This is a genomic window from Photorhabdus hainanensis (assembly GCF_018448965.1).
Taxonomy (GTDB): domain Bacteria; phylum Pseudomonadota; class Gammaproteobacteria; order Enterobacterales; family Enterobacteriaceae; genus Photorhabdus; species Photorhabdus akhurstii.
Genome location: NZ_RCWD01000007.1, coordinates 1 through 115343, shown reverse-complemented (window position 1 = coordinate 115343; position 115343 = coordinate 1). Strand labels below are relative to the sequence as shown.

The window sequence follows — 115343 nt, the reverse complement described above, 5'->3', positions numbered from 1 at the left end:
GGGATTGGGCGATTTGGTCTTAACTTGTACTGATAACCAATCACGTAACCGTCGCTTTGGCATGATGCTAGGGCAGGGAATTAGCGTTGAAGAAGCCCAGGATCAGATTGGACAGGTTGTTGAAGGTTATCGCAATACCAAAGAAGTACGTGCGTTGGCTAATCGTGCCAATGTCGAAATGCCGATTGCAGAACAAATTTATCAGATACTCTATTGCAATAAAAATGTGAAAGAAGCTGCTCAGGCATTATTAGGAAGAGCCAGAAAGGATGAGAGCGATGATGTGCGCTCTTAAATAAAAATCTAATGAAATAGGTTCTAAATGTGAGAGTAAAAAATATGTCGCTAGAAGAATTGGACGAAGTTTGGAAGAACATAAAAACAGAAGCGAGAGCACTGGCTGAATGTGAACCGATGTTGGCCAGTTTCTTTCATGCAACATTACTCAAGCATGAAAATCTTGGTAGTGCCTTAAGCTATATGTTGGCTAATAAGCTGGCTACGCCGATTATGCCGGCTATTGCTGTGAGAGAGATTGTAGAAGAGGCTTATCGTTCAGATCAGAAGATGATTGTCTCTGCTGCCCGCGACATCATAGCAGTACGTCTACGTGATCCCGCCGTAGATAAATACTCCACTCCTCTGCTGTACCTCAAAGGATTTCATGCACTACAAGCCTATCGTATTGCTCACTGGATTTGGGGGGAAGGGCGTAAGGCATTGGCTATTTATCTGCAAAACCAAATCTCGATGTCTTTTGGCGTTGATATTCACCCGGCGGCAAAGATTGGTTGTGGCATTATGCTTGACCATGCTACAGGCATAGTGATTGGTGAAACGGCAGTAGTGGAAAATGACGTTTCTATCCTGCAATCCGTCACTCTTGGTGGTACGGGTAAAACAGGGGGTGATCGTCATCCGAAAGTCAGGGAAGGAGTGATGATTGGCGCAGGTTCGAAAATATTAGGTAATATCGAAATTGGCCGAGGGGCGAAAATTGGCGCTGGTTCAGTTGTACTGCGCTCTGTTCCACCACATACAACAGCCGCTGGGGTGCCTGCCCGTATCGTCGGTAAACCTGAAAGCGAAAAGCCATCATTGGATATGAACCAACACTTTAATGGTATCAACAATGGCTTTGAGTATGGGGATGGAATTTGACTTTTCGAAATATATACCCGTCATCTTTCAAGCTGCCTCTTTGTTGGCTGCACTCGCTCACCCCGGTCACATAGTTTGCTATGCTCCCGGGGATTCACTCCCTTGCCGCCGCGATGCAACTTGAAATCCATAGGGTATAGATATTAGTAATCATTATCATATTTTCACATATTAAATGTGGGAATATGATTTTGCATGCTTAAATTATTTTCTTGCTACACCTATTATAATATAGTGCCAATGTTTAGGAACGACTTTATTTATAACTTTATTATCTAACATCCCTAAAAATCTTCTTTGAAATTCATTCCTGCCAAACGTAGCAAGGAAGCCTAATGTTGTATAATCAACATTTGAAAATGCTGATAGATAATCTGTCATTTCCCTGGCGGTAACATAGCCCCAGGTATTTCCCCAATTAACATAATTTTTCCTGAGGAATTTATGCAATGGTGATGCAACCAAATTTTCTGCAAACCAAAGCTCACCGCCTTCTTTTAATGAATGAAAGATCTGATTAATAGCCTCTTTTTGTGCTATTTTATTGAAATTATAACCGACAGCACCTAATACTGATTTAAACATAACAATATCAAAATGGTTCTTATATTTGATATCCGATGCGTTTAATTTATCATATTGAATGCTATTTTCTATATGATAACGTTCATGTTTCTCCAGTGCTTTTGGCGTGGGGCCATCTAAATCAGTACATAAGACATTTGCTCCATTTAATGCTGCCCATAATGATAGCCCACCATTTCTACTACCTAGCTCTAGAATATTAGCTGATTTTAAGTCTAATCCAGAATGATCTTGCCAATATTTTAAGGAATAACTCCAGTTATATATGTCCCATTCTATGACATCATGGAGAAATTCTTTTGAATTTTTTGCTTTCATAGCGTAACCAATATATATCAATGAAAATGAGTTATTTTAATACTAACTTTATTAAATTATTATGATCTAAATAGTTTTATCAAATAGTAGATCATTTGAGGGAATTAACCCTGATTAAGTTATCTGAATCGATTTTCAAAGAGAAAAAATTCCTCAATAGGGTTAAGTTATACTAATCATAGCATCTACTTCTTGTGATGAATTATGATTTAACGCAAAAACTTATTCATAAAACTTAGAATAAAAACTATACCCTTGATGTCTTACTGTTTTCCTAACGATACATCATGGCTATTCTGCCACTTACATCGTCAAAGCCTGTTGTATTCTGTCCATCTTTTATCGGATGCGATATTGGAATACTGAGCTGATAACTATCATGGCTGTACCATGCTTTATCTATCTGAGTAACATGACGAAAAGGGTTGTTTGGTTCTCACTGTGGGTCTGGTGCAGAGCGGTTCCTATACTGCATTTCTGTGACCCACGCAAAGAGGAAAAAATTGCCGTGATATGATCAATAACACGTTGAACCATTGCAGAAGTGTGTAGCGATTATTAGCACACTATTTTCTAATGATAGCGCCCTGATAGTCTAATTGCCGCCAAGCTTCAAAAACAACAACGGCAACTGAATTGGAAAGATTCATACTGCGACTGTTTACTAGCATTGGGATACGAATTTTTTGTTGTGGGGGCATATTATCCAATACATAAGGTGGTAACCCTCGGGTTTCCGGCCCAAACATTAAATAATCCCCTGCTCGATAACTTACGGCGCTATGTGCTGGAGTTCCTTTTGTTGTGAGAGCAAACAAACGAGCAGAAGACACTCCTGCTAATCCTTCATTCTCTAAAAAAGTAAAATAATCATGATGTTGTTTAACATTGGCGAACTCATGATAATCCAGCCCGGCTCGACGTAGCCTTTTATCATCCCAGGTAAACCCCAGAGGCTGAATCAGATGCAATTGAAATCCGGTATTAGCACAAAGACGAATAATATTACCGGTATTAGGTGGGATTTCAGGTTCAAATAAGACGATGTTTAGCATAATGCCCCCCAGAAACAAGGGGCACAGGTTAGCAGAAATCAGGAAGGGATGCAGGGGGATCTTCATCGATATTCCTATTTATCTGTTGGAAGATCTTTTCCTGTTGAGGTACTTGATTGTATTGTCAATAAAATTAAAAGTGAAAAAACATCACTAGATATAATCTAACATACTAAATTCTTTAGAGATTCTCTGGGTTATTTCTTTGCTACTCCGATTATAATATAGTGCCAATGTTTAGGAACGACCTTATTTAGAACTTTATTATCTAACATCCCTAAAAATTTTCTTTGAGATTCATTCCTGCCAAACGTAGCAAGGAAACCTAAAGTTGTATAATTAACATTTGAAAATGCTGATAGATACTCAGTCATTTCGCTGACAGTAACATAGCCCCAAGTATTCCCCCAATTAACATAATTCTTTCTGAGAAACTTATGCAATGGTGATGCGATTAAATTTTCTGCAAACCAAAATTCACCCCCTTCTTTCAATGAATGGAAAATCTGATTAATCGCCTTTTTTTGTGCTGATTTATTTGAATTATAACCAATGCCACCTAATACTGACTTAAACATAACGATATCAAAGTGGTTTCTATATTTAATATCTAATGCACTTAATTTACCATATCGAATTCTATTTTCTATATTATAACGCTTATGTTTCTCCTGCGCTTTTGAAGTAGGGCCATTTAAATCCGTACATAAAACATTACCTCCATTTAATGCTGCCCACAGTGATAATCCACCATTTCGGCTTCCTAGTTCTAGAATATTAGCTGACTTTAATTCTAGGTTAGAATGGTCTTGCCAATATTTTAAAGCATGACTCCAATTACATATATCCCACTCTATTACATCATTGAGTAGCTCTCTTGAGTTTTTTGTTTTCATAAAAAAAACGACCAATAGACTAATTATTTTGATAATACTTTTATAGTGAATTATTAAGATCTAGTGATACATTATTTTTTAATGATGGTATCTTAGGAAAAGATTACAGGAGGGTTTGCTTGACAGGAATTTCAGATAGATAGGCTGTACTCGTTGATGCTTTTGTTTCAATTTTCTCCTTAAATATTTTAGTGTTGTTCAGTAAATTCACGGCGATGTGTTTTATCCGAGATGACAATTTCCCTGAGTTACTGAGCTGAATTGGGAGCGCCTGACGGTTTTTCCATCTGTGGCACCCCCTGAGCTTTTCGTTAGTTCATGGCAAATATCCATCCATCCATTCAATGGAACACTTTTGAAGCTGCTTGACACTGATATAGCTAACATATGGACTATGGTGTAATGAATTAGAATACCTTGTTCAAATTTACCGTATTGCTTTAACCTCAACCCTCAACCCTAAAATCTTCAATTCCTTCCCAGCCTTTGGCGCCAGCAATTACGGTACTGACTTGTTAGCGGCAGAATATCTGCCAGCTTATAATTATTTGCTGTACTGACTAAGATTACGAGTAACCGAGTGGTTGCTAAGTCAATAATAAAAGGTTCTTAGAGTTCTTTCCCTGAACGAAAGCCATGAGGGTTATTCTTCTGCCAATTCCAACTATCACGCATCATATCGTCAATATTGCGTATTGCTTGCCAGCCAAGGATATCGCGAGCTTTGGATGGGTCAGACCAACACTTAGCAATATCTCCAGGGCGCCTATCTGTAATTTTATATGGAATATTTTTGCCTGATGCCTTTTCAAAAGCATGAAGTAGTTCAAGTACAGAATAACCAGCACCTGTTCCTAAATTAAAAACTTCATAGGATTGCTGTTTATCCAGATAGTTAATGGCAGCAATATGGCCTTCAGCCAAATCCATTACGTGAATATAATCACGAACACCGGTACCGTCTTTAGTTGGATAATCGTTGCCATAGACTGATAAACATTCCAGACGGCCGATGGCAACCTGAGTGATATAAGGTAATAGATTATTGGGAATACCATTAGGGTCTTCGCCAATCATACCTGATAGATGAGCACCGACAGGATTGAAATATCTTAAACTGGTGATTTTGAAGCTTGGCTCGGCTGCGGCAAAATCTTTTAGAATTTGCTCGACCATCAGTTTAGAAGTGCCATAAGGGTTGGTAGTGCCGCCTGCTTTCGCATTTTCCGTGAGTGGTACAAATTCAGGATCACCATAAACCGTTGCGGACGAACTGAAAATTAATTTATGTACGCCATTGGTACGCATAGCCTGCAACAGAACTAAAGTGCCAGTAACATTGTTCTGATAATATTCAAGTGGCTTTCTGGTAGATTCACCAACGGCTTTTAATCCAGCAAAATGAATTACAGATTCTATTTTGTTTTCCTGGAAGATTTTATTCAGTAAATCTAAATCAAGGATATCACCTTGATAAAATTTCACTGATTTGCTAGTAAGCTTTTCAACTCTACGAAGAGATTTTGGTGATGAATTGCAAAGGTTATCGATAACAACAACATCAGTTCCTTTTTCCAGAAGCGCTAATACTGTGTGTGAACCGATATAGCCGGCTCCGCCGGTGATTAGGATTGGCATTTAAATATTCCTGTGTATTTTATTAGTTATTATTTTTAAACTCGTGATAATTTAGTCAATATGATTCTTTATTATTTCAGGTAAAAATCAGAGGATATTTAGTGTATAGATTTTATATTAGCTGTTATTTAGATCCCATTCATAAAAGTCATGGGTTACGCCTCTTCCCCCAAATCCTTCTTTCTGTGCGATCAGACCTTCGTTTAAGTAATATCCTGAATTCTCGGTAGAGATACCGAAACTAAAATATTTTCTCTCACGATAAACACTATTTATCAAATAGTTAAGAATAGCATCTAAAGCTCCTATATTTCTTCCTATTTCATTGGATGCTAAATATTGTGTATGAACAATATGATCAAAGTCATAGATTATACAACCAGCAATTAAAGAATTATCTTTTATTGCTGTATAAAGCTTTATATTCTCAGGAAATCTAGATGAAAGTAGCTTCATTTCATCCGAGGAATGAGCTGGTTTAGTACCAAATTTTGATAATACATCACTTAGTAATTTATGAAAACTGTAAAAATTTTCTGATTGCTTAATAATGATGTTATTCTTAACTGCTTTCTTTATGGATCTCTTTCTAAGATCAGATAATTTTGGACATTCTTTAATTTTTATTACAGATGACAGATCTCTTCTAATTAATTTAGCTTGATTGATAAATAAAGCATACAGATCTTCATTTGATGGATATTTTTTGAATACATCAGGGATGCATTTATATATTATTTTTTCATACCCACCATTTAGATAATATTCTTTTATTATATCAAATATAGACAAGATATCTTTTGCGTGAAGCTCTTTCCCATAGATTAATCCACCATAAGTAAGACCACTATGGCTGTATATGGCACCATTATTAATATTGGCAGGGAATACCGCAACGGGAATTTGTTTTTTATAAATTATTAAGGAGGCATCTATGAATCTATTTTCATGATATTTAAAATAATCAATTAGAAATAGGAAATTTCCATTTTTAGCGTTGATTACAATTTTATTCCAATTATCATAATGGTTTTTATCTAATGGTTCTAATTTGAACATTATAAACTCTACTTTTTTAAAATACTAACATTAATTAATTCTTATTATAATTATTTGGGATATAACTATATTATTTTCGAGTATTAAGATAATCGTGCCCCAGGTCTTTTAAAATAGTCTACTGCATTTAACTCGTCTCCATCTATTAATATCTTGGAAATTTTTAAGATGCCTTTGGGTATTTTAACCCAGATAACTTCGTTATCTATATTAACAATATGACCATTTATTTCTAAATAATCTTTTTGAATAATATGAGCTTTTAGAATTTCTATTTTTTTGTTTTTATAAATAAAATATGGGAGAGGATAAGGTTTTACTAAAGCTTTTAATGACCTAGAGAAGAAAACAGCATCCCATTCATTCCAATTTATTTGACAATCTTCTTGATTACGTTTAGCTACATAGATTGCGTCTTCTTCATTTTGAGCATCAAGTTTAATAGAACCATTGGAATAATTTGTCAATACATTGCTTATAACTTCTTTTACTCTCCTATCAAAATGTAGCATAAGATCCCAAGAAGACTTATTACCTACAGGTGCTGATTCTTGATATAGGATATCGCCTTGATCTACTAGGCTTGTCATTTCATGGATTGTAAAACCAACATTTTCTTCTCCATTTAGCATTGCCCAGACAATGGAATGTAAACCACGATATTTAGGAAGTAAGGAATAATGGATATTTATAAAACGAGCTGTATACAAATGTTCAGGGGGGATTATAGGTTTGTATCCAGCAGTTAAAACTATATCTTTGGGAGAAGAAATAGCTTCTATATAATGGTTAACACATATAATGCTTTTATCTTTTGCTTCTTTAATAATTTCTTCGTCATTAGAGCATAATATAAAGTTAATGCCTGTAGATACAAGCCCACTAAAGACATGTTTTAAACCATGGCCTTCTCCACAAATAATAATATTGTGATTATTCATTTTAGCTCCTGTAAATATATTTTTGATAGTCTGAAATAAAGTAGATAGTAAGATATCGGACCTTACTTTAACATAGTCATGAAATTTGGCATGTTTTGGATTAAATAATTATTGTAAATCGATAAACGTTCCAAACAACCGATAGAAACCTGAGTGATGCAAGGCAGCAGATTATTTGGAATAGAATCTTTATTAATCATCTTAGATGAATGAGTACAAAAATATTTCAGACTAGTATTTTTGGATTTGAATTGAATCGTTGCAAAGCTTTTTATTACTTGTTCAATTATCAGTTTTAGGTATCATAATGATTGATTGTAACATTCAACTCTGACATTTCCAGTCAGTTGATAGATTCGGTGTGGTGATTCTTGGGCTTATGAAAGGGTATATACCCGTCATCTTTCAAGTTGCTTCTTTGTTGTTGGCTGCACTCTCTCACCCCGGTCACATAGTTTGCTATGCTCCCGGGGATTCGCTCCCTTGCCGTCGCGATGCATCTTGAAATCCATAGGGTATATGCGATTCAGCTATAAAAAATTCGATATCATATTTTTTGGCTTGGGTTACATTACGACTGAGATTTTGTTTGGCTTTCCAAACTAGATCACATATTCCATCTACTGGTGAGAATGCTGCTGGCGCTTTTAATAATAATTGGCGAATTTGCTTGTAATCGTGGTTGCAACATGCATCTGCTAATTCGACTAAAAGTTCACGCAGTATTGGCCAATGTAACATGTTCTCTTGAGCAGTCATAATACGTGGGTGAGCTGTATTATTTACTGCGTCACCAATTAATAACTCTTCAAATAACTTTTCACCTGGGCGGAGTCCTACAACTTTTACTTCTATATCTCCTTCTGGGTTTTGTTTGTTTTTCAATGTTAGGCCACTTAATCTAATCATACGGTGAGCTAAATCAAGGATCTTAACAGGATTGCCCATATCAAGTACAAAGACATCTCCTCCAGTACCCATGGCCCCAGCTTGAATTACTAATTGGGAAGCCTCTGGAATTGTCATAAAGTAACGAATAATATCTGGATGAGTCACAGTGATAGGGCCACCATTCAGAATTTGTTTGCGAAACAGTGGTACTACAGAACCTGATGATCCCAATACATTACCGAAACGAACCATACAGAAACGGGTTTGATTTTGTGCCTCAGCTAGAGCCTGTAAAATTAATTCTGCCATACGCTTAGTCGCTCCCATAGTATTGGTAGAACGAACCGCTTTATCTGTTGAAATTAAAACAAAGGTTTCAACACCAGCTTCTATAGCAGCTTGAGCACTGTAAAGAGTACCAAATATATTATTACGTACTCCTTCGACTACGTTATATTCAACTAAAGGAACGTGCTTATAAGCAGCTGCATGATAGACAGTTTGAATTTGGAAGCTAATCATTGCAGTACTTAAGCGGCATTGATGTTGAACTGAACCTAGAAGGGGTATAATCTCAGTTTTAATACTTTCACGATGACATTGTTCATTAAGTTCTTTGTCAATTGTGTAAAGGTTATATTCAGATAATTCAAATAATACTAACTTAGCAGGTTTACAGCGTAATATTTGACGGCATAGTTCAGAACCAATAGAACCACCAGCTCCTGTTACCATGACATGTTTATTCGTTATATTTGCATTCATTAGTTCAGGTATTGGTTCCACAGGATCACGTCCTAATAGATCTTCTATAGAAACCTCTTTTAATTCATCAATAAATGCATTCCCTTTTACTAAGTCAGTCATGCTTGGAATAGAGAGAACTTCACACGGAAAATGTTCTAAGCGGTGGATGACATTTTGACGTATTGACTTGGGTGCACTAGGTATTGCTAATAATATTTTCTTAATGTTAAAACGAAGAATTAATTCATCAATATTCTCTGTTGGATAGACACTAATTCCTTGAATCATTGTTTTATGTAAGGTTATATCATCGTCAACAAATGCGACAGGAAAGTACTCTTGCCCTTGATTTAGTGCTAATTGTAATTGTCGGCCTGATGAACCGGCACCATAGATCAATACAGGAATTCTATTGTTTTTATTTCTATTAACTAACATTTGGAAAAATAATCTGATGCCACCGACTAACAATATAGCAAATGAGAAATAAATTATAGGTACAGTACGTGGCAGGGAAATGCTAAAAAAGAAAGCTGATATTACTAGTAATATAGTAGATACCAAAATTCCCAGAGCTACTGTCCATAAAACTTTAAAGCCTACATAGCGCAATACTGCTCGATATAATCCCAATTTTATAAAAATTAGTATAGTCACTGGCGTGAGTATTGCTAATAGTCCCCATTGAGGTAAATTAGAAATGGGGATTTGTGCATCAAGACGAACCCAATATCCGCCCCAAAAAGCAATACTCAATAGTCCTATGTCCACTAAAATAGAAATAGTTCGTTTGAGCTTTCGTGGAAGCGCAAGAAAATAAATTAACATTATATTTTATGCCTACTAATTTGCATGGTTGAGGTTAATATTGCTACTTTGAATAGTTGTAACATTAAAAGACATGAGAAAGGACTATTAATATTTAACCCTATCGCCAGAACCTTTACCAGCAACCGTCTGGATAATGTATTTGAAATAATCAGTTAATGTGAGTGAATTAATCATATTAGCATCCATTTCAGCTAATAATTTTGGTGTAGACATATCTACGGTGTTCACTTGTGCTAACCCTGTAATTCCTGGCTTCACATTAAATACATTAAGCAGTTTTCTTTCAGTGATTAGTTCTTCTTGATTAAAGAGACAAGGTCGAGGTCCGACAAGGCTCATTTCCCCTTTTAATACATTCCATAATTGTGGTAGCTCGTCTAACTTACTTTTACGTAAGAAACTACCAAATTTAGTAATAGAAGAAGAATTAGCTAAGTGACTTGCAACAGAAGCTGTATCTATTTTCATAGTACGTAACTTGACCAAAGTAAACGGTTTTTGAAATCGTCCTACACGTGTTTGCCGGAATAAAGGTGAACCTGTATCAAATAATCCGATAATAGTTAAGATAAATAAGATCGGGGAAGTTATAATTAACCCTATTAAGGAAAATATAATATCAAATATACGAATTATCAAAGTGGTCATGGGTAATAATTGATCCAATTTATTTATTAAATTCCACACTAGCAATTTTGGCTAATTCTTCATCCATTGTAACCGGTGGGGTCCAACCTAAAACCTGCTTAGTATGAGTAATATCCACGTGTAAAGAGCTACATAATCTGTCAGCAATAGGTTTCTTACGAAGCAAACCGGCAACGAAACGAATCCAATTCATTGGTACTGGGATTAATCTTGATGGTTTATCCAGAGCATTGGCCATTTTTTTTAGAAGATCAGTAGTGGAAATATCTTGATCATCGCTGACCATAAATGTTTGATTTGCTGCTTGTGGGTGATCGACACAGGTCACGATCAAATCAACTAGGTTATCTAGTGCTACTAAACTACGCTGATTATGAATAGCGCCTAGTGGCAGGGGGAAGCCTTTGTTCACTACCGTCATTAATGACCTAAAATTAGCTTTAACGCCAGGGCCATAGACTAAAGGTGGACGAATGATTACTAGTTCCATTCCCGTAAGATTTGCTAATTTTTTTAGTTCTTCTTCTGCTTCAGCTTTAGATTGCCCGTAAGCGTCACTTGGTGCGGGTATATCATTATATCGGAATGGGGTGCTGGGGTTTGTTTCTTCACCGTTTACTTTGATAGAACTAATAAAAATAAAACGTTTAACTCCAGCTGCTATTGCTTGGCGTGCTAAATTTAGAGTTCCTTCAACATTGACTTCTCTGAATGCAGCTAATGGATTCAATACTGAATCATTCATGATATGGACTCGAGCGGCTGAGTGGATAACAACTTTAACACCTTCCAGTGCTAGAGAATAGTTAGTATCGCAGTCAATAGTGCCACTGAAAAAATTAGAGGATTGGTTTGTTGGGCGAGTACGACCAAGAGTTTTAACTAATTTTCCTGATAATTTATCAAGAATGGCTCTACCAACGAACCCTGTACTACCAGTTAAAAGAATCATTATGATAATTCCTTCTCTTTATATCTTTAAAGGCTTATGGTTCATCCCAAAAATTCATTGCGTATTGTTTTATAGTTAAAGATAGGGCCAGATTAATATTAAAAGATATTTTTCAGTATCTGTTAATGAACTTATATTAAATGATTTTTATTGTGGCATTTAATAATAATGGGTTGGTTAAATAAAATAAACGGATTTTATCTGGTTAAGTATTTAATATAATGTTGATGTATAATGATCTTTGATTCATATTAAACATATTTTCTTGATAGAGTTTCATTTGTTTACTAGTTAGTTTTTCAACTTAGCATAGTGATTTATTTGATTCGTGGTAAAAATAATTAATCACAACAATATCAGATTATTTTTTCAGAAGCTAGAATACCGTACGTAAATGATATAATCTATTCCTTCAATGATTAGAGTTGTGTATTCATTACTTTAGTAGTTTTAATATTTCATCTGTTTTTTGTCGCATCAATGGTATATTATTCTTAGATTCTACATTTAAACGAACCACAGGTTCAGTATTAGATGTTCTTAAGTTAAAACGCCAATCTTTGAATTCAATACTAATACCGTCTGTGTAATCAATTGAGATAGCATCTTTTTGATAAGTGTTTAAAATGCGCTGAATAACCTCTTGAGGCGCGAGTAATTTACTGTTTATTTCACCCGATGAGGGAAATGCTTCAATGCGATTTTGTACTAGTTGGCTAAGATTTTTTTCTTTAATAGAAAGTAATTCAGCTATTAATAGCCATGGAATCATGCCACTATCACAATAAGAAAATTCTCTAAAATAATGATGAGCGCTCATTTCTCCACCATAGATAGCATTTTCTTCTCTCATCCTTTCTTTAATGAAAGCGTGTCCTGTTTTTGACAGGATAGGAATACCATTAGACGACGTAACGACTTCTATAGTGTTCCATGTAAGGCGTGGATCATGAATGATTTTCTGTCCTGGATTATCTTTCAGAAAGGCTTCAGCTAATAACCCAACGATGTAATATCCTTCAATGAAACATCCATTTTCGTCGAAAAAGAAACAACGATCAAAATCGCCATCAAATGCAATGCCTATATCAGCATTGTATCTCTTCACTGCTTCAGAAGTATCTTGTCGACATTCTGGTAATAGTGGATTAGGAATTCCATTAGGGAAATTACCATCAGCTTTATGATGAATTTTTATAAATTCAATAGGAACATTTAGTTCTCTAAAGCGAGATTCTATAGCATCGATCACATGACCAGCAGCGCCATTCCCACTATTAACAACCAGTTTTAAAGGTTTTAATTTATTAGTATCAATATAATTTAGGATATGAGTTATGTAACTATCTAAAATAGTTATTTTTTTATAGTTACCACGGGATCTTTTGTTAAAGGTAGAAAAGTTATTTACTTCAGCGAGGTGTTGTATTTCCTTTAACCCCGTATTGCCGCTAATTGGCTTCGAATCTTTTCCAACAAGTTTCATCCCATTATAGTTTATAGGATTATGGCTGGCTGTAACCTCAATCCCACCATCAATACCTAGATGAAAAGTTGCGAAATAAATTTCTTCGGTACCTGAAAGTCCTATATCAAGGACATTAGAGCCTGCATCTTGTAAACCACGACTCAAAGCAAGTTTGAGGCTTTCACTAGTTAAACGCGCATCACTCCCAATAACCACGGATTCAGGTTTGATAAATTCACCATAAGCTCGACCAATGCGATAGGCGATGTCTTCATTTAATTCCTCACCTAGTTGGCCACGGATATCATATGCATTGAAACAAGATAATTTAGGCATAGTGTTATTTTAAAAATTGGGGAAGTTTAGATAAATTTCTATAAATCAGAGCTATAGGCCAAAAAATACGGCGACTCTTCATTATACGAATGATTTCTTTAGATCTAAGAAGTGTATTTTCTAAGCGATTACTTTCACCACCGATCCTCATTTTAATGATTACTTTGGGTAAATATATTAATTTAATATTGTGGTTTATAATGTATCTCGTAATTGAGTCATAGTCTGAGGATATTTTAAAATTCAAATCAAAACCTCCCCACTTATTATATAATTTACGTTTCATATAAAAAGTAGGATGTGGAGGCATCCAGCCGTACTGCATCTTTTTAGGGTAAAATGGGCCACTTTTCCAATACCTAACCACATTGTTTATGTTATTTTTCGATACATATTGAAGATCACCATAAACAGCTTCACATTTATATTTTTCAAACATAGCCACTATATCTGCAATAGCTTCGGGATATGCGAATAAATCATCAGAATGTAGGAAGCCAACGATATCACCAGTAGCTGTCGCAATTCCTTTATTTAAAGCATCGTAAATACCCTTATCTGGTTCACTGATAATAGTGGTTACACGAGTTGAGTTTTTATTAATCATCATTAGTGTATTATCTTCAGATGCTCCATCAATAATAATATATTCTATATTCTGATAAGTCTGTTTTTCCAGAGATAATAAAGTGTCAGCAAGCGTTTTTTCACTATTATATGTTGCGGTAATAATACTTATTTTCATTATTAATATTCCATACCATGATTTCCAACCCGTTCTACATCATCTTCAGAAAGATAACTACCAGTATGAACTTCAATAATTTCTAATGGTATTTTTCCTGGATTCTCAATAGAATGAGCAACACCAGCAGGAATATAAGTTGATTCATTTTCGGTAACTAGATATGTCTTTTCACCATTGTGCACTTTCGCTATGCCTGATACAACAATCCAATGCTCAGCCCTATGATAATGAATTTGAGTGGTAATATGTCGCCCTGGTTTGACAGTTACTTTTTTCACTTGATAACGAATACTGTTTGCAATAGCATCATGGGAGCCCCAAGAGCGATAGGTTTCTCTGTGCTGTTGGTGTTCTTTTCGATTATTGAGTTTTAGTTGGCTGACGATCCCTTTTACATCTTGAACTTTATCTTTATGTGCAACTAATACTGCATCTTTGGTTTCTACTATAACTAGGTCATTGATCCCTACAGTAGCAACCAGTTTATTCTGAGAAGAAATATAGCTATTACTAGTATTTTCCATTAATACGTCACCCCGAATGACATTTCCCTTAGCGTCTTTATCATTTATTTCCCATAGTGCAGACCAACATCCAACATCATTCCATTTTGCATCCATAGGAACGACTACTGCATCATTAGTCTTCTCCATTACTGCATAATCAACGGAAATATCAGAGCATTTTTGGAAAACATCTTTATTGAGCCTAATGAATTCTAAATCTTGGTGTTCGCTTGAGATCGCTTTCTGGCAAATAGAAAAAATATCTGGTTGATATTTTTTGAGTTCTTCCAAATAGCGTGATGCTTTAAAAGCAAATATGCCGCTGTTCCAGTAATAGTTACCTGAGGATAAATAGTGTTTTGCAGTTTGCAAATCTGGTTTCTCAACAAAAGAGGCAACCTTATATACATCATTAGTTATAAGTTCTCCTTGTCGAATATAACCATATCCAGTTTCTGGAGTGTGAGGAACAACACCGAATGTTACTAGCTTATCAGCATCTACTAGTGATTGAGCTTTTTTAATTGCGGTAATAAAAGAAGATTTATCTTGTATTACATGATCAGCGGCTAATACTAATAATAAAGGATCTTCACCTTTTGATATAGCATGTAGGGCAGCTAAAGCGATAGCTGGGGCAGTATTCCTACCTACAGGTTCAAGGATAATGTCACTATAAATTAAATCTTTCTGGCGCAATTGTTCCGCAACAATAAAACGATGATCTTCGTTACATATCACTAGTGGGGGTAGATGTGGAAGTTCTTTTAACCGTGTAAATGTTTCCTGTAACATAGTTAGTTCCGAAGCTAATGATAAAAATTGCTTCGGATAAAGAGTACGAGATAGGGGCCATAAGCGACTGCCAGTCCCACCAGCCATAATTACGGGTAATAACATTATCGGTTACTTCCTATATTGAAAATAGTATTTGGTATGTAGATGTACATCGTCAGCAGATAATAGATCATTAATGCTAACCCAGCGATAACGATCGTGTTGAATATTAGGTAATTTTGATAAATCCAGATCAATGTTTAATTTATATCCAAGTGCTATGTAGTGGATTTTGACGTCTTCTTCAAGAAAACTATCAGAATAGAAATGTTCAAAAGGCCCAAGAAATGTTGTATTGGGTAATGATGTGCTTATTCCTAGCTCTTCTTTAAGTAATCGATTAAGTGTGTTAATAAGCGTTTCATTTTTTTCTGACGCGTCCACCAGGCACGAACCAGTAACCTTGAGCTGGGCGATTGATTCTTTTCCCAAGTAATATTTTTTTCTGGGAATTTTGAATAATAAGGTCAATAGAGATTAGGGGAGTGTTAGCCACAATAGTTTTGAATAATGAGTCATTCAACACTTGTCCCATACTATTTCCTAAAATTATTTTGGTTATCTAAAAACCATTGATAGGTCATATTTAAACCGGTTTCTAAAGGTATTTGATAGTTCCAACCTAGTTGAGATAAACGGCTTACGTCCATTAATTTACGGGGAGTACCATCAGGTTTGTTGGTATCAAATATGATGTTACCAGTAAAACCAACTACCTTAGCTATCATTTCTGCTAATTCACGGATAGTACAATCAACTCCTGTGCCTACATTGATATGGGAAAGCATTGACTGAGTGTTTGCTTTATAGATATCACTAGAAAGCTCCATAATATATACACTAGCAGCAGCCATATCATCTACATGTAGGAATTCTCGCATTGGCTCTCCTGTACCCCACACAACGATTTCTGCATCGTTATTTTGTTTTGCTTCATGAATGCGGCGTAGCAATGCTGGAATGACATGGGAATTTTCTGGATGAAAATTATCATTTTCACCATAGAGGTTGGTTGGCATAACACTACGGTAGTCCCGATCATATTGACGATTGTAAGACTCACACAGTTTAATACCTGCTATTTTTGCAATAGCGTAGGGTTCATTAGTTGGCTCTAGTGTATCAGTCAGTAATGCGCTTTCAGCCATCGGCTGTTTAGTAAGTTTAGGATAAATGCAAGATGAACCTAAAAATAACAACTTTTGGATATTGGATAAATGGGCAGCATGAATAATGTTGCACTCTATCATTAGATTTTCAAAAATAAATTCAGCAGGATAGGTATTATTAGCAACAATACCACCTACTTTTGCTGCTGCTAAATATATTTCATCAATTTTTTCTTTGGCAAAGAAATCCTGTACAGCAGACTGAGAAATTAAGTCCAGCTCTCCACGGTTTTTAAGAACTAGCTCTATGTCTTGTCTATTTTGAAGTTGGCGTACAATTGCAGAACCAACCATACCACGGTGGCCTGCTACAAAGATTCGTTTTTTATTAAGCATTATTAATTCTCTACTGAGATTGTTACATTGAAACCACTAGCTTTTAATAGAGCGTGTTGTTTGGCTTGTTGTAAATCATTAGCAACCATTTCAGCACACATCTCTTCCACTGTAATTTCAGGTGTCCAGCCTAATTTTTCCTTGGCTTTAGTTGGGTCACCTAATAAAGTTTCGACTTCAGCAGGACGGAAATAACGAGGATCGATTCTAACTATGACGTCACCTACTTTAACTGATGTGACATTGTTACCTTGTATTGAAGTAACTGTAGCGATTTCATCTATACCTTTACCACTGAATTCTAATTCGATACCTGCTTCTTTGGCAGACATACGAACGAATTCACGGACTGATATTTGTTTACCGGTTGATATGACAAAGTCTTCAGCTGTTTCTTGCTGAAGCATCATCCATTGCATACGCACATAATCTTTAGCATGTCCCCAGTCACGTAAAGCATCCATATTTCCAAGATATAAACATTTTTCTAATCCTTGAGCTATATTTGCGATAGCTCGTGTGATCTTACGGGTTACAAATGTTTCACCACGACGTGGAGACTCATGATTAAATAGGATACCATTACACGCATAGATGCCATAGGATTCACGATAGTTTACTGTGATCCAGTAAGCATACATTTTGGCTACAGCATAAGGGGAGCGAGGATAGAAAGGGGTAGTTTCTTTTTGCGGTATTTCTTGTACTAATCCATAAAGTTCAGAAGTTGATGCTTGATAGAAACGTGTCTTTTTTTCTAATCCATTAATACGGATAGCTTCTAGCAGCCTTAATGAGCCTAATGCATCGACATCCGCAGTATATTCAGGCGATTCAAAAGAAACTGCGACATGAGATTGAGCACCAAGATTATATATTTCATCCGGTTGAATTTCTTGTACTAAACGGATTAGATTGGATGAATCTGTCAGATCACCATAGTGCAAGAAGAAATTAGGGTTATTTTCGTGGCGATCTTGATATATGTGATCAACTCGTGAAGTATTGAATGAAGATGAACGACGTTTTATCCCGTGAACTTCATATCCTTTCTCTAATAAAAACTCCGCTAAATAAGAACCATCTTGCCCAGTAATACCTGTTATTAATGCTTTTTTTGTATTCATCATTATTAACTATTTCTTAAATCAATATTATAAAGTAATTTCCAGTCGTTAGATAAAACATCTGGAGTGAAGTTTTTTAGAATAAAGTTTCTCCCTGTTTCTCCCATCATAATTCTATCTCTATCAGGCATGATTAGCATCTTTAAGATAGCATTTGCTAATTTGGTAGTGTCAAATGCATTAACTAAAAGACCTGATTTATTATGTTGTATTAGGTCGGTTAATCCTGAATTATTGAAAGCAATTACAGGAGTGGCGCATAATAAACTTTCTGCTGCGACTTGTCCAAAAGACTCGGCTCTAGAAGGAGTAATGGTAATATCGGCACAAGAATAAACCGTAGATAATTTTTCTTTAGAATCAATATGCCCTAAGTTTAACATATCAAATCCTGACAAAGTTGATTTGTTATTTTTTCTTCCACCGAATGTCAATAATAATATTTTTTTGTTTATCTCATAATTAAAAGACTTTAGTTTATCGAGAGCATCTTTCAATAGATCATAACCTTTCAATGTATTACCTTTTCCACCTCCTATTGCACCATAGGCAATAATAAAGCTGTTTTCAGGTAATCCCAGTATTTTTCGACTTAACTTTTTATCTATTGGTTTAAAATCTTTATCATTGATAATATTGCCAATTTTTATAATTTTAGTATTAGATAATAAGAAACTATTTTTAGCACGTTGAAGTAAATATTCAGATGGTACTGTAAATATAACATTATTCCTCTCCAATAGTGTTTTTAATTTTAATTTTCTTTGAAATGTCCATCTGTCTAAGTCTAATCCATACACATCTTTATTATTAATAGTATAGCCAGATAAAAAACGAGTGCTATCAAATTTTATATAATGTTCACTACCGGAAAAAAACCATTCATCATGAAGAGTAATAATTACTTTGGCTTTTGTACTTTTTAGAACTCTTTCTAGATCTTTTATCGACAGAGTATCATTATTAAGCCAATGAAAATGAATAATGTCTGCATTTAGATCTATTTTTTTTAAGACATGTGATGAACTGAAAAGGTTTAAAGAATGTTTTGTTTTATTGGTGGTGATCTGTAGCTTGGATATTGCTAATGAAAGAACCCTCTTTATGATGTGACACATTGAATCGAGTTTATTAGGTCCAATGGATAAAGATTCTGATAAATGTTTTTCGGCAACAAAAAATTTAATTGAAAAAGTTTCCTCATCTAAAATGGAACGTACTTGCTGCAAGGCTGCCTTAGCTGCTCCTCCACGAGAATCAGAAAATGTTATTATATTGATATTAGACATTATATGACCTTATTTGATGTTGCCGTATTTTATCGAAATCGATTTTCCGCACATTAGATAAAATATTAGAATATTCATTGCCGAGTTTTTGAATAACTTTATCTAAAGAGTTTTCGTCATTAATGTTAAATATATAACCACTTTTTAAGTCTGATACAAAATCAATAGAAGAACCTACTTTATTCGAACAAATAACTGGAAGACCATAATAAAGTGCTTCTTCAACAACTAACCCCCAAGGTTCTGATATTGAGGGAAGTATAAAGGCACCATGAGATAAGAGATACTCACCTACATTATTATTATTGATATAGCCATAATATGAAATATTTTCAGATGAGATAGCAATGAGTTCATTTTTACTTGGACCATCGCCGATTATAGATAAGCGTAGATGTGGTTTTTTTGAGAAATATGAAACAAGAAAATTTAGGTTTTTTTCCGGGGATAAGCGACCTACATAAATAAATTTATTATTAAATGAATTGTCTTCTCTTGTTGATCTTATTTCCTTCCAATTCAATAAACCTACTCCCTTTGTGATAATACATTGTCCAGAATAATTTAAGGCTTCTAGAAGCATTTTATGTGGTTTACCACTACAATAAACTTTATTTATCCGAGATAAAAATATTTTCTTTGTTACTTTTTTAAAACTAGTAGTTGAGCTATCAAAAATACTCGATTCTAAAGATAAAGCAATTTTATTTTTTTTGTTTATAGCTGTGATAAACCAAAATTCTATTAAATCCCAGCCACCTAATACTACTTCTTTATATCTAAAAGAATATAATAATTTTATTAATTTAATAGTAGATTTGAATTTGTTTCTCTCTTCAAAATTTACATTATTTATAATTTTAAATGAAAATTTGATGTTAGCATCAGTGAAGTTAGAATTTCTTATTTTAGATGTTGATGAAATGAAAATAACCATTATCTTGAAATTTTTTGCTATTTCATTATAGAGATTTATTTTGTAGAAAGCAGGAAGGTGTGTTATAAAAATAAAGTCATACATATTTGAAGATTCTCTTTCCATTATAATTCAATTTTAAATAGATGATAGGTGAAAGAAAAATTAAATTAAGAAAAAATTGAATAAGCCAAGAATAGGAAGAATTAAAATTTAGTTTTTGATTAATCAAGAAGGCTATATTATTTGTATACGGATGAAAAATAAATATTAACATGGTACAAGATGATAAAAAAGTCAAATAAGTCGAATTATATTTATGAAATGTTAACTCAGTAATGGATAATAATACTAAAATTATAGCAGTAGGATATAAAAAATTTAAATTAGAGAAATTAAATTGCACTATACCTATATTTATATCTGGAAGTGAAGAGTGATTAATTGTTTGTAATGTTATAAATAATAAGTTGGAAAATAACATTGTCAATGTGAATTTATAGTTTAATTTATTCTCTTTATATAGTATATTAGAGATTATTATTCCTAATAAGAAATAATTAATGCCTATAAGGGATTGCCCTAAAGAAAAAGGTAGATTTACAAGATAATTGATATTAAATATAGAAACATAAGATATAATATAAAGAAAAACAAGATATGAAAGCCGAGAAAAACTGTTAGATAGTAGTAATCTTGATAATGTTTTAATTATAAATAAAGAAGGTAAAAACCAAAGAACGAAGCCATAAGTATGTATCGATGAACTTATATTAAAGAATATTGATGTAAATAAGTTAGGCAACTCATTTAACCATTCTCTAGACAAAAGTAGTCGTTTTGATATCTCAACTATTAAAGCAAGTGTAGAAAATATAAAATATGGAATTAACAGTCTCTTAGCATCTTTAACTATAGCCGTTGTCCTAAATAATTTATAATTAAAGGTCAGCCCTGATAAGAAAAAAAATAATGGCATGTGCCAAAGGTATATATAATTATTGAAAGGGTTATTGATGTGTCCCATAATAACAGCTAAGATACCTATGATTTTTAATATATTTAAGGATATGTATTTATGCACGCTTCAATAACCTTTTTATCATGTATTTCATAAGTGTGTAGTTATTTATTAATGAAAGTATCCACCTTGGTGCAATTTTATTGGTTAATTTTATTTTATGGTATTCTTGTAGTACCTCTTTTGTTTTGTTCGTTCCAATTCCACCTGTTATCCATGTTGCTACAGTAATATCTTTCATCAAAACTGAGGGGAAGGCGTGATAAGCTCTTAATAGATGCTCATAATCCATAGCATATTTACATGACAAACTAAAATTTCCGTATTTTTCAAAGAAGATAGTTGAAGTAAATAATCCTTGATGAGGTAAACTCATTTTGAATAGTAAGCTGTGCTTATTAAATTTATTAGTTTTTGGTGTAGTAAACAATATATGCTCATTGGATTCATTAGGATTGATGCGTCTAATACGTCCACAAACTAAAAGATTGGTTTTGTAGTTACAGCCTTCAAGCATTATGTTTATCACATTTTCATTTAAGAAAGTATCTCCAGCACCTAAGAAATAAACATAACCATTCTCGCATTGTTCTAGACCCTTATTGAAGGCATCACTAATTCCATGGTCTGGTTCACTTACCCAATAATCAATAATATTTTGATATTTTTTTAATACTTCAACTGTACCGTCTGTAGAGCCACCATCTATAATAATAAGTTTCTTATCTTGATATTTCTGTTTTTCGAAAGATATAATGGTTCTTTCAATATTATTCTTTTGATTATATACTGCGCAAATTACATTAATCATATGATTATCACTTTTATTTATAATTTAATTTTTTACTGGTTAAATATAGATATCCGCTATAGTAATTGTTTTGTTAACGATATGGTACAGATGTTAAAAAGGAGTTGATTTTAAAAATTTGAAGCTGTGTAGCTTTAAAGGTGTCATTGTTTTCTAGGGAGATGGTTTTTTACTTTCATAATTGAGTAATTATTATAAATAGAAAATTTTCTTTTGGTTATAGAGGGAAAAATATAACATTGTTTATTTAATGCTAGAATGTAAAATAGAAGTATTATTAATGAATAACCATATGACATGACATATGGTCGTTGGCATAATAATAACATAACGCCAACAAAATATAGATTCTTTCGTTTTCTAAAACCAAGAAAAATAATAGATAGGAGAATTAGATAGTAAGGCAATGATAGGAGAAGCCCTGTCAGCGCTAATGGACTTAGAATATTTTCACCAAAAGGAGGATGCCTGGTATTGCAATTATCAATATCTGTAATACACGCGTGATCTTTTCCGAAAAAGAAGCTAGATTCATCAATCATATTATATGCATTTATCATAAGATCTGTTCTGTTATCTCCAGCCATTTTTCCATTTTCTATTTTAAATCTATCTAGAAAGTACTTATTAATTAATTTAGATTCCTCATTATTAAAAGAAAATATGCTAAAAGAAAACATGATTATGATTAATAGAAAAAACAATTTTTTTATTCTGATTTTTTCAGATATAGCGTGAAAAAACACATATATAACATGTGCAACACTTAATGTAATAAATCCGAGAAATAGAAGTAGCCATGTAAACTTTCTATCTTTATTAAGGAGATTTCTCATCGCACAAGTTAAACAAATAAAAAAAGAAAATGCACCGGGTTCATCAAATAAACCTGATGGCCTAATTAATTTACCTGCGGTCCAATTTGTCATTGTTGACAAAAATAAATCACTTTCCCTCCCATCTGGATTTTTTATTTTTAGAATAGGCTCTCCTCCTAATAGTGCATAAACGAAGCCAACAGCTGCTCCTATACATAAGAAAAGCATAATCCACGAAAGATATGATACAATTAGCGATTTTTCTTCTATTGACAGAAATGATGTAACGTATAAGGATAAAAGAAAATATATTGGATAAAAAATTAATGATGGTAACTCCCACCTCAAGGAGAAGAGTATAGCGGAAGCTAGAGTAAGGAGTGACATGCTAATAGCCAGTGTATTAGCTTTTCTTCCCTCGAGGAGAAAAACTAATATTAGCATAATACATGATATAGCTGATGTTATATTTCCATTTATATGTATGCTGAAACTGAGTAATGGAGATAAAGACACCATTAAGCTTGTAACAAAAAAAACAGCTTTAAATTTATTGGTCATAATAGAAAATTCAAGAGGTAATATCTATTAAAAAAGTAGTAGTAATTAGTAATGTTAATATGGTAAATGTTTCGCTGAATCCAATTACTATAATCATCTGTTTTCTTTCTTTATTATAATTTTAATAAGGTTTATAGGATATTTGGAATTAGATAAAGTTTATTATGTGTTTTTAATATCTTTGATAGTTTGCCAGTGTTTTAGATAAGTACTAGCGACTTTTATATGGTCATGATGTTGTTTAACATAATTCTTACCTATTTCTGATAAATAGGAATAGGTATTTTTCATTTCAATAGCTTCGTTAAGTTTCTTTGCTAGCAAAGTAGGATCTGGGCTGGCATCAAATATGGGGCAATCACTTGATAAATTGAAGTATTCTTTTGCCATATCTGTATTACCTGAAAATACAATTTTGCCCATAGCTAATAACCAAAGAGCATTGACTCCCGGATGCTGAGACCAAACTTGATCTACAATGATGTCGGCATCTTTTATAGTAGTTATATATTCTGAAAATGGTAAACCTGTTACAACTTGAAATTCAAAGTCATTTCTCATTTGTTTTAAGATTTGTATAGCTTCTAAAACAATAGAAGTACCTTTAAAGCCGGGCCGGGATGGAGTATGAATAATATTTATTTTTCCACTATTTTTTGATTTTGCTGGCATCCATGGGATTTCATTTATGTCAATGGGTAATGGCATTGGGATAACTGTATTTTTAAATAAATCTCCTACATGGCTATATTCAACACCAATAGAAAATGCACAATCAAAATATTCATTGAGCCTAGGGATTGCTTTTTGGCCTAATGGTCTTACTACTTTCTGACAATAGTGTTTAGGGTCATCAAATTTTTGGCAAGTATTACATGGACTATATGGTAACTTTTTATTACCCGCGATGAATGAAATCTCATCACAGCCAAGACCTGTATAACTCATCACACCAACTTTTTTTCTTAAGATTGGTAAGTCTGTATATCTTAAAAAATGGGGTTTATCTATAAATGATATCCTGTGAACATAAGATGCAACATCGTAATCGTCTAAACGTATTACATTGTATAAGTTTAATAATGGCCTAAATGGTTTTCCGAATAGGCCAAGTTTTCTAAATGGATCAAAATTCATAGCATTATCTATTTTATTTATTGTTGGCCATCCAAAAGTGGCAATGTCACATTTAATTCCCATTTCATTAAAAGCCCTATATAAATATTCCTGTGTTCCTCTAGTATCATTTACGAGAAGAATTTTTTTTATAGATGACATAAATAAACCTAATTAACAGTTATATAAAATATTTATCTGATTTTGATTGATTTGGTGCGGCGTTGACTTATTTAAAACAACGTCTTCTTATTCTTGAATTATTTTCTGATCGGATTTTATAGTTTCATTTAATAGTATATAAAATACTTATATGTATGTGTAGGGATTTAAAATTTTTCGAAATAAATTAGTTTTTTTAAATGTAATGTGCATGATTATATGAGGGTGTAATAACTGTTATTAACTGGTTTCATTTAAAATCTAACTTACTTTTATTAAATTTATGTTTTGTAGTGGTGTTTGGTAAAATAATATGAAAATTATTATATTGTTCCTAACTTTCCTTTATATATTTCATGATTGTAATTATAGCTATAATTAGATAAAGTACATAATTGATACAATAGGCATAGCTCATGCCAACTAATCCATAATTATGGGTAAACAAATACGAAAAGAAAATAAATGTTAATCCAAATATGACTTCTGTAATTATAAACAACTTAATCATAGCTTTAGCTAGCATTAGATAGGCTAGTAACCATGATGCTATTTTAAAGACATCACCTATAACTTGCCATAAAAATAAATCCCTCATCGGTGCAAAATCTTGAGTAAATATTATATTAATAATTATATCTTTGAGGAAATATATTAGTAGAGCACAAATAACTACAATTGGTATAATTAACTTATATCCTAGAATTATTTCTTTTTTTAATTCCCTGTTATTGCTAATTTCGGATAATTTTGGTAGGTAATAAGTGTTTAAAGCAGTAGTAACCACCATAAGATAAATAGATGATATATACCAAATACCTTGCCAATAACCTGCTTGATCCCAACCTAGCGTTGAACCTAAATAATTGCGAATAACTATATGAGATATAGGTACCATAATAGCAGAAGTTATTGCCATGGCTGAATAACCCATTAGTTTTTTGGCAATAGTAGAGTTAAAAGGCTGGGTAAAATTTCGCCACATCATTATAGGATGCTTTCTTAGCAAGAATAATATTACGATTAATATAATAGACTGATTTGTGGCTAGTGCAATTAATGCTCCATTTAATCCAAGAGAAATAATTAAGACACTAGTAAATACCAATGCATAAATACTTTGAATTATATTTATCTTTATGTATGTTTGAATTTCTTTTAAACCATTTAATATGGATAATAGTAATCCATTTAAGACAAATAGTACTATAGTAAAACCAAAAACAATAAATACATATTGATATTTTATATCTAGTAAAATAGTTTTAGCCGCAGTTTGTGATAATAGTATTAACAGTATTCCTACTATAATCGATGTTATAAGGCTAATTCTAGCTGCTGTACTGAAAAGGGCAGGTGTTTTAGAATCGTCTGGCCCATATTCAGCTGTGTATTTTACAACACCATTATTGATTGCACCTTGCGCCGCTATCATAATTAGTTGACTAAAATTCTGAAATTGCCCGATTAATGCCAGCCCAGCTGGACCAATATAAATTGATACCGCTTTATTAATGACTAATCCAGCGAGCATTTTGAATGCAGTAGCTATTAGACTTAATATTGATGTTTTGAAAAGGGTCATTATTCTTACTTATTTAATATTAAAATTATTGCAAGCAGTAATGACCTTTTCTGCATCTTTTTTTGTTATGCTTGGCCCAATTGGCAAACTTAATACTTGTTGATGAATTTTTTCAGTAATAGGTAAATTTAATGTATTCCATTCTGAATACGCTGGTTGTTTATGGGGAGGAATAGGATAATGAATCAACGTTTGGATACCTTTTTCAAAAAGATGTTGTTGAAGATTTTCCCGGTGTGGACAATTAATTACAAATAAATGCCAAACATGGTTTTCTGGATGGAGTGCATTTTGCTTAATGGTGATAGGTAATTTTATGTATGGATTATTAATATTCTCTAAATAATGTTTTGCAATGCTACGTCGATATTCTGTTTCGATATTTAAATATTTTAATTTCACAGAGAGAAATGCGGCTTGAAGCTCATCTAATCGACTGTTAATGCCTTGATAAATGTTTTTATATTTTTCATGTGAGCCATAATTACGTAATGCTTTTATAGTGGTTGTTAATTCTTCATCGTTTGTTGTAATTGCACCGGCATCACCTAAAGCACCAAGGTTTTTTCCTGGATAAAAACTAAATCCTGATGCATTACCCCAGTTACCCGCTTTTTTACCTGCTATTTCAGCTCCATGCGCTTGTGCACTATCTTCTAATACTAATAGATTGTATTCATTGGCAATCTTCATGATTTCAGGCATTGGCGAAATTTGACCATATAAATGTACTGGCAAAATAACTTTTGTTTTTTCTGTGATTGCGGATATTATACTATTAGGATCTAAATTATATGTGCTTTGATCTGGCTCAATTAGAATCGGTTTTAAGTTATTTGCTGTAATTGCTAATACTGATGCGATATAGGTATTTGCTGGCACAATAACTTCATCACCATCCTTTATTTTCCCTAATTCTTTCCATGCTCTGAGGACTAGTATTAAAGCATCTAAGCCATTAGCGACACCGATCGAATGTTTTGTGCCACAATACTTTGCAAATTCTTTTTCAAAAGATTCTAACTCTTTCCCCATTATGTACCAGCCTGAATCTATTACTCTTGAACTGGCTTCTTTTAATTCGTTTTCGTATTTTCTATTTATTGCTTTTAAATCAAGAAAATTGATCATCTTTATCTGCCAAAAATAATATGTTATTAAATATAATTGATTAAAAACCGAGATTCTATTCTAATGAGTGTTTTTATATATATCAGAAAAAACTTTGTAATCTCTTATATAATCGGATTCATCATAATGCTGGCTTGCTAAAACTATTAAAACACAATCTTCTGAAAAATCATGCATTTCTCTCCATATAAATGAGTCTATCAATATACCTTTTTGAGGTTGATTTAGGATGATATCTTCTGTTATTTTTCCATTGTCGAGTCGTATTCTGCAACTTCCTTTTACAGCAAATAAAACTTGTTTGAGCTCCTTATGTGCATGGAAACCTCTTGATACACCGGATTTAGTATTAAATATGTAATAAACTCTCTTTATTTCAAAAGGGATATTTTTGTTTCCTTCTAATGAAATTAGCTGTCCTCTCTCATCACCAAGAATTTTAAAATCAATTAGTTTTATTAAACTCATATCTTCCTCTGAATAAGAGATTGTAAATACTTTCCATATCCGTTTTTTGACATAGAGTTAGCAGCTTTGGCTATATCATTTTCATTCAGCCAACCGTTACGCCATGCAATCTCTTCTAAGCAAGCAATTTTAAAGCCTTGGCGCTTTTCAATAGTTTCAACAAAGGTGGCGGCTTCTAGTAAGCTGTCATGGGTGCCTGTATCTAGCCATGCAAAACCGCGGCCAAGGAGTTCTACATTTAAAGAATTATCATTAAGATACATCTGGTTAATTGATGTGATTTCTAATTCACCACGATCTGATGGAGTGACTTTCTTAGCGAAATTAATAACCCGATTGTCATAGAAGTAAAGACCTGTGACAGCATAGTCAGACTTGGGTTTTTTAGGTTTTTCTTCAATAGAAATCGCTTTCATCTGGTCATCGAATTCAACAATTCCAAAACGTTCAGGATCTTTTACTTGATAACCAAAGATGGTAGCTCCAGTTTTTTGGGAAGATGCTTTTTGTAGTTTTGGTGAGAAAGCTTGTCCCCAAAAGATATTATCTCCTAGAACTAAACAAACTGAGTCATCACCAATGAAATCTTCACCGATAATGAATGCTTGGGCCAGTCCTTCAGGTTTATCCTGAGTTGCGTAACTAATCTTTATTCCTAAGCTATTTCCGTAGTTCAAAAGGCGTTTGAAGTTTATTTGATCTTCAGGGGTTGTAATAATAAGAATGTCTTTTATCCCTGCTAGCATCAGTACTGATAATGGATAATAGATCATTGGCTTATCGTATACCGGGAGGAGCTGTTTAGATACACCTATTGTTATAGGGTATAATCTGGTGCCGGAACCACCGGCTAAGATGATGCCTTTCATATGAATTTGACCAAATAATATATTGTTTTTAAGTCTGGGGTAATTTCACGAGAACCACTAAATGAAATTATTTAATAGCTTTTGTCTAACACGTGGAAATTTTCTCGCATACGTATTTATAGAGATGAAAAACCTAAATCAACATATTAAGAGTCATTAGATAAAGCTACCGCACTAGGTTTTTGGCTCCCAGAGTGCCTGTGATATTCGGAAATCTTATCTATTGCACTGATTTCTCAATACTTTTGTCTATCTTAACAAAAAGTAATGGGGGATAAGATTTTTTAACTAGTTGAGGGGAGATTAGACTGTAAACTTATCTAGGTCAAGCTTAACAAACCACTTGTTTAACTAATTGGTAGAATACAGTTAGCTGAAATTTGTATTACTGCTCATGGGGTGGCAGATAGACCTTACCAACAACGTACTATGATGCCTTATTTTTCAACAGGTTTGCTGCTATTCCATTCGTCTCGGGATGTGGCAATATTTCCGTGATATCCATTCGGTAGTAAAGCTTAATTGTGACATTATGTTTATTTAGCATTGTGATCGGTGGGGTAACGATGTTCCTGATTCTGTAATCCGTAATCTTTGAAGGTGTAGAAACCCAATAGTGATTGTTATCTAAAAGGCTAGAGAAGAGAGGGGAGTGGTTGATGCAGATTCGGGAATATTTGGCAATATATGATTGATGGTCAGCAGAGTTTTAGTGGTTTTCTTTAACTATAACATTAAAGCGAGCCTAAACTTGCTACGAATAGAATCGCATTCATTTAAGTGTCAAAATCAATTTTTTGATATTAAGTGGATTTACGGCAGTTAGGAATGAGCCAGCAGAGACTCCTACACATAGGAGCACTAGTTTTATAGAGATAGGCTCATCTACCAGCAAACAAGCAAAGATGACTGCCCAGATAGCATAAGTGATGTTTAAACTCATCGCACGGATGGGTTGCAGCATGCAGATTGCTTTGTAGTAGAAGAGGTACGATAGCGTGGCTACCAAAGAAGTGAAAAATAATAAGGAGTATAATCCTGTATTTGAGAATATATTTACAATACCAGGAAAAGAGTGAATGAATAATATGATAATAACTAAATAGCCCACTGAGGATGATAATTGCCTGATGAAATAAGCAATATCAGCAGGTATATCTTTGTTCATGCCATAAGAGCTGATAACAACTTCGGAACTCCAGCCTAGCGCACATATAAAAGCGAATAGGAAGCCGATCCAGCCAGAGATTGTTTGAGTTGATGCTGAGTAACCTAATATCATGGTGCATACAACGGCTAATATTAGTCCCAATATACCGATAAGGTGAATGCGATCTTTAAGCAGGAAGAAAGAAGTTAGTGCGCCAATAGCAGGGTAAGTTGCCGAAATGGTTGCTGTGTAGCTAATACCAATGTATTGAATAGCTAAAATATAACAAGACATTCCTATTGGTCCACCAAATATAGCCGCCAGTATAATTATTCCATTTTTCTTGTTCTTGGGGATAAGGCGTATCGCTCGGTATTTTCCTTTAGCTATAAGATATATAAACATATATCCACATGAGATCAGATCATTTAGGAAAGCGAGTACGATGGGAATGAAGAAACAATAGGAAAGTGCGGTGTTTTTTAGTAATAATGCGAAAAGCACGCCACTTAGCCCCCAGAAGACACCAGAGGTGAGTCCATAGGCATTGGCTGTTATTTTACTATTAGTGAATATAGCCATTTGAGTACTTTTTCATAAATTTATAGATTCATGCCAAGGGGCTAGCCCCATAATTTCCAGATGTTTAACCATTTTCCTTTATTAAGGGAGGAATTGAAGGAAGTATAATGCATATGATATATCTAATAATGAGGTTTTTGTTGGCTTGTTATTTTTATTTTCTGAATTATGTGATTTTTAATTGCTCATGTGTTAAAAATCTTATAGGGTTATTGTTTATCCAGAAGGTTAATGTCGGTAATGTGACTTTCAGTCAGCTTCATGGCATGAATGTATTTATAGATTTTATTTTAGAAGATCGTAAATATAATCTTTAGGATGAAAATCAATAGGAGCATTGATAAGGATCTTCCTAATGTTTTTAAAATCGTAATTTTCACAAGATGTTTTTAAGTCATTTAATAACGGCTCTAATTTATCCCAAGTCAGAAAAATTTCATTGGCTGTCATTATTCTTGGGTGATTGGTGCCAGAAACATTATCACCAATTAATAGCTCTTCATAAAGTTTTTCTCCGGGCCTTAATCCGGTAATTTTGATTTCGATATCGCCATGAGGATTGGTTCCATCTTTCACTGTTAATCCAGAAAGGTGGATCATTTTTCGGGCGAGATCATAAATTTTTACTGACTCTCCCATATCCAGAACAAAAACGTCGCCATTATTGCCCAGTGCCCCTGCCTGGATGACTAATTGGGCGGCTTCCGGGATCGTCATGAAGTAACGGGTAATGTTTTTGTGGGTGAGGGTTATCGGTCCACCACTTTTTATCTGTTTCTCGAACAGGGGGACAACGGAACCGGATGAACCAAGAACGTTGCCAAAGCGAACCATTGAGAATTTTGTATGGCTGTTCTCTTTAGCAAAAGCTTGTAGTATCAGTTCGGCAAATCTTTTTGTTGCGCCCATTGTATTTGTTGGGCGGACGGCTTTGTCGGTAGAGATTAATACAAATTTGTCAACTTTTTGGTTAACTGCGGCTTTAGCCAGTGAAAGGGTGCCGAAGATATTGTTATTAATGCCCTCTATGGTATTCATTTCTACCAGTGGAACGTGTTTATATGCCGCAGCGTGATATATGGTATTAATGTTAAATTTATTGATTATTCTGGTTATTTTATCTGAATCTTTTATATCACCTAAAATTGCAGTAATCGTTATATTCAGATCTCTATCTGAGTTTATCTTTTGTAACTCTTTTTCTATTGAGTAAAGGCAGTATTCGGTTAATTCAAATAAGACCAGTTGCGAAGGAGATTGAGTGATGATTTGCCGGCATAACTCTGATCCGATTGAACCACCGGCACCGGTAATAAGCACATTTTTGTTTTTAATGTTTTTACTGAGTAAACTTTGTAGTGGATTAACTGGTTCTCTTCCTAGTAGATCGTTAATGGAAACACGTTTCAGTGAGTTTATTTGCGCTTTTCCTTCAACCAGATCATTGAAGCTTGGGATGGTGAGGATTTCACAATGCTCTTTTTGTAGTTTCTCAAGTATTTTTTTTCTATCAGATATAGATGCGCTGGGTATGGCTAATAATATTTTCTTTATATGATATTTTTCTACTAAGAGCGTTATCTTCTCTGGAGAAAAGACACAAATTCCATGAATAGATAAATTGTGTAATTTATGATTATCATCAACAAAAGCAATCGGATTGAATTCTCTATGCTCTCTTAATATAGGTAAGAGTTGTCGGCCAGATTCTCCGGCTCCATATATGATAACAGGCGCGCCTTTATATTTTATTAAATTACGTAGCGTTCTATAGACAAATCTTGTGCCGCAGAGTGAGATAACCAGAAAAGAAAAATAGATAATTGGTACAGTTCTGGGTAGAAATGCTTGCTGGTATAACGAAATTGCGGTCAATAATAGAGTAGATAGAAATGAACCAACAATGGTCCATTTCAATATACTCATGTTGACATATTTTAATATGGATCTGTAGAAACCAATTCTTAAGAAAATAAATAGCGTTAAAGGTATGGTGAATATAATAGTTAACCAATGTTGTAAGCTGTAGATGGGGACTTCTCTGTCAAGGCGTAGCCACATGCTTAGCCAGTATGAAATAATGATAATAAATATATCTACAATCAGAAGAACGATGGTTTTGATTAATCTATCTTGATTGAAAAACATTCTCTTGTTCATAATGGTTAATTACCTAAACACTACTTTGTAAATTGTTTTAAAAATGATCTTTAGGTCATAGAGAAATGACTTTTTATCAATATACTCTAAGTAGTACTTGGCTTTTATCGGCATAATAATATCGATATAAGCTTGATGAGGATCTTTATATTGGCTTAGTATCTGGTTTTCATCTATCATTTCTATGGAAGCCAAATCTGTTATGCCGGGTTTTACCGATAATATTTTGTTTCTGACATCATCTGGATATTTGTTCATAAATTGTGGTACCTCGGGTCTTGGCCCGACTAAGCTCATTTTTCCTCGAACAACATCAATCAGTTGAGCTAATTCATCAATTTTATATTTGCGTATAAATTTTCCTGAGTGGGTAATACGCAGATCGTGACCGATAGTGAGTTGTCCTTTTTGCTCCGATCCCGTCGTCATGCTCCTAAATTTGTGAATATAAAAATCTTGGTTATATTGGCCTACTCGTTTTTGTCGGAAAAAAATAGGACCTTTTGAGTCCATTTTTATCCAGATAGCAATAGTGATTAAAATAGGGAGTAATAGGATGAGTCCAATGAGAGAAGAAATAAAATCAAAAAGCCTTTTTATAGCTAAATAATATTTCGTCATTTATGCCAAGATCTCTTTAATTGTTTTGATAACGTAGATTTGGTCTTCTTTTGTCATTTTTGTATATAAAGGAATAGATACAATTCTTTTAAAATTTTCTTCTGCGATTGGGAAGTTGTTTTCATTAAGAGAATAGGTGTTTTTCCAGATGGGTTGTTTATGCAGTGGGATAAAATGGACAGAGCAGCCTATATTTTTTTCTGCCATTTTTATGATAAAGTCGTCTCTGGATATTTTGACTTCATCATTTAATCTTATGGTATATAGGTGCCAGGCGTGTTGGCTATTAGGTTCTTGAGGTTTAGTGGGTAAGATAATAGGCAGATCTTTTAATTCATCATCATAGAATTTCGCCATCTCCTCTCTTTTCTTGTGGAAAGTGTTTATTTTCTGTAATTGATGGATGCCGATGGATGCACAAATATCGGGCATGTTATATTTATAGCCTGGCTCAATCACTTCATAATACCAGGCAGGTATTTTAGATTGATATCTATCAAAGGCATCTTTGCTAATGCCGTGGAGACGCATTATTTTTGCCCTTTTTATGATATCTGGATCTCTGGAAACTAGCATGCCGCCCTCTGCTGTCGTCATGGTTTTATTCGCGTAGAAGCTGAATACGGTGACATCGGTGTCTAGTGTGCCAATTTTCTTTCCCTTGTATAAAGTCGGAAATGAATGGGCGGCATCTTCAATTATTCGTAAATTAAATTTTTTAGCTATCGCAATGATGGCATCCATATCACAGGATAAACCCGCAAAGTGTACCGGCATAATCGCTTTAGTTTTAGCAGTTATGGCTTTTTCTATTGCTATTGGATCAATATTCAGGCTGTCAGGTAAGGAATCGACAAAAATAGGGTGAGCGCCCAGATAACGGACAACTTCTGCGGTTGCCGTAAAGGTATAGGTAGGAACGATGACTTCATCACCCGGCTGAATACCAATAGCTTCCAATGCTAAATGCAATCCCGCCGTTGCTGAATTTACCGCTATGGCTTCAACATCAGAATCTAAATATTGCGCAAAATCTTGTTCAAATTTTCTGGTTTTAGGTCCGGTAGTTATCCAGCCTGTTTTAAGTGAGTCAATGACTTCATCAATTTCTTCTTGGCTGATTTCTGGGAGTGCGAAAGGGAGAAAAAAAGAGTTCATGATATAATCCTTATCTTTTGTTTTTTACGTGGAATTTCTTATTGAATATAATTTTCATTATTCCAATGAGATACCCTGATCCATAAGATAAATGTATGCACAGAAATATTAATGGTAAGAAAATATAGTTTTTTTTATTTTTTAAGTTGGCTCTTATTGATACCAGTAAAGTTAAGAAGAAATAGATAAAAATACAATCTATATATAAATGTAAAAATATTGAGCTAGTGAATGATAGAACTAATCCTAAGATTAGCCCTAAGACAAAAATTGGTGGTATTAATTGCCGGAATGATGTTATTTTTTTTAATTTTAAATTGACTAGTGGTTTAAATAATCCGTATTGGTAGAACATAGAACAGATTTTTTTAATTGAATCTCTGGGATAATAATCAATAGTAATATCTGGGGAAAGATATATATTACCTCCATGCTTTATAATTCTGTTGTTAAATTCATCATCTTGGTTTCTAATTAAATCCTCATCAAATAGCCCTATTTCATCGAATATTGTTCTTTTGAAAAAGCCGAAAGGTACTGTATCAACTCTTTTTATATCATTAATGCCAATTCGAAAATAGGAATTACCCATTCCAAAGCGAGTACTTAAGGAGTATGCAATATTATGGGCAATGGTTGTAGAATTACATGGTTTTGTATTAACAATTCCACCTATATTATCAGCGTCAAGTTCTTTTGATAAGTTATATAGTTTGGATAAGTAGTTACTGGGATAGCAGGAATGAGCATCGATTCTGGCTATATACTCCCCTGATGAGTTTCTTATACCAATATTCAGAGCAGCAGAAACATGTTTATCAGGGTTATATAGTAATTTTATGAATTCATATTTTTCAGTATAACTCTGAATTACCTTTAAAGTACTATCTGAGCTACAACCATCTATAAAAATAATCTCTAATTGCCCTGTAGGGTAATCTTGTTTTAGGAGTGATTCAATGCACCCTTCTATATATTTTTCTTCATCTAATATAGGGCAAATAACTGATATATTTATCATGGTTGAATAATCACTCTATTTGGATAGTAATGATAGCTATTTAAATATAATCCCTATATTTTTTTTAAATCTTCCGGTTTTAGGTCGAGTGGTTATCCACCATTGCTTTAAGTGAGTCAATGACTTCATCAATTTCAGATTGTCCAATTTCAGGTAATGCAAAAGGAAGGAATTTATTATTCATGATTGATTATGGCCTTGATGAAATTGTCTGCTAATACGGAATAAGCGTGATTTTCTAAAGCGTAAATTTTACCTTTTTGCCCCATTTGGTTTAATTCTTCAGTTGATAATTCACTGAGTTTTAATAAGGCTTGAGCAATGTCTTCTGGCTTGCCTGACTTAACGGTGATACCGCAATTCACTTCGGAAACCGGATCATTACCGGCATCAATCGCACATAAAATGGGTTTGCCCGCCATCATATAATCGATAAGTTTATTGGGGCTGATGCCAAATCTGAATAATGATTGTTTTTGTAACCCTATATAGGCAATGTCAATTTTATTGAGTAGTGTCGGGATTTGAGTTTTAGGGATCGGCTCAAAGAAGATAACGTTATTTATTCCCAGTGATTCAGATTCTTTAATTAAATTCTCCTTTTCGAAGCCAGTGCCAACCAATAAAAAAATAATGGGTTTATCATGAAGCAGTGAAGCTGTTTTGAGTAATCTTTCTAGTGCATTTGGCCGTCCGTGAGCGCCACAATAACATACAATTTTGTGCCCTTTATTTTTTTCAGCTGTGATTAACGTTTCAAGTAAGCTGTTTAATGGCGTGAGTTGATTTACCCAATCATCTATAACTACACCATTGGGAATAATATTTAATTTATTAAGACCTAATCCATGTGCTTTCGTATGTTCTTGTACGTTAGGAAGCATGGAAACAACCATATCCGCATATTTATAAGCCGAGTTTTCAGCGAATTGACATAATTGAATAAAGGGATGTTTCGGTGACATGCCACCTAATTCTATGGGGGAAAGCGGCCATAAATCATGCAGTTCAAAGACCAATTTGGCATTAGCTTTTTGAGCAATACGTTTTGCCACCCAGATATCCATCGGATAGGTGCTTGAAGCAATGACAACATCAGGTCGATATTTTTTAATTAGATTGTGACTATCAAACCAAATTTGCCGTAAAAAAGAGAAAATATTTTTGACTCTGGATAATCCATTTCCGCTATAGCTCGGGGTTGGATACCAGACATATTCTAATCCGTTAATATTTTCGGTGGTTTTTTTATTATCTATTAGCTTAGGTTGTTTTGTTCGGACATGAGAATAGGAGGCTGCGAGTAGGGTAATATTATGTCCAGATTTAATCCACTCTTGCCCTAAATGATATGGGCGAAATTCCATACCCAGGTCCGGCGAACCCGCATAATGGTTTATATAGACGATATTCATAGTAATTTTTCTAATTCGTCAGCAATTTTTGTCGCAGCGATACCGCCGCCATACATGGATTGAATAGAGTCCATATTAGTCCCTATCATGTCATGAACGGCCTGGATTATTTTTTTATTTTCAGCTTCTGAGAGTTTATTGACGCCGGCTTCAATTAATTCTACCCATTCAGTTTGATCTCTCACGGTGATACAAGGTTTACGGAAGAAAAAAGCCTCTTTTTGTAGTCCGCCGCTATCGGTAATAATCAGGGCGGTATTTTTGAGTAGCCAGATCATTTCTAAATATCCTACTGGCTCAATTAAATGGACATCTAAATGTAGGTCGTATTGCGCTAACATTTTTTTAGTTCTTGGATGAATTGGAATGATAACAGTAGCAATTCTTTTATGTATATCATTTAAGGCGTTTACAATTTCAGTTAAACGTGCCTGGTTATCGGTATTTTCAGCGCGATGGAGGGTGGTTAATATGAAGTTTTGTATGGAATCCAGCCCATCGGGTTTTTTGGCTATTTGGCTAAAATATAAAGCCGCATCTTCCATGACATCACCGACTTTTCTGATATGAACGGGCTTTGAGCCGAAGCCTTCTGCTTGTAGGTTATTGACGGCAATGTCTGTTGGACAGAACAGAATTGAACTCACATTATCGGTTAATATTCTGTTTATCTCTTCGGGCATCTGCATATTAAAACTGCGTAGACCGGCTTCAACATGGATAATCGGAATATGTAATTTAGATGCGGCTAGCGCGCCAGCTAAAGTCGAGTTTGTATCACCATATACCATGACGGCATCCGGTCTTTCTGTGATAAGTACTTTTTCAACTTCGATTAGCATCTTTCCGGTCATTTCGCCGTGCGAGCCGCCATGAATATTGAGGGTGTAATCCGGTTTGGGGATGGCTAATTCATTAAAAAATATATCAGACATATTAGTATCAAAATGCTGACCTGTATGAATGATAATCTCTTTAAATTTATTATGATTTTTTAAAGCGCGAGATACTGGGCTTGCTTTAATGAATTGCGGTCTGGCGCCTAATACGGTAATGATTTTTTTCATATCGATTAACGTCCAATGTGTTGGTAAAATTTGTTAAGTTTATTTTGTTCAATATCCCAATTGTATTTTTCATTGACTGCGATAAGCCCATTGCGACCCATTTCTTCCGCTATGTCAGGGTTATCTGATAGGTAATCTATCGCATTAGCGATTTCCTTAGGATTTAATGGGTCGATACAAATGCCACAATGGTTTTTTACAACAATATCCTTCCATAGTGTGAAATCTGAAGCGATGACCGGGATACCCGCGCTCATATATTCGAATATCTTGTTGGGTTGGGCATCGATATGGTTGGGGAGCGGGTGATATAGAACAATACCCGCAATAGATTGAGATAAAAGTTCTTTGGTTTCTATGCGATTTAAAAATCCCAGCTCATCTATTTTGTGCCAATTTTTCATACTTTTTATTTTATTTTCTAAATTTTTGTCAGAAAAATTGCCCGCTAATTTCATTGTCGTATTTGTTGTGAGGTAAGAGAGGGATTCAACCATCTCGGTTATACCTCTAATGTCAGAAATGCCGCCGACATAGCAGACTTGTTTTTCTTTTTCATGCCAGTTGGCGTTTTCATTATATAATTCACCTAATATGGGGTAATTATTAATGTCTATGGTATTGTTATTGAGTTTTAAGAATTTATCTCTTATTGATGGGGTGGCCGTAATAATTCCATCAAATTTCGGCGCAGAATATTTCTCGTAGAGGGAGAATAATTTAGAAATAATAACCCTGGTAAATTTATTTAAATAAGGTTTGCTAAAAATTTGTTTTGGGACATCTTCATGGGAATCAAAAATGATTATTTTACCTTTCTTTTTCAGTTTTAGTCCGATAGGGATGAGTTCTGGATCATGGAAATGATATAAGTCAGCGTCTAATTCTAGTGCTTTTTTATAGACTTTATCGGTTGTTTTAAAAATTCTATTTAATCGACCGGGTAATACACCGACATCAATGATAGCAATATTATTCTTGACTCCATTACCTTTGCCATCTGCGACAATAAGGGAGACCTCATGTTCTTTTTGTAAGGCGGAACATTCTTTTAGGAAAATACGGGTGTCGAAACGTGGATGTACCGAGGTCATATGTGTAATTTTCATAAGGATATTTTGTTAGTTTTTGTCGGGAATAAAAATAATAATATGCTTAATGCCAGCAACCCATAGGTCAGTAGCAATGCTGTAATCGCTGAGTTGGATATTGTATATACAAAGGGTAAATAGAGTGTCGTTGAAAATTCAAATGGAACCTTTTTTGAGCTCAGGTTCATGGCAAAGAGCAATATATTAAATATAAAAAAGTTTATTAATAAGCCCAGTGTGCCGTATCTGGCGATGCCGTCGCCAATAAAGCCGGTATTCGCCGATCCCGAGGTACCATAATAGATTTGAGAAACTATTTGAGGCGCTTCTGTCGTAAATTCACTATTAGTGTTGTAGATATAATCATAAAAGTAATAGGTGTTTAATGTGGGAGTGAAGAAGACTCTGCGTAGCCAATGTATCAGTGGATCATAGAAATCGAAAACAAAATATAATATCCCGGCGGTCAGGAATAAATAGAGAATGATGTTGATCACTGAGTTACTTATCGATCTTGTTCCTTTTATGTAGAAGTATAGAATGATAACGGCGAGATTCATGAATGCTATACTTTTTAGTCCTGAAGAGCTGTAGATTAAATAGGAGATCAAAATACTTATTGTAATGAGGAGATATCTAATAGGACCTTTTATATAGAGTGACGCTAATAGTAGCAATGGTGAAATAACATATCCCCCATTGGTGATGATATACATCGTGAGTAGCGGTGTGTTGTCTTTGAAGTGCTGTCTCACGGAATAAACTTTAAATATATTAGGGGGTATTAGACTTAATCCAGGATTACTCATGACGAATAAGAGTACAATAATGCCACATCCTATTATCAGTATTTTATATAAATCCCACGGAATTTTTAGTTTTGGCATCGTTATTCTATCTATTATCCGAAAGAATAATATTGATGAGAAAAACAATATGTTTATTGTACATACAAAAATGATTGAGTAGATAGAGGCCGAATTAATCAGTGGGAATATAATTGATACCGGTATAATGTAAGTGATATAGATTAACCATAAAAAAACCATCACGGGATTTTTTTGGTTGTTGAGTAAAATGAGCGGTAAGAATGATATCCAGCAGAAGAAAATACTTAAGTAACCTTGTGGGGTAATATTATAGCCTCTTACCTCATGGAATGTGTCTAATATAAGCACTGAGTTCAGGTAGATAATAACCTGATAGATAAATATTTTCAGGATTATTTTAATATTATTTTGCATTTTTTCTGATAAAGAAGTAAATGAGTGATAATACTAAGATAGACAGGAAATACATAGTGATAAATTGATAATATGCCCAACTCATAGGGCCGTGTTTTATGTAATAATACCCGCTATTAACGACAGATTTATTCCAGTTGTTATATAAGTCTATTATTTCTTTATTTTTAAAATTTTGATTTCTCTCTATCAGATCTTTTAAAAGAAGGGTATGTATTTTATGATATTTAATATTACAGGGATTGCCAATTAAATCATAGCTGGACCATTCGTTTTTTATGTCGAATTTAAATATATTATGGCTGATCGATTGATATAAATTATCGGATAGTCTTTTATTTCCATCTATGTTTAGATAATTTTCAAAGGATTCGATACCATAAGTAGAGTAGATCATACCATTTAATACAAAAGCCAATTGGTCTGAATCGGCTTGAGGATCAACATATTCTTCAATCCAGGGCATATTATCTAATGTTGTTAAACTGCCGCCTTTATGGATAGGTGCTAGTGATGATTGATAGAGTAATTTTGACGTTAGCAGATATTTATCATCGCCAAAATGGTCATAAGCTCTTAATAGGAGAATTATGGCATAAGCATCGGTTAATCCAGACCACCAGGGGGCAAAGAGTTTATTGTTTTTATAGCCTTTATATGACCAATCGAAATCATATAAGTAATGATTTTCACCATGAAATAATTTTATATTATTTAATAACCAGTCGGCTGAAAACTTAAAATTAGCTATCAGCTCTTTTTGATTGAATTCAGGTGGGGGTACATTCCAGCCGGGTAAGGATGAATCAGTTCGCCATAATATATTAACATTATCTTTATTTAAGCTTAAAGAAGAGTATATCAGGCCATAGTGAACAACATAAAATGGGGATAGGAATGGTTTAGGAATATGGGGTGAGTGCGATAATGGAAAACCATTGCTATTAAACTCGCGTTGAGCAAATTTCCCTTTCATGACCAAGCTTCTTATATTCCCGTTGAATTCTTCTAATTCATAAGCATATTTATTGAATGTATAGCTGACAATCATCACGATAATGATATAGGGGATTATTTTTATTATATTTTTGCTTTTCTTCATTTTAACCTTCTTTACGCATGAAAGATAATTTTAAAATATAAGCCGTACTCGCCATATAAAGAATAAAACTTGTGAGTGAAAATAATAACAGGGTAAGATAAATATCGCCTAATAGATATCCAGTAAGGAGGGCGATTAATCTTAATATAATCGATATTGTTTGAATAAATAAATTGCTTTTCTGATGTTCATAAATGGATAAATATATCGATAACGATGAATATATTATTTGTCCGCATAAGTGTGGTATTAAACATAATAGATATTTACCTGATTCAAGCCATCCTTCACCGAAAATAAAGGTTATAATGGGTATGCCCGCGAAGTATGTCACTATAGCAAATGAAATAGCAATGAGCGTTAGGCAATAAAATGTTTTTTTTATCTTTAAAAAAGGTGATGTAATCGTGTCTTTTAAATATCCTTGTAATACAGACGAAACGGTTTGGGTTAATAGTGTAATTGGGGCGCCTGATATTCTCGATGCAATTAAATAAAATCCTGCGGGTTTTAGTCCATAGGTGGATATGATAAATAATTGAGGCAGTTCATTACTTAATGTGTTAATGAGAGCCGCAGGAAAATCATAAACCGGAAATTTATAATATTTGTGAGCAAGCAGTTTTACTTTTTTAAATTCATTTTTGTTGATAATTAAACGATATTTGGATCTTTTACCTAAAAATAGAACACCTAATGATTGACCTAATATTTGGCCTAAGATAAGACTGCTTGCGCCTAAATGGGCAATACCGCCAATGATTTGAGTGCTAATCATGGCAACGGTTTGCGTTATTTTAGTGATAGAGAGAGCATGGTATTGCTTGTCTCTTATACTATTAAAACTGACTGCACGATAAAACCCATAGGTGATAATACCTAAGGGGATATAGTATATATAATTTCCTATAATTATCTTTTCTGGGATATTAGATATTGCAATAACAGTGATAACTATCAAGCTAATGGTTATGGGAATAATGCAAGATAATGTGATTAGTGAATTAATTTCACGCGTTTTTCCTGATGCGCTGATTGAAAACTCATAACGAAGACAAGCACCGACGGCAAAAACACTTAAAAGCGATGAAAATGAAGCATAAATACCTAATTCTTCAGGTGAAAATAGTCTTGTTAATACCGGTGTTGATAGCAGTAATAATATCTGGCTGAATAATGATGAGAGTAATAAGCCAGATATATTTCTCAATAATTTATAATTCATAGATTTTAAATTGAACTGGCAATTTTATTAATTAAATCTATGGATAAATAGGGGTGCATAGGCAAACTAATGACTTCTTGTGCGATTTCATCTCCGACAGGCAGAGCAATATGGCTGGCCACCGCGGGTTGTTTATTCAGGGGAATAGGGTAATGCACGGCGGTTGGAATGCCCTGTTCTTTTAATTTATGTTGTAATTCATCGCGGTTTTTAACCCGGATAGTATATTGCGCATAGGCCGAGAGATTGTGAGGTTCAATATAGGGCGTGGTCATGATGCCGATATTGTTCAACGCCTGATGATAGTTTTCTGCCACGCTCTGACGTAATGTCATTTCTTCATCGAATATCTCCAGTTTGGGCAGCAGAATAGCCGCTTGCAGGGTATCTAAACGGCTGTTCACTCCGATTCGGATATGGTGGTATCGTCGGTCTTGTCCGTGTCGGGCAATTTGACGAATAATTTTCGCCAGTTCTTCATCGTGGGTGAAAATAGCTCCACCGTCACCGTAACACCCTAACGGTTTACTGGGGAAGAAACTGGTGCAGGAGATTTTGGTTAAATTGCAGGAACGCTTGCCTTTATAGGTGGCGCCGAAACTCTGGGCGGCATCTTCTATCACGGTAAGATTATATTTTTCGGCGATGGCATTGATTTCGTCAAAATCGGCACATTGACCAAATAAGGAAACCGGAATGATGGCTCTGGTTTTTGGGGTAATCGCCGCTTCAAGTCGCGCTGGATCTAAATTATACGTTGTGGGTTTGACATCAACATAAACTGGGATACCGCCCAGAAGCGCAACGGTTTCAGCGGTGGCAATGTAGGTAAAGCCCGGGGTAATCACTTCGTCGCCGGGTTTGATGCCAATCGCCATTAAAGCAATTTGCAGGGCATCGGTACCATTGGCGCAGGTAATGCAATATGGTGCGCCCGTATATTCAATGAGTCTGTCTTCTAATTCGGCGACTTCGGGTCCTAAAATATATTTGCCGTGGGTGAGGACTTTTTGGATATTCGCGTCAATTTTATCTTTAATTTTAAGCTGCTGTGCTGCCAGATCGGTAAATTGCATGCCTTGGTCCTTGATTATTGAATGCGCACGACAATGTTGTTATTGAGCTGATAAATATGATGGGTGTGCGGGCAGGTAGCTGTCGCCTGGCCGTGTAGCGGTAAATCTAATTGCTCGCCAAATTCACTCATCCAGCCAATTTGTTTGGCCGGCACCCCCACCATCAGGGCGTAATCGGGGACATCTTTATTCACTACCGCGCCGGCGCCAATAAAGGCATAGGCGCCAATGGTGGCGCCACAAACAATGGTACAGTTGGCGCCTAAAGTGGCGCCTTTTTTTACTCGCGTATCTTTATATTCACTCTTTCTTTCAATCAATGAGCGGGGATTATACACATTGGTGAACACCATGCTGGGGCCACAAAATACCCCGTCTTCCAGATGAACGTTGTCATAGACCGAGACGTTATTTTGTATTTTACAGTGATTGCCGATGGTGACTTGATTGCCAATAAAGACGTTTTGTCCTAAAGAACAGCCTTCGCCAATTTGAGCGCCAGAACAGATATGGGTGAAATGCCAGATGCGGCTGTTTTTCCCGATTTGTGCTCCTGCATCCACAATGGCGCTGGGATGTATCATTACGTGTTCCGCTGACATGAGACCGGTTCCACAGGTTTAATAGGTTAAAGGCAAAGAAATGGTTTTATTATCTCTGGCGGATAAATAGGCGGCGATTAGCAGCTCTAAGGATTTTAAGCCTTCCCGGCCGTCGGTTATCGGTTTGGCTTCGCCCTTCATCACCTCAATGACATTTTTATAGTAGAGCGGGTGTCCAAATCCGTACACCGACGTCGTTTCGTAATTAGCGGCTTTGACTTGCCGGTCATACTCTTTTTCGTCAGCGAAATGCCACTCCTGGATTTCATTGACGGCTAAACCCCCCACTCTGACGGTGCCTTTTTCGCCTAAGATGGTGATGGAGCCTTCAAGGTTCTGAGGATACGTGCACATGGTAACGGCCATTGAGCCTAATGTGCCATCCCGCCAGCGGATATTGAGTACCCCGGTATCTTCTGTTTCGATATCCAGGTGGGTCGAGGTCATGGCCTGAACATCTTTGACCGGGCCGATTAGCCATTCAATTAAATCCACATAATGGCTCGCCTGATTCATGAAGGCGCCGCCATCAAATTCCCAGGTGCCCCGCCAGGCGGCCTGATCATAATAGTCCTGGGGACGGGTCCAGAAAACGTTGAGGTGGACCAGGTGGATTTTGCCAAACCGTTTTTCACTGACCGCCCGTTTCAGTAATTGCAGGGTGGCGTTTAAGCGGTTTTGTTTGACGACGAAGAGGTGTTTTCCGGCTTTATCCGCCGCTTTAACCATGTTTTCTCCCTCAGCCAGCCGGGTGGCCATCGGCTTTTCGGTGACGACATGAAAGCCTTTATCAAAGCAGGCTATCGCCTGTGCCGGATGCAGGCCGGAGGGGGTGGTCAGGATAATGATATCGGCGGTGATGTTATCCAGCATCGTCTTTAAGTCGCTAAAACCCGGAACGCCGGTTTTTTCTACCGCCGCGTTTAATGCGTCTTGATCGTTATCACAGACGGCCACTAATTCGGCCGTTTCTTGATGTATTTCCAGAGAATTGAAATGATTTTTAGCGATCCGCCCACAACCGACTAAAGCAAATCTTATCTTTCTGTCTTTGATAATACTCAGCATATCTTGTCCTAAGTTAAGCTTTGATAATGTTTCTGTGATGGGGTGCATATTTGCCACGGGTGTCGACGACTAATTTGGCGTTATTGATAATTAATTCATAATCAAATTTATCGTGATCGGTGGCTAAAATAACGCAGTCGAAGTCTTTGAGACTATTTTCCGTGAGAGGGTGGCTGATTAAATTAAAATGATGTTCCCGCATTTTCGGGAAGACTGGGACATGCGGATCCGCATATTCAATATTGGCTCCTAATCCTCTTAATTTTTCCATAATATGCACGGAGGGACTTTCTCGCATATCATCCACATTCTTTTTATAGGCGATGCCGAGAATTAATATGCGGCTGCCATTAATGGATTTATTCGCTTTGTTGAGGGCTAATACGGTTTTATTGACCACATAATCCGGCATGGAGGAATTGACTTCACCGGAGAGTTCAATAAAGCGGGTATTGATACCATATTCTCGGGCTTTCCAGGTTAAATAGAAGGGATCAATCGGAATACAGTGGCCGCCTAATCCGGGGCCGGGATAATAGGGAACGAAGCCGAAGGGTTTGGTTGCCGCGGCTCTAATCACTTCGTGGATATCAATGCCCATTTTATCGGCAACCAGTTTCATTTCGTTGACCAGGCCGATATTGACCGCCCGGTGGATATTCTCCAGCAGTTTTGTCATCTCGGCGGCTTTGGTTGAGCTGACGGGAACAATCTGGTCAATGGCGGGTTGATAAACCGCGATCCCGGCTTTTAAGCAGTTTTCAGTATGACCGCCAATAACTTTAGGAATGGTGCGGGTTTCGAAATCGGGGTTGCCGGGATCTTCCCGTTCGGGTGAATAGACCAGAAAGATATCCTCCCCGACGGTTAATCCGCTCTCTTCAACCCGGGGGAGTAACTCTTCTTCCGTGGTGCCCGGATAGGTGGTGCTTTCTAAGGAGAGGACTTGCCCGGCTCTTAAATACGGTTTTACCCTGTCGGTGGTGTTAATGACGAAACTGATATCGGGTTCACGGTATTTATTTAACGGCGTTGGGACGCAAAGAATAATGGCGTCGCATTGAGTGATTTTGGTGAAATCCGTGGTGGCTTCAAAACCGGTCTTTATCGCGTGACTGATTTTGGCTGCGGGAATATGTTCAATGTAACTTTGGCCGTGATTTAATTTATCTGTTTTTTCTTTATCGATATCGAAACCAATGACGTTAAAACCGATATCGTTATATCTGAGCATTAACGGTAAGCCAACATAACCCAGGCCAACAATGGCAATGGTGGCGGTTTTATTATCAAATTTCTCGGTGAGAATGTTGAGTGAGGACATATTTTGCCTTTTAAGATGATGACTTAAAAAATAAAATTTATGAAAGTAAATTACATTTGGTTTTTAATAGGATGTTATCTATTTTCATAAGTTTTATTTGGCAGGTGAAACTTTAACAAGCTTTTCAAATAGATTTTGTAAGATATATTTCTGAAATAATAAATAAGGTAATAACAACGCTACCGCACTAGGTTATTGGTTCCCAGAACTCCATAGAATCTTATAATTTTATCTATAGTTTTGATTTTTCAGTGCTTTTGTCTGCTGTAATAGAAAAGCAATAAAAGATAAGTGTTTTTAATGAATAACAGGGGAGGTTAAACCGTCAGACTCGCCGGGTCAAGTATAAATAAAATTTATTTGTTTAATAAATTTTTATAATAAGGTTAGCAAAAATCTGTATTACCGGCCATGAAGAGGTAGCCAAATAACCAAGCGTAAGCCACCGAGTGGGCTATCCTCAGCACGTACCCAACCGCGGTGCTGGTTAATCGCGGTTTCAACAATGGCTAAACCAAGGCCAGTGCCGCCGGATTCTCGATCGCGGGCTTCGTCTGTACGGTAGAAAGGGCGGAATATGTGTTCGCGGTCTTCCGGGTTGACGCCCGGGCCGTCATCATCAACGGTAATGGTGATTCCTTGATTATCGGTGTTAAATGCGACCGCAATATGGTGGTGGGAGTAGCGTAAGGCATTACGCACGATATTTTCAAAAGCACTGCCAAGTGCTAATGGGTTGCAGTAAATTGCCCAAGAACTCGGTGGTAAAGTCGCTTCAAGGATTTTGTCCATTTGTTCGGCTTCGAAGCGGGCATTGTCAAGAATATCGTGCCATAAATCTGTCATTTTGATGTTTTCTCTTAACAGTTCATTTTTATGCTGACTGCGGGAGAGCACTAACAGATCGTTAATCATACTGTCTAGCCGTTGGGCTTCTGTCTCAATTCTTTCCAGCTCTTTACTCTCGCCATGACGGCGGCGGAGTAATGCTGTGGCAAGTTGTAGGCGGGTGAGCGGTGTGCGTAGTTCATGGGAGATATCGGAAATTAGCCGTTGTTGTGCGGTGACCATTCTTTCCAATACACTGATCATTTGGTTGAAACTGTTACCGGCGGCCAGAAACTCTTGCGGGCCAGCTTCCAGTTCTGGGTGCTGACGTAGATTACCTTTAGCAACATCGTCGGCGGCATTTTTTAATTTGCGGGCAGGTTTGGCTAAACTCCATGCCAGCCATAAGAGGAGGGGCGCGCTGATTAACATCGTGGCAGTTAATAGTAATAGTGGCCGGTCAAACATCAGATTAATGAAATCCGATTGTGGGCTATTCGCTGGACGAACTAAATAAAGTTGATAATGATCTTCTCCATCTCGAATGGAAAAGGGTCCTAACATTTCAGAGCGGCCATATTTTTTCTTTTTCGGGTGATCGGCGTTATCTGATTGTCCAATAAAGTTGCGGACAACTTGCATTTCGCTTCTTTGTGCGCCAATCACTCGTCCTTCGCTGGTGACCAGTATCAGGCGCTGGCCTGGGGGGGCCCATTTTTCAATCGCGCGAAATAAGCGGCGCCACCAAAGTAAATCGTTAGCGGGATCTTGAGCTAATTCCGCTTCGATATGTTGTTCCAGCATAACTCCCTGTCGGTATTCATTTTCCAGCAGAGAGGTTAGTTGTCTGGAATCCAGTTTCGGCACCATTAATACCAACATTAGGACTAACGCCAGAGTAAACCAGAAAATTGCGAAGATGCGTGCCGTTAAACTGTTTATCATGTCATAGACACCATTAAATATCCTCGTCCACGTAAAGTTTTAAACCAGGGTTGACCATCTTCCCGCTCAGGTAATTTACGGCGCAGGTTAGAGATATGCATATCGATTGCTCGGTCAAACGGGGTGAGTCGTTTACCTAATACTTCCTGGCTCAAATGTTCGCGGGAAACAACTTGACCTAAATGTTGAGTTAGTAAATAGAGCAAGGTAAATTCGGTACCGGTTAAATCGAGAATCTGATTAGCGAAGCTGGCTTCCTGTCGGCCGGGGTTCAATTGCAGGTTATCGACCTGAAGCGTAGGTAGTCCACTGTCTGTTTGTTGCTGCTCACTCCAGTTTGAGCGGCGAAGAATAGCACGTATACGCGCTACTAACTCACGGTCATTAAATGGTTTGGCAAGATAGTCATCCGCCCCTAATTCTAGTCCCAGAACACGATCCAAATCGCTTCCTCGCGCTGTCAGCATAATGACTGGCGTTTGATGATGTAGACGCAGCTCCCTTAATGTCGTAATGCCATTTTTACGCGGCATCATAATATCGAGTAGTAGTAAGTCGATCGAATCGTCAAGGAATTTTAATGCCTGCTCTCCGTCATGAGCGATCACAACGTTAAATCCTTCCATTTCAAGTAATTCTTTTAATAGTGATGTCAGTTCACGGTCATCATCAACTAATAGGATTTTATGCATCGATTACTTCCTCCAAGAACAAAAATACGATAACAAACTTTGCTATTCCACGACTTTACGTTCTTTTACAAGCCTTTGACGCTAGTTTGCAGCCGCGTAGGTATAGTTGTCCACATTGGACCTAATAGCATCGTTCGGGGAAACGAGGAGTTGTTTAATGCGTAACATAGCAGCGTTAGTTTTAGCGTCAATGTTTGTTCTTGGCTCGACAGCATCTTTAGCTGGAACAGCAAGTACAATACACGCTGCTACGGTACCCGATAATTGTGCGCCTTGCGATTATAAAAATGTAGGAAACTATCATTATCGTAATAATGATGCGGGTGACAATGACCATATGTTCAGCGGTATCACTTTAACTGAGCAGCAGCGTCAACAGATGCGTGATTTAGTAGGGCAGAAACATCAACCACGTTCATCGATGTCGATGAGCCGCACAGAGCGAGAAGAGATGCGCAAGCTGGTCACTGCGAAGGATTTTGATGAGGTGGCAGTAAAAGCCCTGATTGAGAGGATGCTCAGATGTAATGTGGAACGTCAGGTAGAAATGGCCCGTATTCATCACCTGATGTACCAACTGTTGACGCCTGAGCAACAAGCACAATTGGAACAGCATTATCGGCAGCGTATGTCCCAGTTACCGAACTGATTTGTAATACCCATAGCAGCAAAGTAGTAGCAAATAAGAATTTTTCCTTGCCATAGACACCATCCCTGTCTTTTCCCCCGCCTTATGGCGGGATTTTTTTATCTGGCTAAGATTAATTCACTTTAAAATCAACCAGATAAAATTTTTACAAGCAACTGTAAGTAGCGTGGAAATTTTCAAGTGTGGACACTAGTGTGGACACTTTTGAGTGCTACGGTTGCTTATGATTGCTAAATTTCCATGCCGCCATTCAGTGGGTTTAACGTGATTGCAAATTGCAAATAGTCGGGTGCCAGATGAGCATACGCCATAGTTTGTTGTATATTGGCATGACCGAGTATTTGTTGCAGTGCAACAATGTTTCCACCTTTCATCACAAAATGACTTGCGAATGTGTGGCGTAGAACGTGCGTTGCTTGTCCTTCTGGTAAATCAGGTTTTATTGATTTTAACTTTGTACGAAAGCTTTCGTAATCAACGTCAAATAATTCCCCTGACTTCTGTTTGATTTCCTTTTCTAACTCTTTTGATATCGGAATAGCTCTTTGCTTGCCATTTTTGGTTTTTAAAAATGTCACTCGGCAACTCTTTACTTGGGCGCTTTTTAAGGTTGATGCTTCTCCCCATCTGGCACCCGTGCTGAGACATAGCAGCGCAATTTTTCTTTCATCCCCTGATAGTACTGATAACAGAGTTTTGACCTCTTCTTTTGTTAAAAAGGTCATTTCTGGCTGTTTTTCCTTTAACGGGGGTAATCCATTCAGTGGGTTGCTACCGCTAAAAACTTCAAGTTTTTGCAATGTCGTTATCATTCCTGATAGACGATACATATCCCGATTTATCGTTGACGCTTTGATCCCATCAGCCAGGCGATTACTGCGGTGTTCCAGTAAAACATGTTTGTTAAGACGGTTTATCGATGGATCATTTAACTGCCTGATTGTCTTCATCAGTTGTCGTTTTTCTATAGTGCCGTTCTCTGCGGTTTGTCCGTGATATAGCCACCATAAGTTCAGTAAATCGCTAAGGTCTCGTCTACTAGTCCTTGCACTGAGTTTTTGAGCATTTGCCATTGAATGACGTTCGAAAGCAATAGCTTCTGTCTTCTTGTTGAATGTTCTCCTGATGCGATTTCCTTGTCGCCCAAGAGGTCTAATGTCCACCATATAACGACCATCATCGAGCTTCTTAATTGGCATAGTGAAGCCCTCCGATGCAACAAATTGATTGACTGTCGATCCAGTCGATTAATTCCTCATGTAGTGTTAGCCAGTTTTCCGGTCTGAGTGGTGTGACGTTTTGATGTCTACACCATCAGGGGAGAGAGTTGGGCTAATTTGCCCAGATTCTGGGGCAATCTTTCCCGTCATTAGCCAGAGTGTGTATTTTTCAAATTTGGGGTGATTGGTAATTTGTAGGACGGTGCTTAATCCAGGCGCGGTGTGTTCACCTTCGTAGTTTTTGAGAGTGCTTAAGGCAATGCCTGTTAATTCACTAAACTTCATCTGTGTAAGTCCTTCGGCTTTACGTATAGCCCGAATTTTTTGTGACATGTCCATAGTTGACAGGTTCCATTTCTAAGACTAAACTCCCTCAAAAGGTACCATATTTAAGACCTTTTAAGGCGCAAAAACCCCTAAAGATGCCCTTAGAAGCAACTATAGGCGTTTGGTCTAGCCAGATTAGCAAACGAGTTGGGAAATTACGAGGTTCTTAATTGACCACTACTGAGTGTTATAGAAAGGAAATTGATGAGTGATGGAAAAAAATTCAGATGGGTACATGCAGGTTTATTATCCAGTTGATGCAGTGCCCTATCAGAAGTTTGCTGAACTGATAGGAAAAACTCCGAGTGCTGTTAAGGGAATGATTGACAAGAGTAAATTACCAATTATTCCGTGGCAGATACCAGAGGCGCCAGAGGGAGTAAAAACTCGTGGAGAAAACTGGGTTTATTTACCTGAGTTTAATAGAGGAATGCGTGACGCATATTTGAACCGCCCTAAAGAATTACGTGATGCGTGGTTATTGTGGGTTGGATTGTAAGGTGAGTGCAATGACTCAAATACCGGCATTAGAGGAATATAGAAAGGGACGGGTAAAATTTGGAAAATTACTTATTCGACCTTTACGCAAGAACGCCGTAGTTCAGATTACTCAATATCAGGTCAGTGATGGAGAATACTCTTATGGTCAATTCGATTCAAAAGAGCAGGCTATCAGTTTTGCAAGGCAGCTTTACGGGAGAGAAATCAATGAATGAATTAATGAAAATTCCGCATAAATATAAATTAACTGGCGATGATTTCAAAAAGACGAATCATTACAAATATTTCATGATTTCGGTAATTGGTTTGGCAACTGTGATATTAACCCCGTTATTAATTTTTATTTACAGGTGATAAAATGGCAAATACAGAACCGTGCCGTGCTGTTGTCTTAACACTGGATGAGAAAATCGATGGCCTCAATAAAACGTCTGAGGCGCGTAATCGGTATTTTTGTGATGATAAAGAAAATAATAACCAATTGGCCGATTTCATTGAAACTATGCGCGATCGCACAAATAACCGCGTTAGAAACAATGAACGGGTTTTGCATTTGATTTTTCACTTGGCAGGTTTTGATAAAGAGCGTTATCACGTCAAGTTTAAGGAGTTAACAATAGAGGAACGGCGATCATTAATACTGGCAATTAATCAACTTCGGGCTGTGGCATCTATATTGCCAGATAAATTGGCATTGCCAAAATCAACCCAGTATTAATTTAAATCATAATTTAAGAAATTAATGCGTAAATTCGCAGGGGTTTTTATTACCTAAAAATAGGAGATAAAAAATGAATATAGAGCAATTAATTAAAAGAAACAGAGAAGACGAACGCAAGATATTAGCCGAACGTTCTTCTTCACGTCTGTTAAAAATCGCGGCGCATATTGTGGCAAAGAAATTGGATTACGCCGCGTCATCTGCATTGTTGAACAGTGAAGCCGAGAAAATAGAACACGAAGCACGGGAGCTGGAGAGTGTCTAGGGAAATCGACCGTGCTTGCCAACATGCTGAGAAAACGCTAGAGCGCAGAATATCAGAGCATGTAAACCGCTCCGTCGGTGTCTCTGCGTTGGAATGTGAAGAGTGCGACCAACCTATCCCCGTGGAACGCCGGATGAGTATCGCCGGAGTCATCCGCTGCGTCGCATGTCAGGAAGTTTTTGAACTGAAACAGAAGCATTATCGGAGTATATGAATTGGTGAATAAAACTATTTTGAAATGGGCAGGCTCTAAAATTCGCATTATGGATAAATTGCTGCCCCATCTGCCAGCAGGTCAACGGTTGGTTGAACCGTTCGCAGGTTCATGTTCTGTAATGATGAATACGCAATATGATGCGTATTTAATTGCAGATGCTAATAGCGACTTAATTGATATGTATCAGTGCATCAAAGAGAATTGTGATGGGTTTATAAATGCTGCGCAAGACTGGTTTTCGTATTTTAATAGTGAGCATGGGTTTTATTGTCTGAGAGCTTTATTTAATTCTGATGATGAAAAATATAAATCGCAGATATGGCGCGCATCGGTATTTTTATTTCTAAACCGGCATTGCTTTAATGGCCTGTGTCGTTATAACTCAAAAGGTGAATTCAATGTGCCTTTTGGGAACGGTAAAAAACCTTACTTTCCCGAAGTAGAAATATTGGTGTTTGCTGAGAAATCCAAGATTGCTTCTATCCATCGTGCCGATTGGCGCGAAATATTGAAACTGGTTGATTTTGGGGATGTGGTTTATTGCGATCCGCCTTATTTCACTAAAGGTGTTAATTTTACACAGTATTGCAGAAATGGCTTTCTTCATAATGACCATCAGGAGCTGGCCGCTTCTCTGAAACGGCTCAATGAATTATTGGGCGTTCCTGTCACAGTGTCCAACTCCATTGAAGCCAAAGAACTTTATGCCGATTTGGGGTTCACTATCCATGAAATCGAAGCACCACGCACCATTGCCGCCAATGGCAATCGTCAGCCAGTAATAGAAATTATTGCGACGCTAGAGGCGAGTGCATGAGTGAGTTAATCGACTTGTTGCAGGAGCACAACAGCGATTACCAGCAGTCAAAACGCCTGCAATATGAGATGTTCAAGCCCGGTTTGCCCGGCGAGTCAACGTTAGCTGAACAGATCATGTGGCAGGTAAACCCTGATGATTATGACTGGCGTCATAAAATTATCGGTGATATGCCCGATTTTTTGGCGCTCTATTTTGCTACCCGGTACAAAAAAATATTTATTCAATCGGGGGGTAATCGTCGTCGTGCTAATACGTTTTTGCGCCAGTTTGGCGAGAACGTATTACCACGGCTGAATAAAGTCACTGAACGCTATCAATTCAAGGATCAGGTATCCGGCGTTACCCCGTTCCCCTTTATTGAGCAGTTAGAGCGATTGGTTACGTTAGAGCGTAAGGATATCAAACAGCTTGCCTGGGGAATTTCCCATTTTATGGCCGAGAACTACGAAAATACATCGGCTCAGTATGTCAATCAACAACCTGCGAGCGAGCAAGACGCCAGAAAGCGTTTGATCCGTATCTATGAGTTATTGGCAAAACTGACTCAACAAGCCGGCACAACAGCCCCTTACTGGCAGCAGTTCACCAAAGGCAGGGAAGGTGCCACCGTCGATCAATTGTGTGCCGGCCTGCTGCGCATGATGTCGGATAAATGGTGGTATGTCCGCTTGAAAAGAATGCGTGACATTCGCGCCGAGCATATGGCTATTGCGGTAGGCCAGGTGCAGAAATCAGCCTCTCCCTATGTTTCCCGTAGTACGCTGCGTGAATGGTTGGAACAGAAGCGCCGTAATTGGGATTTTATCAAACAGTTTGATGTTGAGAATGAACAGGGCGACAGGGTACCGCTGGAAGATATGGTACTCGGTAGTGTGGCTAATCCCGCCGTCCGCCGTAGTGAATTGATGGTGAGAATGCGCGGTTTTGAAAATCTGGCTGACGAACTCGGCTATGTTGGTGAGTTTTATACCATCACCGCGCCATCAAAGTATCACGCTGTCCACAGTGTCGGTGGCTTTGTTTCAAATTGGAATGGAGCTAGTCCCCGTGATACACAAAAATATCTGTGCAACGTCTGGGCGAAAATCAGGGCGGCTTATTCCCGTGCGGGGATCAGCGCCTTCGGTTTTCGTGTAGTTGAACCTCACCATGATGGTACGCCGCATTGGCACATGTTGCTGTTTATGCGTCCTGAACATGTCGATGAAATGCGTGACATCATGTGTTATTACGCCCGGTTGGAAGATTCAGAAGAATTACAGGGGCAAAAGGCACTAAAAGCACGATTCCATGTGAAGCCCATCGATAAAGCGAAAGGTTCGGCTACAGGCTATATCGCTAAGTACATTTCTAAGAATATTGACGGTTACGCGCTGGATGGCGAAAAGGATGGGGAAACAGGCCAACTTCTTAAGGATATGTCACGGTCTGTTTCTGCCTGGGCCAGTCGTTGGCGTATCCGGCAGTTTCAGCAGATCGGCGGTGCGCCCGTTTCAGTTTGGCGCGAATTGCGTCGTTTGAGTGGTGATGAGCAAATCTTGTCTGATGTAGATATGGATAATGTTCGATTTGCTGCGGATGTGGGGGACTGGTTCGCCTATACCGAGTTCCAGGGTGGGCCTCTGGTTGCGCGAAAAGATTTAACCGTGCGGTTGTCCTATGAAATCACCGAACAAGGCAATTCTTACGGCGAAGATGTATTGCGTATTTCCGGTGTCTACTCGCCTCGCTTGGGCGATTCCTCTTCTTTTATTACCCGTACTGTTAAATGGAACATTGTTCCCAAATTTAACGCTGATGTTAAGGGCGTGGGTTTGGGGTTTTCTGGCGGCTTTGCCGCCTCTTGGAGTTCTGTCAATAACTGTACGGGGGGTGACAGTACGGCCAGAGGCGGTGATCTGTTAGTGGAAAAAGTTATCGATTATGCGGATTCAATCGGCATGGATTTTAGCCGGGCTATGGCGAAGTCATTAATCATCGGAGGAAAAATTAATGTAGGTGAGCAGTCGTTCAAGTTATGGACGGATGGCAGTTTTATTCCGATAGAGACGGAACGGCAGAAAGAAGCACGTCGCGATTTGTTGTGGCAGCGGATTAAGAATATTGGTGAAATTAGACGGTGATGGTGAAATAATAAAAGGTAATTAAATCAATTAAATGAAGATGCAATAATAAAAAAGTTGCCATGTGGTCAACTTTTTTATTGATCTAATGCCTAACTAACACCATACTAATCATCGGACAAGGTGAATCACCTTGGTGCTCTTTAAAAGTTTGCCTGTATTGAACTAGTAAGTGGCTCTTTTGAGTCGATTGTCAAATGACGATCTATTTATCCTGTGCGAAAGTTTCTATGGTACTTTCTTCTTAGCCAAAGTAGTTAAGCTACGATGAGAAGTAGATTATTTATCGACTGGAGGGGAAATATTACATATTTCCCCAGATAAAGTGGCCTGTGTTATCCATTTCATTTTCTTTCGGTTCAATATTGTTTTGACGACTGGTGCAATGTTGCACTGAAGAAACAAAAAGGCATTTTTATGAAAAATGAAAAACTTTTAAAGGAATCCATTGAGAGTCTAAAGTTACTTTCTTTGGAAATGCATGATGAAATGGGTAACAGCAAAATTAATGAAAGACTTCAAGAAACCATTGAAAAGCTGGAGTCATACAGGGATGCTAAAAGTGTATCTGTCAGTGAAATTTTAAAGCTGGTTGGTGATGCACTTAGATTGATCCCTGCTGTGGCTGCATTACTTGATGTGTTGTCAAAGTTAGATTAAGTTTGCAGCGGGTCACTAAAATCTGGAGATTATCATGAACATAGGTAGAGCATTAGACATTTGTTTAGAAAGAAGAAGAATGTCGAAGTCTGAATTAGCCAGACTAAGCACACTATCGAAATCCTACCTTACTCGGTTAACAAATAATGAAAGAGTTCCTAACCTGGAGACTCTTGAAAAAATTTGTCATGCTTTGAATGTTCCCCTTAGTATATTTATATTTTTATCATCAGATAATTCAGAGATGGAAAATATAAGTCAATCTTTAAAAGATAAAATGGATGGTATTCTTCAAGAGTTGCTAGAGGAAGATGATGAAATTCAGTTACCAAAATAAACCAATATCTAGTATTGATTCATTAGCAAAAGCCTTATCAATATCCGTTGATGAATTATTTTATTTATACAATAATTCAGATAAGTTTTATTATGTGGCGAAAATTGAACCAAAGCCAGATGGTTCTTTTAGGAAAACATATGATGTAAAAACAAGATTAAAAAAAATTCATGAAAAAATAAATACTAATATATTAAAATGCGTAAAATACCCAGATTATTTACAAGGTAGTTTAAAAGAAAGAGATTTTTTAAGTGATGCGAACAAGCATACTAACAAAAAAATAATTATAAAAGAAGATGTAAGTAATTTTTTCCCAAGTATATCTAAGAAAATTGTTTATCAAGTTTGGGCCATTTTTTTTAATTTCACACATGAAGTTTCTGAAATGTTGTCAGAACTAATAACTTATAAAGGCTTTGTTGTTCAAGGTTGTAAAACAAGTAGTTATATTTGCAATCTAATATTATGGAATCGTGAGGAAAAATTAGTAAATGAGTTTAAAAAAAGAGGATTTATTTATACAAGATACGTAGATGATATTCATGTTTCTTCTTGTAATATTATAAAGAAAGAAAATAAGAGATATATAATCAATAACATTTATAAATTAATGTACAGTGTTGGAGTAAGACCTAATAGGGAAAAACATAGTGTAATGCCAAAAAGTGATGTACAGACTGTACATAACGTCAATGTTGATAAAGCAATACCTTCTTTCCCTAAACAAAAAAGAAATAAGATTCGTTTAGGTGTTTATAATTGTGAGAAATTATATGATATAGAAAAACATACTGAAAAATATAGGAAGCTTTATTTTCGTGTTTTAGGACAGATAAATATGATGAAAAGGCTTCACGAGAAAGAGGCTCATAAATTGATACAACGCTTAAGAAAAATAAGACCTGAAAATATTTAATTCTTTCAATAAAAATAGCACCTACATGCACAAATCTGCAAGACCAACAAAGGATTTTATACTCCACGAAGCGCCAGCATTGGTACCCTTCCTACGATCTCTTGCAACTGCATAAAAAGCACTGTATTTAGTGGGCAGGCGCGGCGGGGTCACGACTGCGCGCGGCAGCATCAGGTAACTGTGCTGGTCTCAAATTTCATAATGTAATCATTCTGTATTGAAACTATATTTCTTTCAGACAAAAAAAGACCGCTCAGTCGGCGGCCTCTCGATCAATAATGCGGGCTATTCGTCCTCGTCCATATCCAACGAATACCGTTCAAACCGGATCACCTCCTCACCAATCCAGTTATTTAACTGCTTCATCTTACTTTGCAGTGGCATTAGCTCATTACGTACAAACACCTTAGCCGCCTTCTCCACATCACCAAAACCACCGGTATTCTGTGGAATAATTCCCATCATCTGCGGTGGTACGCGGTGCGCGGCCAGTATGTCGTCACGGCTGGCATTCTTGATATTTAAAAATTCATCCTTAGCCGCGGCTTCAGACAGTGGAATAGTCTGGATACCGTCTTTTTTACCGCCCGGCGCATATAAAAATAGATTGCGGAAATTACCCGGCCCTTTGGCGTTTTTCAGCGCGTCGCGAATATTATCGATATCGGACAGGTTTTGTGACGCATCACTGATATACAGGATATAACCCGCATGGGAACCGTTCAGGTAATACTTGCGGCGAAAAAGCGTAGCCGATTCATTTAGCAATGCCGACGGCAAAGCAGCTAAATACTCCGGCAATCCGTAAAGTTCCTGATTAATATCGGGTTCAATCAGATGAAACACTTGCCTCGTCGGGAACGGGTATGGCTGGCTATTGTAGCCATATTTCACAAACCAGTAGGTTTCCAGGTCTTCACCGCGCCGGGTGAACTTGGCCGGGCAATGATGCAGCTTCAAAGGCTGACCAAGGCGATTCTTGCGTTGTTCAAGATAGGCATTGCCAAACAGCATAAAGTCCAGCGCCCATGAATCGAATGCCTGTCGGCTAAGTAGCCGGTGTGGGATAAAGGTACTGGTCAGGATGTTGCGTTTGACATACACCGCGCTGCTGTGGTGCGGCGCCGAGCGAAACGACAGCGCCAGCCCGTTAAAACTTATCGGGGGTTCATACCAGTTATCGATCAGTACACACTCCAGATAATCAAACACCTCGCGCCGGTCAAGGACCGGGATCGGATCGCCAAAGGTGAATGCCTCAATCGATGGGCTGGCCGTGGTTTTCACCGCCGGATTGCGTTTTCTGTTTTTACGGCTCATCAGTAAACCTCAACAATATTTCTATGGTGGGGAGCGTCACCGGTAATCGGTTCATTAAACAGGGCGTGCATGGTGGCCCATGCCAGATCTGCGTGACTGGCTTCCTCGCTGCGGCTGGCTTGATAGGTCGGGCGGTTGCCGCTGGCGGTGGTAGAACGGCGGATCGCCATAAAACTTTGTGCAATGTCGGTCTGGCCGGCGTCAAACTCCAGCCGGCGATGGTTGATAATGTCCCATGCCTTAAGTACCAGCGCGTTTTTAACGGCGGGGTTATAGACAAATTCCCGCACGGACGGGAAAAATTCTTTGACGTTTTGGTAAACCCCATGCCCGACGCCGGTCGAGTCAATGCCGATATATTCGACGTTGTACTGTTCTGTCAGTCGTTTAATGGCGTCAGACTGAGCGCGAAAGTTCATTCCTCGCCACTGATGACGTTCAAGGATGCGGAACTTGCCGCCCGGTACCCGCGGTGGAGCGACGACGACACAGCCGGCACTGTCGCCATTCTCGCCACCTTTGGCGGGATCATAACCGATCCAGACAGGGTGATAACCATAGGGGCGTAGCATCAGGGGTTGCACATCGTCCCAGATTTCCCAGCTATCGACCATGCAACCCTGCATCAGTTGCAGTGAGAAAATGGATTCGATATCGTCCATAAACTCACACATCAGCAGGTTCTGGTACTCGTCCGGGCTGTATTCCAGCCGTAACTGGTCAATATCAAACAGGTTACAGCCGCCCCTGACGGCATCTTCAACCGTGACAATCTGCCGCCACTGACCATCGGCACATCGTAGGCCGCTGGCTAATGCTTGATGGCTAATATCAATGTCAATGCGATTGGCCTTGGCGCGGCCACGGTTAAACAGTTTGCCTGACCAATACGGGTACGCGCTGTGGGTTAAGCTGGACGGGGTAGAAAAGTAAGTCTGGCGCCATTTTTTGTGCATTGCCATACCGGATGCTACCTTGCGCAGTTCCTGAAACTTCGGAATCCAGAAATATTCATCCAGATAGAGATTGCCGTGATAGCTTTGCGCGGTGCGGGCATTGGTGCCGAGAAAATACAGGGTGGCGCCATTATTCAGGGTGATCGGGTCGCCTTTTAGTTCGACGTCCACTTCCCGCGCCATTTCCAGGATGTACTGCTTGAATACGTGGGCCTGCGCTTTACTGGCAGAGAGAAATATCTGATTGCGTCCGGTAGTCAACGCATCGATTAGGGCTTCACGGGCAAAAAAGAATGTCGCACCAATCTGACGGGATTTCAGGATATTACGGATACGATGCGCTAATCCGGCGTGATACCAGCCATGTTGATAACCGAACAGGGTCGAGCGGAAAATGTCTTCCAGCTTTTTGACTTGTTCCTCACTGAACACGTTCTTTTCCGGTGGCCGGCGCTCACCTTTGTTGCGGTTGGCAATTTTGGGGTTCAGATCGGTTTCATTACCGCCGCGGCTGTATTTCCTGATCCGCGCTTGTCGTTCTAACTGACGGTGCAGCAGGTCAATTTCCTTAAAGTCCTTGCCTTCTTTTTGCTCCTTGGCGATAAGCTGACATAACCGTGCTTCAAGAGATAACTCGACTCGTTCAAACGAGGTCACCTCATCCCATTTGTCGCGACGTTTCCAGCTATGGATAGTTGATGCTTTCTCGTTGAGTATTTCCGCAATCCGTGCGATCCGGTACCCGTTAAAATACAGGTGCATTGCGTGCTTACGGGGATCAAAATCGGGCGTTGTTTTCATGCTGCCAGACTACAGACCCGTCCGTCATTTCTCTGTGTCTGCCCTGTGTGCCAGCCCAGACACAACCGCATTTTATTGTTTCCTCGACCTGACGATACAAACTAGTAGGCCATGACTGATTCATTGATAATCGGGGCTTACAATGCCGAAGAAATCCAAACCCTTTCGAATCTGTGTGGAAGGCGCAACCACAGACGGGCGCAAGGTTCAGCGCGAATGGCTGACACAGATTGCCGCCAACTATGACCCGCAGACCTACGGCGCGCGTATCAACATGGAGCATTACAATTTTTCGTGGAGTCCGCGCTTTGGCGATGTGGAATCGGTTTTTACCGAAGAAATCAAGGACGGTGCGCTGGCGGGCAAGCTGGGGCTGTATGGGATACTTTTACCCACCGATGATCTGGTGGAAATGAACCGTAAGCGTCAAAAGGTTTACACCTCCGCCGAAATCAACCTGGATTTTGCTGACTTCGGCGGCGCGTATCTGGTGGGATTGGCCGTTACTGACAGTCCGGCAAGTCTTGGCACCGAAATGTTGCAGTTTAGCGCTAATGCGACCAATAACCCGCTGAATTCGCGCAAGCAGCACCCGAACAATGTTTTTACTGCCGCGGAAGAAACTTTGCTCGAATTTATTGATTTGTCAGAGGAAACCGAAAAAATCTCTCTCTTTTCCCGTGTACAGACGTTCTTCCAGAAAAAGCAGCAGAGTGATGATACTCGTTTTACCGATATCCATCGGGCTGTCGAATTATGCGCCCAAGAGCAGCAGGCCACGGTGGAAACCGTGAGCACACTTTCTCAACAAATAGGTGAAATAACTGCTATCAAACAGAAGCAAACTGAACTTGAAACCCAGCTTAGTGACTTAAAAACTCAGTTGAGTCAGCAAGACAGCCAGAAAACACACCGACCTGTTTCGCTGGGATCGCCGAACGCCGACACTCCAGTCAGTAAACATCTGACCAACTGTTAATGGAATAACCCCATGAAGAACGAAACTCGATTTAAATTTAACGCCTTTCTGATGCGTCTGGGTGAAATTTACGGTGTGGACGCCACGGCATTTACAGGCAAGGTAGACGTCAATCCATCCGTTGCTCAGACGTTGGAAGATGAAATCCAGCAAAGCGCCGATTTCCTGCAAAAAATTAATATGGTTCCCGTCAGTGAGCAGTCAGGCGAAGCGATTGGGCTAGGTGTCGGTTCGACTATTGCAGGGACGACAGACACCGACAGTAAGGAGCGAGAAACTTCCGATCCGACCCGACTCAACGCTATTGAGTATAAATGCGAACAAACCAACTTTGACACTAGCATTCCTTACAAAAAACTTGACTTGTGGGCGAAATTTCAAGATTTCCAGTTACGTATCCGTAACGCAATTATCCGTCGTCAGGCATTGGACCGCATTATGATCGGTTGGAATGGGGTTAAACGCGCCAAAACCTCAAACCGCGTTCAATATCCACTATTGCAGGATGTAAATATCGGCTGGTTGGAAAAAATCCGACAGGATGCACCGGATCATGTCATGAGCAATATCACTGACGAAGCCGGTAAGGTTATATCTGAAACCATCCGTGTAGGAGATGGGGGAGATTTTAATAATCTTGACGCATTGGTGATAGATACTGTCAACAATGCTATTGACCCAGAATATCAGGATGATACGGAACTGGTGGTCATTTGTGGCCGTGAACTGCTGGCTGATAAATATTTCCCGTTGGTCAATCAGTCGCAGCCCAACACCGAAAAAATGGCGGCAGATGTGATTATCAGCCAGAAACGTATCGGTAATTTGCCCGCAGTGCGTGTACCGTATTTCCCGCCCAAAGCCTTGCTAATTAGCCGTCTGGATAATCTGTCTATCTATTATCAGGAAGGCACCCGCCGACGTTCTGTGCTGGATAACCCCAAACGTGATCGCATTGAAAACTACGAATCAGTCAATGAGGCGTATGTCGTTGAAGACTATCGCGGTGTGGCCCTGATTGAAAATATCGAGATGTTTGCAGCCAGCAAAAAAGCAGCGTCGTTGCAGCCAGATAATGCCGTACCTGAGCACAACGCCGACACTGAGGAACAATAATGGCTAGCCCGTGGCAGCGTCACCGAATGCGATTACAGGCGACCGAGGCCGCTCAACTGAGTAGCCCCGCGTGGCAAAATCACGGCGGTTATAACCAGATGCTGCTGATGCTGGAGCAAGACCGCCGTCACCTTAAAAAAATCCAGTCTATAGAGCGCAAAGCGCAGCACAAAAGGCAGATATTGCCTAAATATGCGCCGTGGATTACTGGGGTATTACAGGGGGGCATAGGTCATCAAGATGATGTGCTGATGTATGTCCTGCTGTGGCGTATTGATGCAGGTGATTATGATGGTGCGCTGGATATCGCTGAGTACGCGTTACAGCACCGACTCGCTATGCCTGAAAATCATGAGCGGACAACGGGCTGTGCCGTGACAGAAGAAATCGCCGAAGCAGCCCAGCGTTGCTATACCGCTAAATCTCCGGTGCCTCTTGCCACGCTGGAACGGGCGGCCAATCTCACCCACGATCAGGATATGCCCGATAAGGTGAGGGCGGAGTTATATAAATGGCTCGGTTACAGCCAGCGGGATAACAACCAGCCGCAGCCTGCCTATTGTTCACTGAACAGGGCTTTAGAACTGAATAATCATGTTGGCGTGAAAAAAGACTTAGAGCAACTTGCCAGAGCGCTCCGCAGTCAGAAACACAACAACACATAACCGAACGTGCCAACGCGCCGGGGCGGCACGGGGTGGCGAAGTCTCAACGCCCTGTTCACCGCCCACCTATTCAGGGGGCAATATGGACTTTATTTCAACCACATCCGCAACGGATAAACAGGCCACCATGACCAGTGTCCCGTTTTTTCCTGCTATTGAGATCAGTCGCTACCGTGACGAGATGCGGACAGATGGTACGGTCACCGCGCCGAGATTACATCAAGCAATTTCCAACGCCATTGTTGAGGTTAATCGCGAGCTGAACCATTGGCGGCTGATCCATATCGATGGGGGATACTCATCACTGGCCGATATTCCCGCCGACACTCTCAATGGCGAGAGTGAGTTGGTTTCTCTCTATCGTCGAGCGGTGTTTTGCCTGACTAAGGCGAACCTGATCGAACGTTACCGCGATATCGACACGACTCAGACCGGCAGTAAAAAGGCTGAGGCAATGGAAATCACCATTGACGACCTGTGGCGGGATGCGCAATGGGCGATGCGCCGGATACAGGGGCGGGATCATGTCATTGTGGCGCTGATCTAATGCGGGTAAGGGCACAACAGTATGACACCGTGGATTCCTTATGCTGGCGCCACTATGGACGAACACAGGGAGTCACCGAACGGGTATTAGCAGCCAATCCCGGTTTGGCTGATGTTGGGGCCATCTTGCCGCAGGGTACCGAGATTGAACTGCCTGAAATCACGCCTGCTGCTGTAACGCCCATCATTCAATTATGGGATTAGAAAATGGACAAACAACCGGATTTATGGGCCGATTTATTGAATGGCCTGAGAAATTCATGGCCGCAGATATCCGGCTCCTTACTGGCTGTACTGATCTGTTATGGTCGCCTGATTTATGACGGTGTAGAGCGAAAAAAACGCTGGGTTGAACCGTTGCTATGTGGTGCGTTGTCGTGGGGTGTTTCCAGCGGGCTGGAACTGTTTGGTATTCCCGGCAGTGTTTCACCGGCTTTGGGGGGAGCCATTGGTTTTATTGGTGTTGAAAAACTGCGTGAATTTGCCCTTCGCGCAATCAATAAACGTTTGGGAGACAAATCACGTGACTAGAGGTGTTCGCAATCATAATCCGGGCAATATTCGGCACGGCGATAAATGGCTGGGATTACACGACACACAAACAGACCCGTCATTTTGTCAATTTGTATCACCAGAATACGGCATACGGGCCATTATCAAGATTATCCGCAATTATGAACGAAAATACGGATTGAACAGTATCCGGCAGATAATTTCTCGTTGGGCGCCCCCGAATGAAAATGATACCGAAAATTACATTGCATATATGAGCCGGGCGGTTGGTATTCCCTGTAACGCGGTGATTGATGTTGATAATCCGGTGATCATGACCCGATTGGTTCGCGCCATCATTCAAATGGAGAACGGACAGCAACCGTATGCCGATACGATCATTAAACGGGCGTTTGCGCTGTTATGAGGTTTAATCTGCACATATTCACCTTGAGTATGCTGGCGGCAGTGTCCGGCCTGCTCTGGTTCTATTACGGTGAGTATCAGCAAAAAAGCGATGAATACCAAAAGCTGAGCCAGTGGTATAAGCAACAGCAAACCATTACCGATAACGCATTCCAAACCATCAGGATAATCAATGATATCTCACGGGTTAATAACGAAAATCGGGAGCGATCAGCTGTGGATGCCGCACAAATTCAGGCGGATATCAATACCGCTGTTGTCGGGAATGATTGCGCCCGTCGTGCTGCTCCTGATAGGGCTGTTGTCCGGTTGCAGCAGCACGCGAACCGAATACGTTCAGGTACCGTTGATGCCGATTCCGATGCATCTGCTCGCTGATTGTCTGCCCCCGGTCATAGCTGACACAATGACATGGGGTGATAGCTTGTTGCTGAATGCACAGTTACTGGCGGTTATTGAACAGTGCAATCTGGATAAACAGGCCATTCGACAAATAGAACAGATTAGACAGGTGACACATGAATAAGCCTAACGCCTTGCGAAAAGTCCTGACAGAAAAGATCCCCTACTTGCGCGACAACCCTGAATACCTGCATTTGTTTGTTGAAGATGGCACCGTGCTGGCGACAATGGCGCTCTCCTTGTCTTACGAATATGAATACACGCTAAACCTGATTATTGAAGCCTATCCCGATGATCAGAATGTGCTCATGGCGGTTATCGGGCACTGGATACGCGAGCGCCAGCCAGATATTTTTGCTCATCCTGACAATCGCCGCAGCGGCTTTACCTTTGACGTGAATATTCTCAATGATGACACCGCTGATATCAGTATCGACCTGAAACTGACCGAGCGTGTACTGGTCACCCAGCAAGGGCCGGTCAGCACGGTAAGCGCCATTTCTGAGCCTGAAAACCCGTTTGACAGGTGGTGAGATGAACAGTGACGCATTGCAGCCTTTGGATACCGCACTAACCGCCCTGTTGAATCAACTTTCTCCCGCCAGTCGAAAGCAACTGGCCCGTGATATTGCGCGGGACTTGCGACAGAGCCAAATACAGCGTATCCGATCCCAGCGTAACCCTGACGGCAGCCGCTTTACCCAACGCAAGGCACAAACCCGCGCTGTACAGCATGGTATAAAATTCATCTGGCGTGGTGAACCTCGCACCTTGAAAAATTGGCAAATCCGCAAGGGCAAGAAGGGTGAAACGATTACCGGCTATGATGCCGAGCGTAAAGGCCAGCGTACTTTTTACAAACGCGATATCCAACGTTTTCTGGACGTCAAAACCGACCGGATCAGTACCCGAAAATCCAATAAAAAGACCCGCATGTTTAAGAAACTGGCTACCGCGCGTTACTTACGTTTTTCCGCCAGTGATCGGGAAGCCGTTATCTTTTTCGCATCGAAAGTCACTGCGGTTGCTCGTGTGCATCAGTTCGGATTAAAGGAGCGCATGAAAGGGAAAAACATTGAAGTCAAATATCCATCGCGGCGACTTTTGGGACTGACACAGAGCGATATTCAACATATCGAAGACCAGATACTTTCCCATCTCACCCACGGATGTGTGCCAGTCAGCACACAAACCCTATGACGTGCAGGTGAGGGTTTGGGGTGACATTGTTGTTTGCATGAACACACAATTAACTGAACTGTTGCGCCGATTGCGCAACCTGATCCGAATCGGTGTTATTACCCAGGTAGATACTACACGGGGCATGTGCCGGGTTATGACAGGCAATCTTGAAACTGACTGGTTGCATTGGTTGACACCCAGAGCGGGAAGTTCCCGAACATGGTGGGCACCCAGTGTTGATGAGCAGGTTTTATTGTTATCCCTTGGTGGTGACTTGACCACGGCTTTTATACTGCCTGCGATTTTTTCTGATGAGTTTCCGGCCCCTTCTGTATCGCCGGAAGCGGTGTGTATCGCTTTTCCTGATGGTGCCGTGATGGAATATGAACCACAGATCAGCGCCTTAACTGTCACCGGTATTAAGACCGCCACGATTACCGCGTCGGTTTCCGTGCATGTTACTGCACCAGAAATCACTTGTATGGCCGGCAATCAGATCACATTGGATACACCCACCGTCATTTGCACCCACCATCTGACTACGGGCAGTCTGGAAGTGCAAAAAGGCGGCACTATGCGCGGCAATATCGTTCATGTAGGGGGTGAATTCAATTCTAACGGGGTTGTGGTGGATTCGCACCGACACAACGGTGTGCGCTCCGGTGACAGCACATCGGGAGTCCCCATATCATGATGTACCTTGGTATGAATCGACAGACGGGTGAGGCTATCAGCGATATTGCCCATGTTCGCCAGTCAGTCAGCGATATCTTGCTAACGCCGATGGGTAGCCGTATTACTCGCCGCCAATATGGTTCGTTGTTATCCGAACTGATTGATGCGCCCCAAAATCCTGCTTTACGTCTGCAAATTATGGCTGCGTGCTATACCGCCATCCAGCGATGGGAACCCCGCATTACCCTGACCGCTATCACTATCAATCAGGGTGAAGCCGGACATATGATTGTTGATATCAGCGGACAATATCAGCTATCCAATGTCCCGGTTGTTTTTTCTGTGCCTGTGGGGTGACCATGCCGCCCATCGACCTTAGTCAGTTACCGCCGCCGGAGGTTGTCGAACTATTGGATTTCGAAACCCTGTTGGATGAGCGAAAAGAAAAACTGATTTCACTGTATCCGCCAGAGCATCGCGATGCTATCACCCGCACGTTGGCGCTGGAATCCGAACCCATCACCAAACTGTTGCAGGAAAACGCCTATCGGGAATTGCTCTTGCGTCAGCGCATCAATGAAGCAGCGCGGGCGGCGATGGCGGCGTATGCCATAGGCAGCGACTTAGACCAACTGGGGGCGAATAACAATGTGCAGCGTTTGGTATTACAGCCCGCTGACAATCTCGCTATACCGCCTATCTCTGCTGTGCTGGAATCTGACGCTGATTTTCGGGTACGCATTCCGCAAGCGTTCGAGGGGTTAAGCGTCGCCGGCCCTGTGGCATCCTATGAATACCATGCGTGCAGTGCTGACGGACGGGTTGCCGATGCATCGGTGATAAGCCCGGCGCCTGCTTGTGTCACCGTCAGTATTTTGTCACGTGAGGGGAACGGCGCGGCCAGTGATGAACTGATTGCGGTCGTGAATACTGCTCTGAATGATGAGGACGTTCGCCCCGTGGCGGATCGCCTGACCGTACAGTCTGCGGAGATTGTCGACTATCAAATTGATGCCGTGCTGTACCTGTACCCAACCCCGGAATATGAGCCGATATTGCGGGCTGTGCGTGAACGGCTGGCGCGTTACACTGCCGAGCAACACCGGATTGGCCGCGATATCGTGCGCAGTGCCATCTTTGCTGTCTTGCATATGCCCGGTGTTCAGCGTGTTCACCTGAAAGCTCCGGCGCAGGATGTGATTCTGGATAAAACTCAAGCGAGTTTTTGCACACGTGCGCAGGTAGTGATTGGGGGAGCGGATGAATAACCGTTTGTTACCTGTTGGATCATCACTGCTGGAAGTGGCCGCCGCTGAAGCCCTCGCCAGTCTGTCAAATGTGCCGGTTCCCCTGCGTGACTTGTGGAGTCCTGAGCGGTGTCCAGTGAAGTTGCTCCCCTATCTGGCGTGGGCGTGGTCGGTTGACCGCTGGGATATGGACTGGCCGGAGAATACTAAACGCGAGTCAATTAAGGCGTCGATGTTTGTTCATCAGCACAAGGGAACCATTGGCGCAATCCGGCGAATAGTGGAACCATTCGGTTATCTCATCCGTGTTCTCGAATGGTGGCAAACCAATGATGTCCCCGGTACTTTCCGGTTGGATATTGGCGTCATGGAAACGGGGATCACCGAGACCACCTATCAAGAACTAGAACGGTTGGTTTTTGATGCCAAACCCGCTTCACGGCATTTGGTCGGTATGTCTATTCAGTTGGAGACCAGTGGCGAAAATTATTGCGCGGTCGCTAGTTACAGCGGTGATGTATTAACCGTTTACCCCTATATCCCGGAATTAATTACCGTCACTGGCTCTGATGTAGTAGGGGCTGGAGTGCATATTATTGATGATATGAGGATTGAGTCATGAGGACCAAATATTTTACCCTGTTAACTCGATTGGGTGCGGATAAGCTGGCAAATGCCGCCGCGTTGGGTACCAAGATTGAAATCACCCATATGGCTGTTGGTGATGGAGGTGGAAGCCTGCCGACACCAGATACTACACAGACTGAACTGGTTAACGAACGCCGCCGCGCGGCGATTAATGAGCTAAATGTTGATCCCAAGAATACTAACCAGATTATTGCCGAGCAGGTAATCCCCGAAAACGAGGGCGGTTGGTGGATACGGGAAATTGGCCTGTTTGATAAAGACGGTATTTTGATTGCCGTCGGAAACTGCGCGGAGACTTACAAACCGCAGTTACAGGAAGGCTCTGGGCGTACACAGACTATTCGTATGGTCTTGATTGTCAGCAGTACCGACACAGTAACATTGAAAGTTGATCCCTCCGTGGTGCTGGCAACGCGGGAATATGTGGACGAGTCGATTCAAATTCATGTGAAGAACCCTAATCACCCTGACGCTACGCTAAAAGATAAGGGTTTCGTTGTTTTGAGCAGCGCAGTAGATAGTAATAGTGAAATCCACGCGGCAACCCCGAAGGCGGTTAAGGCGGCGTATGACTTGGCAAATGTCGCGGACAATAAGGCTAATGGCCGTGTGCCTGCTAATCGTAAAGTGAACGGGAAGGCACTTTCCTCTGATATTTCACTGAATGCGGGGGATATTGGGGCGTATACCAAAGGGGAAATGGATTCTCGTGTGAATGAAGTCAACATACTGGCAAACACGGCAAACCAGAATGCGACGGATGCTAATGATAATGCAAATAGTCGATTGTCCAAGAGGGAGAACGGCGCTGACATTCCTGACAGAAATGCTTTTGTGAAAAATCTCAATTTGTTGGAAACGGTGGTGTTGGCTAAAGGAGCAGTACCGAGCAACCGGAAAATCAACGGTAAGGCGTTGACCGGGGACCTTAGTTTGAGTGCTGGAGATGTGGGAGCATATACGCGAGCAGAGAATGATAATACTTTCTTGCGTATTTCTAGCGATAAAAGCGCCACCGTTGGTAGTTTACTGATTGATAGCAAAACGCCCTTTCCTGAATTGCGTTTCAAATCGAAAGATGGGTATGTGGTAGGAATTAACGGCTCAGAAGGAAAATTGTTGCATATCTATTCTAACGATACGAGCAATCGGCGGCGTTACAATATACTAATACCTGAGCGAAGCGGTACTCTTGCGCTACAAAATGCAGCGATAAAATCTGAAAATGGTTGGTGGCAATGCGGGGATACGGGAATAATGATTCAATGGGTTAAAGTTGCATCCAGCCAACAATCATGGGTAAAAGTCAATTATCCAATTTCTTTTAAAAATAAGTTCTTTGGCTATATTGCCAGTATGTCGAGTGTCAATACATCAACGGGCCACACATTAGTACGTAATGCAACACTATCGACATTTGAATATCAAGCTGGCACTCCTAACAGTAATGAGAATCCAGACAGAGTTGTACATATATTATTTTGGGGGGTATAAATGGTTTATTTCTCCAGAAAAGAAGGCGCTTTTTATAATGAAGCTTATGAAGAATGCGTTGAAATAACAGCAGAAAAACACAATGAATTACTCGCCGGGCAATCGCGCGGTTTATCAATTGTTAGTAGTAAAGAGGGTTATCCAGTACTCATTGAACGTGCTCCGTCCGTTTATCATAAATATGATGGTGAAAAATGGATAATATCAGAAAGTGATAAAATAAAGCTTAGACAGGAACAGCAGCAACAAGCAGAACATAAGAAACAGCAACTTATGCTCACGGTAGGTAAACAGATAGCCCCGTTACAAGATGCGGTAGATTTGGGGATGGCGAGTGATGAGGAAAAATCGCTGTTAGCCGATTTGAAAAAATATCGGGTATTACTGAACCGCGTTGATGTTAATTTAATGCCAGATATTCATTGGCCCGAAAACCCCTCAGAATAATGGAATCAGAGCCGCAGTAGTTTAGTTCTTATTTGAGCGGCTCTGACTATTCGATATCGGGAGCCTGTGAGGTACCTACTCTATTTCTGCAACGTCTTCTATTTTAAGTTTCATAGTGCGTGATGTAACGACTGAATATTTTAATTCGATGACGTCTTATTAATTGCTCAGGGGGTAAATGTCCTTGTGCTTTTTTGATATTCTCCACTTTGTGCTATCCCTGATACTTACCCAATCAACTGAATTTTATTGTCACAGCGATCACCATAGTGAAATCATCATTACGGGAGTCTTTCGCTATGGCACAAGATTATCATCATGGCGTCCGCGTGCAGGAAATCAACGAGGGCACGCGCACCATTACCACTGTCAGCACCGCTATTGTCGGGCTAGTCTGCACAGCGGATGATGCTGACACCAAAACTTTTCCCTTGAACACGCCAGTCTTGTTAACCGACGTTCTGACTGCCAGTAGTAAGGCTGGAAAAACGGGCACACTGTCCCATGCTCTGCGAGCGATTGCCGACCAGTCCAAACCTGTGACTGTTGTTGTGCGTGTGGTTCAAGGGGAAACCGAAGCGGAAACCACGTCGAATATCATTGGCGGCGTTACCGACGAGGGCAAAAAAACGGGAATGCAGGCGCTGCTTGCGGCACAAGGTCAGCTCGGCATCAAACCGCGTATTTTGGGGGTACCCGGTCATGATACCCAACCTGTCGTAACAGCCCTTGCCGACATCGCTCAAAAGCTGAGGGCAATGGCTTATGTCAATGCTTACGGCTGCAAGACCATTTCCGACGCTATCAAATACCGCAACAACTTTAACCAGCGCGAAATGATGTTGATTTGGCCGGACTTCCTCAGTTGGGATACGGTCAAAAATAACGAGTCTATCGCATACGCAACGGCTCGTGCGCTGGGCCTGCGTGCCAAAATCGACGAGGAAACCGGCTGGCACAAAACCTTGTCTAACGTTGGTGTCAATGGTGTGACAGGGATTTCTGCCGATGTCTTTTGGGATTTGCAGGATGCTGTCACCGATGCCAACCTGCTTAACCAGAACGCCGTTACGACCTTAATCCGCAAGAATGGTTTTCGTTTTTGGGGTTCTCGCACCTGTTCGGGTGATCCGTCGTTTCAGTTCGAGAGTTACACACGCACGGCGCAGGTACTGGCTGACACGATGGCTGATGCGCATATGTGGGCGATTGACAAGCCACTGATGCCTTCGCTGGTACGCGACATTATCGAAGGTATTAATGCCAAGCTGCGCGAACTGAAATCCAATGGTTACCTGATCGACGGTCAGTGCTGGTATGACGACAGTGTTAACACCAAGGACACCCTGAAAGCAGGCAAACTGTTCATTGATTACAACTACACGCCGATCCCGCCATTGGAAAACCTGCTGTTGCGCCAGCGCATCACTGACCAGTACCTGATGAATTTCGCCAACAGCATTAACAGCTAAGGGGCTACTCGTGGCATTACCTCGTAAACTCAAATACCTGAATTTGTTCAATGACGGCAACAATTACATCGGTGTTGTGGAAGAAATGACGCTTCCTAAACTGAGCCGTAAGCTTGAAGCCTATCGAGGCGGTGGCATGAATGGCACTGCCTCGGTGGACTTGGGGCTGGATGATGGCGCACTAGATGCCGAATTTTCTCTCGGTGGTGTCGAGTCCCAACTTTACCGACAGTGGGGTATTGAGAAAGTGGACGGTGTTTCTCTGCGCTTTAACGGCTCCTTTCAGCGTGATGATACCGGGGAAGTGATTGCGGTCGAAGTCGTGATGCGTGGCCGCTTTTCGGAATTTGACCACGGCAGCTACAAACAAGGCGACAACAGCCAGACCAAAGTCAGCGCCAAAAACACCTACTTCAAACTGACGTGGGGCGGAGAAGTCCTGATCGAAATCGACACCGTTAATATGGTGGAAATCGTTGGTGGTGTTGACCGTCTGGACGCCCACCGACGCGCCATCGGTTTGTAACAATTGAACGTTTATCATCTATAAATCACTATAGGAACATTCACTATGACTGAACAAACTCCCATTGCCCTGCCGGAACTCGCTACAGTGACACTGGAAGAACCTATTACCCGTGGTGCAACCACCATCAGCGATGTCGTTGTGCGTAAGCCCAACAGTGGCGCACTGCGTGGTGCCCGTTTGCAGGCCCTGATGGAAATGGACGTCGATTCTATGATGTTGGTGTTGCCTCGTGTCACCGCGCCGGCACTGACCAAAAATGATTTGTTGCTGATGTCGCCCGGCGATCTGATTAACCTCAGCATTGAGGTGGTCAATTTTTTGCTGCCGAAGTCGGTGAAGTCCGATTTCCAGCATCAATAACCGTTGATGAACTGGTGGCAGACATTGCCACCGTGTTTCATTGGCCGCCTGCTGTGACAACTGAGATGGGCCTGCCTGAATTGTTGGCATGGCGTTACCGGGCTATGAAACGGAGTGGGGCCGATAATGAGTGACCGAAACTTACGCCTGCAAGTTATCCTGAATGCCGTTGATAAAATTACCCGTCCTTTCAAGAGTGCGCAGGCTTCTAACAAACGGCTGGCTGAAACCCTTCGCCAGTCGAGCCAGCAACTCCGGGAACTGAACCAGCAGGCCGGACGGATCGATGGTTTTCGCAAGGTAAAGCACCAATTGCTAGAAACCCGGCAGGTTTACCGCAGCGCTACTGAACGCGTGGCAGCACTGAACCGTGAAATTAACGCCAGTCAGAACCCGACACAGGCCCAAATCAACCAGCTACAGCGGGCAAAAAACGCAGCCAGGCAGTTCGAGGAAAAAAATCAATCCCTGAGTCAGTCCCTGCAACGTCAGCGTGATGCCTTGCGCGCCAGCGGTATCTCAACTAACCAGCTTGGACAGGCGCAGAGACGGATAAACGCGGACATCAACCACACAACCAATATGCTCCAGCAACAGGAGCAGCAGCTTGGGCGTTTGAGACAGCAGGAACAACGGTTGGCTAATGCCCGCTCTCGCTACCAAAAAATGAAAGATGTGCATAACCAAATGACGGTAACCGGTGCTGCGGCAACGGCCGCGGGTGTTGGTGCGCTCTATGGTGCTAAACGGGTGATGATGCCGGGTTATGACTTTGACGTGGGGATGTCGAAGGTGCAAGCGCTGACCCGTCTGGATAAGCATTCTCCCGAACTAAAAAAATTGCAGGAGCAGGCGCGGCATTTAGGCGCAACAACGGCATTCACCGCCAATCAGGTCGCGCAGGGACAGAGTTTTTATGCAATGGCCGGCTTTACTCCAGACCAGATACGATCAGCCATGCCTGGTACATTGGCGATGTCATTGGCGGGTGATACCGATTTAGCCGCGACGGCGGACATTGGTTCCAATATCCTGACGGGTTTTAAGCTGAAATCCGAAGAAATGGGGCGGGTGAGTGACGTACTAGTGGGTGCTTTTACTCGTTCTAACACTAATCTGATGATGCTGGGTGACACCATGAAGTATGTCGCCCCTGTAGCGGCAGGCTTAGGGGTTGATATTGAAACCGCCGCTGCGGCGACGGGTAAGCTCGGTGATGCCGGTATTCAGGGTAGTATGGCGGGTACCTCCCTAAGATCCATTTTAGGACGACTGGCTGAACCGCCCGCCACCGCAGCGAAAGCGTTGGCAAAACTGAACATTCAGACTAAGGATGCCAAGGGTAATCTCCGTGTCTTGCCGGATATCCTGACTGAGCTGGACAAGAAAACGACTAAAATGGGTAACGCTCAGCGTGCCGGCATTTTCAAAGCCATTGCCGGGGAAGAAGCCTTTTCCGCTCTGTCGGTATTGGCTGAAAGAGCCGGTACGGGGGAATTGCAGAAACTCATCAAAGAATTGAAGAACGCCCAAGGTGAGGCCAGGAAAGTCGCCGATACTATGACTAATAACCTTGACGGCGACCTGAAAAGTCTGTCATCGGCGTGGGAAGATATCGGTATTCAAATTTTTGGCGGTGTGAACAGTCCCTTGCGTGGGATCACCCAGCGTATCACCAAAATTATCAGTAAAACGGGTGAGTGGATGAAGGCCAACCCTGAACTGACCAAAACGTTAACAATGGTGAGTATCGGGCTGGGTATTATTTTGACGGTTTTTGGTGCGATTACGCTGGCATTGGTTGCTCTGTTGGGACCACTGGCAATCGTTAAATTTGGCCTGTCAGTGTTGGGTATCAAGGGAGCTGGTTCAATGCTACGTCTTGGTAACGTGTTTTCCTATATTGGGAAAATGGCGATGTGGCTGGGGCATGTTATGTGGACAAACCCCATTTTAGCGGTTATCGGTTTGATTGCTGTGGGCGCTTACCTGATCTGGCAATATTGGGACAAACTCGGCCCGTGGTTCCAGAACTTATGGAACAACATTTCGAACTATGTTTCCACCACATGGGAAAACATCAAACAGCGGGCATTAGCCAAATGGAATGAGCTGGTCGCTGACACGAAAAAAATTCCGTCCGAATTTAAGAAGATTGGCGGTGAGTTTGTTGAAAATCTTAAGGCAGGCATTGAGGAAAAATGGGAATCCCTGAAAAAGAAATTCTCCGAACTGGGCAAGATGGTTAAAGACGCCTTGACTCCTGACTTTATGCAGGAAGAAAACCAAGATCCCAGGCAAAAGGCGGCATTGAATGCTTATAAGGAAGCTACCGGTCCGATTGGCGGCATACTGGCGGGTGGATTCGATAAAGGTGGTTACATCCCGACGGGCAAGATTGGTATCGTGGGGGAATATGGCCCGGAGATCATCAATGGTCCCGCCCGCGTCACTAGTCGCCGTCAAACGGCTGCATTGGCGACAATCGCGGCCCTATCTGTAGGGGCAGTCTCGCCAGTCAGCGCCCAAAATGCTCCGTTGCATCCATACAGTTTGCCCGCGTCACAGTATCAGACATCGGTTGTTTCAGTTGCTAACCAGATCCAGGACAACAGACGATCCATTTATGAAATTCATATACACGCCGTTCCCGCACAATCCGCACAGGATATTGCTCAGGCAGTGGCTCGTGAACTGGATCGCCGTGAGCAACAACAACGCGCCCGCGCCCGTAGCTCATTTTCTGATAGAGAGGACTTTTATTCATGATGGCCGCATTGGGTTTATTTGTCTTTATGCTGAAAACCACGCCATACCAGAGCTTGCAACACCAACAATCATGGCGTTATGGATTTAACAATCGGGTGGGTACCCGTCCTGCTTTCCAGTTTATGGGGCCAAATAACGATACTATTATACTGTCCGGCACCCTGTACCCTGAAATCACCGGAGGCCGGTTGCCCTTGCTGGCCCTGCAATTGATGGCTGAGAGTGGCAAGGCATGGTCATTTCTGGATGGTAGCGGCACGATTTACGGCATGTTTATTATTGAAAGTATCGACCAGACCAAAAGTGAATTTTTTATCGACGGTACCGCTCGTAAAATTGACTTTACCGTCACGTTGCGCCGTGTGGATGACAATTTAGGGGAGATGTTCGGCGACCTTCGCACCCAAATGACTGACTTGAAAACCCGTGTCACACACAAATTGGGCGGGCTATTTTCATGATTTCTTTACCTGATATGCTAAAACTCGATGGGGTAACCGGCAAAACTAGTACACCTGTGTATGTTCTCAGTGCTGGTGACAAAAATGTCAATGCCCGCATTCAGTCACGGTTGATTTCCCTGAATCTAACCGACAATCGGGGTTTTGAGGCTGACCAGTTGGATATTGAACTGAATGATAGCGATGGTCTGTTATCTCTGCCTCGTCGTGGGACGGAGTTATCTCTGCATCTGGGCTGGCAGGGGGAACCACTGATCCACAAAGGCAAATTTATTGTGGATGAAATCGAATACAGTGGTGCGCCGGACAAGATAATCATCCGTGCCCGCAGTGCAGATTTTCGGGCGACGCTTAATATCAATCGCGAGGTGGCTTATCACCAGAAAACGATCAGCGATATTGTGCACACTATTGCCGTGCGTAACGATTTGACGCCGAAAGTGGACAAAATGCTAGCCAACATCACCCTCAGTCATATTGACCAGACCGGCGAATCCGACGGCAATTTTCTAACCCGGCTGGCAAAACAGGAGGGGGCCATTGCCATGATCAAGAATGGCTATTTGCTTTTTATCCGACAGGGGCAGAACAAAGCCGCCAGCGGGCAGTCCCTGCCTTCGGTTATCATTACCCGGCAATCTGGAGACGATCACCGTTTTTCACTGGCTGACCGGGGCGCTTATACCGGCGTTTCCGCCAGTTGGCTTAATATTCGTAATCCAAGGAAAAAAGAGAACATCACTGTCAAACGCAAGCGAAGTAAGACTAATCCGCAGCAAGAAAAGAAAAAACAGGACCATTATCTGGTTGGCAGTGAGGGTAACGTTTTTGTGATGAAGCACATCTATGCTAACAAGGCCAATGCCGAACGTGCAGCTAAAGCAGAATGGGAGAAAATTCAGCGCGGTGTGGCGTCATTCTCTATTCGACTGGCGAAGGGAAGGCCAGAGCTGTTCCCTGAAATGAAAGTCAGGGTGAGTGGCTTCAAGACCGAAATCGACGCGGCAGACTGGACGCTGGTAACTGTCACACACACCCTGAATGACAGTGGATTAACGTCATCCTTGCAATTGGAAGTGAAAATTTCTGATTCAGATATGATATAGTTGCTTTAGTGCCAGTTTCAGCGATGGCAACCTGTTTGTTGAGGTACTCGCGTTATGATGAGATGCCCCTTATGCGGTCATGCCGCCCACACCCGTAGCAGTTTTGAACACACGCCCCAAACTAAGGAACGTTACAACCAGTGCCAGAATATTAATTGTGGCTCAACGTTTGTTAGTCATGAAACCTTTGTTCGGTTCGTTACCAAGCCGACATTGATTGAAGCGGTTCCGCCGCATCCTGATAGTGGACAGCAGACTGTGCTGGTATTCTGATCGAATAGTTGTCGATGAGTAAATAATTAAAAAAAGCGTTCCATTATTCATCGTGGGGCGCTTTTTTTATGTGAGAATATTTTTCTGAGGGAACTTAGATGCTGTGAGGAGAAGGCTTATGTCATGACGGTCTCAAACTATTTTCAATTTTCAGGAACATATCTGTGGTTCACTAAAATCTGATGAATAGCCAAAACAACATCAGAAAAATCATCATCTACGATATAAAAATAGCATTCAGGAACGTTTAACACCTTGGAGAACGCACACATTGTTTCAAAGGTTGGCTGATGAGTTCCATTTTCATACTGTGACACTCTCGCTCGTGCTGACTTTTCATCTATGCCAGCCGCAATTCCGAGTTTTTCTTGCGTGATATTTGCACGTAAACGAGCGGCTTTTAAGCGTTTGTTAATCATAAAGTTAACCGTCAGTTATTAGAAATGTAGCTGACGATATATGTAACACTTCTTAGTACTTTTTTTGTCAAAACTTACTTAACAATAGTCTTAATGTTTAATTTGTTATGTATGATAATTAAAGATTTAATTGCTATATATTTTATTTAATCTGGTTTATTTTTGCAAAAATGGCTTGTGTATAAATTTTTTGGCAAGGTGAAGTGGCATGAAGATTAGTTACCAAAAACGAATATTTTTGATACTTGAGCACGTTATTTTAGCTATGAACATGTAAAGTCAAATCATTAACGATAGTCACATATATTTTCTTTAAGAATGTTGACGGAATGTTTAGCATCTCTTAACATGAATTGTGTTAAGGAATTCTTAGCAGAAAAATTAAAGGAATCGAAAGGAAGACTATCATGAATAAAACAATCTCTGGTGACTGGCATCCAGCAGATATTATTGCAGCTCTAAAGAAACAGGGAACAAATCTTTCAGCTGTATCACGTAAAGCGGGATTAGCGTCATCCACATTAAGTAACGCACTATATCGCCCGTGGCCAAAAGGAGAAAATCTGATTGCTACCGAACTGGGGTTACATCCATCTGATATTTGGCCATCGCGTGGAAGGTAGAAAAGGGTGAACTCAAGACAATGGCGCTGGGTACGGTTAGCGCCATTATTGGGTGTCAGTGCTATCTTAAACAGTATTCAATTTTTAGAAGTGTGTTTGTAATTCACTAAAATCTGATGAATAGACAAAACAACATCAGAAAAATCATCATCTACAATATAAAAATAGCATTCAGGAACGTTTAATACCTTGGAAAACGCACACATTGTTTCAAAGGTTGGCTGATGAGTTCCATTTTCATACTGTGATACTCTCGCTCGTGCTGACTTTTCATCTATACCAGCCGCAATCCCTAGTTTTTCTTGCGTGATCTTTGCACGCAAACGAGCGGCTTTTAAGCGTTTGTTAATCATAAAATTAACCGTCAGTTATTAAGGTGTAGTTGACGATATATGTAACATTTCTTAATGTTTTTTTTGTCAAAAATTACTTAACAAAAATCATATAGTATTAACGACACTAACAAAGATATTATAGTGTTTAATAACATTACTAAAAAGTTTGTCAGGTAAGTACCACATTACGTACACTTAAGATAGCATAAAATCTATGGTCATCCCCGAATTTTATACCCGAATATCAAAGCTCAAATTTGGCTTTTAAATCACCATTTAATACCTCTGTTCGAGTCTGTAGTAAATAATGAGTGCTCCGTTGGCTTCATTGCATTTGCTACTTTTTCACCATGCGCTTAGATATGACTTCATTGATCGTGGATTCAGCGAATGCGGAAGAAATAGGTTCTCCGTATCGGTACATTTCTCCATAATTTAGGATCATTGCCCTATTATTTCTAATGTAGATATACATCTCATCTATCTGTTTTAAAAGAAATTTATGATTCTCATATCGAAGATCGTCGTTATCACAAATCAGGCTGCAATTCAGACCTGCTAACTATAATTTCCCATAAGTATCATGTTATGATAGGCTATCTTTATCGAACACTAGTAACGAACTATTGACCGTTAAAATTGTTCGTTTATACTGTTAGATTACTGACTGAGTAACGGCCTAATTATGAATTTGATTAATGATTACACGCTTAGAAATCAAAGAAAAAATAAGAAAATAAATGATGTACTTTGTTTTCTCAAATCAGAAACGTTCACTACAGCGGATGTTTTAAAAGGTGTGTTAAAATTCAAAACAATCAGCCCTGTTTATACTTTGTTGAGGAAACTAGTAGCCGAAGGTGTAATTTGTGTATATTCCTGTGATCTTGGCACGGGCAAAATTAACATATACGGTTTGACACCACATGGGGCAGGGCTTGCCATGAATGAGAACGATAATATTGCAGACATTCATATATTCCATCCATCTAAGACTACAATCTCAGTTCTTAGGCATAAACTTGATATACAGTTGATTCGGATAGTTGTTGAGACGAAGGGTCATCAATGGTTATCGATATATAGTACTAAAAAGAAAAAGCCCGAAGCTCTCGATGGTTATATTATTACATCTAAATCCGTCAATAAAATTGCGGTCAAAGTTGAACGTACAATTAAGAGCCTTGAACACTATCGTAAAATATTAGGGCAGTACATCGAACAGCAGCAAAACAAGCAATTTGACCAAGTATATTACTTATTACCTGATATTAATTTGAAAAATAGAGTTGAGAAAATTTATAAATCTATTAACAGTGTGATAGTTGGGAATGAGACTATCACGATTGATGAGCAGACATGGAATTTTATTAAATTTTTTACATATGAGGAGTTGAAAAACACCTTATAAATAAAAAGCAGGCGAGGGACACAACGCGGGCAAGCGCTGTGCCCTCTGATCACATAAACAGCACTTTGAGGAAGTGTTTATATGACTATTAAAAATAGTACCATAACTGGACGGGAATTAGCAGAATTAATCGAGCGAGTTATAGAAGTTGCAGAAGCATTCGACATATTTTTCTGTCTTTTTCCAGATGAAGAAGATTTTGTTCAGTCTTCCCAGCTCTTACTTTTGCCACTTAGTCGTTGTCTCATTGATGTCGCTAGTAAACTACATGAGTTGTCAGTTGATGGCGAGCTTATTTTGATGGGAAAATTATCAAGCTGTACATAATCGTATAAGGTGGATGTAGACTACTAAATCAAAAACCCCTCATACATGTATGAGGGGTTTTAAGCCCTTCGCGGGAGAAATTTTTAACAAAGCCCTCATGGGGAATAATCATACTTTAGTTGATAGAATCCAAAAAGTCAACTTTCAGATTTACTCATAAGACTTGATGCGCCGATGATTTTGATTATTGCACGTTGTATCTTTTCAACATCTTCACGCGTCAAATATTGCTGAAATGTTTGTTTATTATCTCTTAATTTAAAGAGTCTGTTTGTGTTTATTATCTGCATATGATGAACTAACGCCCAGCGTTTACGGCGATCGTAAAAATTAGTTATTTGAAAAATAGATTGATCTAATTCGACATGATAACCACGAGCAATACCATCGTTGTTCAGAGTTGAAGAAATCGGAACAACGAGATAACCATTGCTACACAAACGGGCATTCATGATTACAACCATTCTTTTTTTTACCATCTCAGGTGGGATGCGACCATTAAAATGGTCTGGTTGTGCCGGTAAACCAAAGTCACATTCTAATATTTCACCGATACGCGGGCGATATCTAATAGCCATTTAATTAATCAGCCCTCTAAAATAATAGTTCCTACCCTAGTATATGTGTTAGCTCAGATATCTAACAGTGTAAACGAACAATTTTAACGGTCAATAGTTCGTTACTAGTGTTCGATAAAGATATCCTATCATAACATGCTACTTATGGGAAATTATAGTTGATAGATATTTTTATTGCCTATAATTCAGATTATTGACGATGTGCTTGTTTTTCATCCAGCACTATGTTCAATAGTGAACCGGGGTTGGCGAAAAGGATGGCTAGCTTTCATCAGCCAAAGTTAAAGTTTACGGTCTGGCCCACACTTTTTTATATTCTGTGCATCTTCATTATAAACAAGGTAGGGGGTGATAACTTTATTTTTAACGATTTCTCATTAATGAGTTCAAAAGAATTATTGTCTGGGTAGTTTCATATTGTTGTGGTTAGAAAGATATAGTGGGGGGATGAAAGCCCCGAAAAAAATCGGGGCTTATGTCGATGTGGTCAAGGTGTGGACACTTACTTAAATAAATCCTTTTATTACAATGTGTTATGTTTTAAAAACAAACACCATCCCTGTCTTTCAGGCCCTTTTTAGGGCCTTTTTTTTCAGTCACTTACAACGCATTTCTTTGTAAAACAACAACATAAAAAAGTATAAAGGGGTTAGAAAGTATACGAAAGTTTTTGAGTGTGGACGTTCGGTGGACGCTCGCCACACTCTCTAGCTTTATTCTACTTCTATCCCACCCTTAAGAGGGTTTAATGTAATGGCATGTTGCAGATAGTCCGGGGCAAGGTGTGCATAGACCATTGTTTGGATTATGCTGGCGTGCCCTAATATCTGTTGTAATGCAATTATATTCCCTCCATTCATCATGAAGTGGCTGGCAAAAGTGTGTCTGAGGACATGAGTTGCTTGCCCTTTAGGTAAGTCGGGCTTTACTACATGTAAGATCTTGCAGAAATTTATGTAGTCAACATTGAACAGCTTGCCCATTTTCTTTTTGCCGCGAATTTCTTTCTCTAATTTGTCAGAAATGGGAACGATGCGTTGATCTCCATTTTTGGTATTTAGAAAAATTACACGGCCTTTTGATACCTGTTGAGCCGCCAGACTTTCCGCTTCCCCCCAGCGAGCGCCAGTGCTAAGGCAAAGTAAAGCCAGCTTTTTTTCCTCTTTATTTAGAGAATTAAGCAGTAGTTCTATCTCTGGTGTTGTGAGATAGGTCATAGCAACATTTTTCTCGCTTAATGGTTCTAATCCTTGTAGAGGATTTGTGCCGGTAAATTCCTCAATTTTTATTAAGGTCGAGAACATACCGGATAGTCTGTACATATCTCGATTTACAGTTTTAGCGCTTATTCCATCAGCCAGCCGTTTTCCCCGATGTTCCATGATGACTCTCTTTGTGAGGTGACCTATTGTGGGGTTGTTAAGCTGCCTCATTGTTTTGGTGAGATGTCGCTTCTCTATTGCTCCATTGTCTGTGTTTTGTCCGTAATATAGCCACCAAATATTGATGAAATCACTCAGTTGTGTCTTATCATTTGTGGTGGATGGTTCACTATTGCTAGCCTGTGTGAGCGTGTAACGTTCAAAGGCAACTGCTTCACTTTTTCTATTAAATTTCCTACGGAGTCTTGTTCCTGTGCTGCCGTAGGGTCTTACATCCACTTCGTAGCGTCCATCATTGAGCTTCTTAATTGCCATAAGTAAGCCCTTCGATGAAACTGACAGATTGTGACCACAACTCGTCAGCATACGCATAACCAATATCTAGCCAATTTTCTGGTTTGAGTGGAATGAGGTTTCGTTCTCTGGCCCATTGTGCGCGATAGCCGGCGAGACTTGACCAGCTTCCGGTGCTGTAGTGTCAGTCATTAGCCACAGCGTATATTTTTTGAACTTAGGGTGTTGAGTTAATTTAGAAAGTGTGTTCCAGCCGGGTTCGTTATGTCCTCCCTCTAATTTTTTTAATGTGCTAAGAGGGAGCTGCATGATTTCACAGAATTGTGATTGACTCAGGTTCTCTGCATTACGCATGGCCTTTATTTAATTCTGATGATGAAAAATATAAATCACAGATATGGCACGCATCAGTATTTTTATTTCTAAACCGGTATTGCTTTAATGGCCTGTGTCGTTATGAATCATAATGTCTCCATTTTCCTCATTAACCCGGTCTAATCCCCCGCCAGGGCGTTATTTTCACTTCTCCTGCAATAAAATGTTTGTTCTCCAGAAATAAAAACAACAAAGCATTGCGATTAGCAATGGCAGCTCGCAGGGCGAGACAGCTACGCAGGCTTGATGCACAGCACAACGTAGCCCCCGTCCGCTCAAAGAAGATAACGGGGGTGATTCATCTGTTGATGAAGGATACGCGCAATCAGAATATCGGTATCCCGGATAGTATAGAAAACCGTGTGGCGGTGAAACTCAACCCGCATGACACCTGGGACAGATGGGTATTCCCTCCCTATATGTGGCATTTCAGCTAGTGTGTCAAAAAATGCTTCCAGTGCCTCCGTATAATGGTCAGCCTGAACTTCACCGAATTGCAAAAGTGTATAATCATAAATCCCGGCAAAATCTTCAGCAGCCTGATCCGTGAGCTTATACATTATGTCTGTGTTTCCGTTGTTCCGCTATATCCCGTAGGGTCAGCGAGCTTTCCCTACTTTCCAAGCCAGCAATAACCGCCTTGCGTACAATCTCATCGTAAGCTTCTTGTTGCTCCAGCAAACGCAGCGCCGAACGCATAACTTCACTGGCATTTCCATAACGGCCACTTTCAATCATATGCTGTACGAACCTGTCAAGTTGTTCGCCCATACTGACAGTAGTAATTTTTCTCATATTTCACCGATGTATTAATAGTTAATACATTAAGTGTACAGCAAATGAGGCTGCATTACCAATGTCCTGAAGCCCCGAAAAAAATCGGGGCTTATGTCGATGTGGTCAAGGTGTGGACACTTAATTAAATAAATCCTTTTATTACAATATGTTATGTTTTAAAAACAAACACCACCCCTGTCTTTTCCCCGCCTTATGGCAGGATTTTTTTATCTGGCTAAGATTAATTCACTTTAAAATCAACCAGATAAAAATTTTATAAGCAACTGTAAGTGGCACGGAAATTCTTAAGTGTGGACACTTTTGAGTGCTACGGTTGCTTATGATTGCTAAATTTCCATGCCGCCATTCAGTGGGTTTAACGTGATTGCAAATAGTCGGGTGCCAGATGAGCATACGCCATAGTTTATTGTATATTGGCATGACCGAGTATTTGTTGCAGTGCAACAATGTTTCCACCTTTCATCACAAAATGACTCGCGAATGTGTGGCGTAGAACGTGCGTTGCTTGTCCTTCTGGTAAATCAGGTTTTATTGACTTTAACTTTGTACGAAAGCTTTCGTAATCAACGTCAAATAATTCCCCTGACTTCTGTTTGATTTCCTTTTCTAACTCTTTTGATATCGGAATAGTTCTTTGCTTGCCATTTTTGGTTTTTAAAAATGTCACTCGACAACTTGGTATTTCGGGTTGTTGCTGCCAAAAAACACTGTATTTGCACTTTCTGCAACCCATGAAAACGGGTATAACGGTGTCCGTGATGTTGCTTCGCATCCGCAAAACTGCGCTCTATCACCTCCTTTCGTCGTTTGTAGATCTTTATTCCCCCACGGGGTTAATCGGTTTTCTCTGGCTTGCTTTTTACTGGCTTCCCAAATATGGCGGGTTATCATTTTTCAGGCTATTTTGCTAATATGACAACACAAAATGGAGACGATTCATTTTCGTATTGATGAAGAAACCAAGCGCTTAGCTATGCAAACTGCCAAACGCCATCAGACAGACTTTAACAAAGTTAATGAGGCAAAAAGCCGAAGAGTTGGCGAATGAAGAGCGTGAGTATCAAAAAAATACCCATGCTCACTGGTTAGAAGCGGAAATTGAGAAAGCAATTGACCGATGTGAAAATGGTTTGGCTCATTTTATTGATGATTCTGAAAGTCATCGCCGGATGGCTTTACTGCGTAATAAGTTGAGCAGGGGATAAAGTGATACGTATTTCATGGGAGGAAACCGCCCAAACTAACCGGGAGCGAATTTATCTCTACTTCTTTGAGCAGGCTGGCTGTTATTGGCTGAGAAAATTGATACAAAATTTTCGGCAATGGCTGAACTTCTGAAAGTTACCCCATGTGCAAGCATAGGTATAAAGGCTCGTAACAGCCCAGATGAGCATTATAGAAAACTCGTTGTCCTTCATTTTCCTTTTATCATGCTCTACCGTTACGATGAGGATATAGAAAATATAAAAATTCTCAGAATATTGCACATCTCCAGAAGAATAACCGGGCTTTTTTAAGTAAAAAACTTTGAGGTGAATCTAAAGAATATTCCAGCCAGATAACTGGGAGCATTTCTTTGTCTGACAGTAAACTGAGTTATAAAAAGCCTCTCGAAATACGAAGGGCTTTTGCTAAGGGTTTCAATTATACAGTAGATGAGATGTGGATAATTCATTTTAAAATCCCCTTATAATCAATGAATAATACCTTAAATAGTCCCACCCAGTATGTAGGGTTAGATTTGTTACTCTATTAACCCAATTGGTTCTCCAGTTTTGAGATCAATTTTCTGTCTGTTGCTTTGTGGCTCTTTTTTATAATCAGCAAGGGTTTTATTTGCTGTTTCAATTTTGTCAGATGACTCTTTCTTGTTGCCATCGCTAAAGACGAAAAAATAAAGGCCAGAATAACGATCATGAGTTCCAGATTGGCTTTGCATCCGCTGCTCTTTAACCTGAGTCTTGATAAGGGTTTTATTCCTTCTATAACAACTACATAAGAAACACCATTTCTTGCACATTTCTGTGTTCACTGTTCGTTCATAAGAATAATTATGGCTGCTGGAATAGGCAGTAAGTGTGTTTTGTTTATTTGCTAGAAAATTGAATGGAATAAGTACAGTTAATCTCAAAACTGTATAAGGTGGCTTTATTCATATCTGAGACCCTTGAGCAATTCTGTAGTAAGCGATCTGATGTGGTGCTCTGGTTATTGAGTCTTCTTCTTGGCAGTGAGAGTCGTGCTGTTTTCATGACGAATAGAAGCTGTTGCGAGCCAGCTTTGACAGGGCTTTTTGGCCTATTAATTGGCCGATTTGGTCAGGAGGTATTCTTTCTGATGGTTTTTTATTGTTGTTATTCTAACCAATCCTGTTTATCTTATTTCATTTAACTTAAGTAGATTTGATTGTTCATTTGTGCTCAAAAAGGGAAAGGGTATGTCTGGTAACGAGGTAAAAGATCGGCGTCCGATCAAGACACGCAATGCAGTGTGGGCCAGTAAGATGGCTAAATGGTTGCAATGTAAAGGGGCGACACCAAATGGCATATCTGTTGCCAGCGTTGTTTTTGCTGTATTAGCTGGCGTGTGTTTTGCCGTGTGTTTTTTAGTCGAGTCTTTTTGGTTGACTTCATTTTTATTGATTATTGGCGCCTTGCTTATTCAAGGTCGGCTAATATGTAATTTATTGGATGGTATGGTTGCTGTTGAAGGGGGATTGAAGACGGCTGCTGGTTCTGTTTTTAACGATCTTCCAGATCGTATTGCTGATTCTTTTATTCTGATTGGTGTGGGGTATGGTTTAACACTTTTTCCATTTGCAGTTTCTCTTGGCTGTATTGCGGCATTACTGGCTGTTTTGACGGCTTATATTCGCTTGTTAGGAGGTACTTGTGGTTTGCCTCAACGCTTCTTGGGTCCAATGGCAAAACAGCATCGGATGGCATTAATTACTGTTAGTTCAATTGTTGCCGCTTTTTTACCGCAGTTATGGAGCCAGTATCTTTTATTGGCGGTATTAGTCGTTATCACATTAGGTTGTCTTTGGACATGTATTCGGCGAACCAGAGTCATGTTGAGTGAATTACAAGAGAAGGAGGCTTGTAATGAATAAATCACAAGAAGTGACGTTGGTAAGTAAAGGTATGGGTTCTTTCCTGTCCGGGCTTTGCCGTTTGTTAACTGGGGTAAGAATTCGTTGGATTGGGTGTAAGCCATCGGTAGCTTCTCGAATTTATTATGCTAATCATTCGAGTCATTTGGATGGGTTGGTTATTTGGGCTGGTTTTCCTCGGGTATTACGTTCTCGGGTGCATCCTGTCGCTGCCCGTGATTATTGGAGTAAGACTTATCTGCGCAAATATTTTATCAATAAAGTTTTTCGGGCTGTGTTGATTGATCGTAGAGGTGAGGATTGTTTAAAGGGAAATACTCTTACGCCAATGGAGGATGTATTAAAACGAGGTGAGTCTTTAATTTTGTTCCCAGAGGGGACACGAGGGAGTGGGGAACAAATTAATAAGTTTAAAGGCGGTCTGTATTATTTAGCGAAGAAATATCCTGATGTTGAGCTTATTCCTGTTTATTTGGAAAATTTAAACAGAGTCTTGCCAAAAGGCTCGGCACTTGTTGTTCCTGTTATTTGTTCGGCAACATTTGGGCAACCTTTGGAAAAATTAGGTACAAAAGAGGAAAAAGCTGACTTTTTACAGCGAGCTCGTCAGGCATTGGAGGCGTTAATATTATGACTATGCTTAATAATAAATTACTCTTGTTGTTGGGTGGTATGTTCGTGCCGTTAATTATTGCTAGTATTGTTGGTGCAATACTCTCCTCCAAATATTCAAGGGATAACAGTAATGCGACAATCGATAATTTGAATGCCCGCATCCGTGGCTGGTGGGGGATGTGTGTTATTTGTGTGTTGTCGGTGATTATTGGGCCAATCGGTTCAGTGTTATTATTTGCGAGTATGTCATTTTTTGCTTTACGGGAATTTTTCACTTTGACACCAACACGACGAAGTGACCATGAGGCGATGTTCTGGTGTTTCTTTATTTTCATGCCATTGCAATATGTTGCTGTTGGTATTGAGTGGTATGGCGTGTTTTCTATTTTCATTCCTGTTTATGTTTTCCTGTTTTTACCTGCTCGTATTGCATTGGCCGGAGATACAACGAACTTTCTGGAACGGACAGCTAAAATACAGTGGGGAATGTTAGTCGCTGTATTTTGTATTAGCCATGCGCCCGCTTTATTGATGTTGGATATTCCAGGTTATGAAGGGGAGAATGTCGAATTATTGCTGTTTTTAATGATTGTGGTGCAGATGTCGGATGTTTTGCAGTACGTATTTGGTAAATTGTTTGGCAAACATCCGATCGTGCCTAAGTTGAGCCCGAATAAAACAGTTGAAGGTTTTGCTGGGGGAATCTTGGCTTCCGTTTTGTTAGGAATGTCACTTTACTGGGTAACGCCATTTTCTCCGTGGGAGGCAGGTTTGATGTCGTTAGCAATTACGCTGATGGGCTTTATTGGTGGTTTGTGTATGTCAGCGATAAAACGTGATAGTGGCATTAAAGATTTCGGTGAAATGATTGAAGGACACGGTGGTATGTTGGATAGGATCGACTCTTTATGCTTTGCGGCACCGGTATTTTTCCACCTGACGCGTTATTTCTATACCTGATGGAAAGACGCCAACGTAATGAATAAAGATTATGCTGAATCGGCACTGTGGTATGGATTGCCGCAGTGCTGGTTTCTGTGTTGTTGATGGGAGTTGGCTGAGGATGCCGCACTGAACAAAATTGCGGATTAACGTTTAAAAAGATGTCGAATTTGTTAGTGTGAGCCTTGATGACCTATAGTCTGAAATTTGAAAAACGATCTTTGAAAGAGTGGAAGAAGTTAGGTTATCCAGTTAAAGAGCAGCTAAGGAAAAAACTGGCAGAGCGTTTAGAAAACCCTCATGTGCCGTCAGCAAGACTAAGTGGTCGAGCTAACCGCTATAAAATCAAACTGCGGTCTTCTGGCTACTGCTTGATTTATGAGGTGAATGATAATGAGATTATCTTGCTCGTCATTGCTATTGGTTAACGAGCTGGAGATGTGGTTTATACCCTAGACAATGAGCGGTAAAATGCACCGCATTTTGTACGTCAACCTTGCTGCATTGGCAAAAAACGCTGTAAACCCTTGTCCAGTGTGGATGGGAATATTAAGGATAGGATTTTTCGGAGGTTGATTGATGATCTTAAGAGCTATAGCAGCATAATTAAATGGCTTTTTAGCCAATTTGATCTCAAAAAAGAGACTTATGTGAATGCAGACTTGGTTTTTTACCGTATTATATGAAAGTTGAATCAATTCAGCTTAATTGCTTCAGTACTCCAGGTGGTAACGGATTAAAGTGGTAACAGGTTAAAAAGGCAGATTTCTCAGGCAAAGTGATTGCGTACAGAGTCCGCCGTTAGTGGGTTTGCAATTATTACATCTACAAGTCAGAGGTCATCATGAGCAATGGGATCAAAAGAATCGGTGTCTTAACGAGCGGCGGTGATGCGCCAGGTATGAATGCAGCTATTCGTGGTGTGGTTCGTGCAGGGTTAACCGAAGGGTTAGAGGTTTTCGGTGTTTATGATGGTTATCTTGGCTTGTATGAAAACCGCATGAAGAAACTCGACCGTTTCAGCGTATCCGACATGATTAACCGCGGTGGGACTTTCTTAGGCTCCGCTCGTTTCCCTGAGTTTAGAGATGAGAAGGTGCGGGCCATCGCTATTGAGAATATGAGAAGAAATGGTCTTGATGCATTGGTCGTCATTGGTGGTGATGGTTCTTATCTTGGGGCGAAGAAACTGACAGAAGCGGGTTTCCCTTGCATCGGTCTGCCGGGCACGATTGATAATGATGTGGCGGGTACGGACTATACCATCGGCTATTTCACTGCGCTGGAAACGGTGGTTGAAGCCATTGACCGTCTGCGTGACACTTCAACTTCCCACAAACGTATTTCCATTGTTGAAGTGATGGGGAGATATTGTGGTGATCTCACTTTGTCAGCCGCTATTGCAGGTGGTTGTGAGTTTATTGTTCTGCCGGAAGTCTCATTTAGTTGTGATGAGCTTGTAGCTGAAATTAAAGCGGGTATCGATAAAGGCAAACGCCATGCCATTGTTGCAATTACCGAACATGTTTGTGATGTCTATGAACTGGCGAGACATATCGAAAAAGAGACGCATCATGAAACCCGTGCCACAGTCTTAGGCCATGTTCAGCGTGGTGGTTCCCCGGTTGCTTATGATCGTATTCTGGCTTCCCGCATGGGGGCGTATTCCATTCAATTATTGTTGGAAGGTTATGGTGGTCGTTGTGTTGGTATTCAGAACGAGAAACTTGTTCATCATGACATCATTGATGCAGTGCAGAATATGAAGCGTGTGTTTAAACAGGATTGGTTGGAAACCGCGAAAAAGCTATATTGATCACGTCAATACCGACAAATCTAAATCTGTTGCAGCCTCGTTGGAGGCTGTAATTTGTCTTTAGATATTCCTATCGCATATAAATAAATGCTTTTAATTATTTCTGAGTGATAACGCTTTCTGTCAGCCTTGGATTTCATAACAGCCAAAAACAGTGTGGGAGAGATTCAAGTGAGAGTCAGATGGCATATAGCATTGGCGTTACTGTTGGTTACCAGTAGCAGTGTATGGGCAAAAGATCTTCAACTTCTTAATGTTTCCTATGATCCAACCCGTGAGTTATATCAGCAATATAATCAGGCTTTTAGTGATTATTGGCAGCAGAAGACAGGGGATAAAGTGATAATCCGGCAATCTCATGGTGGCTCGGGTAAACAGGCAACTTCTGTTATTAATGGCCTTGAGGCGGATGTGGTGACACTGGCTTTGGCCTATGATGTGGATGCCATTGCGGAACGTGGCCGGATAGCGAAGGCATGGATCAAGCGTTTGCCAGAGAATTCAGCCCCTTATACTTCAACTATTGTTTTTTTAGTGCGGAAAGGTAATCCAAAACAGATTAAAGATTGGTCAGATTTGGTTCGTCCAGGTGTATCTGTTGTGACGCCTAATCCAAAAACATCAGGTGGCGCACGCTGGAATTATCTGGCCGCATGGGGTTATGGGTTGATTCATAACAATCAGGATCAGGACAAAGCGAAAGCGTTTGTTAAAACCCTTTACCAGCATGTTGAAGTGCTCGATTCTGGCGCAAGAGGAGCGACTAGTACTTTTGTTGAGCGTGGAATCGGTGATGTATTAATTGCCTGGGAGAATGAGGCATTATTGGCGATTAATGCGCTTGATAAAGATAAATTCGAAATTGTGACGCCTAGCCTTTCAATTCTGGCTGAGCCGACGGTTTCTGTTGTTGATAAGGTCGTTGATAAACGTCATAGCCGTGAGCTAGCAACAGAATATCTGCAATACCTTTACTCTCCCGTTGGACAGGAGATAGTGGCTAAAAACTATTATCGGCCACGTGATAAAACAGTTGCCGATAAGTATCGCTCTTCTTTTCCTGAGTTGGAATTATTTACTGTCGATAAAGTATTCGGTGGTTGGGGAAAAGCGCAAAAAGTGCATTTTGCGACGGGCGGTGTGTTTGATGAGATTATTCAGCGCTGAAAATGAATAGCCGCCGTAGGCATACGGCGGTCAATTATCGTTGAAATATGAATTAAGCTTTTTTCGCAGCAGCTGCGGCTTTTACAATAATAGCGAAAGCATCAGCTTTTAGAGAGGCGCCGCCAACTAATGCGCCGTCAATGTCTGGCTGAGCGAATAGTTCAGCGGCATTATCCGCGTTCACAGAGCCACCGTACTGGATAATGATCTGTTGTGCGATTGCTTCGTCTCTTTTCGCAATATGATCACGGATGAATTTGTGCACAGCCTGAGCTTGTGCCGGTGTTGCTGATTTGCCTGTACCAATTGCCCAAACAGGTTCGTAAGCAATGACCGCGCCTTGGAATGCTTCTGCGCCCAATGTGTTCAGAACTGCATCAATTTGCCTCGCGCATACGATTTCAGTCTGGCCGGCTTCATTTTCCTGTTCAGTTTCGCCGATGCACAAAACAGGGATTAGACCTTGTTGTTTAAGAATGGCGAATTTTTTCGCGATGAATTCGTCACTTTCTTGGTGGTAAGTACGGCGTTCAGAGTGGCCGATGATAATGTATTCTGCGCCAATGTCTTTCAACATTGTGGCGGAAGTTTCACCGGTAAATGCACCAGATAGGTTAACGTCAACATCCTGTGCGCCCAGAGCAATACGGCTGCCAGCCAGCGCTTGTTTAGCCTGAGAGAGATAAAGTGCTGGTGGCGCGATAGCGACGTCACAGCCGGTAATACTGCTTAATTCTTTACGCAGGCCAGTGATAAGTTCGTTTACCATATGGGTACTGCCATTCAATTTCCAGTTACCCATCACCAATGGATGTCGCATGTTTTTTCCTCCAACCAGAGAAGTTTAAGTAGTAAGCTGAATTTAGGATCGATTCGGTAGATCAATGCTCCACAGTATAGTGATCATTGCAAACAATAGCTTTTTTTTATTCCTAAATTTGATTAGTTATCGGGTTCAGATAACCATAGCTTAATCGGTTCAATGGCGAAGGTAAGCGTTTTTTCGCTACTATTTACCACAATATAGCGAATGGCGCCGATGTTGTGGCTGTAAAATGGCGATTTTTTGCTGTTTCTGAGCAAGTTATTAATATTCTCTTTGCTTTGTTCCTGTGAAATAGTCGGGTTAAAGTGGCGCATCAGAGCTATCATGTATTGTTCTGCCAGAATATGATTTTTCTGTGTTTCTGTTTCGCTTTCTGATGGTAATAATGTCAGTTGCAGGCTTTTGATTTTTTCACTTCCTCGCTCAAGTACGGCGGAAGAATAAAGTTTTTCATTGATTCTGCTGGCAGCTCGTGTCAGTGGCAGATAAATGTTTTTACTTATAATTACCCGATACTCGCGTAGTGGCAATGTCGGGTTGTGGCGATTATATTTTTCGCGAAATCGTGGGATGGTTTCATCAAAAGAGGGAGCATTTGGTAGAAGATAGGTTGCTTGCACTGTGGGTCCAGTGGCTGTGGATTCATCAGCATTGGTTGCCAACGGCAAACCGATGATGCTTGCCGCGAATATTATGGCTAGAAATTTATTAACGTCCATTTTCATGTTGCCGCTCGCTTAGGTTAAACTGCGCTGAAAAACAGAATACACGATTGGAAAAGAATAGATGACATTACAACAATGGGGTTTTTCATTCAAAGGACGTATTGGGCGGCGTGAATTCTGGATTGGCACTGGTGTTTGCCTGGCCTTGATGTTTATTATCTTGACTATTCAGGGAATGAGTTCTTTAACCATGCACTATGCTATTTTTGCCCTTGTCTTGGTGATGTATCCCGCAACGGCAATGATGGTTAAGCGTTTGCATGACCGAAATAAGCGGGGAGGGTGGTCGCTGCTTTTGCTGCTGGCAGGATTGTTGGTTGCTGTTGACTGGGGTGGCATGGTACCGTTCTGGCAATGGGGGATTGGCCGTTTTATCCCCACATTGATCATTGTAATGATGGTGCTCGATTGCGGTGTATTCCGTGGCACCGATGGGCCAAACCGGTTTGGTGAAGCAACAGAGAAAGTGGACTTTATTTCTGTCAAAGATGACTGAAATTACCAATATTGCTCACTGGTGATATGCCCCGGTTTACGGCGTAAGTGTTTTGTCATTCCTCGCTGCTCTTTTAGCAGTTGTTGGGTATCTTTCACCATTTGAGGATTACCGCATAGCATAATATGGCTGTTGTCACTGCTTATTGTAAGCCCGACAGCGGCCTCAAGTTCGCCGTTCTCAATCAGTGCTGGGATACGGCCAGTCAGTGAGCCGGGGTTTTGTTCACGGCTGACGATAGTTTGAATGCGTAATTTGTCATTGAAATGCTTAACTAGTTGTTGCATTAAGGGCAGATAGCTTAAATCCTGTGTGAGCCTGACTGCATGCACCAATACGATGTTCTCAAATCTTTCCAGGTAGTCCCCTTGTTGAAGAATTGACAGATAAGGGCCAATAGCTGTTCCCGTTGAGAGCATCCATAATGTTTTGCAATCAGGTATTTCATCAAGAATAAAGAAACCTGCGGCTTGTTCTGTCACTAATAGATCATCACCGGGTTGCAGCGCGGCTAATCGTGGACTAAGTTTGCCTTCAGGAACCGTCACTAAATAGAATTCAAGATTGTTATCTGTTGGAGCGTTAACGTAAGAGTAGGCTCGTTGCACCCGTTCATCATCTATTTCCATCGCCAGTTTTGCGAACTGACCAGCGGTGAATTCTTCAACCGGTGCATGTATCCTGATGCTGAATAAGGTATTCGTCCAGTGAATAACTTGTGTGACTTTTCCTGTAACCCAGTTTGCCATTGGAACTTATCTCCTATCCTGAAAGAAATCCCCGAACCGTTTGTTTTTACGTCGCTATTTTAGTCCTATAGAGATAAATACCATTATCGATTCTGTGTTATAGAAAAATTAACCATTATTTTATTAATACTTAGTTTTATATGTACATATTTGTTGCCAGATATGGCGTAATTAACTGTTATTTTTTCTACAAATAAAATTGTGCACTATCTCGCAAAATATTTTAAATTTGTTAAGTTAGTCACATTAGTTGAGTAAGAGAATACAGGCCATTTTTTAATAGCTTGGGGTTTCTTGTGACTTTATGAATTGTATAAACTTATTGTGAATGCGATGAGAAAATTAGAAAACTTTCATTTATTGCTGATATTGATTGCACTGGCTGCTGTAGGGCAGATGACACAGACAATCTATGTGCCTGTTATTGCAGATATTGCTAAAGACTTTAATGTGTCGACGGGTTCTGTACAACGTGTGATGGCCGCATATCTGTTTTCTTATGGGCTTTCGCAGCTTTTTTACGGCCCTCTTTCAGACCAGATTGGCCGGCGCCCGGTTATTCTGGCCGGTATGATCATTTTCCTGTTTGCGACTGTCTGTGCTTTATTTTCTCCTAATTTGGATGTGTTGGTTGTTGCCAGTGCTTTGCAGGGGTTGGGAACAGGAGTTGCGGGTGTGATGGCCAGAACGATGCCAAGGGATTTATATACTGGCACTGCGCTGCGTTATGCTAATAGTTTGTTGAATATGGGAATTTTAGTTAGCCCGTTACTTGCGCCGATGATTGGCGGTGTGGTCGCGCATTTCTTTGGTTGGCGTTCCTGTTATCTGTTTTTATTGCTTTTGTGTATTGGTGTCGTTTATTACGTGTTTTGTAAGTTGCCGGAAACCCGGCCACAGCAAACCGAAAAACGAAAAATGCTCACTTCTTTCCATCAACTGTTATCGAATAGCTCGTTTACTGCTTATTTGGTGATGTTAATTGGTGGTCTGTCAGGGATTGCGGTCTTTGAGGCTTGTAGTGGTGTGCTGATGGGGGGAGTGCTTGGGTTGAGCAGTATTACCGTCAGTATTTTGTTTATTTTGCCTATTCCAGCGGCTTTCTTTGGCGCGTGGTATGCCGGGCGAGAAGGAAGAACTTTTTATAATTTGATGTGGCATTCGGTGGTTTGTTGTTTATTGGCCGGTGCATTGATGTGGTTGCCAGGATGGTTAGGTGTAATGAATATTTGGACGCTATTGGCGCCTGCCGCCCTCTTTTTCTTTGGTGCGGGAATGTTGTTTCCTCTAGCAACAACCGGGGCAATGGAACCATTTCCTTATCTGGCAGGTGCAGCAGGGGCGCTAGTCGGCGGTTTGCAGAATGTTGGCTCTGGCTTGGCAACCTGGTTATCTGCAATGCTGCCGCAAAATAATCAATTCAGCGTGGGTATGCTGATGTTTTTTACGTCAGTTTTGATCCTGCTGTGTTGGTTACCATTAGCGCATAGGATGCAGCGTCACGGGCATGTCGTTTAATCAAACAATTAAAGAAAGGGGGCGTTCATTCCCCCCCCTTTCTTTTATTCAGTAAATCTTAGCTTTTATCTTCCCAATCCTGTGCGCGGGCAACCGCTTTTTTCCAGCCATTGTATTTGTAATTTCGTTCGGTGGTTTCAATACCCGGACGGAACTCTTTTTCAATGGTGGCTTTGCTTTTCACTTCATCGAGATCTTTCCAGTAACCAACCGCCAATCCTGCGAGGAATGCTGCGCCCAATGCGGTGCTTTCACGCACCACAGGGCGTTCTACTCGGGTGCCAAGGATATCTGATTGGAATTGCATCAGGAAATTATTGGCAACAGCACCGCCATCTACCCGCAGTGCTTGCAGCCGGGCGCCTGAATCAGCCTGCATGGCATCCAGGACATCGCGGGTCTGATAGGCGATGGATTCCAGCGTCGCACGAATGATGTGATTACTGTTGGTGCCGCGGGTCAGGCCAAAGATTGAGCCGCGGGCGTAGGGGTCCCAATATGGCGCGCCAAGGCCGGTAAAAGCGGGAACCACATATACGCCGTTACTATTTTTAACTTTGGTGGCAAAGTATTCGGAATCAGCAGCATCTGCAATAAGTTTCAGTTCATCACGTAGCCACTGAATAGAAGCGCCACCAACGAAAACCGCACCTTCAAGCGCATAGTTCACTTCACCGCGGGGACCACAGGCAATGGTTGTCAGTAATCCATGATTGGAGCGCACGGCATCTGTGCCTGTATTCATCAGCAGGAAACAGCCTGTCCCGTAGGTGTTTTTCGCCATACCCGGTTGGACACAAAGTTGACCATATAGAGCAGCTTGTTGGTCGCCTGCGATACCTGCGATAGGGATCCGTGTGCCGCCTTTACCGCCGATGTTGGTCTGACCATAAATCTCAGAAGATGAATGAACGGTAGGCAGTAGGGAGCGCGGGATTTGTAACTCATCAAGAATATGCTGATCCCATTCCAGATTGTGAATGTTGAACAGCATTGTTCGAGAAGCGTTTGTGAAATCGGTAACGTGAACTCGGCCTTGGGTCATTTTCCATACTAGCCAGGTATCCACAGTACCGAACAGTAGCTCACCTTTTTCAGCCCGTTCACGGGCGCCTGGGACATTATCTAAGATCCATTTTATTTTGGTGCCAGAGAAATAAGGGTCCACTACCAGCCCTGTATTCTGGCGAATATATTCTTCCAATCCCTCTTTTTGTTTTAGTTTAGTACATGCGTCCGCGGTACGGCGACATTGCCAAACGATGGCATTGTAGATAGGTTTACCGGTTTCTTTTTCCCAAATAATCGTCGTTTCACGTTGGTTGGTAATACCAATACCGGCAATCTGATCAGAACTAATATCCGCTTTCGCCAATACTTCTACCAAAGTTGAGCTTTGGGTTGCCCAAATTTCCATTGGATCGTGTTCTACCCAACCCGGTTTAGGATAAATTTGCGCAAATTCTCTTTGGGAAATTGAGATAATATTGGCGTCGTGATCAAGAATTATCGCTCGGGAGCTGGTAGTTCCTTGATCAAGGGCAACAATGTACTTTTTCTCAATCATATTTTCTGTTGTCATGATAATAACCTGTTCTGGTAATGCTCTACTCTAGGTTCTCTTTTTCTTCTGATCTTCAGTTTTATGAACATCAGATGGTAAATGGCGACCAATAAGCTTGCGGTAGCCAAATGCTCCCACAATACCGCCGATAATAGGTGCGGTCAGAGTAACCAGACAGTAAGGGATTTCACGTCCACCTGTCAGGGCAATATCTCCCCAACCCGCTAGATAAGCAATTAGTTTGGGGCCAAAGTCACGTGCCGGATTCAGCGCGAAACCGGTTAATGGACCGAATGCGCCACCGATAACGGCAACCACAATACCAATCAGTAACGGAGCCAGAGGACCGCGAGGAATACCGTTACCATCGTCAGTTAATGACAGAATTAAACAAACCAGAATAGCGGCAATGATAACTTCTATCATAAAAGCTTGAGAAATGGACAGTGACGCCATTGGATAAGTAGAGAATACGCCCGCTGTAAACAAGCTTTCAGGAGTACCGCGAACGATATTATGTACCTGTTCGTAATCAAGGAATACGTTGTAGTACATCATGTAAATGAGAGCGGCAGCGATAAAGCCGCCAATCATCTGGGCAATAATAAAAGGGATAACTTTTTTGCCATCAAAACGGGCAAACAACCATAAGGCAATTGTCACCGCTGGGTTAAGGTGAGCACCGGAAACACCTGCGGTAAGATAAACAGCCAACGCAACGCTCATGCCCCAAATAATACTGATTTCCCATAAACCTAACTGTGCGCCGGCAATACGTGCAGCGGCGACACAGCCTACGCCAAGGAAAACCAATAGTGCGGTACCAAGAAGCTCAGCGATACATTGTCCGGTTAATGTCGTGCTAGTGGTTTGGCTCATATGTTCTATCCTACGAAGAAGATTTTAGAGGGGTAGTTATTATTGTCGCCTTCCAGCATTGAAAGGAGGAAAATGTAAATTTATCGTTAATGCGCGGAAACGAGAAATAGCGAAATTGAAATGTGTGTGTTGTGTCAACAAAATGAGCGAATCCGCATTTATCCGCTATTTTGCTAAAAATTAAAGTGTGAGACACTTTGGGGTTTTTATTTGGTAGTTATTTTTCATGTGTTGGGGATGTTGCTAGACAGGGGCGCGTTGGCTACATACAATCAGACAATTGCTTATAAGGGGGAACCGAGAATGTCATTTGAAGTTTTTGAAAAGCTGGAAGCCAAGGTTCAGCAGGCGATTGATACTATTACCCTGCTACAAATGGAAATTGAAGAATTAAAAGAAAAAAATCGATCTTTGTCTCAGGAAATTCAGAATGCTACCAGCAGCCGTGAGTCTCTGACTCATGAGAATGAGCAATTAAAGCAAGAGCAACAAGTATGGCAAGAACGTTTGCGTGCTTTGTTGGGCAAAATGGAAGATGTTCAGTAATTACAAATTTCCAGCAGACAAATAAGGGCGATCTAAAAAATCGCCCTTAATTCTATTATACGTTACCATCAGATGATCTCATCTTCTTCACTCTCATCAAGTCCCAGTGGCTCTTCGGACAAAATGATACCGGTGTTGTCGGCATACAAATAATCGCCAGAGAAGAAGGTGACACCACCGAAATTCACCCGGATATCGCTTGCGCCGGTTCCTTCATCACGACAGCCAGCAGGAATAGCGGCTATAGCTTGAATACCGAGGTCGAACTCTGCTAGCTGGTCAACCTGACGTACAGCACCGTAAACGACAATGCCTTCCCATCCATTTTGCACAGCGAGTTGTGCCAGCTCAGCGTCAATTAATGCTTGGCGTACAGAACCACCACCATCTACCAGTAAAATGCGTCCATGACCGTTCTCTTCAAGCAGGTCGTAAAGTAACCCGTTGTCTTCAAAGCATTTAACCGTGATGATTTGACCACCAAATGAAGTACGCCCGCCAAAATTGGAGAACATAGGTTCTACCACATTTACTTCTTCTTGATAGATGTCACAAAGCTCGGAAGTATCATATTTCATAGGATTTACGTCTGGTTAAGGTATGGAACGGTAAGTATATCCCTTTCAGGTGGATGTTAGCAAAATCATCAATTATTAAATTGATATTGTTAACAGGTATAGAATGATTAAGTTCAACCTCCCCGGAAAAGCAGCACAAATACTGTCTAGTTAAAAATAAGACCAACTGAAAATAAAATATTAGTCAGTAACGCCGCTTTAACCATCGGTCCCAACATTGGACGCATTCCCTCTGGTGTGGGTTCATTAAGTACATACCACATATGTTTGAACAACCAAGGCAAAGCGAGCAGGAACAGCCAGCCTGACCAGCCAGACGAGTTTTGTACGGTGAATAATGCCAAGCAAAGTATTGCTGTGATTATTAAACAGACGTGATAGTAACGGGCTTTTTTAGGGCCGAGGCGGACAGCCAGGGTGTTTTTGCCATGCTGTTTGTCATCTTCGATATCACGCAAGTTATTGATATTTAAAACAGCAGTAGAGAGAAGACCACAGGCTGTAGCTGGGAGTATGACAACCGAGTCAAAAAAACCTGCTTGAAGATAATAAGTACCGGCAACACTTAACCAGCCAAAGAAAATCAGTACTGAAATATCGCCAAGCCCCATATAACCGTAAGGCTTTGCGCCAACGGTATAGGTAATTGCGGCAATAATTGCTAGCAGGCCAAGTACCAGAAAACCAAAAATATCGCCGGGTTCTTCACAGGCTACGGCAATCAAGGCGCCACCAGACAGGCAAGCTAGCAGGACAATAATCTTCAGCGCTTTTTTCATCTGTGAGGCGGTAATAATGCCTTTTTGCATACCACGTAGCGGCCCTATACGCTTTTCAGTATCACTACCTTTGATAACATCACCATAATCATTGGCGAGATTGGACAGAATTTGCAGTATGGCTGCTGTTAATAGCGCCAGTAAAGCAACCGGTAGCTTGAAATGCCCTGTCCAGGCAGCGAGGGCTGAACCAGTAATAATGGCTGCAAGGGCGAGCGGCAGCGTTTTAGGACGCAAACTTTCCAGCCATGCTTGAGTTTGACTAATGGAGGTTGATGAGTTCATTTCTGCGTTCACTTACTCCTGTAAATTTATAAAAAACAAATGGGAGGCTTGCCTCCCATCTAATTACAGTGGATCAGGAATCGTATACACCGATTATAAGATAAAGCGGCTCAGATCTTCATCTGCAACCAGTTCATCTAGATGCTGTTTAACATAGTCGGCATCAATGTTAACTGACTGGCCTTGGCGTTCGCTGGCTTCGAAGGAGATATCTTCCATCAGTCGTTCAAGCACAGTATGCAGGCGACGGGCGCCGATATTTTCGGTTGATTCATTTACCTGCCATGCTGATTCAGCGATTTTGCTGATGCCATCAGTCGTGAAACTGATATCCATTCCTTCTGTTGCCATAAGAGCTTTATATTGCTCTGTCAGAGATGCGCTTGGTTCAGTCAGAATACGCTCAAAATCTTCTGTAGTTAATGCTTGTAGTTCCACGCGGATTGGCAAACGCCCTTGTAATTCAGGGATTAGATCGGAAGGGCTGGCAACCTGGAATGCGCCTGAGGCGATAAACAGGATATGGTCTGTTTTTACCATGCCGTGTTTAGTGGATACCGTACAGCCTTCCACCAGTGGCAACAGGTCACGCTGAACACCTTCACGGGAAACATCAGGGCCTGAAGTTTGACCGCGTTTACAAATTTTGTCGATTTCATCAATGAAGACAATACCGTGTTGTTCAACGGCATCAATGGCCTGTTGTTTCAATTCTTCCGGGTTAACCAGTTTAGAGGCTTCTTCTTCGACCAGTAGCTTGAAAGCATCTTTGATTTTTAGCTTACGAGATTTGTGTTTCTGACCAGCAAGGTTTTGGAACATAGATTGCAGCTGGTTTGTCATCTCTTCCATGCCCGGAGGCGCCATGATCTCGACGCCTACAGGTGTGGTGGCAACATCAATCTCGATTTCTTTATCATCCAGTTGACCTTCGCGTAGTTTTTTACGGAATGCCTGGCGTGCGGCTGATGGTTCGACTTGCGTCTCTGTTTGTCCCCAGTTATTTTTTGCTGGTGGGATCAGGACATCAAGAATACGCTCTTCTGCCAGTTCTTCCGCCCGATAGCGGTTTTGTTCAATGGATTGCAGGCGAACCATTTTAACCGCGGCATCGGTCAGATCACGGATGATAGAGTCGACTTCTTTACCAACATAGCCAACTTCGGTGAATTTGGTCGCTTCGACTTTGATAAACGGCGCATTTGCCAGTTTTGCCAGGCGACGGGCGATTTCGGTTTTACCTACCCCAGTCGGACCAATCATCAGGATATTTTTAGGCGTTACTTCGTAGCGCAGCGTTTCATCTAGCTGCATACGACGCCAGCGGTTACGGAGTGCGATAGCTACAGCGCGTTTCGCTTTGTCCTGACCAATAATGTGTTTGTCAAGTTCGCTGACAATTTCGCGTGGAGTCATTTCAGACATACTATCTACCCTTACGCTTTTGAAGGAAGTTCTTCGAAGTTGTGATTATGGTTGGTATAAATGCAGATATCACCGGCAATGGTTAGCGCTTTCTCTGCGATTTGTCTGGCACTGAGATCGGTATTTTCCAACATTGCCCGTGCGGCGGATTGGGCGTACGGTCCACCGGAACCAATAGCAATCAGGTCATTTTCTGGTTGAATGACATCGCCGTTACCTGTAATGATTAGAGAGGTATTTTCATCTGCGACTGCTAGCAGTGCTTCTAGTTTGCGTAGCATGCGATCAGTGCGCCAGTCTTTAGCAAGCTCAACCGCCGCTTTGGTTAGATGCCCTTGGTGCATTTCAAGTTTACGTTCAAACAGTTCAAACAGAGTAAAAGCGTCTGCTGTACCGCCGGCAAAACCCGCGATTACTTTGTCATTATAGAGGCGGCGAACTTTACGGACATTGCCTTTCATGACGGTATTACCCATCGTTGCCTGTCCATCACCACCGATTACGACCTGGCCATTACGGCGAACACTTACGATTGTAGTCACGAGTAAGCCCTTGGTTACAAAAATAGATAAATGTGACGCACGGTACTTTCGACAGTGTATACGGCTATCGAAAATACCGTGTGCACGGTGTTTAGCAGTATAGATGGGGGAGAATTATAATTTTTCAACCCCCAGTAACACGGAGAATGCAACCTGATACGCCAACGCCTTTCAGGCGCTCCCGCATTTTTTCTGCGGTGTTTTTACTGTAGGGACCAAGAACCACACGATGCCAGCCATCTCCCGTTGTGATCTGACTCTCAATACCTGCAAATGCCAGATTGGCACGTACTGATTCAGCTTGGTCCATATTGCGGAATGAACCACATTGTAAAATCATACGCTGTGCCTTTTCTACGGGCTTTGGTTTACTGGTTTCAGCCAGTGGTAGCGTTTGCGGCTGAACTGGCTGAGTCTGCATTGATTGTTGCGGTAACGTTTGTTGAGGCTGTGGTTGCGGTCTTGTTTCCTGCGGTTGTTGTGTTTCCGTTGATGGCTTGATGATCACTTGTGAACGCGGTACTTGAACGCCATTGTATGGTACTTCTGGCAGCGAAGTCGCCGGTTGGCGCATATCCGCCTGCATTTGTTCAAGTAACTGCCGTTGCTCGGCGGTTAGCTGAGTTTGTGAATTGATTTGCCCTCCGGATGAAGGCTCACGTGGTGTCTCGATACCAACGGGACGATTTTCCAATTCTTTGATATAGCGCCAGCGTTCTTCCGGTTTTGGCGGTAACCCACTGTTTTGCTGAGAATGTTTTGGCACTACTTCTGATTCGTTTTTCTGTTTATTGTGGGTAATAAAGTAAAGGCCACCAATAAAGATAATGACTAATGCTACCGCGACAGCCAGCGTTGCTTTTGGCAGCCCTTGGGCTTGGTATTTTTTCTTATCGGTATTTTTACGGCGGGTGTTTGAACGCCCGCGACTCACATAATCTCGTTGTGCCACTGTCTAATTCGCTGAGTAATTTAAATAAAAGAAAATAAACGATATGTTACTTAACCTGCGGTTATTTGCCTAGCTTTTAGGCGAACAGGTGCTTTGCCGAATAATTAATTCTGATTCCAGTAACTGAGAACCGCCAGATGTTGTGTGGCCCTGAATTTGATCTAGCAACAGTAACATTGCTTTGTGACCAATTTGGTAACGGGGTTGGCCAACGGTTGTCAATGGCGGATCGCTGTACATGGCTAGACTTAAGTTATCAAACCCAATGATGGATAAATCTTCCGGTATTTTTAAGCCCATTCTTTTAGCCTGCCACATCACGCCAATCGCCATAACATCGCTGTGGCAGAAGATGGCTGTAGGGGGATCTAACAGAGAGAGTAGTTGTTCGGTCAACTTTGCGCCGCTTTCATGGGTAAAATTACCTTGAACAATATAATCTTCACGAATTGTTCCGCCAGAGCGCCGCAGTGCTTGGATATATCCTTGAAGGCGATAGCGGCAAATCGGTATGTTTTCTGGGCCGGAGAGGCAAGCAATGCGTTTATGTCCCAATGTTTGCAGATAATGAGTGGCATTGAATGCGGCGGTCAGATTATCAATATGAATAGTCGGCAGCTCTAGCTCTGGTGCGAATTCGTTCGCCATTACCATAGGTGGTAGGTTTTTTTGCTCTTCTTTGCTGGCATCAAACGGGACATTAGAACCCAGTAACAACAGACCATCAATTTGTTTGGTGACAATCAGGTTGAGAAACGTGTGTTCCTGTTTTTGCTGATGTTGGCAATCACCGATTAAAACCAGATAGCCATGTTCTGCCGCTGTCTCTTCAATGCCGCAAATCACATCAGTGAAAAAAGGATCGCTGATATTTGGCACTATCACTAAAATAGTTTTTGACTCACCGCGTTTAAGATTACGGGATAAGTTACTTGGGTAATAACCCACAGCCAGTACGGCTTGTTCCACTTTTTGTCGGGTCTGGGAAGAAACCTTTTCTGGATTCATGAGTGTTCTTGATACTGTTGCGGTAGAAACGCCAGCCACTTCAGCGACATCTTTCATTGTTGCGGAGGTGCCATTCTTTTTCTGCTCCAAAACTCACTCCTCATTTCCTGACGGGTTAGTTAAATGATTGTCAATTTCTGGTTGCCGGGAAACCGTCAGTGACTTTAAGAAAAGTAATGACATGCGGTTTAAGGTTATGACAATGTTATTAAGGGATCATTCTAAACAGTTTGGCAAATTCATTTATTCCTTAGTTTGTAAAAAAGTGTGATATAAATCATTTATTCGATGTGGCTCGCAAATTAGTGAATAATTTTTCATTGATTACTGATTGTCAGGTGCGATTTTTTAAATAGTAAATAAGAGTATGTTTAATCTGCTCAGGTTATGTGTTTTAAAATAGAGGCAATTAATCGCTAACTGTCTGTTGGATCAACATCGATATTCCATTTTACTTTTCGAATTTGCGGCAAAGTTGTTATTTGTGGATAAACCATCGCCATGATTTTTTGTAAAAAAGTTCTGGATGGATGTTGAATTAATAGTTGCCAACGATAACGACCGCTTCTTTTTGACTGTAATGCAGGAACCGGACCCATGATCCATAAGTTATCATCCCGCAAAGGATGATGTTCGAAAAGTAGGCGCAATTGCTGTAAAAAAGCAGGTGCTTGCTGATTATCGTGATCTTCTGACCGCAAGATAATATGGCTGGTAAATGGCGGCAAAAACACACTTTTGCGCTCATCCATAGCTTGAATAGCGAAAGCATCGTAGCCTTTATTGAGCAAAATTTGCAGTAATGGATGGTCAGGATGGTGAGTTTGAAGAACCACTTCTCCTTGTTTACCAGCTCGACCAGCCCGACCAGAAACCTGTGTATAAAGTTGTGCAAAACGTTCCGCTGCCCGAAAATCTGCTGAAAACAGGGCGCCATCAACATCGAGTAAAGCGACTAAGGTGACATCGGGAAAATGGTGTCCTTTTGCCAGCATTTGAGTGCCAATCAGTATACGGGCGTTTCCAGTGTGAATGTCAGCGAGTTGTTGTTCCAGTGTTCCTTTGCGGCTGGTGGTATCTCTGTCAATGCGGGTAATGGGTATATCAGGAAATAGGGCTGAAATACCGTCTTCAAGCTGTTCTGTGCCAAGGCCGACAGGTTGAAGATGGGTAGAACCGCATTGTGGGCACTGGCGGGGAACGGGGCGTTGGCTGTCACAATAATGGCAACGTAACTGACGATGGTATTGATGCAGCGTGTAATAATGGTCACAGCGCTGGCATTCTGCAATCCAGCCACATTCGTGGCAGAGTAAGGCAGGTGAGTAACCGCGGCGGTTAAGGAAAAGTATGACTTGATTGTTGGCTTGTAGATGTTCTTCAATACGCTTTATTAGTGGTTGAGATAACCCGACTTTGAGTGGTAAACCTTTTAAGTCCAACAGATGTTGAGTCGCTGGTTGAGCATAGCCTGCTCGTTTGGATAATGTCAGCGGGCGGTATTTGCCTTGTTGCACATTGTAAAGTGTTTCCAATGCTGGGGTCGCAGAACCCATGATCACCGGGATATTCTCTTTTTTTGCTCTAAATACCGCTAGATCACGGGCATGATAACGCCAGCCCTCCTGTTGCTTATAAGAACTGTCATGCTCTTCATCAATAATGATGATGCCAAGACCGGCGAAAGGGGTAAATAGGGCTGATCGTGTACCGATGACAATGGCGTTCTCACCCTGTTTCGCCCGTAGCCATACAGCAAGGCGTTCACTGTCATTCAGGGCTGAGTGAAGAACATCAACCGGCGCGTTGAAACGTTCACGGAAACGACGGATGGTTTGGGGTGTCAGGCCAATTTCTGGTACAAGTATCAGCGCTTGTTTACCTTGTGCCAAAATATTCTCCAGCACACTGAGATAAACTTCTGTTTTACCTGATCCGGTGATGCCTGCCAGTAACCAGGGAGAAAATTGCTGGTCTTCTGCGCGGATAGCTCCGACTGCTGTGGCTTGTTCGGTATTTAATTTCAGGCGTTCGCCGGTGATTTGGAAGTGATTTCGCCAGTTCTCATATCTAGGTTGCACAGGGTATAAATCGATAAGTGACTTCTTTTTGAGCGCCTGAAAAGCGCTTTCACTCAGTTCCAGTTCTGTAATCTGGTGGCGATATATTGCCTTACGGCGTAGGGTTGCCAGTACCTGCTGCTGTTTTGGTGAGCGTTTCAGTTGAGCCAGCGGTAATTCAGCACCGGCTGGAGTAATTTGCCATTGCCATAATGGGGCTGGTTCCGCGGGTTTTCCCTGACGAAGTAGTACCGGCAATGCATGGAACAGGACTTCACCGATGGGGTAATGGTAATAGTTGGATGCCCAGAGTAATAGTTGCCAAAGATTTTCTGAAAATAAGGAGCGAGTATCAAGAATAGATTCTATGGTTTTCAGTTGTTCTGCTGGAATATCACTGTTGTCAGCTATCCCGGTAACGATACCAATAGCTTTACGTTTGCCAAAAGGGACTGTTACCCGCATTCCTGCAACGGGTAATTGACCTTCTGTGGGCAACAGATAGTCAAAAGAGCGGGTAAGAGGGACAGGCAGAGCAACCTGAACGACAACCATAAAATTATTCCGTAAAATCAAAGGGTAAGTTAGAGTATAATCAAAAATTGATTATAGAGTACCATAGGTGTTGAGTGGATTTCATTGCGAGATAGGCAGATCTTCTGTATGATCCGCCGCCTTTGGTATAGAAGATACCAAACTCATTTTATCAACACGACGTGTGGTGTCTGGCGGCAACAGGGCTGGATAGCGACACGGCCTTAACAGAGGTTATCCCATGAAAAAAGGTATTCATCCTAAATATGAAGAAGTTACTGCAACCTGCTCTTGCGGTAATGTAATGCAAATCAGATCTACCGTTGGTCACGCTCTGAACTTGGACGTATGCGGCCAATGTCACCCATTCTATACGGGTAAACAACGTGATGTTGCTACAGGTGGTCGTGTTGATCGCTTCAAGAAACGTTTCAACGTTCCAGGTGTCAGCAAGTAATTGCAGAATTGCGCCTGTCTGTAACGGCAGGCCAACTGGTACTAACGCCCGGTGTTTTGCATCGGGCGTTTTGTATTTTAGCCATATAAAAAATCCCTGAATTTCTACAGGAGTTTTTTGCGCTACTATCAATATTCCCAGGTATCGGGATCAATACCTAATTCCCGCATGATCTTTTTGGCAGCCTCTGGGATTTCATCATTACGTTCTTTGCGTAAATCAGCATCATCGGGCAGTGGTTGCCCAGTAAATGCGTGCAGGAATGCTTCACACAGCAATTCACTGTTGGTCGCGTGACGCAGGTTGTTTACCTGGCGACGGGTGCGTTCGTCAGTGAGGATCCTCAACACTTTCAAAGGAATTGAAACTGTGATTTTCTTCACCTGTTCGCTTTTTTTGCCATGTTCAGCATAAGGACTGACATATTCACCGTTCCACTCAGCCATGGGGTACCTTAAATAGTCGTAAAATCATAAAATTAAGCCAGATAACAACACCAGCTTTCGTTGTAACATATTGCCATTTTATCGTGATTTCCTTATCAATTATACAGTTATAGTATATGCGATAAACTAATGGCTATTAATAAATAAAGAACAAATAAAGCAGCATTAGTTATGATGAATAATTATCCCATTGCTTAATCTAACCGTAAAGAAGTTTAGATGTCTAGATGTGTTGACGTCTATTGTGGTAGCGGATATTCTTCACTGACTTAATTTATAACAGACAGTGGTAGCTGATATGACACGCAAACCGGCAACAATAGCAGTTCGCAATGGGCTGAATACTGATGAACAGTATGGCTGTGTTGTTCCGCCTATTTATCTTTCCAGCACATATAATTTTACAGATTTTAATCAGCCAAGAACGCATGATTATTCCCGCAGGAGTAATCCAGGCCGTGATATGGTGCAACGGGCGTTGGCTGAGTTGGAAGAGGGAGCGGGTGCTATCATGACCAGCAGTGGAATGTCAGCCATTCACCTGTTATGCACGGTTTTCCTTAAGCCCGGCGATCTGTTGGTTGCTCCTCATGACTGTTATGGCGGCAGCTACCGCTTGTTTGATAGCCTGAGTCAACGCGGTGCTTATGAAGTGGCTTTTGTCGATCAGAGTGATGAACAGGCATTAAAGCAAGTATTGTCCAAAAAACCAAAGTTGGTCTTGATTGAAACGCCCAGTAATCCTTTGTTACGTATTGTCGATATTGCCCATATATGCCAACTTTCCCATGAGGTAGGTGCGACAGTTGTTGTTGATAACACTTTCCTGAGTCCGGTATTACAGAAGCCTTTGGCGTTGGGGGCAGATCTAGTTGTGCATTCCTGTACTAAATATCTTAACGGACATTCTGATGTGATTGCCGGAGCCATTATTGCAAAGGATGAAGCGGTTGCAACGGAACTCGCTTGGTGGGCGAATAATATTGGTGTAACCGGCGCCGCGTTTGATAGTTACCTGTTATTGCGTGGCATGCGTACTTTATCGCCACGGGTCTTGCTACAGCAAAAGAATGCATTGGAGATTGTCGATTATCTTCAACATCAACCGTTAGTGAAAAAACTTTTTTATCCGGCTTTGAAAGATCATCCAGGGCATGAAATTGCTTGTAAACAACAATTTGGTTTTGGCGCAATGATAAGCTTTGAGTTGGATGGTAATGAACAAGCGATACGCTGTTTCCTGTCTGAATTAAAGTTATTTACTTTGGCGGAATCATTGGGCGGAGTGGAAACCTTAATTTCCCATACGGCTACCATGACTCACGCTGGAATGTCGGCACAGGCAAGGGCGGAAGCGGGGATTACGGATTCACTATTGCGTGTTTCTGTGGGTATTGAAGATAGTCAGGATTTAATCGCTGATTTGGAAAATGCATTTCAAGCAGTAGTAAAGGAGTGACCATGAGTGCACTGGCAGTTGCAACGGCGGAAAATGGCCGCCAATTACATAAGTTTGGTGGAAGCAGTCTTGCGGATGTGAAATGTTATCAACGGGTAGCTAAGATTATGGCTAATTACAGCCACCCCGGTGATTTAATGGTGGTATCCGCGGCAGGCAGCACGACTAATCAGTTAATTAATTGGCTTAAACTTAGCCAGAACGACCGTATTTCCGCCCATCAGGTACAGCAGGTTCTGCGCCGCTATCAGCAGGATCTGATTAGAGGTTTATTACCTGAAACTGTTGCTGAAGAGTTGGTGAAGCGTTTTATTGCTGATCTTGAAAAATTAAGCGCATTACTGGATAAACCGGTTAGTGATGTGACTTACGCAGAAGTGGTGGGACACGGAGAGATCTGGTCCGCACGTTTGATGTCAGCGGTGCTTGAAGACCAGGGTATTCCTAGCGCTTGGGTGGATGCCCGCCGGTTTTTACGCGCAGAGCGAGCGGCTCAACCACAAATCGACGTTACCCTTTCCCAGCCGTTGTTAAATCAGTTGTTAACTCAAAATCTAAATAAGCGACTGGTCGTGACCGGTTTTATCTCCAGTAATCATGATGGAGAAACGGTTTTATTGGGGCGGAATGGCAGTGACTATTCTGCAACTCAAGTCGGGGCTTTGGCAGGGGCGAGACGGGTAACCATCTGGAGTGATGTTGCTGGTGTGTACAGTGCTGATCCGAGAAAAGTCAAAGATGCCTGTTTGTTGCCGCTATTGCGTTTGGATGAAGCCAGCGAGCTTGCCCGTCTTGCCGCACCTGTGCTGCATACCCGTACCTTACAGCCTGTTTCCATCAGTGATATTGATTTGCTATTACGTTGCAGCTACCAGCCGGAGCAAGGTTCAACGCGTATTGAAAGAGTTTTAGCTTCTGGAACTGGCGCAAAAATTGTTACTAGCCATGATGATGTTTGCCTGATTGAGTTGCACGTGGCTGCTCATCATGATTTTAAGCAGATATACAAAGATATTGATCTGTTGTTAAAACGGGAACAAATTCGTCCACTGGCAACAGGTATCCATCCAGACTGTAATTTGATTCAGCTCTGTTACACTTCCGAAGTGGTGAATAGTGCGCTGGGTGTGTTGGAAGATGCTGCGCTTCCGGGGAGACTTTCCCTACGAGAAGGTCTGGCGCTGGTGGCGTTGGTTGGGGCTGGTGTATGCAAGAACCCATTACATTGCCACCGTTTTTATCAACAACTTAAAGATCAGCCGGTAGAATTTATCTGGCACGCGGAGGATGGTATCAGCCTTGTCGCTGTGCTGCGGACTAATCAGACTGAACATGTGATTCAGGGGCTGCATCAGAGCTTGTTCCGTGCTGAAAAGCGGATTGGTCTGATTTTGTTTGGTAAAGGAAATATCGGCTCCCGTTGGTTGGAGTTATTTGCTCGTGAGCAGAAAAATATTTCGGCTCGCAGTGATTTTGAATTTATTCTGGCTGGTGTGGTGGATAGTCGTCGGAGCTTACTGGATTATCAAGGGATTGACGCGAGTCGAGCATTAGCTTTTTTTGATAATGAAGCGACAGAATATGATGTTGATGAGTTATTTCTGTGGATGCGAGCGCACCCTTATGACGATCTGGTAATCTTGGATGTGACCGCTAGTGAAGAACTAGCTCGATGTTACAGAGATTTCGCCAGCTATGGTTTCCATGTTATCAGCGCCAATAAAATTGCAGGCGCTTCCAGTAGCAGCGACTATCGCCTTATTCGCGATGCATTTGCTAAAACAGGTCGTCATTGGTTTTACAATGCGACAGTTGGCGCGGGCTTACCGATCAACCATACAGTGAGAGATTTACGGGAGAGTGGCGATACCATTTTATCCATTAGCGGCATTTTCTCCGGTACATTATCTTGGCTGTTTCTGCAATTTGATGGTTCAGTACCATTCAGTGATTTAGTCGAACAGGCGTGGCAACAAGGATTGACAGAACCTGATCCGCGTATTGATCTGTCTGGTCAGGATGTGATGCGCAAATTGATTATCCTTGCCCGTGAAGCAGGGTATGAGATTGAGCCGGAGCAGGTGCGTGTTGAGTCATTGGTTCCGAGAGAAGCAGCATCAGGTTCTATTGAACAGTTCTTTGATAATAGCGGTGCGATCAATGAACAAATGGTACAACGATTGGCCGCAGCGCAGGAAATGGGCATGGTGCTGCGTTATGTTGCTCGTTTTAATGCGAATGGTAAGGCAAAAGTGGGTGTTGAGGCGGTGCGTCCTGATCACCCATTGGCTTCCTTGCTACCGTGTGACAACGTGTTTGCGATTGAGAGCCGTTGGTACCGCGATAATCCGTTGGTGATACGTGGGCCGGGGGCGGGTCGTGATGTGACCGCCGGAGCGATTCAGTCGGATCTTAACCGTTTGTCACAACGGCTTTAAGTTTTATAACCTTCATTGATTGATCAAATGTGATTTCCTTCGCTTGATACTTGAGGTAGCGAGAGGGGGGATGTCCTGAACAGGGCATCTTTCCTCATTGCTGTTTTAGGCATCGATCTGTAAGCCGATATAAACAAAGCCAAAGATTGCTTGATGAATTTTTTTCCGATTCAGGGTGAATATTCCTCACCGATTTAACTCAACTTTGTTGTTGACTAAAAAATGCCGATCCCTCATCTTATTTAGACGTCTAAACGTATAGGTGTTTAGAAGTGTAAACGAGAATAACTGGCAAATTATTGAGATGGGAAATTATTCCGCTTGTTAACGAGGTGCAGGGTATGAGTTTTTTTCACGCAAATCAGCGAGAAGCGCTGAATCAGAATCTGGCTGAACTGGAAGGACAGATCCGTGTTTCATTTGAATTCTTTCCACCGCGTACAGCCGAGATGGAAAAAACCTTGTGGAAATCCATTAATCGCCTGAGCACCCTCAAGCCTAAATTTGTTTCCGTTACTTATGGCGCTAACTCTGGCGAGCGTGATCGTACCCACAGCATAATCAAGGGAATAAAAGAGAAAACTGGCCTTGAAGCGGCTCCGCACCTTACCTGCATTGATGCCAGCCGAGATGAGTTATGTGAAATTGCCCGTGATTATTGGAAAAATGGTATTCGCCATATTGTGGCTTTACGGGGTGATTTACCGGAAAACAGTGAAAAACCCAAAATGTATGGGTCTGATCTGGTTGAGTTGCTTAAGAAAGAAGCTGATTTTGATATTTCCGTTGCTGCTTACCCTGAAGTTCATCCAGAAGCAAAAAGTTCTCAGGCTGATTTGATTAGCTTGAAACGAAAAATTGATGCGGGTGCGAACCGGGCTATTACCCAATTCTTCTTTGATGTGGAAAGTTACCTGCGTTTTCGTGACCGCTGTGTGGCTGCCGGGATTGATGTAGAAATTGTACCGGGAATTTTGCCGGTATCCAATTTCCGTCAGCTTAAACGTTTTGCTGTAATGACCAATGTGCGTATTCCTAGCTGGATGACCAGAATGTTTGACGGGCTGGATGATGATCCTGAAAGCGCTAATTTGGTTGGTGCTTCTATTGCGATGGATATGGTGAAGATTTTAAGCCGCGAAGGTGTGAAGGATTTTCATTTTTATACCTTGAACCGCGCGGAACTGAGTTATGCAATTTGTCATACTTTGGGTGTTCGTCCTTAATCGTTGGCTCTTACTAAGGAAATTCCTTGGTAAGAGCGTGTTTTTTTATCTATTGCATTCTTACAAAGTATAAATTTTTATTTTCCATCTGGATAATTAAGGTTAATTTATTTTTGATATTTTATAAAGTTGAATGAATGGAAGAATTATGATGGTAATTAATAAAATTTTGTTATTAATTAAGTCATTAAAGATAAATTATAGTAAATGACGACGTTGGTTATAACGTCTTTATAATATATTTCACATGATTATCACTTTCTCAGTCTCTTTATTAGGAATAAAATTAACTAATTTTTTATCATCTCGTATAAAATCCCGCATCTTGGTAAACATCAACAATTACCATATCATTTTTTAACACTCCAACGTAAAAAAATATGTTTGTGGCTTTCCCTTCTGGGCTGATAAATATATTTCCCATGCCTGATATCATTATGTGGCATTTTGTCGTATTCACTATTTCATACCAACCAAATTAGAGGATGAATCATCCCTATGGGTGTTTTCAGGCGATATTATTTCAATAATATTCGTCCGTGTTTTTGATCCCTAACCTGTTAATACTGCACATTTGCAGTTGGTCTCTGTTTGCCTGCTGCAATAACATTATCAATGAGAGACAATTATGCAAAACTCATTATCAAGCACTATCGATACTATTTGTCAGAAACTGCAATTAACTTGTCCGGCGGAAATTGCTTTGTATCCCTTTGATACTTTCCGGGAAAAAACTCGGGGAATGGTTAATTGGGGGGAAGCAAAACGGATTTATGAAACTGCACAAACGGAACAGGATAGAAACCTACTTCATGAAAAACGTATTTTTGCCTATGCTAATCCGTTGCTGAAAAACGCTGTTCGGTTGGGTACCCGGCAAATGTTGGGTTTTATACAAGGTTATAGTGATCTGTTTGGTAATCGTGCTGATAACTATGCCGCGCCAGGCTCGGTTGCATCGATGTTCTCACCGGCGGCTTATTTGACGGAATTGTACCGTGAAGCCAGAAACTTGCATGACAGCAGCTCAATTTATTACCTGATTATCACTTAAATTCAGCTCCCATAGGCGTATACTTAAAATAAGTCTGTGTGGAGGTAAATGAAAATGGCTAAAAATCAGATTCAATTCCAAAAAGGCATTTCTATTCATGAGTTTATTTCA

120 protein-coding genes and 6 pseudogenes (1 of these 126 running past the window's edge) are annotated in these 115343 nt (G+C 40.7%); 57 read left to right on the top strand and 69 right to left on the bottom strand.

Annotated elements, in window-relative coordinates:
- Together gpsA and cysE are read left to right on the top strand one after the other, a co-directional pair.
- On the top strand, positions 1-295 hold the end of the coding sequence (gene gpsA / locus EAE92_RS06440; protein WP_214067473.1) for an NAD(P)H-dependent glycerol-3-phosphate dehydrogenase. Its footprint begins 728 nt before the window's first position; only the last 295 of its 1023 coding nucleotides appear in the window; the start codon falls outside the window, past its left edge; its stop codon occupies positions 293-295.
- A 44-nt stretch (positions 296-339) separates the two neighbouring features.
- Positions 340-1161 (top strand): serine O-acetyltransferase, encoded by an 822-nt coding sequence (gene cysE / locus EAE92_RS06435; RefSeq protein WP_036811250.1) that lies wholly within the window; start codon positions 340-342, stop codon positions 1159-1161.
- Between the two features lie 204 nt (positions 1162-1365).
- Here cysE and EAE92_RS06430 read toward each other — a convergent pair whose 3' ends face one another.
- From EAE92_RS06430 to cpxR, 41 genes and pseudogenes are all read right to left on the bottom strand, one after another.
- On the bottom strand, positions 1366-2064 hold the full coding sequence (locus tag EAE92_RS06430; RefSeq protein WP_214067472.1) for a class I SAM-dependent methyltransferase: 699 nt from the start codon (positions 2062-2064) through the stop codon (positions 1366-1368).
- A gap of 566 nt (positions 2065-2630) precedes the next feature.
- A complete protein-coding gene (trmL, locus tag EAE92_RS06425; protein WP_214067518.1) occupies positions 2631-3119 on the bottom strand; it encodes a tRNA (uridine(34)/cytosine(34)/5-carboxymethylaminomethyluridine(34)-2'-O)-methyltransferase TrmL in 489 nt (162 codons plus the stop codon).
- 197 nt (positions 3120-3316) lie between these two features.
- Complete coding sequence (locus tag EAE92_RS06420) at positions 3317-4015, bottom strand: class I SAM-dependent methyltransferase (protein ID WP_214067471.1); 699 nt, start codon at positions 4013-4015, stop codon at positions 3317-3319.
- A gap of 609 nt (positions 4016-4624) precedes the next feature.
- Entirely contained in the window at positions 4625-5653 is a 1029-nt protein-coding gene (galE, locus tag EAE92_RS06415) for a UDP-glucose 4-epimerase GalE (RefSeq protein WP_214067470.1), read from the bottom strand.
- A 117-nt stretch (positions 5654-5770) separates the two neighbouring features.
- Complete coding sequence (locus EAE92_RS06410; protein ID WP_214067469.1) at positions 5771-6712, bottom strand: GNAT family N-acetyltransferase; 942 nt, start codon at positions 6710-6712, stop codon at positions 5771-5773.
- Between the two features lie 83 nt (positions 6713-6795).
- The gene (locus tag EAE92_RS06405; protein WP_214067468.1) at positions 6796-7653 is read right to left on the bottom strand and encodes a methionyl-tRNA formyltransferase; all 858 of its coding nucleotides are present in this window, start codon (positions 7651-7653) and stop codon (positions 6796-6798) included.
- A gap of 459 nt (positions 7654-8112) precedes the next feature.
- A complete protein-coding gene (locus EAE92_RS06400; protein ID WP_214067467.1) occupies positions 8113-10119 on the bottom strand; it encodes a polysaccharide biosynthesis protein in 2007 nt (668 codons plus the stop codon).
- An 87-nt stretch (positions 10120-10206) separates the two neighbouring features.
- Entirely contained in the window at positions 10207-10770 is a 564-nt protein-coding gene (locus tag EAE92_RS06395; protein WP_246545037.1) for a sugar transferase, read from the bottom strand.
- 19 nt (positions 10771-10789) lie between these two features.
- A complete protein-coding gene (locus EAE92_RS06390; protein ID WP_214067466.1) occupies positions 10790-11722 on the bottom strand; it encodes a UDP-glucose 4-epimerase family protein in 933 nt (310 codons plus the stop codon).
- Positions 11723-12158: 436 nt separating this feature from the next.
- A complete protein-coding gene (cpsG, locus tag EAE92_RS06385; RefSeq protein ID WP_214067465.1) occupies positions 12159-13526 on the bottom strand; it encodes a phosphomannomutase CpsG in 1368 nt (455 codons plus the stop codon).
- Positions 13527-13530: 4 nt separating this feature from the next.
- Positions 13531-14271, bottom strand: a complete 741-nt coding sequence (locus EAE92_RS06380; RefSeq protein ID WP_214067464.1) for a glycosyltransferase family 2 protein — start codon at positions 14269-14271, stop codon at positions 13531-13533.
- 2 nt (positions 14272-14273) lie between these two features.
- Positions 14274-15680 carry a mannose-1-phosphate guanylyltransferase/mannose-6-phosphate isomerase gene (locus EAE92_RS06375; RefSeq protein ID WP_214067463.1) on the bottom strand — a complete coding sequence of 469 codons (1407 nt, stop codon included), beginning with the start codon at positions 15678-15680 and terminating at the stop codon, positions 14274-14276.
- Positions 15681-15686: 6 nt separating this feature from the next.
- Positions 15687-16152, bottom strand: a pseudogene (locus EAE92_RS06370) (GDP-mannose mannosyl hydrolase).
- A gap of 1 nt (position 16153) precedes the next feature.
- Entirely contained in the window at positions 16154-17122 is a 969-nt protein-coding gene (gene fcl / locus EAE92_RS06365) for a GDP-L-fucose synthase (protein WP_214067462.1), read from the bottom strand.
- A 2-nt stretch (positions 17123-17124) separates the two neighbouring features.
- Positions 17125-18249, bottom strand: coding sequence for a GDP-mannose 4,6-dehydratase (gene gmd / locus EAE92_RS06360; protein WP_214067516.1), 1125 nt, complete (start codon positions 18247-18249; stop codon positions 17125-17127).
- Positions 18250-18254: 5 nt separating this feature from the next.
- Positions 18255-19538, bottom strand: a complete 1284-nt coding sequence (locus EAE92_RS06355) for a glycosyltransferase (RefSeq protein ID WP_214067461.1) — start codon at positions 19536-19538, stop codon at positions 18255-18257.
- On the bottom strand, positions 19531-20580 hold the full coding sequence (locus EAE92_RS06350) for a glycosyltransferase (RefSeq protein ID WP_214067460.1): 1050 nt from the start codon (positions 20578-20580) through the stop codon (positions 19531-19533). Before EAE92_RS06350 ends, EAE92_RS06355 begins: the two co-directional genes overlap by 8 nt.
- Positions 20552-21538: an acyltransferase family protein gene (locus tag EAE92_RS25365; RefSeq protein ID WP_214067459.1), complete on the bottom strand. Its 987-nt coding sequence runs from the start codon at positions 21536-21538 to the stop codon at positions 20552-20554. Before EAE92_RS25365 ends, EAE92_RS06350 begins: the two co-directional genes overlap by 29 nt.
- Positions 21531-22286 carry a glycosyltransferase family 2 protein gene (locus tag EAE92_RS06340; RefSeq protein WP_214067458.1) on the bottom strand — a complete coding sequence of 252 codons (756 nt, stop codon included), beginning with the start codon at positions 22284-22286 and terminating at the stop codon, positions 21531-21533. The genes EAE92_RS25365 and EAE92_RS06340 overlap by 8 nt, the downstream gene beginning before the upstream one ends.
- 143 nt (positions 22287-22429) lie before the next feature.
- Positions 22430-23665, bottom strand: a complete 1236-nt coding sequence (locus tag EAE92_RS06335; protein ID WP_214067457.1) for a hypothetical protein — start codon at positions 23663-23665, stop codon at positions 22430-22432.
- A 162-nt stretch (positions 23666-23827) separates the two neighbouring features.
- Entirely contained in the window at positions 23828-24943 is a 1116-nt protein-coding gene (locus tag EAE92_RS06330) for a hypothetical protein (RefSeq protein WP_214067456.1), read from the bottom strand.
- A 334-nt stretch (positions 24944-25277) separates the two neighbouring features.
- Positions 25278-26528, bottom strand: a complete 1251-nt coding sequence (locus EAE92_RS06325; protein ID WP_214067455.1) for an O-antigen translocase — start codon at positions 26526-26528, stop codon at positions 25278-25280.
- A 9-nt stretch (positions 26529-26537) separates the two neighbouring features.
- Positions 26538-27659 (bottom strand): DegT/DnrJ/EryC1/StrS family aminotransferase, encoded by a 1122-nt coding sequence (locus tag EAE92_RS06320; protein ID WP_214067454.1) that lies wholly within the window; start codon positions 27657-27659, stop codon positions 26538-26540.
- A gap of 60 nt (positions 27660-27719) precedes the next feature.
- Entirely contained in the window at positions 27720-28127 is a 408-nt protein-coding gene (locus tag EAE92_RS06315) for a sugar 3,4-ketoisomerase (RefSeq protein ID WP_214067453.1), read from the bottom strand.
- Positions 28124-28996, bottom strand: coding sequence for a glucose-1-phosphate thymidylyltransferase RfbA (gene rfbA / locus EAE92_RS06310; protein ID WP_214067452.1), 873 nt, complete (start codon positions 28994-28996; stop codon positions 28124-28126). The genes EAE92_RS06315 and rfbA overlap by 4 nt, the downstream gene beginning before the upstream one ends.
- 772 nt (positions 28997-29768) lie before the next feature.
- Positions 29769-30728 carry a DMT family transporter gene (locus tag EAE92_RS06305; protein WP_214067451.1) on the bottom strand — a complete coding sequence of 320 codons (960 nt, stop codon included), beginning with the start codon at positions 30726-30728 and terminating at the stop codon, positions 29769-29771.
- A 285-nt stretch (positions 30729-31013) separates the two neighbouring features.
- On the bottom strand, positions 31014-32888 hold the full coding sequence (locus tag EAE92_RS06300; protein ID WP_214067450.1) for a polysaccharide biosynthesis protein: 1875 nt from the start codon (positions 32886-32888) through the stop codon (positions 31014-31016).
- A gap of 9 nt (positions 32889-32897) precedes the next feature.
- Positions 32898-33509, bottom strand: a complete 612-nt coding sequence (locus EAE92_RS06295; RefSeq protein ID WP_214067449.1) for a sugar transferase — start codon at positions 33507-33509, stop codon at positions 32898-32900.
- Complete coding sequence (locus EAE92_RS06290; RefSeq protein WP_214067448.1) at positions 33510-34667, bottom strand: DegT/DnrJ/EryC1/StrS family aminotransferase; 1158 nt, start codon at positions 34665-34667, stop codon at positions 33510-33512.
- Positions 34668-34677: 10 nt separating this feature from the next.
- Complete coding sequence (locus EAE92_RS06285; protein WP_214067447.1) at positions 34678-35688, bottom strand: glycosyltransferase family 2 protein; 1011 nt, start codon at positions 35686-35688, stop codon at positions 34678-34680.
- A gap of 176 nt (positions 35689-35864) precedes the next feature.
- Positions 35865-37055, bottom strand: coding sequence for a glycosyltransferase family 4 protein (locus tag EAE92_RS06280; RefSeq protein WP_246545036.1), 1191 nt, complete (start codon positions 37053-37055; stop codon positions 35865-35867).
- A 44-nt stretch (positions 37056-37099) separates the two neighbouring features.
- Positions 37100-38170, bottom strand: a complete 1071-nt coding sequence (gene wecB, locus EAE92_RS06275; protein WP_214067445.1) for a non-hydrolyzing UDP-N-acetylglucosamine 2-epimerase — start codon at positions 38168-38170, stop codon at positions 37100-37102.
- Between the two features lie 5 nt (positions 38171-38175).
- Positions 38176-39264, bottom strand: a complete 1089-nt coding sequence (locus tag EAE92_RS06270; RefSeq protein WP_246545035.1) for a glycosyltransferase — start codon at positions 39262-39264, stop codon at positions 38176-38178.
- 1230 nt (positions 39265-40494) lie between these two features.
- Positions 40495-41607, bottom strand: coding sequence for a D-glucuronyl C5-epimerase family protein (locus tag EAE92_RS06265; RefSeq protein WP_214067443.1), 1113 nt, complete (start codon positions 41605-41607; stop codon positions 40495-40497).
- A gap of 1 nt (position 41608) precedes the next feature.
- A complete protein-coding gene (locus EAE92_RS06260) occupies positions 41609-42817 on the bottom strand; it encodes an oligosaccharide flippase family protein (RefSeq protein ID WP_246545034.1) in 1209 nt (402 codons plus the stop codon).
- 20 nt (positions 42818-42837) lie between these two features.
- On the bottom strand, positions 42838-43908 hold the full coding sequence (locus EAE92_RS06255; RefSeq protein ID WP_214067441.1) for a DegT/DnrJ/EryC1/StrS family aminotransferase: 1071 nt from the start codon (positions 43906-43908) through the stop codon (positions 42838-42840).
- Positions 43909-43922: 14 nt separating this feature from the next.
- On the bottom strand, positions 43923-44510 hold the full coding sequence (locus EAE92_RS06250; RefSeq protein WP_246545033.1) for an acyltransferase: 588 nt from the start codon (positions 44508-44510) through the stop codon (positions 43923-43925).
- Positions 44511-44528: 18 nt separating this feature from the next.
- Positions 44529-45578 (bottom strand): Gfo/Idh/MocA family protein, encoded by a 1050-nt coding sequence (locus EAE92_RS06245; protein ID WP_214067440.1) that lies wholly within the window; start codon positions 45576-45578, stop codon positions 44529-44531.
- A gap of 13 nt (positions 45579-45591) precedes the next feature.
- Entirely contained in the window at positions 45592-46902 is a 1311-nt protein-coding gene (locus EAE92_RS06240; RefSeq protein WP_214067439.1) for a nucleotide sugar dehydrogenase, read from the bottom strand.
- Between the two features lie 402 nt (positions 46903-47304).
- Positions 47305-48675 (bottom strand): envelope stress sensor histidine kinase CpxA, encoded by a 1371-nt coding sequence (gene cpxA, locus EAE92_RS06235; protein WP_214067438.1) that lies wholly within the window; start codon positions 48673-48675, stop codon positions 47305-47307.
- Complete coding sequence (gene cpxR / locus EAE92_RS06230; protein ID WP_214067437.1) at positions 48672-49367, bottom strand: envelope stress response regulator transcription factor CpxR; 696 nt, start codon at positions 49365-49367, stop codon at positions 48672-48674. Before cpxR ends, cpxA begins: the two co-directional genes overlap by 4 nt.
- 157 nt (positions 49368-49524) lie before the next feature.
- Here cpxR and cpxP point away from each other — a divergent pair, with 157 nt between their 5' ends.
- The gene (cpxP, locus tag EAE92_RS06225; RefSeq protein WP_214067436.1) at positions 49525-50016 is read left to right on the top strand and encodes a cell-envelope stress modulator CpxP; all 492 of its coding nucleotides are present in this window, start codon (positions 49525-49527) and stop codon (positions 50014-50016) included.
- A 230-nt stretch (positions 50017-50246) separates the two neighbouring features.
- Here the strand turns inward: cpxP and EAE92_RS06220 are convergent, their stop codons facing one another.
- Together EAE92_RS06220 and EAE92_RS06215 are read right to left on the bottom strand one after the other, a co-directional pair.
- Positions 50247-51215: a phage integrase gene (locus tag EAE92_RS06220; protein ID WP_214067435.1), complete on the bottom strand. Its 969-nt coding sequence runs from the start codon at positions 51213-51215 to the stop codon at positions 50247-50249.
- 66 nt (positions 51216-51281) lie between these two features.
- Positions 51282-51575, bottom strand: coding sequence for a helix-turn-helix domain-containing protein (locus EAE92_RS06215; protein ID WP_036773984.1), 294 nt, complete (start codon positions 51573-51575; stop codon positions 51282-51284).
- Between the two features lie 196 nt (positions 51576-51771).
- Here EAE92_RS06215 and EAE92_RS06210 point away from each other — a divergent pair, with 196 nt between their 5' ends.
- The 10 genes from EAE92_RS06210 to EAE92_RS06165 all read left to right on the top strand — a co-directional run bounded on the left by EAE92_RS06210 (position 51772) and on the right by EAE92_RS06165 (position 58126).
- On the top strand, positions 51772-52062 hold the full coding sequence (locus EAE92_RS06210; protein ID WP_036811329.1) for a Cox family DNA-binding protein: 291 nt from the start codon (positions 51772-51774) through the stop codon (positions 52060-52062).
- A gap of 10 nt (positions 52063-52072) precedes the next feature.
- Positions 52073-52279, top strand: coding sequence for a hypothetical protein (locus EAE92_RS06205; protein ID WP_214067434.1), 207 nt, complete (start codon positions 52073-52075; stop codon positions 52277-52279).
- A gap of 143 nt (positions 52280-52422) precedes the next feature.
- Complete coding sequence (locus EAE92_RS06200; RefSeq protein WP_214067433.1) at positions 52423-52782, top strand: DUF5347 family protein; 360 nt, start codon at positions 52423-52425, stop codon at positions 52780-52782.
- A 73-nt stretch (positions 52783-52855) separates the two neighbouring features.
- Positions 52856-53050 (top strand): DUF2732 family protein, encoded by a 195-nt coding sequence (locus tag EAE92_RS06195; RefSeq protein ID WP_166304595.1) that lies wholly within the window; start codon positions 52856-52858, stop codon positions 53048-53050.
- Complete coding sequence (locus tag EAE92_RS25195) at positions 53043-53264, top strand: TraR/DksA C4-type zinc finger protein (RefSeq protein ID WP_172908271.1); 222 nt, start codon at positions 53043-53045, stop codon at positions 53262-53264. The genes EAE92_RS06195 and EAE92_RS25195 overlap by 8 nt, the downstream gene beginning before the upstream one ends.
- 4 nt (positions 53265-53268) lie before the next feature.
- The gene (locus EAE92_RS06185) at positions 53269-54084 is read left to right on the top strand and encodes a DNA adenine methylase (RefSeq protein ID WP_339959353.1); all 816 of its coding nucleotides are present in this window, start codon (positions 53269-53271) and stop codon (positions 54082-54084) included.
- Positions 54081-56210: a replication endonuclease gene (locus EAE92_RS06180; RefSeq protein WP_214067431.1), complete on the top strand. Its 2130-nt coding sequence runs from the start codon at positions 54081-54083 to the stop codon at positions 56208-56210. Before EAE92_RS06185 ends, EAE92_RS06180 begins: the two co-directional genes overlap by 4 nt.
- A 417-nt stretch (positions 56211-56627) precedes the next feature.
- Positions 56628-56870, top strand: coding sequence for a hypothetical protein (locus EAE92_RS06175; protein ID WP_172908274.1), 243 nt, complete (start codon positions 56628-56630; stop codon positions 56868-56870).
- Between the two features lie 34 nt (positions 56871-56904).
- On the top strand, positions 56905-57207 hold the full coding sequence (locus EAE92_RS06170; RefSeq protein WP_214067430.1) for a helix-turn-helix domain-containing protein: 303 nt from the start codon (positions 56905-56907) through the stop codon (positions 57205-57207).
- Positions 57182-58126, top strand: a complete 945-nt coding sequence (locus EAE92_RS06165) for a reverse transcriptase family protein (RefSeq protein WP_172908276.1) — start codon at positions 57182-57184, stop codon at positions 58124-58126. The genes EAE92_RS06170 and EAE92_RS06165 overlap by 26 nt, the downstream gene beginning before the upstream one ends.
- Before the next feature lie 285 nt (positions 58127-58411).
- On the opposite strand, the gene EAE92_RS06160 is transcribed toward EAE92_RS06165, so the two are convergent.
- The gene (locus tag EAE92_RS06160) at positions 58412-59446 is read right to left on the bottom strand and encodes a phage portal protein (RefSeq protein WP_214067429.1); all 1035 of its coding nucleotides are present in this window, start codon (positions 59444-59446) and stop codon (positions 58412-58414) included.
- Positions 59446-61203, bottom strand: coding sequence for a terminase ATPase subunit family protein (locus EAE92_RS06155; RefSeq protein ID WP_214067428.1), 1758 nt, complete (start codon positions 61201-61203; stop codon positions 59446-59448). The genes EAE92_RS06160 and EAE92_RS06155 overlap by 1 nt, the downstream gene beginning before the upstream one ends.
- 142 nt (positions 61204-61345) lie before the next feature.
- On the opposite strand from EAE92_RS06155, the gene EAE92_RS06150 reads away from it, so the two are divergent.
- The 25 genes from EAE92_RS06150 to EAE92_RS06035 all read left to right on the top strand — a co-directional run bounded on the left by EAE92_RS06150 (position 61346) and on the right by EAE92_RS06035 (position 78492).
- A complete protein-coding gene (locus EAE92_RS06150) occupies positions 61346-62182 on the top strand; it encodes a GPO family capsid scaffolding protein (RefSeq protein ID WP_214067427.1) in 837 nt (278 codons plus the stop codon).
- Between the two features lie 12 nt (positions 62183-62194).
- Entirely contained in the window at positions 62195-63298 is a 1104-nt protein-coding gene (locus EAE92_RS06145; RefSeq protein WP_214067426.1) for a phage major capsid protein, P2 family, read from the top strand.
- Complete coding sequence (gpM, locus tag EAE92_RS06140) at positions 63298-63963, top strand: phage terminase small subunit (protein WP_214067425.1); 666 nt, start codon at positions 63298-63300, stop codon at positions 63961-63963. Before EAE92_RS06145 ends, gpM begins: the two co-directional genes overlap by 1 nt.
- Positions 63964-64045: 82 nt before the next feature.
- Positions 64046-64510 carry a head completion/stabilization protein gene (locus tag EAE92_RS06135; protein WP_214067424.1) on the top strand — a complete coding sequence of 155 codons (465 nt, stop codon included), beginning with the start codon at positions 64046-64048 and terminating at the stop codon, positions 64508-64510.
- On the top strand, positions 64510-64713 hold the full coding sequence (locus tag EAE92_RS06130) for a tail protein X (protein WP_036811373.1): 204 nt from the start codon (positions 64510-64512) through the stop codon (positions 64711-64713). The genes EAE92_RS06135 and EAE92_RS06130 overlap by 1 nt, the downstream gene beginning before the upstream one ends.
- A gap of 3 nt (positions 64714-64716) precedes the next feature.
- On the top strand, positions 64717-65040 hold the full coding sequence (locus EAE92_RS06125; protein WP_166304616.1) for a phage holin, lambda family: 324 nt from the start codon (positions 64717-64719) through the stop codon (positions 65038-65040).
- Entirely contained in the window at positions 65033-65428 is a 396-nt protein-coding gene (locus EAE92_RS06120; RefSeq protein WP_036773192.1) for a structural protein, read from the top strand. Before EAE92_RS06125 ends, EAE92_RS06120 begins: the two co-directional genes overlap by 8 nt.
- Positions 65425-65805 carry a hypothetical protein gene (locus EAE92_RS25190; protein ID WP_339959352.1) on the top strand — a complete coding sequence of 127 codons (381 nt, stop codon included), beginning with the start codon at positions 65425-65427 and terminating at the stop codon, positions 65803-65805. Before EAE92_RS06120 ends, EAE92_RS25190 begins: the two co-directional genes overlap by 4 nt.
- The gene (gene lysC, locus EAE92_RS25185; RefSeq protein ID WP_236650490.1) at positions 65777-65953 is read left to right on the top strand and encodes an Rz1-like lysis system protein LysC; all 177 of its coding nucleotides are present in this window, start codon (positions 65777-65779) and stop codon (positions 65951-65953) included. Before EAE92_RS25190 ends, lysC begins: the two co-directional genes overlap by 29 nt.
- On the top strand, positions 65946-66362 hold the full coding sequence (locus EAE92_RS06110; RefSeq protein WP_214067423.1) for a phage tail protein: 417 nt from the start codon (positions 65946-65948) through the stop codon (positions 66360-66362). Before lysC ends, EAE92_RS06110 begins: the two co-directional genes overlap by 8 nt.
- Before the next feature lies 1 nt (position 66363).
- Positions 66364-67029, top strand: a complete 666-nt coding sequence (locus tag EAE92_RS06105; protein WP_214067422.1) for a phage virion morphogenesis protein — start codon at positions 66364-66366, stop codon at positions 67027-67029.
- A 37-nt stretch (positions 67030-67066) separates the two neighbouring features.
- Positions 67067-67705, top strand: a complete 639-nt coding sequence (locus EAE92_RS06100) for a phage baseplate assembly protein V (protein ID WP_214067421.1) — start codon at positions 67067-67069, stop codon at positions 67703-67705.
- Positions 67702-68043 carry a GPW/gp25 family protein gene (locus EAE92_RS06095; protein WP_036773187.1) on the top strand — a complete coding sequence of 114 codons (342 nt, stop codon included), beginning with the start codon at positions 67702-67704 and terminating at the stop codon, positions 68041-68043. The genes EAE92_RS06100 and EAE92_RS06095 overlap by 4 nt, the downstream gene beginning before the upstream one ends.
- A gap of 2 nt (positions 68044-68045) precedes the next feature.
- The gene (locus EAE92_RS06090; protein WP_036811392.1) at positions 68046-68954 is read left to right on the top strand and encodes a baseplate assembly protein; all 909 of its coding nucleotides are present in this window, start codon (positions 68046-68048) and stop codon (positions 68952-68954) included.
- The gene (locus EAE92_RS06085; RefSeq protein WP_214067420.1) at positions 68947-69555 is read left to right on the top strand and encodes a phage tail protein I; all 609 of its coding nucleotides are present in this window, start codon (positions 68947-68949) and stop codon (positions 69553-69555) included. Before EAE92_RS06090 ends, EAE92_RS06085 begins: the two co-directional genes overlap by 8 nt.
- Positions 69552-71075, top strand: a complete 1524-nt coding sequence (locus EAE92_RS06080; protein ID WP_214067419.1) for a phage tail protein — start codon at positions 69552-69554, stop codon at positions 71073-71075. The genes EAE92_RS06085 and EAE92_RS06080 overlap by 4 nt, the downstream gene beginning before the upstream one ends.
- The gene (locus EAE92_RS06075) at positions 71076-71522 is read left to right on the top strand and encodes a tail fiber assembly protein (protein ID WP_214067418.1); all 447 of its coding nucleotides are present in this window, start codon (positions 71076-71078) and stop codon (positions 71520-71522) included. It abuts the gene before it with no gap.
- A gap of 299 nt (positions 71523-71821) precedes the next feature.
- Complete coding sequence (locus EAE92_RS06070; protein WP_214067417.1) at positions 71822-72994, top strand: phage tail sheath protein; 1173 nt, start codon at positions 71822-71824, stop codon at positions 72992-72994.
- Positions 72995-73004: 10 nt separating this feature from the next.
- Complete coding sequence (locus EAE92_RS06065) at positions 73005-73520, top strand: phage major tail tube protein (RefSeq protein ID WP_214067416.1); 516 nt, start codon at positions 73005-73007, stop codon at positions 73518-73520.
- A 45-nt stretch (positions 73521-73565) separates the two neighbouring features.
- On the top strand, positions 73566-73883 hold the full coding sequence (locus tag EAE92_RS06060; RefSeq protein WP_214067415.1) for a phage tail assembly protein: 318 nt from the start codon (positions 73566-73568) through the stop codon (positions 73881-73883).
- A 14-nt stretch (positions 73884-73897) separates the two neighbouring features.
- Positions 73898-74017: a GpE family phage tail protein gene (locus EAE92_RS06055; RefSeq protein WP_051560792.1), complete on the top strand. Its 120-nt coding sequence runs from the start codon at positions 73898-73900 to the stop codon at positions 74015-74017.
- Complete coding sequence (locus EAE92_RS06050) at positions 74010-76652, top strand: phage tail tape measure protein (RefSeq protein ID WP_214067414.1); 2643 nt, start codon at positions 74010-74012, stop codon at positions 76650-76652. Before EAE92_RS06055 ends, EAE92_RS06050 begins: the two co-directional genes overlap by 8 nt.
- A complete protein-coding gene (locus tag EAE92_RS06045) occupies positions 76649-77113 on the top strand; it encodes a phage tail protein (protein ID WP_214067413.1) in 465 nt (154 codons plus the stop codon). Before EAE92_RS06050 ends, EAE92_RS06045 begins: the two co-directional genes overlap by 4 nt.
- Entirely contained in the window at positions 77110-78219 is a 1110-nt protein-coding gene (locus EAE92_RS06040; protein WP_246545032.1) for a phage late control D family protein, read from the top strand. Before EAE92_RS06045 ends, EAE92_RS06040 begins: the two co-directional genes overlap by 4 nt.
- 54 nt (positions 78220-78273) lie before the next feature.
- Entirely contained in the window at positions 78274-78492 is a 219-nt protein-coding gene (locus tag EAE92_RS06035) for an ogr/Delta-like zinc finger family protein (RefSeq protein ID WP_023045648.1), read from the top strand.
- 143 nt (positions 78493-78635) lie between these two features.
- Here EAE92_RS06035 and EAE92_RS06030 read toward each other — a convergent pair whose 3' ends face one another.
- On the bottom strand, positions 78636-78911 hold the full coding sequence (locus EAE92_RS06030) for a helix-turn-helix domain-containing protein (RefSeq protein WP_214067412.1): 276 nt from the start codon (positions 78909-78911) through the stop codon (positions 78636-78638).
- A 407-nt stretch (positions 78912-79318) separates the two neighbouring features.
- Here EAE92_RS06030 and EAE92_RS06025 point away from each other — a divergent pair, with 407 nt between their 5' ends.
- Positions 79319-79534, top strand: coding sequence for a helix-turn-helix domain-containing protein (locus EAE92_RS06025; protein WP_023045646.1), 216 nt, complete (start codon positions 79319-79321; stop codon positions 79532-79534).
- Between the two features lie 77 nt (positions 79535-79611).
- Here EAE92_RS06025 and EAE92_RS06020 read toward each other — a convergent pair whose 3' ends face one another.
- Positions 79612-79887: a helix-turn-helix domain-containing protein gene (locus EAE92_RS06020; RefSeq protein WP_023045645.1), complete on the bottom strand. Its 276-nt coding sequence runs from the start codon at positions 79885-79887 to the stop codon at positions 79612-79614.
- Between the two features lie 226 nt (positions 79888-80113).
- Positions 80114-80419 (bottom strand): annotated as a pseudogene (locus tag EAE92_RS06015) (ISKra4 family transposase); the annotation flags it as partial.
- A 135-nt stretch (positions 80420-80554) separates the two neighbouring features.
- Here EAE92_RS06015 and mobC point away from each other — a divergent pair.
- Together mobC and EAE92_RS06005 are read left to right on the top strand one after the other, a co-directional pair.
- Positions 80555-81280, top strand: coding sequence for a MobC family replication-relaxation protein (gene mobC / locus EAE92_RS06010; protein WP_214067411.1), 726 nt, complete (start codon positions 80555-80557; stop codon positions 81278-81280).
- An 81-nt stretch (positions 81281-81361) separates the two neighbouring features.
- On the top strand, positions 81362-81607 hold the full coding sequence (locus tag EAE92_RS06005; protein WP_036811429.1) for a hypothetical protein: 246 nt from the start codon (positions 81362-81364) through the stop codon (positions 81605-81607).
- A 137-nt stretch (positions 81608-81744) separates the two neighbouring features.
- Here the strand turns inward: EAE92_RS06005 and EAE92_RS06000 are convergent, their stop codons facing one another.
- The 7 genes and pseudogenes from EAE92_RS06000 to EAE92_RS05970 all read right to left on the bottom strand — a co-directional run.
- Complete coding sequence (locus tag EAE92_RS06000) at positions 81745-82185, bottom strand: type II toxin-antitoxin system PemK/MazF family toxin (protein ID WP_036811433.1); 441 nt, start codon at positions 82183-82185, stop codon at positions 81745-81747.
- Between the two features lie 713 nt (positions 82186-82898).
- Positions 82899-83882: a phage integrase gene (locus EAE92_RS05995; protein WP_166304592.1), complete on the bottom strand. Its 984-nt coding sequence runs from the start codon at positions 83880-83882 to the stop codon at positions 82899-82901.
- A 66-nt stretch (positions 83883-83948) separates the two neighbouring features.
- Positions 83949-84215, bottom strand: a complete 267-nt coding sequence (locus tag EAE92_RS05990) for a helix-turn-helix domain-containing protein (protein ID WP_036780970.1) — start codon at positions 84213-84215, stop codon at positions 83949-83951.
- 296 nt (positions 84216-84511) lie between these two features.
- Positions 84512-84796, bottom strand: coding sequence for a type II toxin-antitoxin system RelE/ParE family toxin (locus EAE92_RS05985; protein WP_105394682.1), 285 nt, complete (start codon positions 84794-84796; stop codon positions 84512-84514).
- Positions 84789-85031 (bottom strand): type II toxin-antitoxin system ParD family antitoxin, encoded by a 243-nt coding sequence (locus EAE92_RS05980; protein WP_214067410.1) that lies wholly within the window; start codon positions 85029-85031, stop codon positions 84789-84791. Before EAE92_RS05980 ends, EAE92_RS05985 begins: the two co-directional genes overlap by 8 nt.
- A gap of 329 nt (positions 85032-85360) precedes the next feature.
- Positions 85361-85719 (bottom strand): annotated as a pseudogene (locus EAE92_RS05975) (tyrosine-type recombinase/integrase); the annotation flags it as partial.
- A pseudogene (locus EAE92_RS05970) lies at positions 85604-85928 on the bottom strand (transposase); the annotation flags it as partial. The pseudogenes EAE92_RS05975 and EAE92_RS05970, both read right to left, overlap by 116 nt.
- Before the next feature lie 31 nt (positions 85929-85959).
- On the opposite strand from EAE92_RS05970, the pseudogene EAE92_RS05965 reads away from it, so the two are divergent.
- Positions 85960-86239 (top strand): annotated as a pseudogene (locus tag EAE92_RS05965) (damage-inducible protein J).
- An 84-nt stretch (positions 86240-86323) separates the two neighbouring features.
- Positions 86324-86551 carry a hypothetical protein gene (locus EAE92_RS05960; RefSeq protein WP_214067409.1) on the top strand — a complete coding sequence of 76 codons (228 nt, stop codon included), beginning with the start codon at positions 86324-86326 and terminating at the stop codon, positions 86549-86551.
- Positions 86552-86778: 227 nt separating this feature from the next.
- On the opposite strand, the gene EAE92_RS05955 is transcribed toward EAE92_RS05960, so the two are convergent.
- Entirely contained in the window at positions 86779-86973 is a 195-nt protein-coding gene (locus tag EAE92_RS05955) for a hypothetical protein (protein WP_214067408.1), read from the bottom strand.
- A 498-nt stretch (positions 86974-87471) separates the two neighbouring features.
- On the opposite strand from EAE92_RS05955, the gene EAE92_RS05950 reads away from it, so the two are divergent.
- From EAE92_RS05950 to EAE92_RS05925, 6 genes are all read left to right on the top strand, one after another.
- Positions 87472-88146, top strand: coding sequence for a CDP-alcohol phosphatidyltransferase family protein (locus tag EAE92_RS05950; RefSeq protein ID WP_214067407.1), 675 nt, complete (start codon positions 87472-87474; stop codon positions 88144-88146).
- On the top strand, positions 88139-88780 hold the full coding sequence (locus EAE92_RS05945) for a lysophospholipid acyltransferase family protein (protein ID WP_214067406.1): 642 nt from the start codon (positions 88139-88141) through the stop codon (positions 88778-88780). Before EAE92_RS05950 ends, EAE92_RS05945 begins: the two co-directional genes overlap by 8 nt.
- Positions 88777-89721: a phosphatidate cytidylyltransferase gene (locus tag EAE92_RS05940; RefSeq protein ID WP_181150209.1), complete on the top strand. Its 945-nt coding sequence runs from the start codon at positions 88777-88779 to the stop codon at positions 89719-89721. Before EAE92_RS05945 ends, EAE92_RS05940 begins: the two co-directional genes overlap by 4 nt.
- Before the next feature lie 170 nt (positions 89722-89891).
- Complete coding sequence (locus tag EAE92_RS05935) at positions 89892-90131, top strand: type II toxin-antitoxin system RelE family toxin (protein WP_214067405.1); 240 nt, start codon at positions 89892-89894, stop codon at positions 90129-90131.
- A 416-nt stretch (positions 90132-90547) separates the two neighbouring features.
- Positions 90548-91519, top strand: coding sequence for a 6-phosphofructokinase (gene pfkA, locus EAE92_RS05930; RefSeq protein WP_036814555.1), 972 nt, complete (start codon positions 90548-90550; stop codon positions 91517-91519).
- Between the two features lie 171 nt (positions 91520-91690).
- Positions 91691-92686: a sulfate ABC transporter substrate-binding protein gene (locus EAE92_RS05925; RefSeq protein WP_036780148.1), complete on the top strand. Its 996-nt coding sequence runs from the start codon at positions 91691-91693 to the stop codon at positions 92684-92686.
- A gap of 52 nt (positions 92687-92738) precedes the next feature.
- On the opposite strand, the gene tpiA is transcribed toward EAE92_RS05925, so the two are convergent.
- Positions 92739-93506 carry a triose-phosphate isomerase gene (tpiA, locus tag EAE92_RS05920; RefSeq protein ID WP_214067404.1) on the bottom strand — a complete coding sequence of 256 codons (768 nt, stop codon included), beginning with the start codon at positions 93504-93506 and terminating at the stop codon, positions 92739-92741.
- Positions 93507-93628: 122 nt separating this feature from the next.
- Positions 93629-94231 (bottom strand): DUF1454 family protein, encoded by a 603-nt coding sequence (locus tag EAE92_RS05915; RefSeq protein WP_214067403.1) that lies wholly within the window; start codon positions 94229-94231, stop codon positions 93629-93631.
- Between the two features lie 67 nt (positions 94232-94298).
- Between EAE92_RS05915 and EAE92_RS05910 the strand changes: the two genes are divergently transcribed.
- Positions 94299-94733, top strand: coding sequence for a DUF805 domain-containing protein (locus EAE92_RS05910; RefSeq protein ID WP_214067402.1), 435 nt, complete (start codon positions 94299-94301; stop codon positions 94731-94733).
- Positions 94734-94735: 2 nt separating this feature from the next.
- Here EAE92_RS05910 and fpr read toward each other — a convergent pair whose 3' ends face one another.
- A complete protein-coding gene (gene fpr / locus EAE92_RS05905; protein ID WP_214067401.1) occupies positions 94736-95482 on the bottom strand; it encodes a ferredoxin--NADP(+) reductase in 747 nt (248 codons plus the stop codon).
- Between the two features lie 333 nt (positions 95483-95815).
- On the opposite strand from fpr, the gene emrD reads away from it, so the two are divergent.
- Positions 95816-97000 carry a multidrug efflux MFS transporter EmrD gene (gene emrD / locus EAE92_RS05900; RefSeq protein WP_214067400.1) on the top strand — a complete coding sequence of 395 codons (1185 nt, stop codon included), beginning with the start codon at positions 95816-95818 and terminating at the stop codon, positions 96998-97000.
- Positions 97001-97058: 58 nt separating this feature from the next.
- On the opposite strand, the gene glpK is transcribed toward emrD, so the two are convergent.
- Together glpK and EAE92_RS05890 are read right to left on the bottom strand one after the other, a co-directional pair.
- Positions 97059-98582, bottom strand: a complete 1524-nt coding sequence (gene glpK / locus EAE92_RS05895; RefSeq protein ID WP_214067399.1) for a glycerol kinase GlpK — start codon at positions 98580-98582, stop codon at positions 97059-97061.
- A 30-nt stretch (positions 98583-98612) separates the two neighbouring features.
- Positions 98613-99443: an MIP/aquaporin family protein gene (locus tag EAE92_RS05890; RefSeq protein ID WP_214067398.1), complete on the bottom strand. Its 831-nt coding sequence runs from the start codon at positions 99441-99443 to the stop codon at positions 98613-98615.
- Between the two features lie 303 nt (positions 99444-99746).
- On the opposite strand from EAE92_RS05890, the gene zapB reads away from it, so the two are divergent.
- On the top strand, positions 99747-99989 hold the full coding sequence (gene zapB / locus EAE92_RS05885) for a septal ring assembly protein ZapB (protein ID WP_036780129.1): 243 nt from the start codon (positions 99747-99749) through the stop codon (positions 99987-99989).
- A gap of 68 nt (positions 99990-100057) precedes the next feature.
- Here the strand turns inward: zapB and rraA are convergent, their stop codons facing one another.
- From rraA to priA, 7 genes are all read right to left on the bottom strand, one after another.
- Positions 100058-100567, bottom strand: a complete 510-nt coding sequence (rraA, locus tag EAE92_RS05880; protein ID WP_036780127.1) for a ribonuclease E activity regulator RraA — start codon at positions 100565-100567, stop codon at positions 100058-100060.
- A gap of 146 nt (positions 100568-100713) precedes the next feature.
- The gene (locus tag EAE92_RS05875; RefSeq protein ID WP_214067397.1) at positions 100714-101631 is read right to left on the bottom strand and encodes a 1,4-dihydroxy-2-naphthoate polyprenyltransferase; all 918 of its coding nucleotides are present in this window, start codon (positions 101629-101631) and stop codon (positions 100714-100716) included.
- A 93-nt stretch (positions 101632-101724) separates the two neighbouring features.
- Positions 101725-103056 (bottom strand): ATP-dependent protease ATPase subunit HslU, encoded by a 1332-nt coding sequence (hslU, locus tag EAE92_RS05870; protein WP_036780124.1) that lies wholly within the window; start codon positions 103054-103056, stop codon positions 101725-101727.
- 11 nt (positions 103057-103067) lie between these two features.
- Positions 103068-103598: an ATP-dependent protease subunit HslV gene (gene hslV, locus EAE92_RS05865; protein WP_036780122.1), complete on the bottom strand. Its 531-nt coding sequence runs from the start codon at positions 103596-103598 to the stop codon at positions 103068-103070.
- Between the two features lie 124 nt (positions 103599-103722).
- Entirely contained in the window at positions 103723-104550 is an 828-nt protein-coding gene (ftsN, locus tag EAE92_RS05860; RefSeq protein ID WP_214067396.1) for a cell division protein FtsN, read from the bottom strand.
- A gap of 69 nt (positions 104551-104619) precedes the next feature.
- Complete coding sequence (gene cytR, locus EAE92_RS05855) at positions 104620-105648, bottom strand: DNA-binding transcriptional regulator CytR (RefSeq protein ID WP_214067395.1); 1029 nt, start codon at positions 105646-105648, stop codon at positions 104620-104622.
- Between the two features lie 326 nt (positions 105649-105974).
- Positions 105975-108173: a primosomal protein N' gene (gene priA / locus EAE92_RS05850; RefSeq protein WP_214067394.1), complete on the bottom strand. Its 2199-nt coding sequence runs from the start codon at positions 108171-108173 to the stop codon at positions 105975-105977.
- A gap of 220 nt (positions 108174-108393) precedes the next feature.
- Between priA and rpmE the strand changes: the two genes are divergently transcribed.
- Entirely contained in the window at positions 108394-108609 is a 216-nt protein-coding gene (rpmE, locus tag EAE92_RS05845; protein ID WP_036780114.1) for a 50S ribosomal protein L31, read from the top strand.
- Between the two features lie 128 nt (positions 108610-108737).
- On the opposite strand, the gene metJ is transcribed toward rpmE, so the two are convergent.
- Complete coding sequence (gene metJ, locus EAE92_RS05840; protein WP_036780112.1) at positions 108738-109055, bottom strand: met regulon transcriptional regulator MetJ; 318 nt, start codon at positions 109053-109055, stop codon at positions 108738-108740.
- A gap of 298 nt (positions 109056-109353) precedes the next feature.
- Between metJ and metB the strand changes: the two genes are divergently transcribed.
- The 4 genes and pseudogenes from metB to EAE92_RS05820 all read left to right on the top strand — a co-directional run.
- The gene (gene metB, locus EAE92_RS05835; RefSeq protein WP_214067393.1) at positions 109354-110514 is read left to right on the top strand and encodes a cystathionine gamma-synthase; all 1161 of its coding nucleotides are present in this window, start codon (positions 109354-109356) and stop codon (positions 110512-110514) included.
- A gap of 2 nt (positions 110515-110516) precedes the next feature.
- Positions 110517-112952, top strand: a complete 2436-nt coding sequence (locus tag EAE92_RS05830; protein ID WP_214067392.1) for a bifunctional aspartate kinase/homoserine dehydrogenase II — start codon at positions 110517-110519, stop codon at positions 112950-112952.
- A 341-nt stretch (positions 112953-113293) separates the two neighbouring features.
- Positions 113294-114178, top strand: a complete 885-nt coding sequence (gene metF, locus EAE92_RS05825; RefSeq protein WP_214067391.1) for a methylenetetrahydrofolate reductase — start codon at positions 113294-113296, stop codon at positions 114176-114178.
- Between the two features lie 628 nt (positions 114179-114806).
- Positions 114807-115220 (top strand): annotated as a pseudogene (locus tag EAE92_RS05820) (hypothetical protein); the annotation flags it as partial.
- Positions 115221-115343 lie beyond the last annotated feature (123 nt).

What these genes read in the sequence shown, in the direction of transcription:
- cysE (WP_036811250.1), top strand. Translation starts at nt 340, where the DNA reads ATGTCGCTAGAAGAATTGGACGAAGTTTGGAAGAACATAAAAACAGAA.
- EAE92_RS06430 (WP_214067472.1), bottom strand. Translation starts at nt 2,064, where the DNA reads ATGAAAGCAAAAAATTCAAAAGAATTTCTCCATGATGTCATAGAATGG.
- trmL (WP_214067518.1), bottom strand. Translation starts at nt 3,119, where the DNA reads ATGCTAAACATCGTCTTATTTGAACCTGAAATCCCACCTAATACCGGT.
- EAE92_RS06420 (WP_214067471.1), bottom strand. Translation starts at nt 4,015, where the DNA reads ATGAAAACAAAAAACTCAAGAGAGCTACTCAATGATGTAATAGAGTGG.
- galE (WP_214067470.1), bottom strand. Translation starts at nt 5,653, where the DNA reads ATGCCAATCCTAATCACCGGCGGAGCCGGCTATATCGGTTCACACACA.
- EAE92_RS06410 (WP_214067469.1), bottom strand. Translation starts at nt 6,712, where the DNA reads ATGTTCAAATTAGAACCATTAGATAAAAACCATTATGATAATTGGAAT.
- EAE92_RS06405 (WP_214067468.1), bottom strand. Translation starts at nt 7,653, where the DNA reads ATGAATAATCACAATATTATTATTTGTGGAGAAGGCCATGGTTTAAAA.
- EAE92_RS06400 (WP_214067467.1), bottom strand. Translation starts at nt 10,119, where the DNA reads ATGTTAATTTATTTTCTTGCGCTTCCACGAAAGCTCAAACGAACTATT.
- EAE92_RS06395 (WP_246545037.1), bottom strand. Translation starts at nt 10,770, where the DNA reads ATGACCACTTTGATAATTCGTATATTTGATATTATATTTTCCTTAATA.
- EAE92_RS06390 (WP_214067466.1), bottom strand. Translation starts at nt 11,722, where the DNA reads ATGATTCTTTTAACTGGTAGTACAGGGTTCGTTGGTAGAGCCATTCTT.
- cpsG (WP_214067465.1), bottom strand. Translation starts at nt 13,526, where the DNA reads ATGCCTAAATTATCTTGTTTCAATGCATATGATATCCGTGGCCAACTA.
- EAE92_RS06380 (WP_214067464.1), bottom strand. Translation starts at nt 14,271, where the DNA reads ATGAAAATAAGTATTATTACCGCAACATATAATAGTGAAAAAACGCTT.
- EAE92_RS06375 (WP_214067463.1), bottom strand. Translation starts at nt 15,680, where the DNA reads ATGTTATTACCCGTAATTATGGCTGGTGGGACTGGCAGTCGCTTATGG.
- fcl (WP_214067462.1), bottom strand. Translation starts at nt 17,122, where the DNA reads ATGCTTAATAAAAAACGAATCTTTGTAGCAGGCCACCGTGGTATGGTT.
- gmd (WP_214067516.1), bottom strand. Translation starts at nt 18,249, where the DNA reads ATGAATACAAAAAAAGCATTAATAACAGGTATTACTGGGCAAGATGGT.
- EAE92_RS06355 (WP_214067461.1), bottom strand. Translation starts at nt 19,538, where the DNA reads ATGTCTAATATCAATATAATAACATTTTCTGATTCTCGTGGAGGAGCA.
- EAE92_RS06350 (WP_214067460.1), bottom strand. Translation starts at nt 20,580, where the DNA reads ATGGAAAGAGAATCTTCAAATATGTATGACTTTATTTTTATAACACAC.
- EAE92_RS06340 (WP_214067458.1), bottom strand. Translation starts at nt 22,286, where the DNA reads ATGATTAATGTAATTTGCGCAGTATATAATCAAAAGAATAATATTGAA.
- EAE92_RS06335 (WP_214067457.1), bottom strand. Translation starts at nt 23,665, where the DNA reads ATGACCAATAAATTTAAAGCTGTTTTTTTTGTTACAAGCTTAATGGTG.
- EAE92_RS06330 (WP_214067456.1), bottom strand. Translation starts at nt 24,943, where the DNA reads ATGTCATCTATAAAAAAAATTCTTCTCGTAAATGATACTAGAGGAACA.
- EAE92_RS06325 (WP_214067455.1), bottom strand. Translation starts at nt 26,528, where the DNA reads ATGACCCTTTTCAAAACATCAATATTAAGTCTAATAGCTACTGCATTC.
- EAE92_RS06320 (WP_214067454.1), bottom strand. Translation starts at nt 27,659, where the DNA reads ATGATCAATTTTCTTGATTTAAAAGCAATAAATAGAAAATACGAAAAC.
- EAE92_RS06315 (WP_214067453.1), bottom strand. Translation starts at nt 28,127, where the DNA reads ATGAGTTTAATAAAACTAATTGATTTTAAAATTCTTGGTGATGAGAGA.
- rfbA (WP_214067452.1), bottom strand. Translation starts at nt 28,996, where the DNA reads ATGAAAGGCATCATCTTAGCCGGTGGTTCCGGCACCAGATTATACCCT.
- EAE92_RS06305 (WP_214067451.1), bottom strand. Translation starts at nt 30,728, where the DNA reads ATGGCTATATTCACTAATAGTAAAATAACAGCCAATGCCTATGGACTC.
- EAE92_RS06300 (WP_214067450.1), bottom strand. Translation starts at nt 32,888, where the DNA reads ATGAACAAGAGAATGTTTTTCAATCAAGATAGATTAATCAAAACCATC.
- EAE92_RS06295 (WP_214067449.1), bottom strand. Translation starts at nt 33,509, where the DNA reads ATGACGAAATATTATTTAGCTATAAAAAGGCTTTTTGATTTTATTTCT.
- EAE92_RS06290 (WP_214067448.1), bottom strand. Translation starts at nt 34,667, where the DNA reads ATGAACTCTTTTTTTCTCCCTTTCGCACTCCCAGAAATCAGCCAAGAA.
- EAE92_RS06285 (WP_214067447.1), bottom strand. Translation starts at nt 35,688, where the DNA reads ATGATAAATATATCAGTTATTTGCCCTATATTAGATGAAGAAAAATAT.
- EAE92_RS06280 (WP_246545036.1), bottom strand. Translation starts at nt 37,055, where the DNA reads ATGGAATTTCGCCCATATCATTTAGGGCAAGAGTGGATTAAATCTGGA.
- wecB (WP_214067445.1), bottom strand. Translation starts at nt 38,170, where the DNA reads ATGAAAAAAATCATTACCGTATTAGGCGCCAGACCGCAATTCATTAAA.
- EAE92_RS06270 (WP_246545035.1), bottom strand. Translation starts at nt 39,264, where the DNA reads ATGACCTCGGTACATCCACGTTTCGACACCCGTATTTTCCTAAAAGAA.
- EAE92_RS06265 (WP_214067443.1), bottom strand. Translation starts at nt 41,607, where the DNA reads ATGAAGAAAAGCAAAAATATAATAAAAATAATCCCCTATATCATTATC.
- EAE92_RS06255 (WP_214067441.1), bottom strand. Translation starts at nt 43,908, where the DNA reads ATGCAATTTACCGATCTGGCAGCACAGCAGCTTAAAATTAAAGATAAA.
- EAE92_RS06250 (WP_246545033.1), bottom strand. Translation starts at nt 44,510, where the DNA reads ATGTCAGCGGAACACGTAATGATACATCCCAGCGCCATTGTGGATGCA.
- EAE92_RS06245 (WP_214067440.1), bottom strand. Translation starts at nt 45,578, where the DNA reads ATGCTGAGTATTATCAAAGACAGAAAGATAAGATTTGCTTTAGTCGGT.
- EAE92_RS06240 (WP_214067439.1), bottom strand. Translation starts at nt 46,902, where the DNA reads ATGTCCTCACTCAACATTCTCACCGAGAAATTTGATAATAAAACCGCC.
- cpxA (WP_214067438.1), bottom strand. Translation starts at nt 48,675, where the DNA reads ATGATAAACAGTTTAACGGCACGCATCTTCGCAATTTTCTGGTTTACT.
- cpxR (WP_214067437.1), bottom strand. Translation starts at nt 49,367, where the DNA reads ATGCATAAAATCCTATTAGTTGATGATGACCGTGAACTGACATCACTA.
- cpxP (WP_214067436.1), top strand. Translation starts at nt 49,525, where the DNA reads ATGCGTAACATAGCAGCGTTAGTTTTAGCGTCAATGTTTGTTCTTGGC.
- EAE92_RS06220 (WP_214067435.1), bottom strand. Translation starts at nt 51,215, where the DNA reads ATGCCAATTAAGAAGCTCGATGATGGTCGTTATATGGTGGACATTAGA.
- EAE92_RS06215 (WP_036773984.1), bottom strand. Translation starts at nt 51,575, where the DNA reads ATGGACATGTCACAAAAAATTCGGGCTATACGTAAAGCCGAAGGACTT.
- EAE92_RS06205 (WP_214067434.1), top strand. Translation starts at nt 52,073, where the DNA reads ATGACTCAAATACCGGCATTAGAGGAATATAGAAAGGGACGGGTAAAA.
- EAE92_RS06200 (WP_214067433.1), top strand. Translation starts at nt 52,423, where the DNA reads ATGGCAAATACAGAACCGTGCCGTGCTGTTGTCTTAACACTGGATGAG.
- EAE92_RS06195 (WP_166304595.1), top strand. Translation starts at nt 52,856, where the DNA reads ATGAATATAGAGCAATTAATTAAAAGAAACAGAGAAGACGAACGCAAG.
- EAE92_RS06180 (WP_214067431.1), top strand. Translation starts at nt 54,081, where the DNA reads ATGAGTGAGTTAATCGACTTGTTGCAGGAGCACAACAGCGATTACCAG.
- EAE92_RS06175 (WP_172908274.1), top strand. Translation starts at nt 56,628, where the DNA reads ATGAAAAATGAAAAACTTTTAAAGGAATCCATTGAGAGTCTAAAGTTA.
- EAE92_RS06170 (WP_214067430.1), top strand. Translation starts at nt 56,905, where the DNA reads ATGAACATAGGTAGAGCATTAGACATTTGTTTAGAAAGAAGAAGAATG.
- EAE92_RS06165 (WP_172908276.1), top strand. Translation starts at nt 57,182, where the DNA reads ATGATGAAATTCAGTTACCAAAATAAACCAATATCTAGTATTGATTCA.
- EAE92_RS06160 (WP_214067429.1), bottom strand. Translation starts at nt 59,446, where the DNA reads ATGAGCCGTAAAAACAGAAAACGCAATCCGGCGGTGAAAACCACGGCC.
- EAE92_RS06155 (WP_214067428.1), bottom strand. Translation starts at nt 61,203, where the DNA reads ATGAAAACAACGCCCGATTTTGATCCCCGTAAGCACGCAATGCACCTG.
- EAE92_RS06150 (WP_214067427.1), top strand. Translation starts at nt 61,346, where the DNA reads ATGCCGAAGAAATCCAAACCCTTTCGAATCTGTGTGGAAGGCGCAACC.
- EAE92_RS06145 (WP_214067426.1), top strand. Translation starts at nt 62,195, where the DNA reads ATGAAGAACGAAACTCGATTTAAATTTAACGCCTTTCTGATGCGTCTG.
- gpM (WP_214067425.1), top strand. Translation starts at nt 63,298, where the DNA reads ATGGCTAGCCCGTGGCAGCGTCACCGAATGCGATTACAGGCGACCGAG.
- EAE92_RS06135 (WP_214067424.1), top strand. Translation starts at nt 64,046, where the DNA reads ATGGACTTTATTTCAACCACATCCGCAACGGATAAACAGGCCACCATG.
- EAE92_RS06130 (WP_036811373.1), top strand. Translation starts at nt 64,510, where the DNA reads ATGCGGGTAAGGGCACAACAGTATGACACCGTGGATTCCTTATGCTGG.
- EAE92_RS06125 (WP_166304616.1), top strand. Translation starts at nt 64,717, where the DNA reads ATGGACAAACAACCGGATTTATGGGCCGATTTATTGAATGGCCTGAGA.
- EAE92_RS25190 (WP_339959352.1), top strand. Translation starts at nt 65,425, where the DNA reads ATGAGGTTTAATCTGCACATATTCACCTTGAGTATGCTGGCGGCAGTG.
- lysC (WP_236650490.1), top strand. Translation starts at nt 65,777, where the DNA reads ATGCCGATTCCGATGCATCTGCTCGCTGATTGTCTGCCCCCGGTCATA.
- EAE92_RS06110 (WP_214067423.1), top strand. Translation starts at nt 65,946, where the DNA reads ATGAATAAGCCTAACGCCTTGCGAAAAGTCCTGACAGAAAAGATCCCC.
- EAE92_RS06105 (WP_214067422.1), top strand. Translation starts at nt 66,364, where the DNA reads ATGAACAGTGACGCATTGCAGCCTTTGGATACCGCACTAACCGCCCTG.
- EAE92_RS06100 (WP_214067421.1), top strand. Translation starts at nt 67,067, where the DNA reads ATGAACACACAATTAACTGAACTGTTGCGCCGATTGCGCAACCTGATC.
- EAE92_RS06095 (WP_036773187.1), top strand. Translation starts at nt 67,702, where the DNA reads ATGATGTACCTTGGTATGAATCGACAGACGGGTGAGGCTATCAGCGAT.
- EAE92_RS06090 (WP_036811392.1), top strand. Translation starts at nt 68,046, where the DNA reads ATGCCGCCCATCGACCTTAGTCAGTTACCGCCGCCGGAGGTTGTCGAA.
- EAE92_RS06085 (WP_214067420.1), top strand. Translation starts at nt 68,947, where the DNA reads ATGAATAACCGTTTGTTACCTGTTGGATCATCACTGCTGGAAGTGGCC.
- EAE92_RS06080 (WP_214067419.1), top strand. Translation starts at nt 69,552, where the DNA reads ATGAGGACCAAATATTTTACCCTGTTAACTCGATTGGGTGCGGATAAG.
- EAE92_RS06075 (WP_214067418.1), top strand. Translation starts at nt 71,076, where the DNA reads ATGGTTTATTTCTCCAGAAAAGAAGGCGCTTTTTATAATGAAGCTTAT.
- EAE92_RS06070 (WP_214067417.1), top strand. Translation starts at nt 71,822, where the DNA reads ATGGCACAAGATTATCATCATGGCGTCCGCGTGCAGGAAATCAACGAG.
- EAE92_RS06060 (WP_214067415.1), top strand. Translation starts at nt 73,566, where the DNA reads ATGACTGAACAAACTCCCATTGCCCTGCCGGAACTCGCTACAGTGACA.
- EAE92_RS06050 (WP_214067414.1), top strand. Translation starts at nt 74,010, where the DNA reads ATGAGTGACCGAAACTTACGCCTGCAAGTTATCCTGAATGCCGTTGAT.
- EAE92_RS06045 (WP_214067413.1), top strand. Translation starts at nt 76,649, where the DNA reads ATGATGGCCGCATTGGGTTTATTTGTCTTTATGCTGAAAACCACGCCA.
- EAE92_RS06040 (WP_246545032.1), top strand. Translation starts at nt 77,110, where the DNA reads ATGATTTCTTTACCTGATATGCTAAAACTCGATGGGGTAACCGGCAAA.
- EAE92_RS06035 (WP_023045648.1), top strand. Translation starts at nt 78,274, where the DNA reads ATGATGAGATGCCCCTTATGCGGTCATGCCGCCCACACCCGTAGCAGT.
- EAE92_RS06030 (WP_214067412.1), bottom strand. Translation starts at nt 78,911, where the DNA reads ATGATTAACAAACGCTTAAAAGCCGCTCGTTTACGTGCAAATATCACG.
- EAE92_RS06025 (WP_023045646.1), top strand. Translation starts at nt 79,319, where the DNA reads ATGAATAAAACAATCTCTGGTGACTGGCATCCAGCAGATATTATTGCA.
- EAE92_RS06020 (WP_023045645.1), bottom strand. Translation starts at nt 79,887, where the DNA reads ATGATTAACAAACGCTTAAAAGCCGCTCGTTTGCGTGCAAAGATCACG.
- mobC (WP_214067411.1), top strand. Translation starts at nt 80,555, where the DNA reads ATGAATTTGATTAATGATTACACGCTTAGAAATCAAAGAAAAAATAAG.
- EAE92_RS06005 (WP_036811429.1), top strand. Translation starts at nt 81,362, where the DNA reads ATGACTATTAAAAATAGTACCATAACTGGACGGGAATTAGCAGAATTA.
- EAE92_RS06000 (WP_036811433.1), bottom strand. Translation starts at nt 82,185, where the DNA reads ATGGCTATTAGATATCGCCCGCGTATCGGTGAAATATTAGAATGTGAC.
- EAE92_RS05995 (WP_166304592.1), bottom strand. Translation starts at nt 83,882, where the DNA reads ATGGCAATTAAGAAGCTCAATGATGGACGCTACGAAGTGGATGTAAGA.
- EAE92_RS05990 (WP_036780970.1), bottom strand. Translation starts at nt 84,215, where the DNA reads ATGCGTAATGCAGAGAACCTGAGTCAATCACAATTCTGTGAAATCATG.
- EAE92_RS05985 (WP_105394682.1), bottom strand. Translation starts at nt 84,796, where the DNA reads ATGTATAAGCTCACGGATCAGGCTGCTGAAGATTTTGCCGGGATTTAT.
- EAE92_RS05980 (WP_214067410.1), bottom strand. Translation starts at nt 85,031, where the DNA reads ATGAGAAAAATTACTACTGTCAGTATGGGCGAACAACTTGACAGGTTC.
- EAE92_RS05955 (WP_214067408.1), bottom strand. Translation starts at nt 86,973, where the DNA reads ATGCAAAGCCAATCTGGAACTCATGATCGTTATTCTGGCCTTTATTTT.
- EAE92_RS05950 (WP_214067407.1), top strand. Translation starts at nt 87,472, where the DNA reads ATGTCTGGTAACGAGGTAAAAGATCGGCGTCCGATCAAGACACGCAAT.
- EAE92_RS05945 (WP_214067406.1), top strand. Translation starts at nt 88,139, where the DNA reads ATGAATAAATCACAAGAAGTGACGTTGGTAAGTAAAGGTATGGGTTCT.
- EAE92_RS05940 (WP_181150209.1), top strand. Translation starts at nt 88,777, where the DNA reads ATGACTATGCTTAATAATAAATTACTCTTGTTGTTGGGTGGTATGTTC.
- EAE92_RS05935 (WP_214067405.1), top strand. Translation starts at nt 89,892, where the DNA reads ATGACCTATAGTCTGAAATTTGAAAAACGATCTTTGAAAGAGTGGAAG.
- pfkA (WP_036814555.1), top strand. Translation starts at nt 90,548, where the DNA reads ATGAGCAATGGGATCAAAAGAATCGGTGTCTTAACGAGCGGCGGTGAT.
- tpiA (WP_214067404.1), bottom strand. Translation starts at nt 93,506, where the DNA reads ATGCGACATCCATTGGTGATGGGTAACTGGAAATTGAATGGCAGTACC.
- EAE92_RS05915 (WP_214067403.1), bottom strand. Translation starts at nt 94,231, where the DNA reads ATGGACGTTAATAAATTTCTAGCCATAATATTCGCGGCAAGCATCATC.
- EAE92_RS05910 (WP_214067402.1), top strand. Translation starts at nt 94,299, where the DNA reads ATGACATTACAACAATGGGGTTTTTCATTCAAAGGACGTATTGGGCGG.
- fpr (WP_214067401.1), bottom strand. Translation starts at nt 95,482, where the DNA reads ATGGCAAACTGGGTTACAGGAAAAGTCACACAAGTTATTCACTGGACG.
- emrD (WP_214067400.1), top strand. Translation starts at nt 95,816, where the DNA reads ATGAGAAAATTAGAAAACTTTCATTTATTGCTGATATTGATTGCACTG.
- glpK (WP_214067399.1), bottom strand. Translation starts at nt 98,582, where the DNA reads ATGACAACAGAAAATATGATTGAGAAAAAGTACATTGTTGCCCTTGAT.
- EAE92_RS05890 (WP_214067398.1), bottom strand. Translation starts at nt 99,443, where the DNA reads ATGAGCCAAACCACTAGCACGACATTAACCGGACAATGTATCGCTGAG.
- zapB (WP_036780129.1), top strand. Translation starts at nt 99,747, where the DNA reads ATGTCATTTGAAGTTTTTGAAAAGCTGGAAGCCAAGGTTCAGCAGGCG.
- rraA (WP_036780127.1), bottom strand. Translation starts at nt 100,567, where the DNA reads ATGAAATATGATACTTCCGAGCTTTGTGACATCTATCAAGAAGAAGTA.
- EAE92_RS05875 (WP_214067397.1), bottom strand. Translation starts at nt 101,631, where the DNA reads ATGAACTCATCAACCTCCATTAGTCAAACTCAAGCATGGCTGGAAAGT.
- hslU (WP_036780124.1), bottom strand. Translation starts at nt 103,056, where the DNA reads ATGTCTGAAATGACTCCACGCGAAATTGTCAGCGAACTTGACAAACAC.
- priA (WP_214067394.1), bottom strand. Translation starts at nt 108,173, where the DNA reads ATGGTTGTCGTTCAGGTTGCTCTGCCTGTCCCTCTTACCCGCTCTTTT.
- rpmE (WP_036780114.1), top strand. Translation starts at nt 108,394, where the DNA reads ATGAAAAAAGGTATTCATCCTAAATATGAAGAAGTTACTGCAACCTGC.
- metJ (WP_036780112.1), bottom strand. Translation starts at nt 109,055, where the DNA reads ATGGCTGAGTGGAACGGTGAATATGTCAGTCCTTATGCTGAACATGGC.
- metB (WP_214067393.1), top strand. Translation starts at nt 109,354, where the DNA reads ATGACACGCAAACCGGCAACAATAGCAGTTCGCAATGGGCTGAATACT.
- EAE92_RS05830 (WP_214067392.1), top strand. Translation starts at nt 110,517, where the DNA reads ATGAGTGCACTGGCAGTTGCAACGGCGGAAAATGGCCGCCAATTACAT.
- metF (WP_214067391.1), top strand. Translation starts at nt 113,294, where the DNA reads ATGAGTTTTTTTCACGCAAATCAGCGAGAAGCGCTGAATCAGAATCTG.